General features: G+C 61.1%; 75 protein-coding genes and 4 pseudogenes (1 of these 79 only partly in view). 43 read left to right on the top strand and 36 right to left on the bottom strand.

All coding sequences use genetic code 11. The annotated features are described in order from the left end of the window. From AWB69_RS05045 to AWB69_RS05060, 4 genes are all read left to right on the top strand, one after another. Positions 1 to 634 carry the 3' portion of a 2Fe-2S iron-sulfur cluster-binding protein gene (locus AWB69_RS05045; protein WP_062082794.1) on the top strand. The gene continues 77 nt to the left of window position 1, outside the view, so only the last 634 of its 711 coding nucleotides appear in the window; its start codon lies beyond the left edge, outside the window; its stop codon occupies positions 632 to 634. Between the two features lie 9 nt (positions 635 to 643). Continuing rightward, positions 644 to 1,633 carry an FAD binding domain-containing protein gene (locus tag AWB69_RS05050; protein ID WP_062082796.1) on the top strand — a complete coding sequence of 330 codons (990 nt, stop codon included), beginning with the start codon at positions 644 to 646 and terminating at the stop codon, positions 1,631 to 1,633. Continuing rightward, the gene (locus AWB69_RS05055) at positions 1,630 to 3,858 is read left to right on the top strand and encodes a xanthine dehydrogenase family protein molybdopterin-binding subunit (protein ID WP_062082797.1); all 2,229 of its coding nucleotides are present in this window, start codon (positions 1,630 to 1,632) and stop codon (positions 3,856 to 3,858) included. Before AWB69_RS05050 ends, AWB69_RS05055 begins: the two co-directional genes overlap by 4 nt. 103 nt (positions 3,859 to 3,961) lie before the next feature. Beyond that, positions 3,962 to 4,549, top strand: a complete 588-nt coding sequence (locus AWB69_RS05060; RefSeq protein ID WP_062082800.1) for a nucleotidyltransferase family protein — start codon at positions 3,962 to 3,964, stop codon at positions 4,547 to 4,549. 131 nt (positions 4,550 to 4,680) lie between these two features. Here AWB69_RS05060 and AWB69_RS05065 read toward each other — a convergent pair whose 3' ends face one another. Beyond that, entirely contained in the window at positions 4,681 to 4,965 is a 285-nt protein-coding gene (locus tag AWB69_RS05065; RefSeq protein ID WP_062082803.1) for a type II toxin-antitoxin system RelE family toxin, read from the bottom strand. Further along, entirely contained in the window at positions 4,962 to 5,204 is a 243-nt protein-coding gene (locus AWB69_RS05070) for a type II toxin-antitoxin system Phd/YefM family antitoxin (protein ID WP_062082971.1), read from the bottom strand. Before AWB69_RS05070 ends, AWB69_RS05065 begins: the two co-directional genes overlap by 4 nt. 266 nt (positions 5,205 to 5,470) lie before the next feature. Here AWB69_RS05070 and AWB69_RS05075 point away from each other — a divergent pair, with 266 nt between their 5' ends. Next, on the top strand, positions 5,471 to 5,968 hold the full coding sequence (locus tag AWB69_RS05075) for a hypothetical protein (RefSeq protein ID WP_062082805.1): 498 nt from the start codon (positions 5,471 to 5,473) through the stop codon (positions 5,966 to 5,968). 325 nt (positions 5,969 to 6,293) lie between these two features. Here AWB69_RS05075 and AWB69_RS47475 read toward each other — a convergent pair whose 3' ends face one another. After that, the gene (locus tag AWB69_RS47475) at positions 6,294 to 6,464 is read right to left on the bottom strand and encodes a hypothetical protein (protein WP_156528740.1); all 171 of its coding nucleotides are present in this window, start codon (positions 6,462 to 6,464) and stop codon (positions 6,294 to 6,296) included. Between AWB69_RS47475 and AWB69_RS05080 the strand changes: the two genes are divergently transcribed. After that, positions 6,463 to 6,642, top strand: coding sequence for a hypothetical protein (locus AWB69_RS05080; RefSeq protein ID WP_062082807.1), 180 nt, complete (start codon positions 6,463 to 6,465; stop codon positions 6,640 to 6,642). The two genes, AWB69_RS47475 and AWB69_RS05080, sit on opposite strands and share 2 nt — an antisense overlap. A 21-nt stretch (positions 6,643 to 6,663) precedes the next feature. Here the strand turns inward: AWB69_RS05080 and AWB69_RS05085 are convergent, their stop codons facing one another. After that, the gene (locus tag AWB69_RS05085; protein WP_062082809.1) at positions 6,664 to 7,959 is read right to left on the bottom strand and encodes a sugar efflux transporter; all 1,296 of its coding nucleotides are present in this window, start codon (positions 7,957 to 7,959) and stop codon (positions 6,664 to 6,666) included. Positions 7,960 to 8,438: 479 nt separating this feature from the next. Between AWB69_RS05085 and AWB69_RS45530 the strand changes: the two genes are divergently transcribed. The 4 genes from AWB69_RS45530 to AWB69_RS05105 all read left to right on the top strand — a co-directional run bounded on the left by AWB69_RS45530 (position 8,439) and on the right by AWB69_RS05105 (position 11,564). Next, on the top strand, positions 8,439 to 8,807 hold the full coding sequence (locus tag AWB69_RS45530; protein WP_075643863.1) for a helix-turn-helix domain-containing protein: 369 nt from the start codon (positions 8,439 to 8,441) through the stop codon (positions 8,805 to 8,807). Between the two features lie 4 nt (positions 8,808 to 8,811). Further along, the gene (locus AWB69_RS05095) at positions 8,812 to 10,161 is read left to right on the top strand and encodes a type II toxin-antitoxin system HipA family toxin (protein ID WP_063977748.1); all 1,350 of its coding nucleotides are present in this window, start codon (positions 8,812 to 8,814) and stop codon (positions 10,159 to 10,161) included. Between the two features lie 254 nt (positions 10,162 to 10,415). Then, entirely contained in the window at positions 10,416 to 10,637 is a 222-nt protein-coding gene (locus tag AWB69_RS05100; RefSeq protein WP_062082816.1) for a hypothetical protein, read from the top strand. 231 nt (positions 10,638 to 10,868) lie between these two features. After that, on the top strand, positions 10,869 to 11,564 hold the full coding sequence (locus tag AWB69_RS05105; RefSeq protein WP_062082818.1) for a glycine zipper 2TM domain-containing protein: 696 nt from the start codon (positions 10,869 to 10,871) through the stop codon (positions 11,562 to 11,564). Between the two features lie 596 nt (positions 11,565 to 12,160). Here the strand turns inward: AWB69_RS05105 and AWB69_RS49190 are convergent. Both AWB69_RS49190 and AWB69_RS05115 read right to left on the bottom strand, forming a co-directional pair. Further along, complete coding sequence (locus AWB69_RS49190) at positions 12,161 to 12,415, bottom strand: hypothetical protein (protein ID WP_075643864.1); 255 nt, start codon at positions 12,413 to 12,415, stop codon at positions 12,161 to 12,163. 722 nt (positions 12,416 to 13,137) lie between these two features. Continuing rightward, positions 13,138 to 13,296 (bottom strand): annotated as a pseudogene (locus tag AWB69_RS05115) (Zn-dependent hydrolase); the annotation flags it as partial. 255 nt (positions 13,297 to 13,551) lie between these two features. Between AWB69_RS05115 and AWB69_RS05120 the strand changes: the two are divergent. Further along, a pseudogene (locus tag AWB69_RS05120) lies at positions 13,552 to 13,737 on the top strand (porin); the annotation flags it as partial. A gap of 269 nt (positions 13,738 to 14,006) precedes the next feature. Further along, on the top strand, positions 14,007 to 15,551 hold the full coding sequence (locus AWB69_RS05125; protein ID WP_062082973.1) for a methyl-accepting chemotaxis protein: 1,545 nt from the start codon (positions 14,007 to 14,009) through the stop codon (positions 15,549 to 15,551). 90 nt (positions 15,552 to 15,641) lie between these two features. Here the strand turns inward: AWB69_RS05125 and AWB69_RS05130 are convergent, their stop codons facing one another. From AWB69_RS05130 to AWB69_RS05145, 4 genes are all read right to left on the bottom strand, one after another. Beyond that, on the bottom strand, positions 15,642 to 16,643 hold the full coding sequence (locus AWB69_RS05130; RefSeq protein ID WP_062082828.1) for an extracellular catalytic domain type 1 short-chain-length polyhydroxyalkanoate depolymerase: 1,002 nt from the start codon (positions 16,641 to 16,643) through the stop codon (positions 15,642 to 15,644). 42 nt (positions 16,644 to 16,685) lie between these two features. Then, on the bottom strand, positions 16,686 to 17,105 hold the full coding sequence (locus AWB69_RS05135) for a hypothetical protein (protein ID WP_062082975.1): 420 nt from the start codon (positions 17,103 to 17,105) through the stop codon (positions 16,686 to 16,688). A gap of 192 nt (positions 17,106 to 17,297) precedes the next feature. After that, on the bottom strand, positions 17,298 to 18,617 hold the full coding sequence (locus AWB69_RS05140; RefSeq protein WP_231936983.1) for an MFS transporter: 1,320 nt from the start codon (positions 18,615 to 18,617) through the stop codon (positions 17,298 to 17,300). A gap of 156 nt (positions 18,618 to 18,773) precedes the next feature. Next, complete coding sequence (locus AWB69_RS05145) at positions 18,774 to 19,502, bottom strand: FadR/GntR family transcriptional regulator (RefSeq protein ID WP_062082832.1); 729 nt, start codon at positions 19,500 to 19,502, stop codon at positions 18,774 to 18,776. Positions 19,503 to 19,661: 159 nt separating this feature from the next. Between AWB69_RS05145 and AWB69_RS05150 the strand changes: the two are divergent. The 3 genes and pseudogenes from AWB69_RS05150 to AWB69_RS05160 all read left to right on the top strand — a co-directional run. Continuing rightward, a pseudogene (locus AWB69_RS05150) lies at positions 19,662 to 20,160 on the top strand (MFS transporter); the annotation flags it as partial. Positions 20,161 to 20,347: 187 nt separating this feature from the next. After that, the gene (locus AWB69_RS05155; protein WP_062082835.1) at positions 20,348 to 21,466 is read left to right on the top strand and encodes a 3-deoxy-7-phosphoheptulonate synthase; all 1,119 of its coding nucleotides are present in this window, start codon (positions 20,348 to 20,350) and stop codon (positions 21,464 to 21,466) included. A gap of 331 nt (positions 21,467 to 21,797) precedes the next feature. Beyond that, positions 21,798 to 23,261, top strand: coding sequence for an amino acid permease (locus tag AWB69_RS05160; protein ID WP_062082837.1), 1,464 nt, complete (start codon positions 21,798 to 21,800; stop codon positions 23,259 to 23,261). Positions 23,262 to 23,386: 125 nt separating this feature from the next. Here AWB69_RS05160 and AWB69_RS05165 read toward each other — a convergent pair whose 3' ends face one another. Then, a complete protein-coding gene (locus tag AWB69_RS05165; protein WP_031363642.1) occupies positions 23,387 to 23,590 on the bottom strand; it encodes a cold-shock protein in 204 nt (67 codons plus the stop codon). 266 nt (positions 23,591 to 23,856) lie between these two features. Here AWB69_RS05165 and AWB69_RS05170 point away from each other — a divergent pair, with 266 nt between their 5' ends. The 5 genes from AWB69_RS05170 to AWB69_RS05190 all read left to right on the top strand — a co-directional run bounded on the left by AWB69_RS05170 (position 23,857) and on the right by AWB69_RS05190 (position 31,342). After that, positions 23,857 to 24,627 carry an SDR family oxidoreductase gene (locus AWB69_RS05170; protein WP_062082839.1) on the top strand — a complete coding sequence of 257 codons (771 nt, stop codon included), beginning with the start codon at positions 23,857 to 23,859 and terminating at the stop codon, positions 24,625 to 24,627. A gap of 52 nt (positions 24,628 to 24,679) precedes the next feature. Then, a complete protein-coding gene (locus tag AWB69_RS05175; protein ID WP_062082841.1) occupies positions 24,680 to 25,999 on the top strand; it encodes an MFS transporter in 1,320 nt (439 codons plus the stop codon). A gap of 52 nt (positions 26,000 to 26,051) precedes the next feature. After that, positions 26,052 to 26,882: an IclR family transcriptional regulator gene (locus AWB69_RS05180; RefSeq protein ID WP_062082977.1), complete on the top strand. Its 831-nt coding sequence runs from the start codon at positions 26,052 to 26,054 to the stop codon at positions 26,880 to 26,882. Positions 26,883 to 27,140: 258 nt separating this feature from the next. Continuing rightward, complete coding sequence (locus tag AWB69_RS05185) at positions 27,141 to 28,106, top strand: glycosyltransferase family 2 protein (protein WP_062082979.1); 966 nt, start codon at positions 27,141 to 27,143, stop codon at positions 28,104 to 28,106. 299 nt (positions 28,107 to 28,405) lie between these two features. Next, positions 28,406 to 31,342 carry a patatin-like phospholipase family protein gene (locus tag AWB69_RS05190; RefSeq protein ID WP_062082844.1) on the top strand — a complete coding sequence of 979 codons (2,937 nt, stop codon included), beginning with the start codon at positions 28,406 to 28,408 and terminating at the stop codon, positions 31,340 to 31,342. A 54-nt stretch (positions 31,343 to 31,396) separates the two neighbouring features. Here the strand turns inward: AWB69_RS05190 and AWB69_RS05195 are convergent, their stop codons facing one another. Next, positions 31,397 to 32,599: an acyl-CoA dehydrogenase family protein gene (locus tag AWB69_RS05195; protein WP_062082981.1), complete on the bottom strand. Its 1,203-nt coding sequence runs from the start codon at positions 32,597 to 32,599 to the stop codon at positions 31,397 to 31,399. 261 nt (positions 32,600 to 32,860) lie between these two features. On the opposite strand from AWB69_RS05195, the gene AWB69_RS05200 reads away from it, so the two are divergent. From AWB69_RS05200 to AWB69_RS05210, 3 genes are all read left to right on the top strand, one after another. Then, a complete protein-coding gene (locus tag AWB69_RS05200) occupies positions 32,861 to 34,039 on the top strand; it encodes an acyltransferase family protein (protein ID WP_062082847.1) in 1,179 nt (392 codons plus the stop codon). Between the two features lie 204 nt (positions 34,040 to 34,243). Then, complete coding sequence (locus AWB69_RS05205; RefSeq protein WP_062082849.1) at positions 34,244 to 35,494, top strand: metal-dependent hydrolase family protein; 1,251 nt, start codon at positions 34,244 to 34,246, stop codon at positions 35,492 to 35,494. 46 nt (positions 35,495 to 35,540) lie between these two features. Further along, on the top strand, positions 35,541 to 36,920 hold the full coding sequence (locus tag AWB69_RS05210) for an MFS transporter (RefSeq protein WP_062082851.1): 1,380 nt from the start codon (positions 35,541 to 35,543) through the stop codon (positions 36,918 to 36,920). 27 nt (positions 36,921 to 36,947) lie between these two features. Here the strand turns inward: AWB69_RS05210 and AWB69_RS05215 are convergent, their stop codons facing one another. From AWB69_RS05215 to AWB69_RS05230, 4 genes are read right to left on the bottom strand one after another with little or no spacing between them, the layout of a single operon-like run. After that, on the bottom strand, positions 36,948 to 41,129 hold the full coding sequence (locus AWB69_RS05215) for a bifunctional nitrate reductase/sulfite reductase flavoprotein subunit alpha (protein ID WP_062082854.1): 4,182 nt from the start codon (positions 41,127 to 41,129) through the stop codon (positions 36,948 to 36,950). A gap of 28 nt (positions 41,130 to 41,157) precedes the next feature. Next, a complete protein-coding gene (gene nirD / locus AWB69_RS05220) occupies positions 41,158 to 41,505 on the bottom strand; it encodes a nitrite reductase small subunit NirD (protein WP_062082856.1) in 348 nt (115 codons plus the stop codon). Between the two features lie 31 nt (positions 41,506 to 41,536). Further along, on the bottom strand, positions 41,537 to 44,077 hold the full coding sequence (nirB, locus tag AWB69_RS05225) for a nitrite reductase large subunit NirB (RefSeq protein ID WP_062082858.1): 2,541 nt from the start codon (positions 44,075 to 44,077) through the stop codon (positions 41,537 to 41,539). 13 nt (positions 44,078 to 44,090) lie between these two features. Further along, a complete protein-coding gene (locus tag AWB69_RS05230) occupies positions 44,091 to 45,419 on the bottom strand; it encodes an MFS transporter (protein WP_062082860.1) in 1,329 nt (442 codons plus the stop codon). A 729-nt stretch (positions 45,420 to 46,148) separates the two neighbouring features. On the opposite strand from AWB69_RS05230, the gene cobA reads away from it, so the two are divergent. The 5 genes from cobA to AWB69_RS05255 all read left to right on the top strand — a co-directional run bounded on the left by cobA (position 46,149) and on the right by AWB69_RS05255 (position 52,223). After that, entirely contained in the window at positions 46,149 to 46,961 is an 813-nt protein-coding gene (gene cobA / locus AWB69_RS05235) for a uroporphyrinogen-III C-methyltransferase (protein WP_062082984.1), read from the top strand. A gap of 109 nt (positions 46,962 to 47,070) precedes the next feature. After that, complete coding sequence (locus AWB69_RS05240; RefSeq protein WP_062082862.1) at positions 47,071 to 47,646, top strand: ANTAR domain-containing response regulator; 576 nt, start codon at positions 47,071 to 47,073, stop codon at positions 47,644 to 47,646. Between the two features lie 10 nt (positions 47,647 to 47,656). Continuing rightward, the gene (locus AWB69_RS05245; RefSeq protein WP_062082864.1) at positions 47,657 to 48,808 is read left to right on the top strand and encodes a CmpA/NrtA family ABC transporter substrate-binding protein; all 1,152 of its coding nucleotides are present in this window, start codon (positions 47,657 to 47,659) and stop codon (positions 48,806 to 48,808) included. A 313-nt stretch (positions 48,809 to 49,121) separates the two neighbouring features. Then, positions 49,122 to 50,432, top strand: coding sequence for a YihY/virulence factor BrkB family protein (locus AWB69_RS05250; RefSeq protein WP_062082867.1), 1,311 nt, complete (start codon positions 49,122 to 49,124; stop codon positions 50,430 to 50,432). 615 nt (positions 50,433 to 51,047) lie between these two features. Further along, complete coding sequence (locus AWB69_RS05255; protein WP_062082869.1) at positions 51,048 to 52,223, top strand: porin; 1,176 nt, start codon at positions 51,048 to 51,050, stop codon at positions 52,221 to 52,223. 291 nt (positions 52,224 to 52,514) lie between these two features. Here the strand turns inward: AWB69_RS05255 and AWB69_RS05260 are convergent, their stop codons facing one another. From AWB69_RS05260 to AWB69_RS05295, 8 genes are all read right to left on the bottom strand, one after another. Continuing rightward, positions 52,515 to 53,384, bottom strand: coding sequence for a proteasome-type protease (locus tag AWB69_RS05260; RefSeq protein WP_062082870.1), 870 nt, complete (start codon positions 53,382 to 53,384; stop codon positions 52,515 to 52,517). A gap of 241 nt (positions 53,385 to 53,625) precedes the next feature. Further along, the gene (locus tag AWB69_RS05265; RefSeq protein ID WP_062082873.1) at positions 53,626 to 54,420 is read right to left on the bottom strand and encodes a transglutaminase family protein; all 795 of its coding nucleotides are present in this window, start codon (positions 54,418 to 54,420) and stop codon (positions 53,626 to 53,628) included. 34 nt (positions 54,421 to 54,454) lie between these two features. Beyond that, positions 54,455 to 55,408 (bottom strand): alpha-E domain-containing protein, encoded by a 954-nt coding sequence (locus AWB69_RS05270; RefSeq protein ID WP_062082985.1) that lies wholly within the window; start codon positions 55,406 to 55,408, stop codon positions 54,455 to 54,457. Between the two features lie 82 nt (positions 55,409 to 55,490). Beyond that, a complete protein-coding gene (locus AWB69_RS05275) occupies positions 55,491 to 56,897 on the bottom strand; it encodes a circularly permuted type 2 ATP-grasp protein (protein ID WP_062082875.1) in 1,407 nt (468 codons plus the stop codon). A 325-nt stretch (positions 56,898 to 57,222) separates the two neighbouring features. Then, positions 57,223 to 58,752, bottom strand: coding sequence for an efflux transporter outer membrane subunit (locus AWB69_RS05280; protein ID WP_062082876.1), 1,530 nt, complete (start codon positions 58,750 to 58,752; stop codon positions 57,223 to 57,225). A gap of 1 nt (position 58,753) precedes the next feature. Then, positions 58,754 to 60,322: a DHA2 family efflux MFS transporter permease subunit gene (locus AWB69_RS05285; RefSeq protein ID WP_062082878.1), complete on the bottom strand. Its 1,569-nt coding sequence runs from the start codon at positions 60,320 to 60,322 to the stop codon at positions 58,754 to 58,756. Beyond that, on the bottom strand, positions 60,319 to 61,506 hold the full coding sequence (locus AWB69_RS05290; protein WP_062082880.1) for an HlyD family secretion protein: 1,188 nt from the start codon (positions 61,504 to 61,506) through the stop codon (positions 60,319 to 60,321). The genes AWB69_RS05285 and AWB69_RS05290 overlap by 4 nt, the downstream gene beginning before the upstream one ends. A 471-nt stretch (positions 61,507 to 61,977) precedes the next feature. Then, positions 61,978 to 62,460: an HU family DNA-binding protein gene (locus tag AWB69_RS05295; protein ID WP_062082883.1), complete on the bottom strand. Its 483-nt coding sequence runs from the start codon at positions 62,458 to 62,460 to the stop codon at positions 61,978 to 61,980. Between the two features lie 986 nt (positions 62,461 to 63,446). Here AWB69_RS05295 and AWB69_RS47480 point away from each other — a divergent pair. The 4 genes from AWB69_RS47480 to AWB69_RS45455 all read left to right on the top strand — a co-directional run bounded on the left by AWB69_RS47480 (position 63,447) and on the right by AWB69_RS45455 (position 65,420). After that, the gene (locus AWB69_RS47480; RefSeq protein WP_156528741.1) at positions 63,447 to 63,728 is read left to right on the top strand and encodes a hypothetical protein; all 282 of its coding nucleotides are present in this window, start codon (positions 63,447 to 63,449) and stop codon (positions 63,726 to 63,728) included. Between the two features lie 169 nt (positions 63,729 to 63,897). After that, positions 63,898 to 64,521 carry a LysE family translocator gene (locus tag AWB69_RS05305; protein WP_031363616.1) on the top strand — a complete coding sequence of 208 codons (624 nt, stop codon included), beginning with the start codon at positions 63,898 to 63,900 and terminating at the stop codon, positions 64,519 to 64,521. A 335-nt stretch (positions 64,522 to 64,856) separates the two neighbouring features. After that, positions 64,857 to 65,021, top strand: coding sequence for a hypothetical protein (locus AWB69_RS47485; RefSeq protein ID WP_156528742.1), 165 nt, complete (start codon positions 64,857 to 64,859; stop codon positions 65,019 to 65,021). Between the two features lie 237 nt (positions 65,022 to 65,258). Beyond that, positions 65,259 to 65,420, top strand: a complete 162-nt coding sequence (locus AWB69_RS45455) for a DUF1328 family protein (protein ID WP_031363615.1) — start codon at positions 65,259 to 65,261, stop codon at positions 65,418 to 65,420. 131 nt (positions 65,421 to 65,551) lie between these two features. Here AWB69_RS45455 and AWB69_RS05310 read toward each other — a convergent pair whose 3' ends face one another. Together AWB69_RS05310 and AWB69_RS05315 are read right to left on the bottom strand one after the other, a co-directional pair. Next, positions 65,552 to 66,472 carry an Ig-like domain-containing protein gene (locus AWB69_RS05310; protein ID WP_062082886.1) on the bottom strand — a complete coding sequence of 307 codons (921 nt, stop codon included), beginning with the start codon at positions 66,470 to 66,472 and terminating at the stop codon, positions 65,552 to 65,554. Between the two features lie 202 nt (positions 66,473 to 66,674). Further along, on the bottom strand, positions 66,675 to 68,084 hold the full coding sequence (locus tag AWB69_RS05315; protein WP_062082888.1) for an aminotransferase-like domain-containing protein: 1,410 nt from the start codon (positions 68,082 to 68,084) through the stop codon (positions 66,675 to 66,677). A gap of 170 nt (positions 68,085 to 68,254) precedes the next feature. On the opposite strand from AWB69_RS05315, the gene AWB69_RS05320 reads away from it, so the two are divergent. Next, positions 68,255 to 69,583, top strand: coding sequence for an aspartate aminotransferase family protein (locus AWB69_RS05320; RefSeq protein ID WP_062082890.1), 1,329 nt, complete (start codon positions 68,255 to 68,257; stop codon positions 69,581 to 69,583). 128 nt (positions 69,584 to 69,711) lie between these two features. Here the strand turns inward: AWB69_RS05320 and AWB69_RS05325 are convergent, their stop codons facing one another. Then, complete coding sequence (locus tag AWB69_RS05325) at positions 69,712 to 70,206, bottom strand: DUF6496 domain-containing protein (RefSeq protein ID WP_062082892.1); 495 nt, start codon at positions 70,204 to 70,206, stop codon at positions 69,712 to 69,714. Between the two features lie 185 nt (positions 70,207 to 70,391). Between AWB69_RS05325 and AWB69_RS05330 the strand changes: the two genes are divergently transcribed. Beyond that, entirely contained in the window at positions 70,392 to 70,655 is a 264-nt protein-coding gene (locus tag AWB69_RS05330; protein ID WP_062082894.1) for a PepSY domain-containing protein, read from the top strand. Between the two features lie 64 nt (positions 70,656 to 70,719). Here AWB69_RS05330 and AWB69_RS05335 read toward each other — a convergent pair whose 3' ends face one another. Then, a complete protein-coding gene (locus AWB69_RS05335; RefSeq protein WP_062082896.1) occupies positions 70,720 to 71,430 on the bottom strand; it encodes an ArsR/SmtB family transcription factor in 711 nt (236 codons plus the stop codon). Between the two features lie 127 nt (positions 71,431 to 71,557). Here AWB69_RS05335 and AWB69_RS05340 point away from each other — a divergent pair, with 127 nt between their 5' ends. Both AWB69_RS05340 and AWB69_RS05345 read left to right on the top strand, forming a co-directional pair. Next, a complete protein-coding gene (locus AWB69_RS05340) occupies positions 71,558 to 72,946 on the top strand; it encodes an MFS transporter (RefSeq protein ID WP_062082898.1) in 1,389 nt (462 codons plus the stop codon). A gap of 171 nt (positions 72,947 to 73,117) precedes the next feature. After that, complete coding sequence (locus AWB69_RS05345; protein ID WP_062082900.1) at positions 73,118 to 73,699, top strand: DNA-3-methyladenine glycosylase; 582 nt, start codon at positions 73,118 to 73,120, stop codon at positions 73,697 to 73,699. Positions 73,700 to 73,762: 63 nt separating this feature from the next. Here AWB69_RS05345 and AWB69_RS05350 read toward each other — a convergent pair whose 3' ends face one another. Beyond that, complete coding sequence (locus AWB69_RS05350; RefSeq protein WP_062082902.1) at positions 73,763 to 74,563, bottom strand: alpha/beta hydrolase; 801 nt, start codon at positions 74,561 to 74,563, stop codon at positions 73,763 to 73,765. 62 nt (positions 74,564 to 74,625) lie between these two features. Continuing rightward, positions 74,626 to 75,534, bottom strand: a complete 909-nt coding sequence (locus AWB69_RS05355) for a LysR family transcriptional regulator (protein WP_062082904.1) — start codon at positions 75,532 to 75,534, stop codon at positions 74,626 to 74,628. A gap of 173 nt (positions 75,535 to 75,707) precedes the next feature. On the opposite strand from AWB69_RS05355, the gene AWB69_RS05360 reads away from it, so the two are divergent. The 3 genes from AWB69_RS05360 to folE all read left to right on the top strand — a co-directional run bounded on the left by AWB69_RS05360 (position 75,708) and on the right by folE (position 77,561). Continuing rightward, complete coding sequence (locus tag AWB69_RS05360) at positions 75,708 to 76,472, top strand: SDR family oxidoreductase (RefSeq protein WP_062082906.1); 765 nt, start codon at positions 75,708 to 75,710, stop codon at positions 76,470 to 76,472. A gap of 108 nt (positions 76,473 to 76,580) precedes the next feature. Next, on the top strand, positions 76,581 to 76,817 hold the full coding sequence (locus tag AWB69_RS05365) for a hypothetical protein (RefSeq protein ID WP_062082909.1): 237 nt from the start codon (positions 76,581 to 76,583) through the stop codon (positions 76,815 to 76,817). A gap of 96 nt (positions 76,818 to 76,913) precedes the next feature. After that, positions 76,914 to 77,561 carry a GTP cyclohydrolase I FolE gene (gene folE, locus AWB69_RS05370; protein ID WP_062082911.1) on the top strand — a complete coding sequence of 216 codons (648 nt, stop codon included), beginning with the start codon at positions 76,914 to 76,916 and terminating at the stop codon, positions 77,559 to 77,561. Positions 77,562 to 77,608: 47 nt separating this feature from the next. Here the strand turns inward: folE and epsC are convergent, their stop codons facing one another. The 3 genes from epsC to AWB69_RS47490 form a co-directional block, all read right to left on the bottom strand. Continuing rightward, complete coding sequence (gene epsC, locus AWB69_RS05375; RefSeq protein ID WP_062082913.1) at positions 77,609 to 78,568, bottom strand: serine O-acetyltransferase EpsC; 960 nt, start codon at positions 78,566 to 78,568, stop codon at positions 77,609 to 77,611. Positions 78,569 to 78,681: 113 nt separating this feature from the next. After that, positions 78,682 to 78,927 (bottom strand): hypothetical protein, encoded by a 246-nt coding sequence (locus AWB69_RS05380; protein ID WP_062082915.1) that lies wholly within the window; start codon positions 78,925 to 78,927, stop codon positions 78,682 to 78,684. Next, positions 78,917 to 79,213 (bottom strand): hypothetical protein, encoded by a 297-nt coding sequence (locus AWB69_RS47490; RefSeq protein WP_156528743.1) that lies wholly within the window; start codon positions 79,211 to 79,213, stop codon positions 78,917 to 78,919. The genes AWB69_RS05380 and AWB69_RS47490 overlap by 11 nt, the downstream gene beginning before the upstream one ends. Between AWB69_RS47490 and AWB69_RS05385 the strand changes: the two genes are divergently transcribed. After that, positions 79,212 to 79,769, top strand: a complete 558-nt coding sequence (locus AWB69_RS05385) for a DUF3005 domain-containing protein (protein ID WP_062082917.1) — start codon at positions 79,212 to 79,214, stop codon at positions 79,767 to 79,769. The two genes, AWB69_RS47490 and AWB69_RS05385, sit on opposite strands and share 2 nt — an antisense overlap. 100 nt (positions 79,770 to 79,869) lie before the next feature. Here AWB69_RS05385 and AWB69_RS48585 read toward each other — a convergent pair whose 3' ends face one another. Continuing rightward, on the bottom strand, positions 79,870 to 80,040 hold the full coding sequence (locus tag AWB69_RS48585; protein WP_197500168.1) for a hypothetical protein: 171 nt from the start codon (positions 80,038 to 80,040) through the stop codon (positions 79,870 to 79,872). Positions 80,041 to 80,316: 276 nt separating this feature from the next. Between AWB69_RS48585 and AWB69_RS05390 the strand changes: the two genes are divergently transcribed. From AWB69_RS05390 to AWB69_RS05400, 3 genes are all read left to right on the top strand, one after another. Continuing rightward, entirely contained in the window at positions 80,317 to 80,745 is a 429-nt protein-coding gene (locus AWB69_RS05390) for a hypothetical protein (RefSeq protein WP_062082919.1), read from the top strand. Positions 80,746 to 80,853: 108 nt separating this feature from the next. Continuing rightward, positions 80,854 to 81,453 (top strand): short chain dehydrogenase, encoded by a 600-nt coding sequence (locus AWB69_RS05395; RefSeq protein WP_062082921.1) that lies wholly within the window; start codon positions 80,854 to 80,856, stop codon positions 81,451 to 81,453. After that, positions 81,454 to 81,885, top strand: a complete 432-nt coding sequence (locus tag AWB69_RS05400) for a GNAT family N-acetyltransferase (RefSeq protein ID WP_062082923.1) — start codon at positions 81,454 to 81,456, stop codon at positions 81,883 to 81,885. It begins immediately after the preceding gene. Between the two features lie 26 nt (positions 81,886 to 81,911). On the opposite strand, the gene AWB69_RS05405 is transcribed toward AWB69_RS05400, so the two are convergent. Further along, the gene (locus AWB69_RS05405; protein WP_062082925.1) at positions 81,912 to 82,841 is read right to left on the bottom strand and encodes an SMP-30/gluconolactonase/LRE family protein; all 930 of its coding nucleotides are present in this window, start codon (positions 82,839 to 82,841) and stop codon (positions 81,912 to 81,914) included. Between the two features lie 61 nt (positions 82,842 to 82,902). Then, positions 82,903 to 83,778, bottom strand: a pseudogene (locus AWB69_RS05410) (aldehyde dehydrogenase family protein); the annotation flags it as partial. Positions 83,779 to 83,852: the final 74 nt, after the last annotated feature.

Genomic DNA, 83,852 nt, shown 5'->3' on the forward strand with positions numbered 1-83,852 from the left:
GTTTCTGCAATCCGCGGCGGCAGCGGCGACCGTTTCCGCCGTGCCGCGAGTTCATGCGCAGCAACCGGCAGCGACATCCGCACCGCCGCCGTCAGCGCCCGTCACTGCTGCGCCGCTCATGCCCGTGAAGCTGACCATCAATGGCCATGCTTACGACATGCAGCTTGAAGCACGTACGACCTTGCTCGACGCGTTGCGCGAATACGCGAGCCTCACCGGCACAAAGAAAGGCTGCGACCGCGGCCAGTGCGGCGCATGCACGGTGATCGCGAACGGCCGGCGCATCAACTCGTGCCTGACGCTCGCCGTCATGCACGAGGGTGAATCGATCGTGACCGTGGAAGGACTCGCCAACGCGCAGACGCTCAGCCTCAGCCCGATACAAAAGGCTTTCATCGATCACGACGCCTTCCAGTGCGGTTTCTGTACGCCCGGCCAACTGTGTTCGGCAACCGCGCTGCTAGACGAATTCCGTGCGGGCGACGCCAGCGCCGTGACCGCCGATGTCCGCTACCGTCCGCCCCAACTCTCCGACGATGAAATCCGCGAGCGCATGAGCGGCAATATCTGTCGCTGTGGCGCCTATCCGAACATTGTCGCCGCGGTGAAAACCGTCGCGATCAATAAAGCTTAGGAGCGCCGCATGGATGCCATTTCCTACGAACGCGCCACGGACGTGAGCGCGGCGATCAAGGCAGCGCAGCAGCCGGGGGTCGCGTTTATCGGCGGCGGAACGAATCTGCTCGACCTCATGAAAGGCGGTGTAGCGCGGCCGGTGAAGCTCGTCGACATCACGCATATAGCCGGCTTGAACACGGTGAGCGAACTGCCCGACGGCGGCCTGCGGATCGGTGCGCTGGTTCGCAACAGCGACGCCGCGAATCACACGTGGATTCGCGAACGTTATCCGCTGCTGTCGCAGGCGTTCCTCGCGGGTGCATCGGCGCAGTTGCGCAACATGGCCACCGTCGGTGGCAACCTGATGCAACGCACGCGCTGTTATTACTTCTACGACACCGGCTTTCCCCAATGCAACAAACGCACCCCCGGAAGCGGCTGCGCAGCAATAGAAGGCAACAGCCGCATCCATGCAATCCTGGGTGCAAGTGCGCAATGCATCGCGACGAATCCATCCGATATGAATGTCGCGCTCGCAGCACTCGACGCCGTGGTGCACGTGAACGGCCCTCAGGGTGAACGTGCGATTGCGTTCGCGGAGTTTCATCGTTTGGCCGGAGATCATCCTGAAGTCGATACCACGCTGCAACCCGGCGAACTGATCACGTCCGTCGATCTGCCGCCCCCGCTCTTTGCGCAGCACTCGCACTACCTGAAGGTGCGTGACCGCGCGAGTTACGCGTTCGCACTTGTGTCGGTGGCCGCCGCATTGCAGATGGACGGCAACACGGTGAGGACAGCGCGCATCGCGCTGGGAGGCGTCGCACACAAACCGTGGCGTGCCACGGCGACTGAGCAAGCGCTCAATGGGCAGCCGTTATCACGCGACACGTTGCGTAGCGCAGCGGCGCTTGCGGTTCGCGATGCGCGGAGTTATCGCGACAACGGCTTCAAGATCGAACTGGCGCAGCGCGCGATTGTCCGCGCGGTGTCGACTGCCGGAGGTGTGGCATGAGTGTTCTTGGACAACCGCTCGACCGCACCGACGGTCTTCTGAAAGTCACGGGCCAGGCGAAATATTCCGCCGATAACCCGGAAGCCAAGCTCGCGCATGCGGTTCTGGTGACGAGCACAATCGCTCATGGCAGAGTGGCTTCCATGGATACCGCGCGCATCCAGGCCATGCCCGGCGTGCTGCTCGTGATGAACCATGAAACCGCAATGCGCCTGCCTAATGGCGGCAAACCGAATGCGGAGCCACCGGCTGTGCGCGGATTGTCGCTCCTGCAAACCGACGAAGTACGCTACAGCAATGAACCCGTTGCCGTAGTCGTTGCCGATACGCTGGAACGCGCAACCGATGGCGCCCGCAAGCTCCAGGCATCGATTCGTTACGAAGCCGCGACGCCGAATGCGGACTATCAGCGCGCGAAGGCCACGGCATATCAGCCGGAAAAGATGATGGGCCGGCCAATCAACACCCAGCGAGGCGATGTGGCCGCCGGACTGCGTCAGGGGCCTACCCGCCTCGACGCGGTCTACACCACGCCGAACGAGCACCACAATCCAATGGAGCCGCACGCCACGCTGGCTCGCTGGGATGGCCCCAACCTCACGCTCTACGATGCCACCCAAGGCGTCTCCGGCGCACGCAACGCGGTGGCGAAAACGCTCGGCATCCCGGATGCGAACGTGCGCGTGCTCTGCCCGTTTGTCGGCGGCGGTTTTGGATGCAAGGGCTCGGCCTGGTCGCATGTCGTACTGGCTGCCATGGCCGCGAAGCAGACCGGCCGGCCGGTTCGGCTGGTGCTGGAACGTCCGCAGATGTTCGGCATGGTCGGCAACCGGCCGTTCACGGATCAGCATATCCAGATCTCGGCCCGCGACGACGGCACGCTCACCGGCATGCGCCATGACGTGATCTCGACCACATCGACGTTCGAAGACTGGAACGAAAGCTCGGCCATCGTCACGCGCATGCTGTATGCCGTGCCGAACCAGGCGACCACGCACAAGCTGGTGAAACTCGATGTCGGCACGCCGACGTTCATGCGCGCGCCCGGTGAAACGAGCGGCTCGTTCGCGCTCGAATCCGCGATGGATGAAATGGCCTACCAGTTGAACATGGACCCGCTCGCGTTCAGGCTGAAGAACTATGCCGAGATGGAACCACAGGAAAAGAAACCGTGGTCGGAGAAGTCGCTGCGCGAGTGTTATCAGATCGGCACCGATAAATTCGGCTGGTCGCGGCGCAATCCGAAGCCGCGTTCCATGCGCGACGGCAACATGCTGATCGGTCTCGGCATGGCGACGGCGACGTACCCTGCAAACCGCAGCGAGGCATCGGCTATTGCGCGCATCTTCCCGGACGGCACGGCGATGGCCGCATCGGGCACGCAGGATCTCGGCACCGGCACCTATACCGTGATGACGCAAGTCGCCGCCGATGCGCTCGGCTTTCCGGTGGACAAGGTCGACTTCGCACTCGGCGATTCGTCGTTGCCGCATGCACCGGTGTCGGGCGGTTCGCAGTCGGTGGCGAGCGTCTCGCCCGCGGTGCGCGAGGCGGCGGCGCAGGCGCGCGCCAAGTTGATCGCAATGGCGATAGCCGATCCAGGATCGCCGCTAAGCGGGGGTTCCATGGACGATGTCACCGTCGATAACGGCTGGGTCATCAGCCGCGCCGATCCATCGAAGCGCGATCCGGCTGCCGCGGTGATCGCACGCAATGGCGGCAAGCCGATCGAAGCCATGGCGACCACGAAGCCCGGCGACGAGAAACAGCAGTTCGCGTTTCACTCGTTCGGCGCGGTGTTCACGGAGGTTCACGTCGATGCCGACCTGGGCACGATCCGCGTCCCGCGCATTGTGGCGGTGTATGACGTCGGCAGCCTGCTCAACGAAAAGACCGCGCATAGCCAGTTGATGGGCGGTTTGGTCTGGGGCATAGGCTCGGCGCTGACCGAGAAGAGCGAACTTGATACGCGGTATGGCCGGTACATCAACGCCAACCTTGCCGAATATCACGTGCCGGTGAACGCCGATATCGGTCTGCTCGACATCACCTTGCTGGGCAAACCCGATCCGCATATCAATCCGCTCGGCGCGCGGGGCATTGGCGAAATCGGCATTACGGGGGTGGCGGGATCGATCGGGAACGCCGTGTATCACGCGACCGGCGTGCGCGTGCGCGATTTGCCGATCACACTCGACAAGGTCATGCCGAAAACAACGGTCTGACGTTTTGCCGGGAAAACCGCGCGGTTTTTTTGGAGGCTTGCGACACATCCTGGGGCTTGTCAAAATCGACCCTTCTTACCTTCTTACTATCAGGAAGCCGGCCATGAGTTATTCATCGAGTGCGACCGGCATTCTGCTTGCAGCCGGCTACGGTTCCCGCTTCGATCCAAGCGGTCTTCATAACAAACTCCTGGCCACGCTTCCAGACGGTACGCCGGTCGTGTTTCAGTCTGCCCGGCGCTTGCTGTCGGCGGTGTCGCGGGTGGTCGCCGTGGTGCGCCCGGGGTCGGAGAAGCTGGCGGAAGTGTTGAACGAAGCGGGCTGCGACGTGATGTTTTCCATCGATGCCGAACGCGGCATGGGCGCTACGCTTGCCGCCGCGGTGCGTGCAACGCAAGACGCGGAAGGTTGGCTCGTGACGCTTGGCGATATGCCGTGGATCGAGCCGGAGACGGTCGAAGCGGTGGCGCGATCGCTGGACGCGGGAGCGTCGATTGTTGCGCCGTTTTATCGCGGGCAAAGGGGGCATCCGGCGGGGTTTGGCGCCATGCATCTGGAAGCGCTCAGCGCGCTTGACGGCGATGCCGGCGCGCGGGCGCTGTTTATGTCGCAGGCGGTGGAACGCATCAATGTTGAAGACGCGAACATTTTGCGGGACGTGGATTTGCCGGCGGACCTGGGGTTGCATTGAGATGTTGAAGCGATCGGCGATCGTCGCAAAGAACTCGCGCTCGGCGATTATCCCGACCTGACGCTCGCGGCATGTAAGGCCGCTCGTGCGACGCGCGTCGAAATCAGCAATGGTGCTGGTCGGCTACGGTCCTACTGCCGTTCTTCCGCTGCGTCGTACACGTCGCCGCCGTCGCGCTTGCCAACCGCGATAACGACAACCGTCACAATCTCGTCGTGTACCTGATAGACAAGCCTGTATCCTCGGGTACGAAGCTTGATCTTGTAGCAGTCCTTCATTCCGTACAACCGTGAAGCCGGCACTTTCGGGTTCTCGAGCCTCTCATCCAGTTTCTTAGCGAACTGCCGTCGCGTCTCGGCGTCAAGTTTTCGCCATTCCTTCTCCGCGTTGAGTTTGAACCTCAGCTTGTATGTCATTTATGGATGTCGACCTCAACCATCGGTTCATCCTGCCTGGCTCGGACAATGTCGGCCAATTCATAGTCTTCCAACCGATCGAGCAGCGCTTCGTAATGATCTGCCGGCAGCAGGTACGCCACCGGCTTGTTGCGATTGAGGATGGCGACCGCGCCGCCGTCCGCGCTTTCGATAACCGCGCTCGGGTTGAGCTTCAGCTCCGAAATTCCCACAGATTGGGTAGCATGAATAGCTTCCATGACGCTCTTCTCCAACGAAATGGCCTTCAACAAGACCTGATAATAGCTCTTTTCACAGGTCACTGCAAAGCCGCGCTATCAATACTGCCGCCGGAGCCCGTCCTCCCCGCCCTCCGATAGCTGTCCAAACGGCTAACAAGTAACTCACCGAAACATTTTGAGACCCAACTGAAACAACACGTAACCTGAGTCAACTTTCCTGAAAGCTTGGCGTTAACCCGTGGATAGCGCCAATCCTGGCGACGCTTTTCAAGGCAACCGACTCCATGGCAGCCCTTCCGTTTTCAGCACTTCAGCAACGTCGACAAAAACAAGGCCATGCGGCACTCGTTCCGAGATCCGCCGGGCAACTCAAGGCGGAGCACGATCGCATCGTCGGCCGGGCGCAGTTTTTCCTCTACGCAACCATCGCTCTGGCTATTGCGGGCGTGATTGCCGTCGCCATGCTGCCGTTCTCGCCCATTCCGAGCGACTTCAGTTTCGGCGCCCAGGAAGTGGTCGGCGTAGCCGTGTTCGCGGCTTGCCTGTTCCTGCTGCAGGAGCGCACGGAACTCACGCTGCGGCTCTACAACTACGAACCCGTCGAACAAACCACGCAGGGCGAGCTGCGCGCGCTGCTGCATCGCGTACCGGAAGGCATCTCGTACCAGAACGCCCTCGCCGCCGACAACCGGACGTTCGTGACCGTGGAAGCCGAAGAAATTCGCCGTCGCGCCGATGCCTTCAAACCGCAAACCGAAGGTCTGGAAGCAGCAGAAAGCTAATAGTCCAACGGTTGATCCACCGCCAGACCTGGCGAAAGACACCGCAAAAGTCGTCGTCTCCGCCAGGGTGAAACTCCGGGCGTAAAAAAATGAAAGCCGCCGTCCTGCATTCGCGGGCCGGCGGCTTTCATTTTTGCGCGGGTGTGCGGAGTCTGTTTCTTGCCAAATGGCTTCCCGCCCGCGAAACGCACCCTCGCCGTTCGCCTCTGTTGACCCACGGAGCGACACCGCATCAAGTGCGAGCCTGCACCCGTCGGGCTGCGAAAGTTGGTCGTGCAGGTAGCTTGAGGACCCACCGCGCATGAACGCGGCACTCCTTTAATTGTCACTGGACGGTGCAGTGCAGACGGTTGCGCAAACCGTTACCCGCGTGGCGCTCGGCCACATTCATGTGCACGGGCAGCCTGTGCCGCCTGCCTTCCAGCCCGCTTGCGCCTATGCTGGAGAACACGACATAGACAAACTGTCGACGATGGACCAGACGGAGGCCACTCATGAACCCCATGAACATCCTGCAGCCCGCACGATACGACCTGCAGTCCAACCCGATTCCAGACCCGCTCGCCGATCCGAACCGTGACCCCGAGGCCGACCCGCTGTCGCCGCCATCGCCGGGGCACCGGCCGGAGGAGCCGCAGCATCCCGATGCGCCGCCGGACGGGCATCCGGTTTAGATCAGGGTTCAGCAACCCATGTCATGGCGCGGTTTCCGGTCGTTCGTCGACAACGACGATCGTGGTAACCGCGCGGCTCTGAGCAACGGGCTCCGCGGCAGGATCGGAGAAAATCTTCGCGCCGCGCTGATAGTTGAAAATGAACAGCACGACCGATGCGGTGGACGCCAGCATCACGCAGAACACGAACACCGCGCGATAACCCCAGGTCGCGGCCACAAAGCCCGACGCCACCCCCGCCAGCACGGAGCCCGTGCGCATGGTGTTAAAAAACAGGGTGGTCGCGCGGGCCAGCGCGCCGGGCATCAGTTCCTGAAAGTACGACATGCCGAGACATGACGTCACCGCGACAACGACAGCGTTCAGGATTTGCAGCGGCACGAGCACCCAAAGGTTCGGTGCGAGCGCGATCCCCGCGAAATACACAATGTGCGATAACGACGCAAACGCGATCATGTTCGCCTTGTTGATGCGCCTCGACGCGCCGCCGAGCAGGAGCATCATCGGAATCTCGGCAAACGCGCCGAGACCGACCATCTGTGCGACGTGTGCGGTCGTGCCGTGCAACTGATCGACGATCAGCACCGGCAGCATGATGGTCGCGATCGCCGAGCCCATGCCAATCAGCGTAAAACTCACCAGCGCCGCATAGACGTGTGCATTTTTGGCTTGCGGCGGGATCTCGCTGGAGGTCTTGTCGGCGGCTTCGTAGGTGTCATAGGTCTTGGGCTCGCGCATGCACAGCACGATCAATCCAGCCGCCGCGAACGCACCCGCCGCCGACAGGAACAGCCCGTTGAAACCCGACACCCCCAGCACGATCGCACCCACCGCCGGACCGAACACCCATGCGCAGGACAGCGTGGTGCGCAAGGTGGCCATCGGCAGTTCGGTATGTTCGATGCCCTCTGCGTGCAGCCGTGCTTTGCCGAACGTGAAAAGCTGCGGGAACACCGCCGCGCCGATGCTCAGGAATACGCAGCCGAAGATCGTCAGCAACACGTAGTTGCGGGTGACGCACAGCAATGCATAACCGAGCGCAGATCCCGCAATGGACAGCAACACGATACGTTTTTTATCGCTCCGGCGATCGGCGATACGCCCCAGATATGTACTCACGATCACGCTGCTCACCGCTGTCAGCGTCATGAAGATGCCGAGCCGGACCGGCGTCATGTGCGCCTCGGTCGCGCCGAACAGCGACGTGTACGGCACCGCGAATGAGGAAGCGATGCCCGACAGGAACATCGCGAGGGAAATGCCGGGATAACCGGGAAGACGGATAAGCGCGAGAAAAGTCTTGAAAACGGCGTTCATTGAAATTCACGTTGGCGGCGAAGGTCCGTCGCGTGACGGTCCGTTTGAGCGAGAGAAACGACGTTCAGCGGGCACTTAAACACGCGCTCACGTTTTTTTCAATAACGTTTTCCTTTGATTTCAGACTGGCGAAACCTGCTCGCGGATAAACGCAACGCTATTCGGCGATCAGCGTGGAAACCGGACATGCAATCGTGCGTGCATTCGTCCGAGTCGCCAGCGCGTCCTGATCATCGGCGGGGGTGGAGGCAAATACCAGGGCGGAGCATCGACACCGTCACGCATCACCGGGAACGAGACAAAACCTGAGGAAGACCGCGAAAACGCAAGTCCAGTCGCACTCGCCATGCGTTCACGTTCAGATTGTGTTACCGCATTAATAGCCCTCACAAAGGCTACAACCCAAGGTAAAAGCCCATACAAGGATTCTCAAATCCTAAATTCAACAGCATTGCCGTTAAACTACTATAATGGCCCATATGGAGCCTATTAAACCCTTTAAAAGCCCTTCTGAAGGCCGTAAAGCTGGTAAACCGCTTCCTATCCCGGTACAACGGACACTCACGAAGCTTGGCGAAGACCTCAACCGTGCGCGCCGCCGCAGAGGGCTGACGCAGCAGGCGCTCGCCGGACGCATCGGGGCGGGGCTCAATACCGTCAAGCGGATGGAGAACGGCGATCCACACGTGCAGTTGCACTTCCTCGTGAGAGCGCTCCATTTCTTTGGAGAGCTGCAGCGGCTCAATGATCTTCTCGACAGCGGCCAGGACGATATCGGCCTCGCATTGATGGACGAAAAGCTGCCGCAGCGAGTGCGAACCGCGAAGAAAACCACCAAAGCGTTCTAACGGCATGGCAATGAAAACCCAACCCGCCAGGTCCGGCAAGCCCGGTATCAGTACAGCCCTGGAGGTTCACCTCGGGGCCGCCGGCACACTCGTGGGTCACCTGAACTACGTGAGCCAGGGGCGGCGCGAAGTGTCGCAGTTCGCCTATGACGAAACCTGGCTGGCCAATCCGGACCGGTTTGAAGTCTCTCCCGACCTGCCCCTCGAACCTGGCTACCAGCCGCGTCGCGCGCCCAACGCCGTGGACTCCGTGTTTCACTTCGCACTGGCCGACACCGCCCCTGACGCCTGGGGACGCCGTGTCATCAACCGGATACATGCCAAGGCGCGCCGTGATAATCCTCGCTTGCTGCCGCTGAACGAGCTCGACTATCTGTGCGCAGTGGACGACTTCAGCCGCATCGGAGCGCTGCGCCTTTGCAAGGAGGGAATCTGTCTGAGGACGGTTGACGAAGGCCGGCGCACGACGCCGCCCATGATCGAACTCGAGCGGATGTACAGAGCTACGCGTGCGGTCGAGACAGCCAGGGAAACCGTCGAGGACCTGCGCTATTTGCAAGGCAAGGGCACCTCGCTCGGGGGCATGCGGCCCAAATGCACCGTGCTGGATGAAAACGGCAAGCTCGCCATCGGGAAGTTTCCAAGCGTCAACGACACCGTCAACGTGACCCGGGGCGAAGTGCTGGCGCTAAGACTCGCGCGCCAAGCCGGCATTACGACGGCCAATGCGCGGTGCGTCACATTGAATGACGCACCGGTCGCCATCATCGAACGGTTTGACCGGGAGGATGGCGACCTGCGCGTCCCTTACCTGTCGGCTGCATCCATGCTGCAGGCCTCGCGCCAGAACGCCCACGCCTACACGGAGATCGTGGATGTCATGCAGCAAAAGTGCTCGCACCCCGACAACGACGCGCGGGAGCTATGGCGCCGCCTGGTTTTCAACCTGCTCATCACCAACACCGACGACCGTCTGCAGAACCTGGGTTTCCTATACGACGGCAACGGCCTGTGGCGCATTTCTCCTGCGTTCGACGTGAACCCGATGCCCGGCAAGGTGCGAGAGTCCAAGACCTGGCTCACTGAAGACGCAGGTCCTATCGAATCAGTCGGGATGCTTCTGGATACGTGCGCCTATTTTTCACTGACCGACGCGCAGGCAAAGATGATCCTGGCCGAAGTCCTGGATGCAGTCATGGACTGGCGGCAAGTTGCCGTTACGCCGGAAGTCGGGCTCGGCGCTCAGGAGCTGGACGACTTCGAGGACGCCTTCGAGCACGCCCAGACGGATCAGGCCCGCAAGATATTGGGCCGGCCCATGCTGCGGCCTGAGCTCGCGGAAGATGCCCGTTAGGAGCCCCGCAGCAAGCCGTGGGTCGAGCACATTCGACCGTCGGGCAAAGGTCGCCAGGCTAAGGTTTCTTTAAGTATTTCCGCCTACTCTTGTGATAACGGCTGTTCACAGACGCCGGCACGGACGATAAAACCGTTCAATCCTCAGCCCGGCTATTTCCCGTGTATACGGCTCGAAGTGCGAGGGTGTTCGTGTCGTTATGTCCCTCGACGAGCGCAACGCCTTGCATGAAACGCGTAGCCTGGGAGTCCATCATGAAACAGCTTGTCTGCGCGGTCATCGCCGCTTCGGTCCTGATGTTGCCCGCCGTGTCGTTTGCCGCCCAAGCCGATGGTCCAAGAGCGCTGGACCGCATCGTTCAACAGAACGAGAAGTATGAAAGAGATCACCCGCGGCAATCACCAACGGTCAATGGCGAGCGCAAGGCTGCGGATAAGTCCATAGGCGAGTCCCCTTCCAACGCAGACTCGCGTTAAGCGGACATTAAACCGACGCACCGAGAGGTGTGCCCGCGCCGGGCGCACCGCATTTCTCGCCCTCGTGCTCCCTACATGCTGCGTACGTGGTCGATCGGCGCCTGCCATCGGCTAGCGGTTATCACCTGCGCTCGTCATGTCCGACAATTGCTTACACATCTCACAAGCAGACGGTAAGCGTGCACTCCGGCGGCTGCGTTGTATAGGGACGCATCCACCCTGGAGATTGCCGTGAGCGCCAATCCGAACGTGTCAGAGTCCTCAGAGTCACTCCGCAGCCGTATTCACCCGTTGATTGCAGCCGCCGCAGTAGCGGTCATTGTTGTCAGCGGCGTGGGGGTCGCTGCATTGACCGGGATTCTCCCCTCATCGAAAGCGGTTCCGGCCGCAGTGTCCGCTCCCGCGCTCATCGATACACAGCCCAGCGATTCCTTGAACGGCTTGAAGCCCAATGTGCAGCCGCAAGCGCCGAGCATAGCGCCGGCTCAGCCCGTGACGCACCACCATCACGTTGCCCCGCCGCCGCAAAACTACGCATCGAACGAACTCAATCGCGCGCCTGCGGGACCGGCTTTCCCCGCCGCTCCCGCTATGGACCCGTACGCCGGCCAGGTCGTGTCCATCACCACGGTCAGGACGGCTGAGCCCACCACGGGCCTGGGTGCCTTGGGCGGCGCTGTATTGGGCGGTCTTGCCGGTACTCAGATTGGCAACGGGCATGGACGTACGGCCGCAACCATAGTCGGTGCACTTGGCGGCGGCCTGGCGGGCAACACGGTGGAGCATGCGGTGCACAAGGCAACCACATACGATGTGCAAGTCCGCATGGAAGACGGTAGTTACCGGAACTTCAGCTACCAGACGGACCCGGGTCTTCAGACAGGCCAGCGCGTGCATGTTTCCGGCGACTCGCTGACTGCATCCTGAGTCACTGCGATGGCGGGGGTTGGGGGGTGCAAACTTCGACCTTCGACTTTCGACCTTGTCTCGCAAACCGAACGCCGCAGCGATGTCTGCGAAGCCGTTTCCTCATGGGGATAAAACGGCTTCGCGAAAATGGCTGCGGCGCTTGATACTCAATCGGCAATTCTCACGCAAGCGGCTTTCACCCGAACAGGTGTCTGATTTTTTGCCAGAACGCGAACCGGTGCCGGGGTGTGACCTCCGCCGACACTTCTTCGTCGGGATGAAAGTGGACCTCCTTAACCTGCCGAACCTGTGAGACAAGCAGCCCGATGTACATGGTGACTCTCCCAACGTTAGACTTTTAAGTTCACGGAAAAGTCGGAAGCTCGGAGTTTGAACGCGCAGGCGCGTGGCGACGGGCTTACCCTCTTCCGCTAGTAGCGGGAATTGCGTATGAAGATATTGTTGTTTCCGCCATAACCCCCCTTTCTTTTCCGCTTATCAGTCGTCCGTTGTTAGCCGCCGCTATCGCGGTGACCATCATTCTTATACTAGCAGTTCAATAAGATAAGTATCCCAAACTATTGGTGTGTCCCTTAACGCATTCAAAACGCCGGTCAATGTTCGGTGACACATCCCATGGTCATGTTAGGCCGACCCGACGCCGGGGGGAACACACACCAGCAGCCGTCATCGTGCCGAAAGAAAAGCAGTGCGCGAGATCCAAGCGGCAATGCGGTTTCTACACACACATACCGCCTTCCACCTGACCGTGTGCGGCTGAACTCGGTGACACGAACTGGCGTTGAGAGGCCGGGAGCCAGCCATTTGTCGACCTGCGTACGTAGCGAATATTCATGCGTGGATTTCATGTGCTGCTCCGGCAAACGACTCTTGCTCGACCTCGTTTCGCGCGGACTTGATGCTGTCCGTGGGCCGCCCTGTTTCTTCATCCGGGCTTTGATCTATGGTCCTGCTGAGCGCCGACGCCCTCAGTGCGCTACACCGCGCGAGATGCTTTAAATCCGCAAGTTGAGCAACAAGCTGTCTGGCTGTCCTGCGTTTCATGACAAACCTCCCGCACCGCAACCTGAACTTGATAAAACACTTTAACTGTATGCCTGGATCGCCCGTTTGGGAGCGTTGTAGGCAAAATCGCAACACTTTGTCGCAAAGGGAATAAGCGCCGGATTGATCACCACGTATTTGCGATGGCTGTTTAAATCGGCGGCTGCTCGCCATGTTTGTTTATCGGCACAGGGGATTCGGACTTGAGTGTCGGCGATCAATACCGCGGACGTTTTTTTAGGTAGGGGTGACCGCCGTACGGCAACGGCCGGCTGTCATGGACAAGAGGCGTCACGCTACGCCTCACGCGACAGCGTTGTTATTAGTCGCCCTCAGATGCGCAAATGGCTCCGCCGAAGTATCGAGGGAGCCATTGCGCGGCGCATTGAAAGCATGCAATGGAGGAACAATCAGTCGACGCTTCTCATGGCACCGGCGCGAGCGTGCGCGGCGCGTCGTCGGGCTGAAACGAATTGGCGGCGGCAGGATTCACAGTTGGTGAACGCTACGGACTCGCGGCCGTTCTTTACAGTCCCGCCTCACGCGCCAGCACCGTATCCAGCTCGCGAATGGTCTGATACAACACGCGCGTACCGTCGACCAGCTGTTGCGGTTCGATCCATTCTTCATGGCAGTGGCTGCGGCCGTTCAAACAGGGAATGAAGATCATGCCGATCGGTCCCGTCGCATCAGGCGTCCGCGTGCCGAATCCAAGCGGCAAGGTATGGATAGGGAGGACGAAGACGCGCTGTGCGATCCACTAGCCCGGCGGTACATCTGGACTGCGACATAGGTGAGGACGGCGGCGAACAGCACCGTAAGCAGAAGAACGTTGAGCGAAATTTTGATTTGTTTCCAATCTCTATAAATAGTTATCCGAAATAAAATTTCGTGATCTTAAAAGATAGCGATTCAATTATCGAATGGACGAAATTTGACACAGCCCAAATACAACCAGTTCAACCTGACGGCTGAATATGCGTTGTCGAAGCAGACATCGGTGTATGTGCTGGGCGTATTCCAGAAAGCGGCCGGCGATGCATCCGTCGCCCAGATCGCGGGCTTCAATCCTTCAAGCAACCAGAAGCAGGCGGTGGGACGAGTGGGGATTCGCAGCAGTTTTTGATTCCATGATCTGACCACTGGCAGTACAGCGGCGTGACCGGTTGCGCTATGAAGTTGTGCAACCGGTCACACACCTATAGGTATCTGTATCGCACAGTCTTATCGTCTGATGAATCGAATGACGTGCTTGTTTCACTGCTACGGGTTATCCCAGCCCTACATTCCGGTACCGCTTTGCCGTAAAGAAGACAGGCATAGCGTTCGGCAACGCCCGACGCCGCGCATTTAATCAGACGATTCAATTTAGGCGATGGCGGAAACATGAAGAAGATGACGTTGAATCAGAAGCTAGGATCAATGATCGCCGTGCTATGGCTCGGACTGGTCGCGATCGGAGTCATAGGGGCATGGCAAGGCCGTTCATCAACGATGGACGATCGTCGTGATCAGTTGAAAGCGCTGGTCGCCGAAGGTATCAGCACCGTGACGCATTTCCAGAGTCTCGCCGCGAACAAGACGATCTCCGAAGACGAGGCGAAAAAGCGCGCGCTTGAAGTGCTTTCTTCAATGCGCTACGGCACGGACGGCTACATCTCGGTCAACGACTCGCAGGCCACGATGATCATGCATCCGATCAAGCCGGCCATGAACGGGCACAACTTCGCGAACTTCACCGACCCGGCGGGCAACAAGCTCTTTATCAATCTCATCAACGCGGCCAACTCGACGCCCGATGGCGGCTTCGCCAACTATCTGTGGTCGAAGCCCGGCAGCGATGCCCCGGTGCCGAAGATGAGTTTCGCGAAGCACTTCGTGCCGTGGGACTGGATCGTCGTGACCGGCATGTACACGGATGACATCGACGCCGCGTTCTACGCAAGCGCGCTGCGCTGGTTCGCAATCACGGCCGTACTCGGCGTGCTCGCTTCAGTGGTCATGTTGCTGGTGTTACGCAGCATCAAGCGCGAACTCGGCGGCGATCCGTCGATTGCTGTCAGCGCGGCACAACGCATTGCACGAGGCGACCTGACCACGCACGTACCGCTTGCCGACGGCGATTCCCACAGCCTGATGTTCGCGTTGAGCGAGATGCAGAGCGGCTTGGTGGAAACCGTCACGCGCGTGCGCACCGGGACCGAGAACATCAACGTGGGAGCATCGGAGATTGCAGCGGGGAATACCGACCTGTCGCAACGCACCGAGCAGCAGGCGGCCGCACTCGTACAGACTGCATCGAGCATGGACGAGATGACGGCGAACGTGAAGCAGAACGCCGACAGCGCGACGCAAGCGGCCAAGCTGGCCGGCGAAGCCGCCGATGTGGCCCAACGCGGCAGCGGCGTGGTTGAACAGGTCATTCACACCATGACGCGCATTACGGAAAGCTCGAAGCAGATTGGCGACATCATCGGCGTAATCGACGGCATTGCGTTCCAGACCAACATCCTGGCGCTGAACGCGGCCGTGGAGGCTGCGCGCGCCGGTGAACAAGGACGCGGGTTTGCCGTGGTGGCAGCAGAAGTGCGCAGCCTCGCACAACGCTCGGCGACCGCCGCGAAGGAGATCAAGGCGCTGATCGGGACGTCGACGGAGACGGTGAAGGAAGGCGCGTCGCTGGTGTCGAACGCCGGCGCCACGATGGGAGAAATCGTGAGTTCGGTGCGCCGAGTGAACGAGATCCTCGATGAAATCAGCCACGCTTCGAATGAGCAAAGTGCCGGTATTGAACAGGTGAACCGCGCAGTGGGTGAAATGGACCAGGTGACGCAGCAGAACGCGGCGCTGGTGGAAGAAGCGGCAGCGGCGGCGCATTCACTGAAGGATCAGGTCGATGTGCTGCGTGAAGCGATCGGGAGCTTTTCGCTGCCGGCTTGAGCGGCTCTATTGAGTTGCACGATGAACGAAAGGGCCATTCATTTGGCCCTTTCGTCTTGAATCCCCAGGCACTCTGTATTGCGCTACGGGTCAGTTTTGCAACGGATGATCGAGGAAAAAGCGCATCATGATCGTGCTCGCATCAGGGCCCATTGAATCGGTGTACGAACCATTGGCGTTACCACCCGCCCACGCGTGCGGTGCGCCGTGAATAAGCCACAGCTCTGCATCAACGCCGTCCGCTGATTTCAGCCGTTCCACCGTGCTCGTACGCTTGCCCGCTTCGGCACGGGAGGTCTCGTCGAACACCACGGCCTGAGCGCCGAAACCACGCAGCAGCCCAGCCGCATTCGACGGATGCACAGTTGCGTCGGCATCACCGTGAAACACGATCAGCGGTCGCTTCGGTGCTTCCGCTCGACGAGCACGAGGTGGCTTTCCGCCCCGCATGGCCGCCAGCGCGGACTGCAGGTCATGTGCCGAACCCACGGCCAGCCCTGAATGCACGCACGCCGCGGCGTAAAGATCCGGATACGCCTGGACCATGATGGCGGCCATGGCCCCACCCGCCGACAAACCGGCCACGAATACCCGCGACGGGTCGACTGCTTGCTTCGACATCACTTCACGCGTGATGCCTGCGATCAATGCCGGCTCGCCGCTGTCTCGCCGTTGATCAGCGGGCTTGAACCAGTTCCAGCACTTCGATGCGTTCGCCCCCTGCGGCTGCACCGGATACACCACGATGCATCCGTCGCGCTCTGCCAGCGCGTTCATTTGCGTGCCTGCGGCGAAGTCATCGGCATCCTGCGTACAGCCATGCAGCATCACCACCAGCGGCAAGGGCCGGCCGTTGTGATGCTTCGGCACATAAAGCTTGTAGTTCCGATGACCGGCGGCGTTGCTGAACGTATGCGTCGTGAAGGTGCCCGGATACGTGACAGCCGGCGCATCTGTATTCGTTTGGGGTGCCGGCTGAGCGTGCCCGCCAAGCGCACGCTGCAGTGCTGCCGTTGCTTCCTGCGGGCCGCGCGTGCGCAGCAGCTTCATTGCATCCTGCATTGAATGCAGGAATTCTTCACTGAGTTTCATTATCTTTCCCATTATTCCCTGCTTTTCTTTCTATAAGCATCACTAAGCAATCCGGCTGGCCAATGCAGCTTTCACCGCAGGCGAGGCGTGAAAAGCGCCGAGCACGACGATCGATGCGATCGTTTCGAGCGCCAGTTCGGGGGACACGTCGGCAGCGATGCTCGCGAGTCCCAACACCTGAATATCGAACCGCTCGCCCGCCTCTCGTGCCGCTTCAAGATCGCGCTTCGAAAAGTGCTGCATGCCCAGCACCAGCGCGCGCCGTGTCACCGTTTCGTTCAGGACCTGAGCGTGGGTCGCCAGCTGGTTGCGGATAGCCGTACGAATCAGGTCCGTGCGGTTGGAATAGAACCCCTCTTCCACCAGCAGGTCGATCTGCCCCAGGTCAACCGGACCCAGGTTGATCGTGATCTTCTCCGTCTCACCGCCCTTCGGCCTGAGTACTTCAACTTTCTCAATCATCAAAAACATCCCATTACCATCCAATGAGATGGTTATAGGCTGGTTTTTGGGGTGCGTCAAGGTTTTTTCCGGTCGTCAGGAGCGACGGAAACGGGAACGAGGGCTGGAAGTTCGCGGAAGATCGACAATCGGCCGTGGATGGCGGGGATTGACTGGCGACCGTGGGGTATCGGCGCAAGACGTGATCAAATCTCACGCCCCCTGAGTCACTCCCCGCTCCGGCACCACCCTGCGCACCATGAACCAATAAAACAGCGCGGAGCATCCCGCAATCAACCCGCCTGAAATCAACGCGATCGAATAAGAGCCGGTTTTATCGACGATAAACCCCGCCACCACCGGCGAGAACGCGCCGCCGAAATACCCGCCGAAGTTCTGGATCGCGCTGACGGAGGCGACCATCGACTTGGGCGCAACGTCCGACGCCAGCGCCCACGCCGCGCCAATGATCGCTGCGAGGAACGCAAGACCCAGCGTCATCAGCGTGATGGTGAGACCGAGGGAATTGACGAAGGGGATCGCCACTGCTGACGCCGCCGCGCCAATCGCGCAGATCACGATCCACATGCGCTTGGCGTCAATAGACGTCGCCATTCCGCGATCGACCATCTTCTTGGTCAGATACCCCACGATGATTTCGCCTGCCGCGCCGCCAATCCATGGAATGCTCGCGTAAATACCGAGTTGTACGAACGATATATGGAATCGATCGAGCAAATACAACGGCAGGAACACGAGGAACAGGTTCCACAACCAGATTGCGCAGAAGTAGCCGAGGATCATGCCCCACACGCTGCGGTGCGTGAACAATCCGCGCCACTCGTGGGTTGAATTGCTGATCGACCGCTCGCGGCCGCCTCCGCCCGCTTCTATATAAGCAAACTCTTCCTTCGAAAGCCGCTTGCTCTGCTCGGGATTTCGATAAAGAAAAAGAAAAACGATAGCGAATGCAATGCCGACAGCCCCAGCCACATGAAAGAGCGAGCGCCATCCAAACGCGATCATCAACGCGACGAGCACAGCGGGGGCAAGCGCAGGCCCCCATTTTGACGATGAATCCCAGATGCCCGTGGCAAACCCGCGTTCCTTGGTCGGGAACCACGCGGCGGTAATCTTCGCCGAGGTCGGCCAGCACGGCGCTTCGCCGACCGCCAGCAACGCGCGCATCACGAGCAGTGCGCTGACCGACCCGACCACGCCGGTCATGTAGGTCGCAATGCTCCACCAGATCATGGCAACCGCGTAGGCCTTCTTTGCGCCGAAGCGGTCGATCACCCAGCCCGCCGGTAATTGCATGACCGCGTAAGTCCACGCGAACACGGTGCCAAGCAAGCCGATCTGCGTGCGTGAAAGCCCAAGTTCGCGAATCATTTCCGGTGCGGCGATGGAAAGACTCGCCCGGTCGATGTAATTAATGATGCCGCCCGCCACCAGCCATATCAGCACGGTCCAGCGAAAATTCATGCCGGCGCCGGCTGCTACTCCGGCTGGAGATACGAGCTTGTCAGCCACATCCGTCTCCTCGTCTACGCGAATGGACGCCTTTTCACAGGCTTTTAATGGTCACACTATATTTCGCGTTGAATGGGAGCGGTAACGGAGTAAACCCGGACTTAAATCATCAATAGTCTGACTATATTTCCACTAATTGGTTAAATTGAATCGCCATCAAGCGCGGCGCGCACCGCCGTCCTCGAGCACGCTGTCCGCATCAACGCGTGCGCTTTCGAGCTGCACCAGACTGGCCTGCCGCGCGCCCAACGGATCGCGGCTTTGAATGGCCGTCAGGATCGCCTTGTGCCTCGGCAAGGAGAGCGCGTGGGTATCGGGATGACGACTGGTCAGGCGGATGGATTCGGACAATGCGAGCGACAGCATATTGCCGATGTACGCAAGCATGTCGTTGTGCGTGGCTGCCATGATCGCGCGATGAAACTCCAGGTCGGGCTCGAGCAATTCCGGCGCGGTTGCGGCCGCTTCCATGCGCTCGTAAGCCGCCTCGATCCGTGCAAGGTCGTCACTGCTGCCGCTGGTCGCCGCGAGCGCTGCAGCAGCAGGTTCAATGATGCGCCGCACGGTGAGCAGCGCGCGGAAGAATTCGCCTTCGGGCACGCTGCTGAGCGTCCAGTGGAGCACGTCGGGATCTAGCATGTGCCAGTCGGCGCGCGGCCTGACGACACTGCCCACCCGCGGCTTCGACACCACGAGCCCCTTCGCGACCAGCACGCGTGTCGCCTCCCTTAGCACGGGACGGCTCACGCCGTAGGTCTCGCACAGCAGCACTTCGGCGGGCAGCCGTTCACCCGGCGCAACCTTGCCGCCGACGATATCCATGCCGAGATCCTGCACGATGCGCCCGTGCATGCTTTTGCCTTGCTGGAGATGTCGATAGTCCATGTTCAGTGAAAGAAAGCCTCGGTCCTGACCGACGTACGCATAGCATAAGCACCGCGAAAAGTCCAAAATAGTATGACTAAATTGCGGGTAAAAGCGTCCGAATTGTTATGGGGACAAGATTTAGTATTACTTTAATTAAAAAAGGATACCGGAGACGAAATCTTGAATCGCGAAACACGCGTCATCAGGCTGATGACGGCCAAGCTCATCCCGTTTCTCATTCTGCTCTATCTGGTCGCCTACATTGACTGCTCCACGCTCGGCTTCGCCAAGCTGCAGATGAACGCGGATGCCGCTATTGGCGATGCAGCGTACGGTCTCGGCGCGGGCCTGTTTTTCATCGGCTATTTCCTGTGCGAAGTGCCGAGCAACGTCTTCCTGGTGCGCTTCGGCGCGCGCCGCTGGTTCGCGCGCATCCTGATCACGTGGGGCGCCATCACGGTAGCCATGTCGCTCATCAACGGACCGGTGAGCTTCTACGTGCTGCGGTTCCTGCTTGGCGCGGCCGAAGCGGGTTTTTATCCCGGCGTGGTGTTCTACCTGAGCCAGTGGTTTCCGGCGGCATCGCGGGCGCATATTCGGTTTGTTCCTGTTGTCCCAGCCCTTCGCGCTGATCGTGACGGGGCCGCTCGCCGGCGGTTTGCCAGGCATGGAAGGTGGCGGAATGAAGATCCAGGCTAAAGACTCAGGCGGCCCATTGTTTCAATCGCGCTCGTGGACACAGCGGATTTTGCAAATCCAACCCCGAGTGCGAGCAACCGGCTCCACAGTCTCAGCCGCGTCCCAAAGCACGGCTCAAATGCGATAATCCCGGCCTGTCACCTTGTTTTCCGGAGAATCATCCAATGAGCCGCCTCGACAACCCGTTTCACGACCAGGAGGCCGGCCGTGCCGACTCGACGCAAGACACTACCCGCATCGACGACGTCCGCATCGGTGCCGTCCGTCCGCTGATTTCCCCCGCGCTGCTGCAAGACGACTTGCCCGTGCCGCTCGCGGTGCAGGCGCTGGTTGAAAAAAGCCGCGTTGAAATAGCCGACATTCTTCACGGCGGCAACGACCGGCTGGTTGTTGTCGTCGGACCGTGCTCGATTCACGACCATGACCAGGCGCTTGAATACGCCCATCTCCTGAAGGCCACCGCTGACGAACTGCGCGACGACCTGCTGATCGTGATGCGCGTGTACTTCGAAAAACCCCGCACCACGGTGGGCTGGAAGGGTTACATCAACGACCCGCTTCTGGACGGCACATTCCGGATCAACGAAGGCCTGCGCCGTGCACGCCAGCTACTGCTGGACATCAGCGGCATCGGCTTGCCGACGGGCACCGAGTTTCTCGACCTGCTGAGCCCGCAGTACATCGCGGACCTGATTGCATGGGGTGCTATCGGCGCGCGTACGACCGAGAGTCAGAGCCATCGGCAACTGGCGTCCGGGCTTAGCTGCCCTATCGGTTTCAAGAACGGCACAGACGGCGGCGTGCAGATCGCGGCGGATGCAATCGTCGCGGCGCAAGCAAGCCACGCGTTCATGGGCATGACCAAGATGGGCATGGCTGCCATCTTCGAAACCCGCGGCAATGCGGACGCGCACGTGATCCTGCGCGGCGGCAAGAAGGGGCCGAACTACGATAGCGAAGGGGTCGCCGCCGCCTGTGCCGCACTGAAGGACGTGGGCCTTCGTGAGCAGGTGATGATCGATTGCTCGCATGCGAATTCGGGCAAGTCGCATCTGCGCCAGATCGAGGTAGGTCAGGACATCGCGCGGCAACTCAGCGGCGGCGACTCGCGCATTATCGGCGTGATGATCGAAAGTCATCTGGAAGAAGGCCGGCAAGACCTGAAGCCCGGTGTAGCACTGCGACGCGGCGTCTCCATTACCGATGCCTGCCTCGCGTGGACACAAACCGAACCGGTCTTGCAGACACTTGCTGCTGCAGTACGTGAGCGCCGCAAGCACTGATACCGAGTCAATACGAAGCTCCGCGAGCTTCGTTGAACGTTGCATTGCCGCAAACCTGTCGCGTGCTCACGCGTTTGTTCAATCCTCCTCTGTAGCACTGCGCATGCCACGCTGATCTTGCACTCCGAGCGGGGCAAGATCAGGGCATTGCATAGCTTCACTTTGAATTTCATTAGGCATAGACTAAATCCGTCAGCGTCGCTCACTCGTTGAAGTGAGTCGACGTGAGTCGTCTTGCATCAAGCGTTTTTCGTAGTGACTCGCCAAGTTGATCCGGGCAATACGCCCGCACCAACTCGTGCCCACCAACGTACAACCGAGGCGACACATCATGGCTGACACGAGTTACATGGCGCGCAAATCCGTTGCGGATATAGTCAAGAGTGCTGACGGCGGCGAGCGCCCGCTAGCGAAAACGCTGGGCGCACTCAGCATTACGGCAATGGGCATTGGCGCCATCATCGGCGCCGGCATCTTCGTGCTGACAGGCACCGCCGCCGCCCAGTTCGCGGGACCGGCCATCATCCTGTCGTTCATTCTGGGCGGTATTGCGTGCGCGTTTGTCGGGCTGTGTTATTCCGAACTCGCGGCCATGCTGCCCGTGTGCGGCAGCAGCTACACCTACACATACGCCACGCTGGGCGAGGTGTTTGCATGGATCATCGGCTGGGACCTGATCCTCGAGTACGCCATGGGCGCGTCCACCGTTGCGGTCGGTTGGTCGGGCTATATCGTCAGCCTGCTCCATAACGTGGGCATCTCCATTCCACCCCGGCTGGCGGCGGCTCCCGGCACCATGGTGAAGCTTGCCGACGGAACATCCGTGGCGGGCATGGTCAACCTGCCGGCTGTCTTCATCATCGCGATCCTCACGTTGATGCTTGTGATGGGGACCAAGGAGTCGGCGCGGCTCAACAACGTCATGGTCGCGATCAAGCTGTTTGTCGTGGTGGCGTTTCTCGCGCTGGGCGTGTTCTTCGTGCATCCCGCGAACTGGCATCCGTTCATCCCGGCGAACACGGGCGAGTTCGGCAACTTCGGCATGAGCGGAATCCTGCGTGGCTCCGCGGTCGTGTTCTTTGCGTTCATCGGTTTCGATGCGGTATCGACCTGTGCCCAGGAAGCCAGGAAACCGCAGCGCGACATGCCGATCGGCATTCTCGGCTCACTGGTAATCTGCACGATCCTGTACATCGCGGTGGCGGGGGTGCTCACCGGACTTGTGCCTTATGGCGAATTGAACGTGCCCGATCCTATTGCGAGGGGCGTGGACGTGATTGGCCTCACGTGGTTCTCCATCCTGATCAAGATTGGCGCGCTGACCGGCCTGACGACCGTGATCCTTGTGCTGTTGTACGGACAGAGCCGCATCTTCTTCACGATGTCGCAGGATGGCTTGCTGCCCGGATTGTTCGCGCAGGTTCATCCCCGCCTGAAGACGCCTCACCTCAGCCAGACCATGATTGGCGTGGTCGTTGCCATTGTCGCGGCCTTCACGCCAATCAGCGTGCTGGGCGAGATGGTGAGCATCGGCACGCTGTTCGCCTTCGTCCTGGTGTGCGGCGCAGTGATCTACCTGCGGCGCAGCGACTCCGATGCAAGCCGGCCGTTTCGTGTGCCGGGCGTGCCGGTCGTGCCCATCCTCGGCATCCTGTTTTGCGTGCTCCTAATGACCGGCCTGCCACTCGTCACGTGGGCGCGACTGGTGGTCTGGCTGGTGATCGGGCTCGTGATCTACATCTCGTATGGACGCAATAACTCGCGGCTGCGGCATCCGGAGCGGCACGCGGGATAACAATGCAGCCCGTGTCGCGCGGCGGCAGCTTGGGGCAGGGTCAGACACCCGCGCTTCGCACGACGCAGACCAGCATGTACTGGCCGGCGGATTCAAAAACAATTCGAAGGGGACCCGGAGGGGTTTCAGGCAGGCTGGATGTTCGACGCCTGCTTGCCCTTCGGGCCCTGGCCAATATCGAAACTCACCTTCTGGTTCTCGAGCAGTGACTTGAAACCTTCAGTCTTGATCTCCGAGAAATGGGCGAACAACTCTTCGCTGCCGTCATCGGGGGTGATGAAACCAAAACCCTTTGCATCGCTGAACCACTTTACTCGTCCGGTCGGCATGGCCGTCTCCTTGCTGGAAAAAGGGGAACGGTATCACGCGCGACCGTTTTCGCTCGCGCGGCTTTTTTGCCCGCCCGCCGGCGGAACGCCAATCCCTGCCGTCGGCCCGGGCGGAAAACCCCTCCGGAAGCCCGTGCGCATGCTTCTCAGCGTTTATCTCAGCGTTTACCTTTACTTATAAAAAATCTTTTCATATGTGAAAATTTAGCGTGAAACCCATGCGGGGAACCGCATCGAAAGGACCCACAACCGAACAAGGAGCATCAATGGTCAAGCGTGTCGAAGGCAAAAACATCGTGGTGACGGCTGCCGGAAAAGGCATTGGACGGGCTTCCGCACTGATGCTGGCGGCCGAAGGTGCTCACGTCTGGGCAACCGATATCGACGAAAGCGCACTCGCCGAACTCGCCCGCGAGGCAGGCGCCGGCTCTACCTTGCGCACTGCACGGCTGAACGTGCTGGATTCCGCCGATGTCGACGCGTTCGCCGCGACCACCGGCCCGCTCGACGTGCTGTTCAACTGCGCCGGTTACGTCCACGACGGCAACATCCTCAAGTGCGCGGACAAGGACTGGGATTTCAGCTTCGACCTGAACGTCAAGGCCATGTACCGGACCATTCGCGCATTCCTCCCCGCGATGATCGAGGCAGGCAAAGGGGCATCGATCATTAACATGGCCTCGGCGGCGTCAAGCGTGAAAGGCGTGCCAAACCGCTTTGTTTATGGCGCCTCGAAGGCGGCCGTGATCGGTTTGACGAAGTCCGTCGCGGCGGATTTCGTCGGCCAGGCCATCCGTTGCAACGCGATTTGCCCCGGCACGATCGAATCGCCGTCGCTGCGTGGACGGATCGCGAGCCAGGCGGCGGCGTCGCATCTCGACGAAGAACAGGTCCGTGCCGCGTTCGTCGCGCGTCAGCCTATTGGCCGTGTCGGGCGCGCGGAAGAAGTCGCGGCGCTGGTGACTTACCTTGCTTCCGACGAATCCGCGTTCACCACCGGCGCGATCCACATGATCGACGGCGGCTGGTCGAACTGATCCTGATTGATTCGTATAGCTTGAGAATATAAAAACACAAGAGGAGACCTCCATGTCAGGATCGATTCCGCTCGCGGCGAGCCCGGAAGCCGCCGCGCTTGAAGAAAATGCGTATCGAAAGGCGGTGTGGCGGATCGTACCGTTGCTGATCGTCTGCTTCATCTTCGCTTACTTCGATCGCGTCAACATCAGCTTCGCCAAGCTGCAGATGCAGGGTGACCTGGGCCTCTCCAACGCCGCGTACGGCTTTGGCGCCAGCATCTTCTTCGTGGGCTATTTCATCTTCGAAATCCCCAGCAACCTGATCCTGAGCCGGGTCGGCGCGCGCGTCTGGATCGCACGCATCATGATCTCGTGGGGCATTGCCTCGGCCGCGATGATGTTCGTCACATCGGAGACGTGGTTCTACGTGCTGCGCTTCGTGATTGGCGCGACAGAAGCGGGTTTCCTGCCTGGCATCATCCTGTACTTCACATACTGGTTTCCTGCCAAGCGGCGAGCACGTATCAATGCGCTTTTCATGACGTCGATCTCCATCTCGGGCGTGATCGGCGGTCCCTTGTCGGGCTTCATCATGACGCGCTTCGCCGGTCTCGGCGGGTTGGCGGGCTGGCAGTGGCTGTTCCTGCTCGAAGGTTTGCCGACCGCCCTGCTCGGCCTGCTGGTGCTCGCCATTCTCGACGACCGCATTGCCAGCGCGAAATGGCTCAGCGCTGAAGAGAAGGCCGTGCTGCAAGCCAACCTGGATCGCGAGGATCATGGCACGTCGCATAAATTCATCGACGCCATGCGCCAGCCCGGCACGCTGCTGCTCTCGCTGATCTATCTTTTCATGCTGATGGGACTCTATGGGCTGACGTTCTGGATGCCGCAACTGATCAAGAACACCGGCATCACCAGCCCGATGACCATCGGCCTGCTCACCGCCATTCCGTATGCCGCGGCGGGCATCGGCATGGTGGCGCTGGGCAGGAGTTCGGACCGGCGCGGCGAACGGCGCTGGCACCTCGGGCTGGCGGTCGGCGTGGGCGGTATCGGTTATATGCTGAGCGCGTATTTCGCCCATGACACCACGCTTGCCATGATCTCACTCGTGATTGCGGCGGTGGGTGCGATCGGTTGCCTGCCGGTGTTCTGGACCTTGCCGCCTGCGTTCCTGAGCGGCACGGCAGCGGCCGGCGGCATCGCGTTGATCAACTCGATCGGCAACCTGGGCGGCATCATCAGCCCGTATCTGGTCGGCAAGGTGGTCGATATCACCGGCGTGCCCTCCGGCGGCTTGTACGCCATTGCGGCGGTCCTGATCCTGGCGGCCCTGCTGATTCTCTTCGGCTTGCCCGAGCGCATTGCCAACCGCGATCAAGCGCTTTGACTGCCTCGCCCGGCTTGATGACAACGCGCTCTTTTTCGCTCACTACATTGCCATGAATACAGTTCTGAAACCCTCCAGGAACGCGTCCGGCGAGAACGCCGACAGCCCGCGCTACACGGCCCCCGCCCTCGAAAAAGGACTCGATATTCTCGACGTGCTCGTGGACACGGCCGAGGGTTACACGCTCAACGAACTATCGGTGAAACTCGGCCGCACCGTGAGCGAAATCTTTCGCATGGTCGTGACGCTCGAGCGCCGCGGTTATGTACAGGGTGATCACAACGACCGTTACACGCTGACGCTCAGGCTCTTCGAGATGGCGCACCGGCAACAGCCCATCCGGTCGCTGACCGCCATGGCGCTGCCGCTGTTGCGCGATCTCGCGAATACGACGCGGCAGTCGTGCCATTTATCGATCTACAACAGCGGCCGCGTAGCGGTCATCGCGCAAGTCGATAGTCCCGAGCGATGGTCCTTCGGCTTGAAAGTCGGCGCGGTGATGGGCCTCACCGATACCTCGTCAGGCCACGTGCTGCTCGCGTTTCGCGACGTTGCCGAACGGGAGCGGATGCTCGCCGCGCATACGCGCGTGGAAGGCGAGAACGACGTGGAGCCGGCGGTCCTGCTTGCGTTGCTCGACGAGATTCGCGCGACCGGGCATGAGATCGTGCCCAGCCGGCAGATGCGCGGGGTGACCAACATGGCCTTTCCCGTGATTGGAAGCAGTGGCGACGCCATTGCCGCGGTCAACGTGCCGTACCTCGAGCGTATTGATAAAAAGATCAATCCCGAGTTCGACGAGGTTTGCAGGATGGTCGGCGAGATGGCCGGCCGCTTGTCCGCGCTCATGGGGTTCAGCGGTTACAACCTCGAAGGCGAATAGATCCTTTTTGCCTTGGGCACGAGCGCTTGAATGCCCCCGCATCCGAGCGCTCATTCTTAAGCGTTTGCGTGGAAAAAAATTAAAAATAAATCGATCTGGTTTTATCGCCATTTAATCGCGTTGACGAAATAAATGCGCAACCGTATAAAACCAACAACGCCACCCTTACGCAGTCTTTCAATAATCCGACGCCACTATTCGCGGTCTAACCCGAATATGCCCGGTCGATCCAACCATTCAGCCTACGGTGAAGACATCATGCGACAGACCAAGATCTCTATTTGCCTGCCAACGTGCAATCGCCCCGAACTGCTGATGGCATCGCTCACCTCGTGTCTTGCCCAAACTCACGCGAACATTGAAATAGTCATTGGCGACGATTCCAGCGATACCCGTACGCGCAACCTGATCGATACAACGTATTTGCACGAAACGCGCATCTCTTATGTCAAGAATGAACCGCCGCTTGGGCAGGCAGACAATATCGCCAGTCTTTTCGAGCGGGCGACGGGCGATAAAATCCTGCTTATCCACGATGACGATGCGCTCAAACCCGACTGTATAGAACGCCTGCTGTCCGTCTGGAACCTTCACCCGGACCTGGAAATCGCATTCGGCGACCAATATCAAATGGACGATACCGGGCGCGTGGATATGGAAGCCAGCCGTAAGCTCAATACGGATTACCACCGCACGGAAGCCGTGACCGGCCTGCAAGACAATCCGGGGCGCACCGGCCTGATCCAGATGATGCCGAACAACGGTTGGCTCGCCAACGCGGATCTGGTCAAGAAAATCAGTTACCGGAAGCAGTACGGCATTGGCTGCGAATTCGTGTTCGGCGCGCAGATCTGCATTGCAGCCACGAAGGTGTATTACCTCAAGGAATACGTGTCGTTTTATCGGAAGACCGATGTCTCGATGTCCAAGACCACGGCACGCTCCACCACCGCTGCGGCCGTATTGGCGTACGACTTTCTCAAGTCGCTCAAGCTGGACAGCAGCCTTGAGTCTGCGCGCGAGCTGGCGCTCAAGCGGATCGTGCCCATTGTCGTGTCGGTGTACGCACGCAACCATCAACCCATGCAGGGCCTCAGCATCGCGCTTGCGCATCTGTATGCGTACAACTACGGGCTCAGCAAACGCCTCTACTTCCACCTGATGCTGATCCTCAAGGGATTCGCCAGCACGGGAAGCTACAAAAGCAGCACGCAGAACGGCTGAAGCAGGACAGCTTCCTTCAGATTCAAGCCCGGGCTCATCGTGCGCCCGGGCTTGAATCCCTATCGCCCGGCTTCACCATCCCCCTCGCTATTCCCCCGATCCCGATCAACGCACTTCTGCGTCATCGCGAAACCGCCCACACGTAAAACACTTTGCAGTACATTCGTCAGGCGCCGCAATGACGGAAACAGCAGAACACAGCCCGGGCATTGTTCTGACAATTAGGCGTGACGAACACCGAATGCACATCCAAGCACTAAGAGCGTCCGACTCACGAAAGTTTTTCGGGAAAATCCGCCATGCTGAATCTCATCGCCTGTTTGTTCGGACGCCGTGTGCCCGCAAAACGCCGTTCCTTGCTTCCAGCGGCGCCCCCCGCCGCCAACGCCGAAGACCATAGCTCCTCCACGTTGCCACCGGACTTCATCGGCATCGAGATTGCACAAGCGCGGCGTCATAGGCAGGCGGTCGGGCTCGACCCGCTGCCTGACGAGCATTCCGGCAACCTGCACGATGCCGCCGGCATACCCGGCCTCGCCATCTCGGGTGGCGGTATTCGCAGCGCGGTATTTTCACTCGGCGTCCTGCAGGCCATGGCGGATCAGCAAGTGCTGAAACACTTCAGCTATGTATCGACGGTATCGGGCGGAAGCTACATCGGCGCGTTCTATGGCAGCCTTTTTGTTCCCGATACCTTGCGCACCGGCGGCACGCAAACACCGCCAGGCGAGTTCAAGACAAAAGCGCAAAAGGCTGCCGATACGCTGGGTCCAAAGGCATCCGCCAGCAAGCCCACCTCAGTCACGCCCATTGCGTACCTGCGCGATAACTGCAACTACCTCGTGCCGAACGGCATGAGCGATGTGCTGCAATCCATTGCCTTCTCGCTGCGAAACTGGTTCGCGTTGCAATATGTCATAGGGGTGTCGCTGCTGACCATCCTGCTCTGGATCAGTCTCGCGAATTACACGATCTTTCACTTCGCCAGCTTCGCCGATCATTGGCACCCGCTGCTCAAATCGGTTCCCGGCCTGCTGGCGCTGGCGGTTTCCATCCTGCTCATTTCACCGTTGAGCCGTGCATACTGGCTCACGCAAAATCTCGCTCAGGGAACACATCCGATCTACAAGGTATTGCCTGCCGCCTCGCTGGTGCTGGTGACCCTGATCGCCCTGGTCAGCGTGGAGATCAATCGGCCAGGGACCATCATGCCGGTGCATTCCTCGGCGGCCGCATCGGCCGGCCGGGCTTATTCGTTTATCGGCGTCGGCGCATGGTTCGTGATCCTTACCGAAATCCTTGCTGTCGTAGCGTTCGCTATTGCATGGAGCTTCGTGAACCGTAACGCGTCGCCGGGAACGTCGGGCATGGCATGGCGCGCCGGTCCGAGAGCTACGCCCGCGTCCCGCCTCGATAGCCGCGCATTTGCGGACCGCCTGCGCAACGCATTGACGAACGCGTACACCACGCCGCTTCGCTTCGGCCGCCATCGCTTCTTTTCCGGTCCGATCCAGGTCATGATCTGGGCAGCCGCCATCGCCGCCATTGATGCGATCGGGCAGATAGGCTACGCATGCGCGCCCGTCTTCGCTCACCATTTTTTCGGCTCGGGCACTGCTTCGCAAGCGTGCGCGTTCGCGACGTCGAGCGAGGCCGCAACTGCAACTGCAACCGCAACCGCAACCACTACCGCTACCGCCGATGGTTCATTCGTGCCTGCTTCGCTTGGCGTGCTGGCAAGTTCCGGTGCGGCGATCTGGGCGGCGGCCAAGTTCCTTTTGTCCCAGGGCAGCACCGTCACGGACCGGCTGATGAAAGTACCGCGGATCGTGCTTGCCTCGGTCGCCGCCATACTCGCCGCATTGCTCACGCTGACGTTCTGGTCAATCGCCGCCCGCGCCGTCGCTGCCGCATTGAAGCACTATGCAGACAAGTCCGCGCTTCTCGACCGGCTCCCGAGCGCCTTGCAGGATGCCAATCACAACGGCCTGCTGTTCCTTGGGGCCACCTGCTGCGTCATACTGATCCTCGCGATCATTGATGGCCTCTGCATCCAGTTTCTCAATCTCTCGACCTACCAGCGCTTTTACAGCACGCGTCTCACGCGTGCGTTCATTGGCGCGACCAATAGCGTACGGCTCGATCAGGCGAACCGCCGCGACGTCACGTCGCTCGTTCCCGGCGACAGCATTGCGATGGGCCAGTATTACCACGGCCTGAGTTGCGCGCCGGTGCATCTGATCAACACCACGGTCAACAAGACCATCGACTGGAATTCGTCGCTGGTGCAGCGTGGTGCGCGCGGCATGATCATGAGCATCGGGCCGGCGGGCATGACCGTTGGCGCAAAACTCGGCGTGCTGCAATGCGAATGGAATCGCGCGAACGACATCTCCACGCCCGCTTCGCACATCCTGTCCGGCCACCCGACACCGGGCATCTGGCTCGAGTCAATGATGCTGGGCGACTGGATCGCGATCTCGGGCGCGGCGGTGAGCACCGGACTTGGACAAATGACGCGTCCGGGTTATTCGCTGTTGCTGGGCATTGCCAACATTCGCCTTGGGTACTGGTGGGACACGTACTCCGCGCCGCTTCGCCAAAGCACAACGAGCAACCCGCGTGCACGCGTACCGATTCCGGACAACAAAGATCCCAAGCACCCTTTTCGCGAGAAGGTGTTCGGTACGCAGTTCTGCCTGACCAGCGAACTGCTCGGACAGTTCGACGGACCGCGAGGCCGGCGCTGGTATCTGACGGACGGCGGTCACTTCGAGAATACCGGCGCATACGAATTGCTGCGCCGCCAGATGGCGTTCATCGTCATACTCGACAACGGTTGCGATCCGACCTACGAGTTTGACGATCTGGCTAACCTGACGCGGCGGGTTCGCGTCGACTTCGGTATCGAAATTTATGAATCATCGTGCAAGATCACTTCGCCCGATGGCTTGCGGCTGAACCCACGCATGATTGCGAAATCGTTCGATGAATTTGCGAAAGACCCGGACTATCTCGCGATTCGCCTGATGGTTGCGTTTCCGGACGGGCGCACCGGCCAGATCCTCGCGATCAAACCGCGCCTGAGCGCGGCAGCCCCTCATGACGTCCGTCAATACAAGAACACAAGTCCCGATTTCCCGCACGAAACAACCGCTAACCAGTTCTTCGACGACGTTCAATGGGAATCGCATCGCGCGCTCGGGTACTCGCAAGCGCGCGCGTTGTTCGGCTAGGTGGGATGGATTGCGACTGATCGGTCGCGAGCCTGGACAGGTTTTCAGTGCCGGCTAGCCGCCGTCAAGCGCCGAAAGCGTGTCGCGTTTGATCTTCTTCGCGATCGACCACTTGTGGACTTCAGTGGGGCCGTCGTAGATACGAAACGCGCGAATCTCGCGGAACACTTGCTCGACCACCGTGTCGCGCGATACGCCGGTGCCGCCCATGACCTGCACGCAGCGGTCAGCCACGCGGAACAGCGCGTCGGCCACCGCAACCTTTGCCATTGAACTTTCGGATGTACCTAGCGAACCGCCATCGAGTACGGCTGCGCACCAGTCGATCATCAGTTCCGCCTGCTGCAGGTCAATCAGGTTTTCCGCGAGCATGAACCCCACGCCTTCGTGATCGATCAGCAACTTGCCGAATGCGCGGCGCGTGCAGGCGTATTGTGTCGCGATCTCATGCGCGCGCGTGGTCGCGCCATGCCAGCGCATGCAATGCGACAGCCGCGCGGGCGACAGCCTGATCTGCGCATACTTGAACCCTTCGTGCGCTTCGCCCAGCACCTGGCTGTCCGGCACGCGCAACCCGTTGATACGCACCACCGCGTGACCGCCTGGCATTGAACTGTCGATAGTGTCGAGGATTCGCTCGAGATGAATAGCGGGATGCGGCAGGTCGACAAGAAACATGGTCGCCCTGACCTTGTCATCCCCGTCTTCGCCGGTGTTGCTGCGCGCCATCACAATGCCGACCGATGCCCCCTCAGCACCGGTAATGAAGGCCTTCGTGCCTTCGATGACCCAGTGCTCGCCGTCGCATCTGGCCGTGGTCTGCAACATGGAAGGATCGGAGCCCGCACCGCCGTCGGATGCGGGTTCGGTCATGAAGAAAGCCGAACGTGCATTACCCGCTACGAGCGGCGCAAGAAATCGTTCCTTCTGAACGGCAGTGCCGATCTTGCCGATCAGGTACATATTGCCTTCGTCCGGCGCGGCGGTATTTATCGCAACGGGCCCAAGCGGCGACAAGCCTGAGCGCTTCAGGACGGTTGCGGTTTCAAGCTGTGTGAGATGGTCCCCTCCGTCCAGGATATGCGGCGTAAGGACGCCCGCAGCCCGCGCCTTGCCGCGCAATTCCCGCACCAGTTCTTCGCTCGGGCCATGACTGCCGCAACGCGGATCGCGTTCATAAGGGATTACCACGGTGCGCACAAAATCTTCCACCCGCCGGGCGATTTCGCTCGCGCGCTCTGTTTGTACAACGTCCATGCTGCTCATGCAGGTCTCCTTTGATCGATAGATAGCGAGCCGCCGGACCGGCAACCAATGCAACTCATGCAGCGGTCGAATTGTCTGAAGACAATCATAGCCTTGTTCGAGCGCTCGCTCGCTACACGCCTTCATGGCATTGAATGCCGCCAAAGTAACGGCGTGGTCCGCCAATTGCATTTTGCGAGTGCTCGCGGACATTGATTCCGCCTACGCGGTGATACGCTGCCCAAGCGATAAAACAGCAGAACGGGAGGCACAGTGCGCGCGCCGATAGACCAGTCTGGCGGTTCCCTGCCCGCGTTGACCAGCGTCCGCTTCCTTGCTGCCATCACGGTAGTTGTTTCGCATTACTCAGAACTGGGTCTGCTTCGCCTCCCGTCGCAGGTCTTCGATTTCGTCGATGGCGGTCGTCCCGCCGTTTCCCTGTTCTTCGTTCTGTCCGGATTTATCCTCACCTTTACTTACCGCGATCAACTGCCGGTCAAGGGCCCTCGGCCCTTCTATCAGGCGCGGTTTGCACGTATCTATCCCGGCATCTTGCTTGGCCTGGCGTTGTGCGTGCCGACCACGCTGTACCTGCTCGGCGGCAACGATCCGTCGTTGCTCGCGCAATGGTATGCGCTCAAGAATCACGTGTACCTGTCATTGGGCGTGAGTCTGGTCTGCCAGTTGTTATTGCTGAATGCGTGGTTCCCGTTTGCTGCCGTGAACCAGCCCTGGAACGGACCGTCCGACAGCGTTTCGTGTGAAGCGTTTTTCTATCTGATGTTTCCGCTCATGCTGCGAAAAATGATGTCCATGCGCCTGGCGTGGCTGACATTTGCTTGCATCGGCTTCTTCCTGATGCAGGGACTCTGGATCGTGTTCCTGCAAACTTTCCTGCCGTTGTCGCGCAGCGGCTTTCTTGTCGTCGGCCTGCCGTTGAGCCGTCTCTTCGAATTCGTCGCAGGCATCTATGCCGCCATCCTGTTCCACCAACTGCGCGAACACGGCGTGAGCCGACATGCACTAGGAATCAAGCTCGTCAGCAGCGCGTTGATCGCCCTGACGGTCCTTGGCCTATGGCGGCCAGTTTCCCCCGCGTTCTACTTCGCCTCACCATGGTTCGCCGCGTTGATCCTGGGACTCGCACTGCTCGAGCGCCCGGTGATCAACGTGCTGAATCGACGGACCTTCATCAGACTGGGTGAGGCAAGTTATTCGCTGTACCTGATTCACGTGCCGATTGCCTATCTCGCGTATATAGCGGGATTCAGGCAATCGAATGGCTGGATCGCGATGGTGTTCGCCGTCGTGGCGAGCCTGCTGATCTTCCGGTTTTACGAAGAACCCCTGCGCAAGCGGATCCGGACAGGATTCTCGCGCATTGCAAGGCCAGTCGATAAAACGGACCGCATGAGTGCTGCATTCGCCGCGCCAACTTCCAAAGAAAACTAGGCGAGACCCCGCATCGCGCAGAGCTTGTTGATGACGGAGTCCCTGCCGCTTGCCTCCGCTCTTTTCCTTATGCAATTAATGACACGCTAGCGTGCTCGCCCGAGCGCGGCGTATAGTTTGCTGCACATGCAGTCCAAGCTCACGCTGGCGCGTCCACTCCTGCAGTCCGCGCCCCCCGGATTCCACCTTCCCAGGAGAGTCGCGATGACGTCGGTGTTGTTTCGCAACGGTGCGCTGCTGGACCCATTGCAGCCAGAACTCATTCCCGGCCATGAGGTGCTGGTCGAAGACGGGCAAATCAAGGAAGTCTCCGACCGGCCGATCAAATCCGCCAGTGCCCGTGTGATCGATTTGAAAGGCAAGACGGTGATGCCCGGCCTGATCGATCTCCACGTGCATGTCATCGCCGTCGAATTCAACCTCCCCCGTGTGATGACCTTGCCCAACGTGCTCGTCACGCTGCGCGCCGTGCCGTTGATGCGCGCGATGCTGCGGCGAGGGTTCACCACTATCCGCGACGCCGGCGGCGCAGGGTACCCGTTCAAGCAGGCCGTGGAGGCCGGACTGGCGGAGGGCCCCCGCATGTTCGTCTCCGGCCGAGCGCTGAGCCAGACCGGCGGTCACGGCGACATGCGCACGCGCAGCGACTACATGCCACCGGACGCACCCTGCGGCTGCTGTGTCCGCGTAGGCGCCCTCACGCGGGTAGCGGACGGCGTGGACGAGGTGCGCCGCGCCGCGCGCGAGGAACTCCAGATGGGCGCCGACCAGATCAAGATCATGGCGTCGGGCGGCGTGGCCTCGCCGACCGACCCCGTCGGTGCATGGGGATACTCCGAGGACGAGATCCGCGCGATCGTAGCCGAGGCGCGCGGCCGTCAGAACTACGTGCTGGCCCACGCCTACACACCGGACGCCATCGCACGCGCGGTGCGCTGCGGCGTGCGCACGATCGAGCATGGCAATCTCATCGACAACACCACCGCCCGCCTGGTTGCAGAACACAATGCCTTCGTGGTCCCCACGCTGGTGACCTACGAAGCGCTCGCCAGCGAGGGCGGCAAATACGGCCTGCCCGAAGCGAGCCTCGCGAAGGTCGCCGACGTGCATGAAGCTGGCCTCAGGTCCCTCGAGATCATGAAACACGCGGGCGTGCGCATGGGCTTCGGCACGGATCTGCTCGGCGAATCGCAGCGCCTGCAAAGCGATGAATTCCGGCTGCTGGCCGAGGTTTTATCGCCGGCTGAAGCCATCGCAAGCTCAACGATAACCGGCGCCGACGTGCTCGGCATGACCGACAAGCTCGGGCGCCTCGTGCCGGGCGCGTTCGCCGATCTGCTGGTCGTGGACGGCAATCCGCTGCGATCCATAGACTGCCTGCTCGGTCAGGGCGAACACATTCCGTTGGTGATGAAAGGCGGCCATATCCATTTCGACGAACTCGAGCACGCTTAAACACCCAGCCGAATCCGTTCACTCCTGCCAGCGAGGTGCGTTACCCATGTCGACGATTTCCGCCCGTATCGAACGCATGCCGTTTTCGTCCTTTCATCGACGGCTGCTGCTGATGGGCGGTCTCGGTTACACCTTCGACGCAATGGACGCCGCCGTGCTCGCGTTCCTGCTGCCGGTGCTGCGCACGCAATGGTCTCTCAGCAGCGTGCAAACGGGCGTGCTCGGCAGCGGCACGTTCATCGGCTATTTCCTGGGTGCGATGCTCGCGGGCATTCTCGGCGATCTGATCGGCCGGCGCCGCGTCATGATGGTCGCACTGGTGATCTACTGCGTCGCGTCGCTGGCCAGCGCAACCGCCCACGACTGGCCGTTTTTTCTCGCGACACGCATTGTGGCCGGACTCGGCACGGGTGCGGAAAGCGCGATCGTTGCACCGTTCCTGTCGGAGTTTGTCGCACGGCGGTATCGCGGTTCATTCACGGGCAGTCTGGCCGGCTTCTTCTCTTTTGGCTTCGTGGCGGCTGCGCTGCTCGGCTATTTCGTGATCCCGCTGGCCCCGAACGCATGGCGCGTGGTCATGGTGATCACCGCGCTGCCGATCGTGATGTTGCTCTGGTGGCGGCGCGCGTTGCCCGAATCGCCGCGCTGGCTGGTCGCGCGCGGGCGGCACGCCGAGGCCGAGGCGATCGTCGCGAAGGCGGAAGCCGAGTTGATGGCCGCAGGCGTGAAACTCGAACCCCTGCCGGAAACCGATGCTGCAGCCGCGGCGGAGGTTCCCATTGCAGCCGAACGCGCTTCGGTGCTCGCGAATGTGAAGGCGCTCTGGTCACGCAAGCTCGCGCGCATCACCGCCATGACGTGGCTCATGTGGTTGTCGATCACCTTCAGTTATTACGCTTTTTTCACCTGGATTCCGAGTCTGCTTGTGCAGAACGGCATGACGATCACACGCAGCTTCTCGTACTCGCTCGTGATCTACCTTGCGCAGATACCGGGCTATTTCTCAGGCGCGTGGCTCAATGAGAAGATCGGCCGGCAGGCGACCATTGCGTCGTACATGGTGCTGGGAGGGGTCTCCGCACTAGGCCTCGCGCTCACGGGCAGCGACGCGGGCATCATGTTGTCCGGCGTGCTGCTGTCGTTCTTCATGAACGGCACGTACGCGGGTGTCTATGCGTACACGCCCGAAGTTTTTCCAACCGATGTCCGCGCGACCGGGACGGGCCTGGCGTCATCCATCGGCCGGCTAGGCGCGATCGCCGCCCCTATCCTGGTCGGATATGTGTATCCGTTGCTGGGTTTTCCAGGCGTGTTTGGCGCAACCACGTTCGTGCTGCTGGTCGGTGCGGCAGCGGTGGTGCTGATGGGCGTGCCAACGCGTGGGCGCTCGCTTGAAGACATAGCCGCGCAGCAGTTGCGCGGTTAACGAAATCGCGGGGCTTTCACGCGAAACTCAATACACGTCCCGTACATAACGCTTGTCCCCTACCATCTCACTGACGTATTCCTGAGCCTTGTCGTCGCTCATGCCCGAGTGCCGGGCAACGACAGACTTGAGCGCTGCGTCGACATCGCGGGCCATGCGGCTTGCGTCGCCGCAGACGTAGAAATGCGCGCCGGCCTCAAGCCACGCCCATAGTTCCGCGCCATGCTCACGCATGCGATCCTGCACATAGATCTTGTCGGCCTGGTCGCGCGAGAAGGCAAGATCAAGACGGTTCAGCAGACCCTTGCGGCGCATGTCGTCAAGTTCATCGCCGTAGTAATAGTCCGTGGCCGCATGCTGCTCGCCGAAAAACAGCCAGTTGCGGCCGGTGTCGCCTCGCGCGAGGCGTTCATGCAGGAAGCCTCTGAAGGGGGCAACGCCCGTGCCGGGGCCGACCATGATCATGGGTGCATCGCCGCTATGGGGAAGACGAAAATGCGCCGATTTCTGGATGTACACCGGCACGCTGACATCCACCGCACGATCGGCGAGAAAGGTCGAGGACACGCCCTTGCGTTGACGCCGGCCATTGTTATACCGAACCGCCGACACGGTCAGATGTATCTCGTCAGGATGTGCCTTCGGACTCGATGCGATCGAGTACAAACGCGGCTGCATACGCTTGAGCATGCCAACGAGTTCCCGCGCTGAAAGCTCCACCGGGAATTCATGCAGTACGTCAGCGAGTTGCTGGCCCCACAGCCATTTCTTCAGGTCCGGCTTGCTGTCCTCGCGCAGCAGCCTGCTTAATGGACTGTCCGCACTCCCTGCACCGTTGCGCGTCCGGGCCGCGATGAACGCCAGCGCGTCGTGATTCGGGCGGGCAATCTCGTAGTGCTTGCCCAGCGCATCGGCCAGCCGCATCTCGCCCACGCCCGCCACGTTGACAGCCGTATCCGCCTTGAGACCGCTCAGGCCGATCAGTTCATCGACCAGTTCGGGGCAGTTGCTCGGCCAGACGCCGAGCGCATCGCCAACTTCGTAATCAAGCCCCGCGCCGGCCGTGGCCAGCGAGAAATAGCGCGTGTCTTTCGTCGCGCCATGTTTGTTGAGCCGCAGATTCTTCACCAGCCGCGACGCCGCTGGGTGGGACTTCGAGGGCACCGTGCCGGGCAGCACGGCCGGAATCATTCCGTCGGCCGGGACCGCATGCAGCGCCGCATCCTCTTCCTTGATTCGCGCGACAATCCGCTCGAGCCACGCGTCGGCAGCGGGCTGGTACTCGGCATCGCAATCGACACGCTCCAGCAAACGGATCGCTCCGCGTTCGAGCAAACGGGCATCGAGCTTGCGGCCGTGACCGCAGAACGCGTCGTAGTTGCGATCGCCGAAGGCCAGCACGGCGTAGCGCACGCCATCCAGACGCGGGGCGTTATCCGCACTGATCCCGGTCCAGAAACCCTGGCCGTTGTCGGGAGCATCGCCGTCGCCGAACGTGCTGGTCATCAGCAAGACATACTGTGCCTTTGCCAGGTCGGAGACCGCGTAGTCAGCCATGCATGTGGTCCGTATCTCGAAGCCGGACTCCATCAATTGCGTTGCGTATCGTTCGGTCAAAGATTCGATATTTCCCGTCTGCGACGCCCACAGCAAAACCACTTTCGGCCGCGCCCGCGCAATCCGGACGGAGGACTCGGCGGCAGTCGCAACCGTCGGCGGAGACACTTCCACGCGGCTGAAGAGGCCCGCGAGAACGCCATCGAGCCAGAGCCGCGTAGCGAGGCCCACGGGTGCGCCAAGCGGCAACGTTGGAACGCCGCCCGCTGCCCGGCCCTGGATCGAGCGCAGGCCGCTCATGAAACCGGCGACGTAGGTGCGTTCAGTCTCGCTGAGTTCGGGGGGCGGCGTTTCCGGAATCCCGAGCAGCGTGGCAAGGGCATCGATGCGGGACATGTCCAGTTCCTGGGTCGTACGGGCGTGGTCGGCGGCAACAGGCTCGGTGTGCTCCGGGTTGGCCGTATCGTCACGCGTTTCGGGATTCGGCGCGTCCGCTTTGGGCGCCACGCGGCTGAGCGCAACGGCGCAGAACTTGAATTCCGGCTGTTGCGAGATTGGATCGATCGCATCATTCGTCACAGCGTTGATGCAGAGCTCTTCGCCAAAGACATCGTTCCAATGCATGGGGGCAAAACAGTTGCCGGCACGAACGCGGTCGGTGACGATCGCCGGCAAGACAGCGCGCCCGCGGCGCGAGCGAATCTCGACTGCGTCCTTCGCCTTGATACCCAGCGACGCGGCATCTTCAGGATGGATCTCCACGAACGGAGCAGGGTTCAGCTTGTTCAGCATGGGCACCTTGCCGGTCTTGGTCATGGTGTGCCACTGATGCTGCAAGCGTCCCGTATTCAGCACGATGGGCCGTTCACTGTCCGGCATTTCCGCGGGCGACACATGCGGACGAGCGAAGAAGACGGCCTTGCCGCTTGATGTGGGAAAGGCCAGGCGCGGACGGCTGCCGTCCGGCATTTGCCTGAGCGTCTGACTCACGCCGTTGTTGATGTAACGAACCGGATTGCGATCAGCCGCAGCGTCCGGCGCGCAAGGCCATTGCAACGGCGTTTCGCGCAGGCGTTCGTGACTCGCGCCGCGCAAGTCGTAGCCCGTCTTGAGATTCGTAGCCCGCGTGATCTCCGCGAATACCTCTTGCGCCGAGGCATAACTGAACGCGCCGGCGAAACCCATTTCACCTGCCACGCGCGCGATGATCTGCCAGTCCGGCAGCGCGGCGCCCGGCGGGCCGATCGCTTTCTGCATGAGCGTCATGTTGCGCTCGGAGTTGATCATCACCCCTTCGGCCTCGGCCCACAGCGCACCGGGCAGAAGGACATCGGCGTAGCGATTGGTTTCGGTATCGAGGAACGCGTCCTGTGCAATGACCAGTTCCGCGGCCTGCAAACCCGCGATCACAGTCTGCCGGTTCGCCACGCTTGCAACCGGATTGGTGCAGATGATCCAGCAGGCCTTGATCTCGCCCGTCACCATGCGCGAAAACATATCCACCGTGCCTTGCCCGAGCGTTGTCTTGAGCGTCCCCGCCGGAACAACCCACAGGTCTTCTATAAAAGCCCTGTCCTCCTCCACCAGCACCGAGCGCTGCCCCGGCAATCCGGGCCCCATGTAACCCATCTCGCGCCCGCCCATCGCATTGGGTTGGCCGGTGAGCGAGAACGGGCCGCTGCCGGGACGGCATATCTTGCCGGTCGCGAGATGCAGGTTGCAGATGGCGTTGGTGTTCCAGGTGCCATGCGTGCTCTGGTTGAGGCCCATGGTCCAGCAGCTCATCCATTCGGGCGCCTCACCTATCCATTGCGCCGCGCGGCGAATATCTGCTTCGGGGATACCGGTGATCCCGGCCACCTTGTCCGGCGAATAGTCTTCCAGAAAGGCGGGCATTGCGTCCCAACCCTCGGTGGACCCGGCGATGAAATCAGCATCGGTATGACCGTTCTGATGCAGCAGATACAGCAGGCCATTGAGCAACGCGAGATCGGTGCCCGGCTTTATCTGCATGAAGAGACTGGCTTTGTCGGCGGTTGCGTTGCGACGCGGGTCAACCACGATCAGCTTCGCCCCGGCTTTCACGCGATCCATCAAACGCAGGAACAGGATCGGATGGCAGTCGGCCATGTTCGCGCCGATCACGAAAAACAGGTTGGCCCGGTCGATGTCTTCGTACGAACCCGGCGGCCCGTCGGCACCCAACGAGAGTTTGTAGCCGCTGCCGGCACTCGCCATGCAGAGCCGCGAATTGGACTCGATATTGTTGGTGCCGACAAACCCTTTCGCGAGCTTGTTGACGAGGTATTGCGCCTCGATCGACATCTGGCCTGACACATAGAACGAGAGCGCGTCCGGGCCATGCTCGTCAAGCAGGCCGCGCAGACGGCGAGCGGTATCCGAAATTGCCTGCGCCATGGGCAGCGGGATCGGGTCCTGATCCCGCTCACGGCGAATGAAAGCGCACTCCAGACGGCCCGACTTGCGCAAGACCACATGGGCCGACGAGCCCTTCGTACAGAGGCGTCCGAAGTTCGCCGGATGCTCCTTGTCCCCGGAGACCTTGACCACCTCGCCCTTCTCGACGTGCAGCACCATGCCGCAGCCAACGCCGCAGTAAGGGCACACGGTTTTTACGCTGCCGGACATCATGACCGATGCTTGAATGCGCTTGACAAGGTCATACCGCGACCCACACCTGCCCGTCCTCCACACGCGCGGCAAAGGCGTTGACCGAATTCGCCGGTATCTCGAGGCATTCGCCCGTGCGAAGGTCGTAGTGATGCTTGAAGATCGGTGATGCCACCACAATGCGCTCGCCCAGACTGCCGATCAGTCCGCGCGACAGTACCGACGCCTGTGAGCCCGGGTCAAAGTTATCGATCGCGAACACGCTCGGGGTTTCATCGGCGAGATGAAACACCGCAACCTGCGCACCGTTGACGAGCGCGCAAACGCCGGTGTTCGGCACGATGTCGTCGAGCGGGCACACGAGCGCCCAGGTTAGGGGAATTCGATCGATGTTCATGATGACGTCCTCGGTGTGGGTGATGTGCGCTTCAAACCGTCTCGACAACCACGGGAATATCAATGCACTTCAGTTGCCGTTCAATGGGCGTCGCGGGGCGGATCTGGCCACGCTCCTCGACAAAACTCACGTTCGCGTCCGCTTCGTCGCTGTTCACGAAATGGCGGAAGCGCTTGCGCGTGTCCGGATCGTTGACGGCCTTTTTCCATTCGCATTCGTAGGTGTCGACCACATGTTGCATCTCTGCTTCGAGTTCCGCGGCAAGCTGAAGCTTGTCGTGCACGACGACGTCGACCAGGTATTCAAGTCCGCCTTCCAGGTTGTCGCGCCACACGCTGGTGCGCTGCAGCCTGTCCGCCGTACGGATGTAGAACATCAGGAAACGGTCGATGTACTGGATCAGCGTTGCACGATCGAGATCCGATGCAAGCAGCTCGGCGTGACGCGGTTTCATGCCGCCGTTGCCGCATACGTAGAGATTCCAGCCCTTCTCTGTCGCAATGACGCCGATGTCCTTGCCTTGCGCCTCGGCACATTCGCGCGTGCAGCCGGAGACGCCGAACTTGATCTTGTGGGGCGTGCGCAGACCCTTGTAGCGGTTCTCTATGTCGATCGCGAGACCGACCGAGTCGCCCACGCCATAGCGGCACCAGGTCGAACCCACGCATGACTTCACGGTACGCACGGACTTGCCGTAGGCGTGACCTGATTCGAAGCCGGCAGCAATCAACTCTTCCCAGATCAGCGGCAATTGTTCAACCCGTGCGCCGAACAAGTCGACACGTGCCCCGCCTGTCACTTTGGTGTACAGGCCGTACTTCTTTGCGACCTGTCCCACCGCGATCAATCCGTCGGGCGTGACCTCGCCACCCGGCATCCGGGGAACAACGGAATAGGTGCCGTCGCGCTGAATGTTCGCAAGGTAGTAATCGTTCGAATCCTGCAGGCTTGCATGCTCTTTCTTCAGCACGAACTCGTTCCAGCACGAGGCAAGAATCCCGGCGACTGCCGGCTTGCAGATATCGCAGCCAAGACCGTGGCCATGCTTCGCGAGCAATGCACCGAACGTCTCGATGCGCTCCACGCGCACCATGTGATAGAGCTCCTGACGCGAGTACGGGAAGTGCTCGCAGAGGTGGTTGTTGACCGCGAACCCTTGCTTTTTCATCTCGGCCTTCATGACCTGCGTAACCAGCGCCACGCAGCCGCCGCACGAACTGCCGGCCTTGGTCGCGGACCTCAACGCGCCAATGCTGGTGGCGCCCGCGCACACCGCTTCGCATATCCGGCCTTTCGACACGTTGTTGCACGAACAGATCTGCGCGGCTTCGGGCAGCGCCTCGACACCGAGGCCCGGCTTCTGCTTGCCGTCGGAGGAAGGGAGGATCAGGAATTCCGGTGCATCCGGCAACGCGATGCGATTCAGCATCATCTGCAACAGCGTGCCGTATTCGCCTGCGTCACCGACCATCACGCCGCCGAGCAAATACTTGCCGCACTCGGACACCACCAGCTTCTTGTAGACCTGCTTGCGTTCGTCGCTGAACTGGTAGGCACGGCTGCCCGGCGTCTTGCCATGTGCGTCGCCAATACTCGCCACGTCCACGCCCATCAGCTTCAACTTCGTGCTCATGTCCGCGCCGGTGAAACCAGCCAGCTCACCCAGCAACTGCTTTGCGACGACACGCGCCATGTCGTAACCCGGCGCGACCAATCCGAAGACCTGCCCGTTCCAGAGTGCGCATTCGCCGATCGCGTAGATATCGGCGTCGCTCGTGCGGCAGGAGTCGTCGATCACAATGCCGCCGCGCGCACCGACCTCAAGGCCGCTGATCCGCGCAATCTCGTCACGCGGACGGATGCCGGCGGAGAACACGATCATGTCGGTGTCGAGATGCGTTGCGTCCGCAAACTCCATTCGGTGCGTGCCGTCCTCGCCATCGACTATGGCAACCGTGTTCTTCTGCGTATGAACTGTCACGCCCAGCTCTTCAATCTTGCTGCGCAACACGCGCGCGCCGCTGTCGTCGACCTGCACGGCCATCAGGCGCGGCGCGAACTCGACCACGTGCGTCTGCAGGCCCATGTCGCGCAGCGCCTTGGCGCACTCAAGCCCGAGCAGTCCGCCGCCCACGACCGTGCCCGTCTTCGAGCGCGCGCCGCATTCCTTCATCGCTTCGAGGTCTTCGATAGTGCGGTACACGAAGCAGTCGCGACGCTCATTGCCCGCAACCGGCGGCACGAACGGATAAGAGCCGGTAGCGAGCACCAGTTTGTCGTACGCCAGCACCTCGCCGGTCGACACAGTGACGGTATGCGCCGCGCGATCGACCGACACAGCCTTCGCATTGAGTTCGAGCCGCACGTTTTGACGCTCGAAGAATCCTGGCTCGACCAGCGACAGGTCCTGCGCCGTTTTGCCCGAGAAGAATTCCGACAGATGCACGCGGTCGTAAGCCGGCCGCGGTTCCTCGCATAGCACGGTGATATCGAGTCCATGCGATGTTTTCTCAGCAAGGCATTCGAGGAGTTTATGGCCGACCATGCCATGGCCGATGACGACGATTTTCATGATCAGGACGCTCTCAATTGGCAATGCTGTTGTTGATACCCAATGCATCTGCACGCAGCGCGTCTTCGCGTTCCTTGTGCTCGGAACTGAAGCGCACCGCGAGTGCGCACAACGCGGACAACGTGACCAGCACGCCGAGCATGGCGAGCGTCTGCTGGACACTGCCGAAGCCCTTCATCAGGAAGCCGGCCGCCACCGCGCCCACGTTGCCGCCCGCGCCGATAATCCCGGCCACGCCGCCGAGCGCCTTGCGGTCGATGAACGGCACGAGCGCGTAGGTCGCGCCACACGCCATATGCGTGAACAGGCCGAAGCTCAGCATCGCGACCACGGCGAGCGCCGCGCTGTCCGCATGCGAGAACCAGAGGAGGCCGAGCCCTTCGCCTGCGATCAGCGCGAACAGCAAGGTGGAGCGAACGCCAAGGCCGCGACGTGCAGCAGCCTTGTCCGAGAGCCAGCCGCCGAGCGCGCGGGCAAACAGGGCGAGCAGTCCAAAGCTGCCGGCAGCGACACCGGCGGCTTTCAGCGAGAGATGGAAGTGATCGACGTAATAGATCGCGGCAATGTTGTGGATGAACACCTCGACGCCAAAGCAAGCCGCATAGGTGACGAACAGCATCCACACGCGGTAGTTTGCGCAGGCTGTGCGAAAGCTCGCCCAGCCGCCCTTCTTGCCCCCGTCGATAGTGATGCCCTCTGCGCGCAACTGCGTGAAGTTGCCTTGCGGGCAGTCCTGTGTGAAGCGCCAGTAGAACCAGGCCATGACCGGCATCGCCAACCCGGGAACCACCAGCGCGAGGCGCCATGCGGATGCGTCTCCAGCGCCGAGCGCAAGCATGCCCGCGAGCAGCAGCGGCACCAGCATTTGCGCCGCGCCGGCGCCGGCGTTGCCCCAGCCCGCGCTGGTCGCGTTAGCCGTGCCGACCACGTTCGGCGCGAACATCACCGATGTGTGGTACTGCGTAATAACGAAGCTCGCGCCCACCGCGCCAATGCCAAGGCGGCACAGCAGGAAGCTTTCGTACCCGCCCGAGAGCGCGGCGCCGAACACGGGAAGCGCGCCGATCAGCAGCAGTCCCGTATACACCTTGCGCGGACCGTAGCGGTCGCACATCGGGCCAATGATGAGCCTGACCAGGATCGTCGCGGCAACGGCGGCGATGTTGATATTTGCAACCTGATCGATGGACAGGCCGAACTCGCGCTTGATCAACGGCATCAATGGCGCGCAGGCAAACCACGCAAAGAAGCAGACAAAGAACGCCATCCACGTGAGGTGGAAAGCACGCATCGGCGCCGTGCGCAGGCTGAATAGATCGATCCGGGTTGCTTTGTCTGCCATTGTCTTTCCACAAAACAAAAAGGCGTCCCGTGAACCCAGTTAATGACTGAGTCCAGGGGACGCCGTTGTCCAAAAAGCCCGTCATGGGCTGCTACTGAAACCTTGCGATGAAACTGGACCGCCGTTGATCCATGGACGCTCGAAATGCAAGGCCTATGCCATGAATGCCAACGGCATGTCCGGCGGGCGTTTGCGGCCGGCAGCACATTTTCGGCTCGTTGCAGGCGACACATTTTGATGCAGCGCCGCACAGTCACGGTGCGACGCAGCACTGTCCGCGTGCGGATGGGGCGACACCTGGCGCGTGCTGACCAATCCAGTGCACGCAGTCGAAAAGGGCTTCGTTCATGTTGTCGTGCATGAGAGGCGTGGCTTCGCGAGAGCGCTCGTGTTGCTGTGGCCATGGCTCGTCGCCGGGCGCGCGAGAACCCCATTCGTCTGGCCTGGATATTGCCTATGTCTTGCTGTGCGCGGCAACGATGTCGGGCGCTTAAATAACACAGTCTTATCGATTGAATGCCGGCGGTATCGGCTACTCCGGACTACACCGGCGACTCAGGACAACGGCGTCCCTTCGTGCAAGAGCACGAGCGGATGCCGTTTTTTCGTTGGGGCGCCGTGTTGTCGCGCCGTGCGGCTCATTATGGTCTTCGCTCTTTCAAGCAACGCGGCGGCGGTTGCGCTTCTCAAGCGTGGTCAGGCGCAATCAAGCCGCCAAAGGACATCACGATGACAACTGGCAAGGTCACTTTGCTTAGCGCCGGTCCCGGCGACCTGGACCTGCTCACGATCAAAGCCGCCAAAGCACTCGCGGCCGCGGATATCGTGCTGCTGGACGATCTCGTCAATCCCGCGATCGTGTCGCTTGCACCTCACGCACGCGTGATCCGTGTGGGCAAGCGCGGCGGCTGCAAGTCAACACCGCAAGCCTTCATCCAGCGGCTGATGCAACGTTATGCGGGTAAGGGCCTGCACGTGGTCCGCGTGAAGGGTGGCGACGCGCTGCTGTTCGGACGGGCGGGCGAAGAGCTCACGGCACTCAGGCACGCGCAGATTCCGGTGGAGATCATCAACGGCATTTCGTCGGGCTTTGCGGCGGCGGCAAGTCTCGGGATATCGCTCACGCATCGTGAGCATTGCCAGGGAGTGACCTTTGTTACGGCGCACAAGCAGGATCACGGCGAACCCAACTGGGCCGCACTCGCGGCGACCGGCACGACGCTCGCGATCTACATGGGCATGACGCGCATCGAAAGCCTCTGCCAGGCATTGCTCTCGGCGCTGCCGGCGTCCACCCCTGCCGCCGTGGTTCAGTGGGCAGGGACAACATCCGAGCGGCGCTGGCTTGGACCACTGGACCGCCTGGCTATCGACGCCGTGAAGGAAGGCCTGGAAAGCCCGGCCGTGATCCTCGTTGGCAATGCTGTTGGCGAAGCGGTAGATTGGGTGACTCACCATGAGAGGCGCGCTGTTGCCGGGGACGCGCATGCCGCCTTCAACGCGTGGCAAGACATCGCCGGCACGGTGCAGCATGCAGCCTGACCGGCGCAAATCGCGTCAAGCGCAAGCGGCCATTATCGGGCGCGCGGATCGGCCGCCGGTGAGCATTGCCGCTGGCTGTCCATGTATGCAATACCCCGGCGCCTGACCCATGCTTCGTGTGCTCCTGGTCACCGATACCGACAAACCCATTGGCGATCTTCGCCAGGCGCTCGCACGCCTGGGCTACGACATGCTGGCCGAGGTGGCGACCCCTGCCGCATTGCCGAAGGTGGTGGAAGAGCAGCGCCCGGATGTGGTCATCATCGACACTGAATCACCCTCACGCGATACGCTCGAACAGCTCGCCGTGATGAACGAAACCGCGCCGCGCCCGGTCCTGATGTTCAGCAATGATGCCGACCAGAAACTGATTCACGCGGCGGTCAGCGCGGGCGTGAGCGCGTATCTTGTCGAAGGGCTGGAGGCAGCGCGGCTTGCACCCATTCTCGAAGTCGCTCTCGCGCGTTTTGCACGCGAGGAGCAATTGCGCAAGCGGCTCGCTGAAGCCGAGAACGAACTGGCGGACCGCAAGCTGATCGACCGGGCCAAACGCCTGCTGATGGAGCGGCGCAAACTATCCGAACCGGAGGCGTACGCCATGCTGCGCAAGCGCGCGATGGACCAGGGAATGAAGCTTGCCGAGGTCGCGCGCCAGTTGGTGTCGATGGCCGATTTATTAGGGTAGCCCGCACAACATGAACACGCCGAAAGCCGCTTTGAACCACGCCTCAGATCAACCCGAGAAGACCCACATCCGCCTTGGTTTCGTGGCGTTGAGCGACGCCGCTCCGCTCGCGGTTGCGAAGATCCTCGAGTTCGGCCACAGCCACGGCCTGACGCTCGAGCTGTGCCGGCAGCCTTCGTGGGCAGCCGTGCGCGACAAGCTTTTATCCGGCGAGATCGACGCGGCGCACGCGCTTTATGGCCTCGTGTATGGCGTGCAACTGGGTATTGGCGGACCGCAGGGCGACATGGCCGTGCTGATGGTGCTGAACCGCAATGGCCAGGCAATCACGCTGTCGAACCGGCTGGCCGTTGCGTTTAACGAAAGTGGCAATTTGAAGGAGGCGCTCGCGTCGCTCGGCCGTCCCCCGGTCTTCGCACAGACCTTTCCGACCGGCACACATGCGATGTGGTTGTACTACTGGCTCGCGGCTCTTGGCGTGCATCCGCTGCGCGACATTCGCAGCATTGTGATTCCGCCGCCGCAAATGGTCGATGCATTGGCCGAGGGCCAGCTCGACGGATTCTGTGTCGGCGAGCCGTGGAATGCGGTTGCCGAGGCGCGTCACGCGGGCAGGACCGTCGCTGTCACGAGCGAGATCTGGCCGGACCACCCTGAAAAGGTGCTCGCCAGCCGGCGCGATTTTGTCGCGCTCTACCCGAACACGGCCCGCGCGCTGGTCCAGACCATGCTCGAGGCGTGCCGGTGGCTCGACAGCCCCGCGCATCGCGCCGACATCTCGACGTGGCTCGCGGCGCCCGAGCTGACCGGCGTACCGCGCGAACTGATCGCACCGCGGCTGCTTGGCGAGTATGACGCGGTGCAATTCCCTGGCCGGCCGCTCCCCGTCAGTTTCTTCGATGAAGGCGCCGTCAACTACCCGCGGGCGTCCGACGGATTGTGGTTCCTCACGCAATATCGCCGATGGGGTTTGCTGAGCGGTGACGACGACGACGCCGCGATTGCATCGGCGATCAGCCAGACAGCGTTGTACCGTGAGGCGGCTGCGCTGGCGGACGTTCGCGTCCCCGACGAAATTCGCTCGGACGTGCTGGTCGACGGGCGGACCTGGGACGGACAGGACCCGGCGGCGTATCTCAACGGCTTCGCCCTGCGCGCCTGACGCCGGCTGCAACCGCCCGGCCATGCGTAGCTGCATGACATCCTCCCTCCACCCGCTCATTCCCGCGCCGATTGGAAAACACGGCGCGCCTGAACGCGGAACACGCACCACGATTTATGACGAAACTGGGCACCAAAGACATCCGATTGGCCTATGAGCCGGCTTTCGATTGCCAGAGTACGGCGGGATGACGGATGCTTCAGGATCCCGGCACGCTGTGGTGTGACCAAAAGCGTGCGGGCCGTGGAACGCATCGTGCTTTGACGGACAAACCGTCAAGATCGTCATCACCATCATCGTTTTTGAGGTTTCCATGAGCACCTTGTCCACCGAGAAAATTCAGGCTGTGGTGAAAAAGGACGCATCCTGGGTGATGGGCGCGCTCAGGAAATTTGGCGAGGACCGCTGCGCCGCCATGGCCGCGAGCATTGCGTTCTACTCCGCATTTTCGCTGGCGCCAACGCTCGTCATGGTGATCGCGATCGCCGGCTGGGTGTTTGGAGCCGACGCGGCGCGCGGCCAGTTGTTCCATCACGTCAACGGACTGCTGGGCGATCAGGCGGCGGCAAGCGTGCAGAGCATTGTCGAGAATGCCCATCGCAGCGGCGGCACCGGGGTGGCGGCCGTGATCTCGTTCGTATTGGTGGCGGTGGGCGCATCGGCGACATTTTCATCGCTCAATACCGCGCTGAACCTGGTGTGGCCGCTGACCGGCGAGCAGAAATCGAGCGTTTTCGCGTTGGTGCGGGTGCGGCTGATCTCGTTCGGCCTGGTGCTGGGCGTGGCGTTCCTGCTGATCGTCTCGCTCGTCCTCGATACCGCCATCCAGGCCGTAGGCCAATGGCTGTGGGGCGATTCGCCGTTCGTCGTGATCGGCGACATCGCGCAACTGGTCGTTGGACTGTTGATTCTCTCGCTCGCGTTCGGCGCACTCCTGAAGTTCCTTCCCGACGGCCGGGTGGAGTGGCGGGATGCACTCGTCGGCGGGTTGGTTGCCGCCATCCTGTTTTCAGTCGGCAAGAAGCTGTTTGCGCTTTACCTGACACACGCCGGCACAGCAAATTCATTCGGCGCGGCCGGCTCGCTCGCCGTCCTGCTGATGTGGCTGTACTTCTCGGCCGCGGTGCTGCTGCTTGGCGCGGAGTTTTCAGCAGCCAGGGCTCGTTTGCACGATCCGCGCGGGGCGTGGGGCCAGCAAAGCAGCCGGGTCCCGCCGGGCAGCCGCGCCAAGATCGGCTCAATGCTGGCGGGCTCCACGGTCCCCGGAGCGGCTCGTACGGACGCCGGCAACCCCGGGACCACGAAACCCTTCACGGCCGTGCCGGGACGCACGCGGGCATCGATCGAACGGCGGGCCGAGCGCTCGCAGCATCTGACGCAGCAGGCGCGCCAACGGGTATCGGCGTTGAGTACCGCGTTGAATTTGAGCCGCAAGCTGGCCCGCGCGGAGACCGCTGCCACGCGGGTGACAGCGCAAGCCATGCTGGATTGCGGGCGCAAGGCGGTACAGGCGAACGATCTGGTGAAACGCTACCCGTGGCGCGTTGTGTTGCTGGCCGGCGGTGCAGGTTTGGTGCTCACGCTGCTTACGGGACGTGACCGGCCCTCGGGGATGGACGAATAACATTGGCAGCCCGGAGGAGATCAAGTCGCCGACCGGTGGGTTCCGCGCCAACGCATGTTCCCGTGTCAAATGCTTGTCGGTTCCATGGACTCGCAGGAATCCGTATCGACTGAACAGAACCGGACAGGACTGGAAAGCTCCGCGCCTTTGTTGCGTCCGCTGCAAAAATGGGACTGTCCGCGGGTAGAGACGTGGCGAATTCGCAACACTCCGACCGTACCAGCCGATCGCCTGCGGCACGCTCGGCTGCCGCACGTAAACCCTCGCAGCGCCATATCCGGCGCTCCTCTTGCTGGTGCAAGCCCTTCCTGCCGACGGCCTTCTGGCATATGTCGCTTATAGCCTCCAATTAGTAAAAAGCTAATATAAATCGCCTATTCGCGATGAACCAATTGCATTAAAAGGAACTTTCTGGGGGCACCTTTGTCGCGGCGCTTTCACTAGATGAATCAACGGCTAAAGCCTTGACAGGCTTGCTTTGCAAGACACCAGACGGTGGGCCATAAAGTGTCTTTTTTTTGAGACATGTTTTAATTTTTCAGTTCTTAAGTTTTGTAACGCTGCGTTATTCTCTGCGCCGGCAACAACGAATTTAATCCTCGCGTGGAGAACCTGATGAAACGTTTCGCACTGACTTCCCTTTCGCTGGCACTGCTCGGCACAGCTGGCGTGGCTCACGCGCAAAACAGCGTGACCCTGTATGGCGTGATCGATGCTGGTCTCATTTATGTCCACAACGCGAACGGCAACGAGAAGCAAGTCGGCACCTCCAACGGCAACTTGTCTGGTGACCGTTGGGGCCTGAAGGGTCAGGAAGACCTCGGCGGCGGTTTGAAGGCAATTTTCCAATTGGAAAACGGCTTTGACGTAGGCACGGGCAAGTTGAACCAAGGTGGTCGCGAATTCGGTCGTCAGGCATTCGTCGGTTTGACGTCTGACAAGCTGGGTACGGTCACCCTCGGTCGTCAATACGACCCGCTCGTCGACATGGTGCAAGGCATCACGGGTGACAACTACTGGGCGTCAATCGTCGGTACGCCGGGCGACGTCGACAACTACGACAACAGCTCGCGTGTAAATAACGCTGTGAAGTACGTGTCGCCGAACTACGCTGGCCTGCAATTCGAAGGCATGTATGGTTTCAGCAACGGCGCAGGCACGACGGGTCAAGGCCAGACGTGGAGCGGTGCAGTTGCGTATAACAACGGCCCGTTGGGCTTGGCTGCCGGTTACTACTACACGAGCAACCCGAGTGCAGGCCGTTCGGCTACGACCTGGAATAGCCCGTCGTCGGATTCGATCTTCGACAGCCCGATCAACAGCGGCTACGCGTCGGCTCACTCGATCGGCATCGCTCGTGCAGCAGCTCAGTACGCTATCGGCCCGGTAACGTTCGGCGGTTCGTACAGCAATGCGAAGTACCGTCCGGATGGTTTCTCGACGTTCACGTCGACGCAGACGTACAACATCGGCAGCGCATTCGTGAACTACCAGCTGACGCCGGCTTTCCTGATCGGCACGGGCTACACGTACGAGAAAGCCAGTGGCGACGCGGGTGCTCATTACAATCAGGTCGGCATCGGTGCGGACTACACGATCTCCAAGCGTACGGATTTCTACGCACTCGGCGCTTACCAGAAAGCAAGCGGCACGCAAGCTGTGACCACCACGAACGCTGCTGGCCAGACGGTTCGCGTAGACCAACAAGCGCAAGCATCGATCGGTTCGTTCGGCTTCGCCGGTACGAGCTCGCAAGAAATGGTCATCGTTGGTATTCGTCACAAGTTCTAAAGCCGGACCCGGCGCGCATAGTTTCACGGTTTAGCGCGCCGATTTCGACTGCGTTTCAAAAGCAGCCATCGGCTTCGCCGATGGCTGTTTTTTTATGCGCGACGTATTGGTATTGGCCGCTATGTCGCGGCGATCGATATCCCAAAGCCAAAAGCAAGAACGGCCCAATCAGCGTAAGCCGATTTGGGCCGTTCTTGTTTCGGGCTGCCTGTCTTTGCGAGCCCGTGAGCCCGTGATGGTCTTACTTCCCGCCACGCGCTTTGAACCACCTTTGCACCATCCCAACCCCGCTCAATGCTGCGATCGCCCGCTTTCCGGTTGCATCAGCGTCTGGAACGGCGGCGCCGACGTATCGGGTTCTGCGCGCAGGTCGCTGCCCGTCACGCGCGGCACGTTCGATACCGTTTCGCGCGCCCGCAGCGGCACGTTGTCGGGATCGGCCCAGGTCGGATTCGGGATCTCCCCGAAAATCTGCCGCAGCCGTTCGCCCCACGTGCGATGAATCATCTGGAAATACTGGTTGTCGTTATCGATCGTGGAGAAGCGCGTGACCCGCAACGCGTCCTTCTCATATACGAGCAGGTCGAGCGGCAATCCCACCGACAAATTGGACCGCAGCGTCGAGTCCATTGACACCAGCGCGCATTTCGCGACTTCGTCCAATGGCGTGGAGGGTGTGACCACGCGATCGATGATCGGCTTGCCGTACTTCGATTCACCAATCTGGAAATACGGACTGACCGGCGACGATTCCACGAAGTTACCCGCCGAGTAGATCATGAACAGGCGCGTATTCGCACCGCGGATCTGGCCGCCGAGAATAAAGCTGCAATTGAAGTCGACGCTGAATTCCGCGAGCGTGGCTGCGTCGCGCCGATGTACCTCGCGCACCGCATCGCCCACCAGCCGCGCCGCTTCCGCCATGGTGGCAACGTTATACAGCGTGGTTTTGTCTTCGGGCGCCGGTTCTGACAGCAGTTGCATGACCGCCTGCGTCAGCGCGAGATTACCCGCGGCGAGGAGCACGAGGACGCGGTCGCCGGGCTGTTCGAAGACCGCCATCTTGCGAGCGGCGCTCACATGGTCAACACCGGCATTCGTGCGGGTGTCGGACAGGAACACCAGTCCTTCGTCAACGCGCATTGCCACGCAATAAGTCATGCGTCCAATTCCTGAAAGAAGCAAATCCGTATTGTAATCGGGTATTCGCCCGGATCGGGCTGATTGGCGGACTTGTGGCCAGGCACCCTCGCCCGGCAAACCGCCGCCGCCCTTCATGGGGTCCGGGTGCGGCAAACCAGGCCGCGCACCTCACCTTCTAATAGTTATCGGCAGATGGGCGCGCGGCTTGAATGTCACGGCGCCGCAGGAATACGGGCGCCGCGACGCGAGCCAGCCTGTGCTACTGGTCGGCAGCCTGTACCGACACGTCCACGCTCATGCGCTCTTCCTTGCCGCCCACGCGCGAGCCGCGCACGGGCGCCGCTGCCTCATAGTCGCGCGCAACCGCGAGCCGGCAATAGCGGCCGCTGGCAAACGCCGTGTGCGTGACGTCGACCGACACCCAGCCGTCGTCGATCCAGACATCCACCCACGCGTGGCTCGCGGCATGCGGGACATCGCCCGGATCGATATAACCGCTCACGTAGCGCGCCGGCAGGCCGCGGGCACGGCAGCACGCCAGCATCAGGTGCGCGTGATCCTGGCACACCCCATTGCCGAGCTGCAGCGCCTGGGCCGCGGTACTCGTGACCTCGGTGACGCCCGCCTTGAACTGCACCTTGGCTTCGATATTCTCCGCGAGCGCAATCAGCGCCGCTGGTGAATCGAGCTTGGCCACCGAGTTCGCGAGTTCGCGGATTGCGGCGTCCGGTTCGGTGAGCGCGGTCGCGCAGGTGTAGTGCTGGAGGGGAATCCGGCCAGGACCGTCGTTGAGACGGCCGCCGTCGAGCAACGTGGTTTCCACCTGACCGGTCACGGACAGATGGATTTCCATATGCGGTTTCGTCAGCACCAGCGTATGCAACGTGTTGGCGTAGGCGTCGCGGGTGACGTCGAGCTTGCCCACGGTATCGATATTCCAGCGCCGCACCATCTGCGCCGACCCGTTGGCGGGCGTCATGCGCAGTTGCTGGATGGAGTACTGCACGGGGACGGCGTAGCGGTAGCTCGTGTGGTGACGAATGGTCAGAAGCATGATGGTTTCCAGTACGGATGCGGAACGGATGCGTTCAGGCGAGAGGCAACATGAGGAAGGTGCGCATCACGCGAACACCGAGCTCGTCGACCCGTTTCAGGAATTGCGTCAGATAGGCGTGCACCCCGGTTTCAAGTATCTGGCGGATATCCATGTACAGGACGTCCGCGCGCAGCTTGCCGGCAAAACGTTCACACTCGTTGGAGCCGTTGGTGCGCAGCTTGTCGAGTGTCGCGCACACACCATCCAGCGACGCCAGCAGCGAGCGCGGCATCTGCGAGTTGAGGATCAACAGTTCCACGACCCGCGACGGCGTCACGACATCGCGATACACCTTCCGATAGATTTCCAGCGCGGAGACCGAACTCAGGATGGAGGTCCAGTAATAGAAGTCCTCCAGTTGACGCGCGGCTTCACGCGAGTTCGGTTCGGCATCGGCGAACCGGACGTCCAGGATCCGTGCCGTGTTGTCCGCCCGTTCCAGGTACATGCCGAGCTGGATGAACCAGAAGGCGTCGTCCTGGAGCGCGGTGCCGACCATCACGCCGCGGCACAGGTTCGAGCGGTACTTGACCCATTCGAACAGGGTGTCCGGGCTTTTTTCGAGCTCGCCCGAGGCGAGTTTTTCGCCGAATTCGAGCCACGTGAAATTGATGGTCTCCCACGCTTCCGTGGTCAGGGTGCCGCGCACGGCGCGCGCGTTTTCGCGGGCCGCGTGCAGGCAGGAACTGATGCTCGACGGATTGCCGGTATCGGCGACCATGAAGTGCAGCATGTCCTCGCGAGAATCCGAGCCCGGGAAACGCTCCTCGAACCTGAATTCGAGTTCCGAAATACGCAGTACGGAGCGTTGTGCGCGGGCAGCCTGATCCGGCGTCTGCGGCAGCAGCATGCCCTTCAGGTTGATATCGAGCATGCGGGCGGTATTTTCCGCACGCTCCATGTAGCGAGCCATCCAGAAAAGGTGATCGGCTGTGCGGCTTAGCATCATGATGGCGTTCCGTTGTTGTGTGGCGCGCGCGGGCGCGGCGCTTGGAAGCGCGCCCCGTTGCGAACAATCCCGGTGGGTGTTAGTCCACCATCCAGGTGTCTTTCGTGCCGCCGCCCTGCGACGAATTCACGACCAGAGAACCCTCCTTCAACGCCACGCGAGTCAGGCCGCCAGCGGCCATCGTCACTTCTTTACCCGACAGCACGAACGGCCGCAAGTCGATGTGACGCGGCGCAATACCCGATTCCACGAAGGTCGGGCACGCGGAGAGCGCCAGCGTAGGCTGGGCGATATAACCGTCCGGCCGCGCGATCAGGCGTTCGCGGAACGCCTCGATTTCCGCTTTCGTCGATGCCGGTCCGACCAGCATGCCGTAGCCCCCGGCGCCGTGAACCTCCTTCACGACCAACTCGGGCAGATGCGCGAGCGTGTAGGCGAGATCGTCGGGCTTGCGGCACTGGAACGTCGGCACGTTGTTCAGGATCGGCGTTTCGCCGAGATAGAACTCGATCATGTCCGGGACGAACGGATAGATGGATTTATCGTCCGCTATCCCCGTGCCCATCGCATTCGCCAGCGCCACCCGGCCCGCACGATACGACGTCAGCAGCCCCGGCACGCCGAGCGCCGAGTCCGTGCGAAATGCGAGCGGGTCCATGAAGTCGTCGTCCAGCCGCCGGTAGATCACGTCGACGCGTTTCGGCCCTTGCGTCGTACGCATGAACACGTAGTTTTCATCGACGAAAAGGTCCTTGCCTTCCACCAGTTCCACACCCATTTGCTGCGCGAGGAACGAGTGCTCAAAGTACGCCGAGTTGTACATGCCGGGCGTGAGCACCACCACGTTGGGGTCGTCCACGCCCGCCGGGGCGATCGAGCGCAGCGTTTCGAGCAGCAGGTCGGGATAGTGCGCAACCGGGGCAATGCGGTTCTGCACGAACAATTCGGGGAAGAGCCGCATCATCATCTTGCGGTTCTCGAGCATGTACGACACGCCCGAGGGCACCCGCAGGTTGTCTTCCAGCACGTAGAACTCGCCCGCGTCACCCGCGCGCACCACGTCCACACCGGCGACGTGCGCGTAGACGTCGAGCGGCACGTCCACACCGTGCATCTCGGGACGGTATTGCGCGTTCGTGTACACCTGTTCGGCGGGAATCTTGCCTGCCCGGACGATGTCCTGATCGTGGTAGACGTCGCGGATGAACATGTTCAGCGCACGCACCCGCTGTCGGAGTCCGGCCTCGAGCTTGCGCCATTCGTCGCCGGGGATGATGCGCGGAATCATGTCGAAGGGAATCAGGCGCTCGGTGCCCGACAAGTCACCGTTCACGGCAAACGTGATGCCGACACGCCTGAACAGCAGATCGGCTTCCGCCCGCTTGCGTGCGATGGTTTCGGGGCTTTGAGTGGAAAGCCACCGGGAGAAACGTGCGTAGTGCGCCCGCACGGTTTCTTCGTGACGCATTTCGTCGTAGATCTGCATCTTGCGTCCTTTTTTGATCGCGGCATGGTGCCGCCTGTGCGTGGAAATGCCGGCTCGATATCGCTCTTCAAGCTGGGCCACGCCTGTCCGACGCTTCGGTAGTTTCAGTATCTACAATTAAGCAACAGGCGTGCCATTTTTTCTACTACTTGTTTTTACTCATTGTTTTGGCGGGTTAGATGGAAGTTTGCTTCAAATAAGTGCGCAGAGGGTGGCCGGTGTGATTGACAAGGCGAAAGAGACGCCCGGTTTTGGTGCGAAGGGGGAATGCTCGCCCCGGTGGACGGGGTGGGTTGGCGGCCGGAAGGTCCGTAGTCTGCTGCTATCAGCCACTTTCGCTTGTCCCCTGCCATCCGCCGCCCAGCGCCTTATATACAGCGATCAGATCCGTCGTCACGCTCACCGTCGATTGCGCCAGTTGTTGCCGCGTCCCGGCCAACTGACGCTCGGCATCGAGGACCGTGATGAAAGTCACCAAACCCCTCCGATAACTCTCGGTCGCCAGCTCCAGACTGATCCGGTTGGCCTCCACCGTGCGCGTCAACGCCTCTCGCCGGTCCTGATCCGTCCGGTACGACACCAGCGCGTTATCCACGTCCTGCAGCGCCTTGAGCACCGTCGAGCGATATTGCAACCCAGCCTCACCCGCCTGCGCTTTCGCTATCCGTACGTTCGCCCGCAACGCGCCACCCTCGAAAATTGGCAGCGAAATACTTGGCCCGACCGTCCAGAAAAGACTCGACCAGTGCGCGAGATATTTTGCCTCGAGCGCACGCGTACCCACATTACCGGTCAACGATACATCCGGGTACATCTGCGCCACTGCCACGCCAATCTCGGCGGTGGCCGCATGCAGATCACTCTCCGCACGGCGAATGTCGGGACGCCGCCGCGCCAACGTAGACGGCAAACCAATCGGCACGCCCGGCGGCACCGGCGGGACAGCGCCCGGCACTTCCAGCTCGGCATCCAGGGCCCCCGGCGCACTCCCGGTCAATACCGCGAGGCCGTTCATTGCCTGCACGATCTGCGCATCGAATTGCGGTAACTGGGCCTGCAACGACCCCACCTGCGCAGTCGCGCTCTGCACGTCGCTCTCGCTCGTCAGCCCCACGCGCGCCTGCTCACGCGTCAAATTGAGGATCTGCTGCTCCGAATCGATCTCGGCCAGCGTGATCCGCTTGAGCAGTTGCGCCCCGCGCAGTTGCGAATAAGTCCGCGCAACCTCTGCCTCAAGCGAGACCAGGGCGTCGTTGCGATTCTCTATCGCGGATTCCGTCTGCGCATTCGCCGACTCCACCGAGCGCCGCACCCGCCCGAACAAATCGAGCTCCCAGGATGCATCGAAACCATCCTGGAAGAGACTCACCGGAGCCGTCAAGGAATTCAGGGCGCCCGTCACGCCCGCACTGTTGGGCCCGAGCGCGTTGACCTTGTCGTACACACCCTGCGATTGCAGCAGGCCCTTCAAGCCCAGTTGCTCACGCTTGTAACTCGCGTTCGCGCTGACTTGAGGCAAACCCTGCGCGCCCGACACCACCGCCTGTTCACGCGCCGCCGTTATGCGCAGCACCGCACTCTGCAAATCCAGATTGCCCGCCGCCGCGCGGTCGATCAGCGAGTCCAGCGTGGCGTCGTTGAACTGCCGCCACCAGTGGGGATCGGGATCGGCGTGGGTGTCCGCGAGCGACGGCGCGCTCGCGTGGGGAAACCGCATGTCGTCAGGCGGGTTCTGCACGCGCTGCAAATCCTGCCAGTTATCCGGGGCTTTCGCGTCGGGCGGCGTGAAATTCGGACCGACGGAACACGCGCCGGCGAACATTGAAAGCAGCAAGGGAATCAAGCGTTTGCGCATCTCAATGCCCTCCTCCGCCACCCGAGGCCTTCACCGGCGAAAAGAAAAATGTGATCGGCACGAAGCACAACGCGAAGATCGCCACCGCGCCGAACACGTCAAGATAGGCGAGGATCGTCGACTGCGAGATGTACTCCTTGTACATCAGTCCGGTCGCGGTGGTCATGGCCTGCTGCATGGTCTGGCCCATGTCCATCAGCGTGTGCGTGAGACGCTGTATGGAGTCGTTGTAGTTCGGGTTCAAGGGCGTCATATGCCCGGACATGTGCGCCATGTTCGCCTGCGTCCGCTCGACGATCGAGGCAGTCGCGAGCGAAATGCCAATTGATCCCGCCACGTTGCGGAACATCGTGAACAACGCGGAAGCGTCCGCATTCTCCGATGCCTTCAGCGTCAGGTACGCCAGCGTGGTGATGGGTACGAACAGGAATGCAATGGCGATGGATTGCGAGCTTCGCATGATCGTCAGCGTCTTGAAGTCGATGTTCGGCACCAGGTGATGCGTGAAAAACAATGCGCACGCCATCAGGAAAAAACCGAAGGCGACCAGGAAGCGGGTTTGTATGATCGGCATCAGCTTGCTGACCACCGGGATGATGGCCACGATCAACATCGCACCGGGCGACAACACGAGGCCCGCGAGCGTCGCGGTATAACCGAGCTGCTGCTGGGCGAGTTGAGGCACAAGCACCGCGCTGCCATAGAGGATCGCTGCAAAACCCACCATGCACACCGAGCCCAACGCAAAATTCCGGTCCTTCAATACGCGCAGGTCGACCACCGGCTTTTTCGCGTAAAGCAGCCAGAAGATCGCGCCCACAATGCCGGTCAACGACAGAATCGCAAAGGTCGTGATGAAACCGGACTTGAACCAGTCGTCGTCCTCACCCCGGTCGAGGAACACTTGCAGGCAGCCGAGACCCAGCGTAATCAAGCCAATGCCGATGAAATCGAGGCCCAGTTCGCGGCGATCCTTTTGCTTCTCCCACGGCGGATCTTCAACAAACTCCATCACCGCAATGGTCGTAATCACGCCGATCGGCACGTTGATCAGGAACACCCAGCGCCACGTGAGGTTGTCGGTGATCCAGCCGCCGAGCGTCGGCCCGACCACCGGCGCCACCACGATCGCTATGGCCGAAATCGAGAACGCACGGCCGCGTTGCTCGGGCGCAAAGGTATCGAGAATGATCGACTGCTGGTTCGGTTGTAAGCCGCCGCCGAAGAAGCCCTGCAAGACCCGGAACACAATCAGTTGCGACAGGTTGGTGGCAAGGCCGCACAACAGCGAACAGACCGTGAACGCGGCGATGCAGATCAGGAAATATCGCTTACGTCCCAGCAGTTTCGAGAAATATGCGGAGATGGGAAGCACAATCCCGTTCGCGACAAGATACGCGGTCAGCGTCCAGGTGGCTTCGTCGTAGCTCGCGGACATAGCGCCCGAAATGTGCGGCAACGCGACGTTCACAATGGTCGTGTCGAGCACTTCCATGAACGCCGCGAGCGTGACCACGACCGCAATCAGCCAGGGATTGGACTTCGGTTTCCAGCCGGCATGATCGCTCATTTCAACATCACCTTCGGAATCACGGAGATGCCGAGCGGCAGCGGAAGATCGGGCTGCAATCCGCTATCGATAAGTATCTTCACCGGCACGCGCTGCACGATCTTCACGAAGTTGCCGGTGGCGTTCTCAGCGGGGAAAGCCGAAAAGCGCGAACCGCTGCCAAGCTGGATACTGTCCACGTGACCGTGCAGATTCAGGTTGGGATAAGCATCCACGGATACATCCACCGAGTCTCCGGGACGCATGCGCTCGAGTTGCGACTCCTTGAAGTTGGCCGTGACCCAGACGGGAGTGGTCACCAGGGAAAAAATCGAGGCGCCCGCCTGCAGGAACGTGCCGTACTGCACGTTGCGTTTGGTGACCCAGCCGTCCGCGGGTGCGCGCAGTTCCGTATAGGACAGGTTCAACGCGGCCGCTTCCACCTGTGCCTCGGCCTGTTGAACCTGTTGCCGGCGTTCTTCGACCGTGGCCTGCGCCTGGCTGATTTGCTGCGGCACGAGACTCGCGGTTTTCACTTGCGCCTGTGCCTGCGCGACGTTGGCCAGCGCGCTCTTTTGCTGGGCCGTCGCCGTGTCGATGTTTTGTTGCGATGTCGCCCGGATATCAACCGTGCGTTGCCGTTCATAAGCCGCGCGGGTTTGCACCAGGTTCGCTTGCGCGCTCTGCTCCTGAGCCTTTGCCTGTGTCAGTTGCGCCGGATATTGCACGCGGGCAATATCCAGTTGCACTTGAGCCGAGTCGAGTTGTGCCTTCGCCAGGCCGAGTTGGGCGTTCGCCTGGTCCAGTTGAGCCTGATAGTCGCGAGGATCGATCTTGATCAGCAGATCGCCTTTGTGGACGAACTTGTTGTCGCCCAGGTTCATGACCAAGACGTAACCCGACACCTTCGGTGCGATCGTCACGGCGTCGCCGTCGGTGTACGCGTCGTCGGTACTCACCTGATTGCGCGTGACGAACCACCATGCCAATCCACCGAGGATCAGGAACACCACGACGACAGCCAGGATGATCAGCGGCTTTTTACCCGGGCCGTTCTTTTGCGCGTTGGATGGATTGTTGGGCTTGTCGTTGGACCTATTGTCGTCGCCGCCTTTTCCATCGCTATCGTTTTTTCGCTTGCCGCGGTTTGAATCGTCCCCGGCTTTGTCTCCGTCATGGTCAGGTCGTTCGTCTTGATCCGGCATCAGGCCCCCCTCTCACTCATTGAAACGCGGAATGGCTCAGGCATCTGGCCACTCCCCAGGTCGCAGGTCGACAGATTGGGAATCTCTTGCTTTTGAACTTCTTTGTTCCACGCGTGCTTCGGGTCAGCGTAAGGGCAAGCTTCAAGCAAACCACGTGCCGTCGTTGTCGAGCCACTGATTAACCGCTTTCAGTTTGTTTTCAGAGGGTTATGCCCATGCCTGTGAACATTCACTGCGCCGTGCGGTATTAGCGTTGTTATTGCGCTGTCGATGGTTTGGCGCGAAAGCTGTATGGCTTCCACCCCCTTCATGCTTGCCTCAACGCCCGGTCTCGCACATCTGGTTCAGGTAAATGGCCGCGTAAAGAAGGCAAAAAAATGGCCGATTCCTTGCGGAGCCGGCCATTTTTTTTCGACTACGGTTCGCCCCTACACCTGCGCTGCCATAGTCCTTCGATGCTTTTCCGTCAGCTTACGCTGCGGCGTCCTTCAACTTCTTCAACGCACGTGCCTTGATGCGCACGCTCGCCGGCTTCGCTGCGAACCAACGGTCTTCACCCGAGAACGGATCCTTGCCGAAGCGCTTCTTCTTCGCCGGCACGACTTGCGCCGAAATCTTCAAGAGGCCCGACAGCGTGAATTCGCCTGCGCCCTTCTTGTGAACTGCGCCGAGGATGGTGTCCTCGAGTGCCGACAGGACGGCCTTCACTGCTTTCAGGTCGACGGTCGCACGGTCCGCCAGATGCGCGGCGAGCGATGCCTTCGTGAACGTGTCCTTGATCGGCGACAGCGTTGCCGTCGTCTTCACAGCTGCTTTCTTCGCCACAGTAGCCGGCGTCGATGCAGCCTTCTTGGCAGCTACCTTCTTGACGGGTGCTGCTGCAGTCTTCGTTGCAGCCTTGGGAGCAGCTTTGGTCGCAGCTTTCTTGGCGGCGGTTTTTGCGGAAGTCGGCATGTTTCTCCTACCTGTTGAGGTCAGTGTTTTTAGAATACGGTTGCGTGAATGCATCCGTATCAACGCCGGATTCTACAAGCGCCATTGAACTTCGTGCGATTCTTTTTGTGTTTCTAAGCCTTTTTTTAAGGGGTTTTCGTTACAAGCGTCAGTTTTATGGCGACATGGGTAGCTTCGCGATCAACGAAGAGTGATCCGATGCCACCCGCGCCATGCGAACTTCGATGCACATTCACCCCCGCAAGACGCTCGCCGGGATGCGTCGCGATGAGGATAAAAGCGAACAACGGACAGCGTGCTGGAAAGGTCCGAGGAGCACATGCGCGATAGAAATGCGAGAACAACCGGCGCAGCGTCGGACCGTCAACAGGCCAGACGTTGAGGGCTCATGGCAGGGTTCCCGGCATGGCCGGAGCCTCAAAACTCCGCCCCACTTGCTCGACTTGCCTGCGTCGTTCACGCGGCGCCAGCGCCGGATGCGTTGTGACAACACGCCACATCTCGCCGTCTCAATCGATATCCGCATCCAGCACGCCGCGACGTTCGTGCTTGCTGAAACCGCGTTGCCGTAGCGGCGCGCAGGGTATCGAGCTTGGGGACCGCCGAGCGCATGCAAGCCCGTCATCCGCTGTAATACAGCCAGCACATCGCGTTAAATGCGCAGGTCAGCGTTTGCATCGATAGCAGAATGCATTGTTGAGATTCGCCTAAGCCGTCAGCGGCAGTTCATCGATCACGATCAGTCTGCTGTGCACGTTCACTCAACCCGTTTCATTCTCCAGCACGCTTGGCGACATCAGGACCGCCCGGCTTCCCCAGCGTCTCGCACAACGCGCCGCCGATCAAACCCGCCGTGAAATACAGTTTCTCCATGTAGATGTCGGGCTTGGCGCGACCGATGGCATCGGGGTATTGCTAGCCGGTTTACTGAAAACCGGGCGGCCGACGAACACCAGTGTGTCGTCGACCACGATCATCTTCCGACGATGCGAGCTGTCGATATTCCGCCCAAGGATAAACACCGTGCACAGCGCTCGCGTGATCGCCTCGCGCAGCACGCGAAAATAATCAGAGCCGTCGATCAGCAAACTAAAACGATCAGCATGCCGAACGCTGTCGCAAATGCGGTCCGGTTAAAAGACGCTTCGGTGTTCATGCTGCCGCCCTGCTTGAGCGAATTCTCGAACGTGTTTTTGAACCGATCCAACCGATGCAAGAAGGCGTTGGCCAGGGAATGGATCGTGCCGATGATGCCAGGGTTCCTATGACGAATTTCAGAAGCGGCATGCCGCATTCCGCGCCACAAACCGCCCCACACCGTACAGGAAATGATTCGACTATCTGTACCGGTACTGTACAGATCACATCTCATACACTGACGCGTCCGGACTATCGATCCGATTCAGATCCTGCTCGAGCGAACACCAGGGAAACACCATGCATCTCGACACTGCCGCCCTACTGACTGCGCTTCCCGCCGCGGTGCTGTTCGCGCTCGTCACCACCATCACGCCCGGTCCGAACAACACCATGCTGCTCGCGTCGGGTGTGAACTTCGGCTTGCGCCGCACGGTGCCGCACGTGCTTGGCATCAGCGTAGGCGTCGCCATCCTGATGGTGCTGGTCGGTCTCGGCGTAGGGCAGGCCTTTGCGCGTTTCGCCTGGGCTTACACAGTGCTTGAAACGTTAAGCGTGGCGTACCTGCTGTATCTCGCATGGAAGATCGCAACGTCGTCGACCATGCAGGTTCGCGACGGCGAACGCCGGCCCATGCGGTTTATCGAAGCGGCGGCATTTCAGTGGATCAATCCGAAGGCATGGATGATGGTGCTGACGGCCGCGACCACGATCCATTTGCATTCGAGCTTTTCGCTGAACGCGGTCTTGATGGCGGTGGTGTTCATCGTCGTCGGATTGCCGTGCATCACCATGTGGGCCGCGTTCGGCACGTCCATGCGGCGGCTCCTCACGCAACCGCGCTGGCTGCGCGCCTTCAACTGGACAATGGCAACGCTGCTTGTGTTGTCGTTGTATCCGATCGTCGAGCGTGCGCTGGCGTGATGATGAAGCGCAGTGCTCACGCAGTGACGGGCGCAATGAAGTAACGCAGTGAAGTAATCAATTGTGCAATCACGGCGGCCCGCGTTGCACTGACGGCGAGCCGATTTCGCGGTCCGGTGGTTCAGAACCAGCCTATTTTTTTGTGGGCGGCGCATACTGGTCCATGCCTGCCGTCGCGCAAAATATGCAGTCTGATTGCAACTTTGGCCGTAAAAAGCGGCAAGAAATGCGCACACTCCGTTATCCCGGGGATCGACAGGCATGTACGAAGCTTGCTGCCCGATCAACTCGCGCCCTCGTTGGCGCGGCTTTGAAATCTCCCAAGGAGTTACGCCATGTCTGGAGCAAACCGCCCGTCCGGTCCCGCAACACGCAAGTCCCTCGATCTCGCCGATCAAATCGAACGCGATGAACTCGAGAACCACCTGCCGGATGCGCTAAACCACGCCGACGATGATGACCTCGACGACGAACCCGACACCGGCAAGCCCCGCCAATAACATATCATCGTCTTAACGGCGCCTCACGGCGCGTCATCCAGGCCGCACTTGTGCAACGCAGTGCGGCTTTTTTGTGCGTGGATCTTTTGCGCCCTATTTTTCTGTTTGAAGGCTCCTGGGCACGGCGGTTGCTCTGAATTCGGGCGTCGCGGCATACAGCAGCGGCACAATCAAGGGCGGCGAAGGCGTCAAGCCGGCACGCAAACCAATCCGATAATCGACCCTTTGGAGGGCTTCATGCTTCGATACGCTGTCATCTTTTTCATCATCGCGATCATTGCGGCGTTTTTCGGCTTCGGCGGAATCGCGAGTGGCGCAACCGAGATTGCGAAGATCCTGTTCTTCATCTTCATCGTGATCTTCCTGGCAACGCTGTTGCTCGGCGTATTCCGGCGATGAATCTGCAGGTTCGCGCCTCGACCGCGTCGGTCCAAGGTGCGAACCCTGATGCGTTGAACGCAAAAAGCGCGAGCATGCTCGCGCTTTTTGTTTTACGTCACGCCGCAAACTAGCGGCGCAAGCAGTTCAGTTCACCCTTGATGCATCGCTAAATCAACGCCTCGCTGAGCCAACGGTTCAACGAGTGCGCCTGAGTCAGCCATGGTGTACACGGCGCCGCCCGCTTTCGCCATGCCGTGTTGCTGCCACTCTCCTTCCACAAGACCCGCCACACGGGACTCCGGCAGATCGACCGGATCACCCGTCTTGCCGCCAGGCTTCGCCAGGTGTTTATCGTCGGGAAACAAGTCACGTTCTCCGAGATTCAAGACATCGGTGACCGAGAGCGTGAGCGTGGCGTGCGAGGAATTTGTGTCGATGCTTTCAACACCGGGGACAGGCGCCATGGTGTCAACAGTGAAAACCGCATGATTCGATGGCGAGCTATACGACCCTGCAACATTCGATGCAATCGCATACAGGTCGTGCGTACCGTCGGCCAGACCCGCGTCCGCAGTGATCCACCATTTGCCTGCGTAGTCCACCACCGCGGAGCCGATAGTCTGCTGACCGTCAAAAAGCGTGACCGTGTCGCCCGGCTTACCGGTTCCCGTTGTGCTGAGATATGACTCCGTCGTCGTGCTACCCGGAGCAATCGGCAAACCGCTACCTCCCAGGATGTACGTAATGACCGGTGGCGTCACTGCCGGCAAGTCGATAGTGACGGAAATCGGCGTGGACGAGGCGCCCCACTGGTCTTCGCCGTTTATGGAGATCGCCGTGAACTTGTGAAGACCGGCCTTGAGCGCGACAGTCGGCGTGAACAACCACAGACCATCGCTCGTCACGACGGTAGTGCCGAGCCATCGAACACCGTCGTACACGGTCACCGCGGTTCCGGCGTCAGCCGTGCCCATGATGACCGGCAACGCTTCGCCTGACGTGCCGCCGGCGCTTGCGGATCCGACGGCCGTGATGATTGCTTTCGAAGGAATGTTAGTAACAAATGCCATGTTGGCCCTCTCTTTATGGGAATCAACATGCGCGGCACCACCTGGAATCCGGCGCTCGCGCACTGATGCGAATTGAACGGCGGCTGCGTGCCGCCCGTTCAATTCGCGAGGGCGAGTCTGTCCTGATCACTTGAAACTAACCACACGATTGTTCCTAAATAGTAAACAAATCGAACGGCCTGTTGCTCAAGCTCATCCTTCTCTAGCGCCTCTTCCACTTTTCTATGAACCCCCACAACGCGTCCTCAGTGGAATACGGCACGTTGAAGCGAAACCAGTCGCTCGCGGCGTCCCCCGGGCGGAAATACGAACCCGGAGCGAGCCAGATGCCGTCTTCCAGCGCCTGCGTCGCCAGTTCGTTTGCCTGTTCGGGCTCGACCGGCAAACGTGCCCAAACAAACAAGCCTGCGCGCGGGCGATGAAACAGCTCGACACCGAGCGAGTCCATCCGGTCCTCGACCTGCGCGTGTGCGTCCTTGAGTTTTTCGGTGACCGATTCCACGTGGCGCGCATAACGCCCTTCGGTCAGCACTTTCTCGACAATACGCTCCGTCGCCGCCGATGAAGTCAGCCCCACCGCCATCTTCGTACGCGCCAGTTCACGCAGCACGTCACGCTCGGCGACCACATAACCGCAGCGCAATCCCGGCGTGATCGTCTTCGAAAACCCGCCGACATACAGCACGCGGTTCAAGCCTTCCATAGCGGCCAGAAGCGGCGCGCCGGGCGGCGCGAGCTCGCGGTTCACATCGTCTTCCACGACCCACAGGCCGTAGCGCTCCGCGATCTGCAGCAGGCGAAACGCGGCCGCCATGCCGAAGGTCGCGCCGGTCGGGTTCTGCAGCGTCGTGTTGAGAAAGATGGCCTTGGGACCATGCTCGATCACCAGTTGTTCAAGCACGTCGTTATCGATTCCTGCCGGCGTACGCGGCACACCTCGCACGATCAGGCCGCCCAGTTGCAGGATCTGCAGCAGATTGCAGTAACCCGGATCTTCCACAATGACCGTGTCGCCCGGGCGCAGCAGCGTGCGTACGATCAGGTCGAGCGCCTGCGTGGCCCCGGCGGTCAGCAACACGTTCGCGGCAGGGTCGGCGGGCAAACCGTAGCGGTCAAGTTGCTCGGCAATCCGCTCGCGCAGCGGCGCAAAACCGTACGGGTGCCCGTAGTCGGCCATGCGTGCCGCCGGCACGCGGCTGATCGAGCGCAACGCGTGATGCAGGCCGCTCTCATTGACCCATTCGTTGGGCAGCCAGCCGCAGCCTGCCTTGATCGGCACGGAATGATCGGCGAATACATCGGACAGGAGCCACGTGGCGGTGAGGCTCGGCGGCTGCCACGCCACCGCGCGCTTGTGCGCCGCCGGAGCCCGCGCCGCCACCCGGTAGCCCGAGCCGCGCCGCGCGACCACGAGGCCCATCGACACAAGGCGTCCATACGCTTCCGTTACCGTGAAGGTGCTCAGCCGTTCCGCCTGCGCGAGCTGGCGCACCGAAGGCAGCAACGCGCCGGCACGCAGCGCCTGCTGCTCGATGGCGCCGGAAAACGCCCGCACCAGTTGCTCGACGAGCGTCATTTGCGCGCGGTCACGGTCCAGTTGAAGTTCGATCATGAGTCGGCAGGAAGAGGATGATGAAGGGTGATGAAAGTTGATCGCCCAGAATAATCGACCACTACAGTTTTTGCCATTTTGCCAGCACAGTTCTCTCCGCGACAGGGCAACTGTCTATGCCGCGGGTTTTTATCGAGGACTACATTGCGTGTTCTAACAGGAGATTTCCCATGACTTCGCGCCCCGTCATCGACGACCTCTCGTCGTTCTGGATGCCTTTCACCGCCAACCGGCAGTTCAAAGCTGCCCCGCGCCTGATCGAGGGCGCCAAGGGTATGTACTACCGCGCGACCGATGGCCGCGAGATTCTGGACGGCTGCGCCGGCCTGTGGTGCGTGAACGCGGGCCACTGCCGCGACGAGATCGTCGCCGCGATCCAGCAGCAAGCCGCCACGCTCGACTTCGCACCGACCTTCCAGATGGGTCATCCGCTCGCATTCGAAGCGGCCACGAAGGTCGCGGCGATCATGCCGGAAGGCCTCGACCGCATCTTCTTTACGAATTCCGGCTCCGAATCCGTCGATACCGCGCTGAAAATCGCCCTCGCCTATCACCGTGCACGCGGCGAAGGCCAGCGCACGAAGCTGATTGGCCGCGAGCGCGGGTATCACGGCGTGGGGTTCGGCGGCATCTCGGTCGGTGGCATCGGGCCGAACCGCAAGACTTTTTCAGGCGGGTTGCTCCCGAACGTCGATCATCTGCCGCACACGCACGCACCCGAGCACAAAGCGTTCTCGAAGGGCCAGCCGGCGTGGGGCGCCCATCTCGCCGATGAACTCGAACGGATTGTCGCGCTGCACGATGCGTCGACCATCGCCGCCGTGATCGTGGAGCCGCTGGCGGGGTCGACGGGTGTGCTCGTGCCGCCGCAGGGTTATCTGCAAAAGCTGCGCGAGATCTGCACGAAGCACGGCATCCTGCTGATTTTCGATGAAGTCATCACGGGTTTCGGCCGGCTGGGCAAAGCGACGGCAGCGGAATATTTCGGCGTGACGCCGGACCTGATGACGCTCGCCAAGGCAATCAACAACGCCGCCATTCCGATGGGCGCCGTGGCTGCGCATCGCAACGTGCACGACACGATCATCAATGCGGGTGCGGCGAACGGTATCGAACTGTTCCACGGCTATACGTATTCGGCGCACCCGATGGCCGCCGCCGCCGCGATCGCCACGCTCGACCTGTATGCACGCGACCAGCTGTTTGAGCGGGCGGCATCGAAGGCACCGAAGTTCGAAGCCGCCGCTCATGCGTTGCGCGACGCGCCTTATGTGAAGGACGTGCGCAATCTCGGCATGGTGGCGGGCGTTGAACTGGAATCGCGCGATGGCGCGCCGGGCGCGCGGGCCTACGAAGCGTTCGTGAAATGCTTCGAGGCGGGCGTCCTGGTGCGCTATACAGGCGATATTCTCGCGTTCTCGCCGCCGCTGATCATCGAAGATGACCAGATCGAGCAGATTTTCAGCACGGTTCGCAAGGTGCTCGAAACGGTGAAATAACGCGGTTTCATCCGCCGCTTGACGTCACTGACGTGAGCGGTGAGCGGCACGCAAACCGACGTGCAAGTGTAAAGGCCGTTCTGGAGTGATCCGGAACGGCCTTTCTTCGTGGAAGGGCTGCAAATGCGCTAACGCGCATGCCGCGTCGCACCGGCCTTCGAAGCTGCCGCGCGGCGCGTCTGCCAGCCTTTCCTGGCGGACGCCGAGCGTTCAGCCGCAGAACGCCGGCTCGCGCTTGCGTGCGTCTGCTTCGACAGTGCTTTGTGCGAAGCGGCCTGGCTACCCTCGCGTTTAAGCACGCGCGTGGACGTAGCGGAGCGCTTCGCCTTGGATTCCGCGCTCGCGCTGCGTTGCGTCTTGTGCTGGCCGGCTTGTGTGTCCTTCGCTGCTTTCTTGCGAGTGGCGGCGGAGACCGCACCCCTCTTCGGCGCCTTCAGACTCACGCCCGACCTGCGCGCCTCGGACAACCCGATAGCGATTGCCTGCTTCGCGGACTTCGCACCGTGCTTGCCTTCACGAATGTGATCGATCTGCTCCTTCACGAACGCGCCAGCCTGCGTGCTGGGCGACTTCCCCGCGCGTTTGGCGGCATGGGCACGTTCGACAGTTTTCTTCTCGGGCATGGCGACACTCCTTTGAAAAAATGGCGTTGGACTAGCCATAGCCAACGCAGCAACGCCCGTGCCAAAGCCTGCGGCAGGCATCACTGTGCGCATCCGTCGCGGATCATCGTGTAAGCGTGATGTTAGATTCACAAGCGACTAACCCAGCCGTTGCGCTGACCCATTCGATTCGTTAAGGAGAGCAAATGTTGAAGAAAACGTGTACCGCGGCAGTAAGCGTCCTCGTACTCGCAGCAAGCAGCGCGGCATTCGCGCGTGACCAGCCGGGTGCGGACTGGATAACAAAGGACGCGGCAATCGCGAAGGTCAAGGCGCAGGGTTACGACGCGGTGCGCCTCAAAGCCGACGACGGACGCTGGGAAGGCGAAGCCACCAAGCAGGGCTCGTTCTATGAGATCCACGTCGACCCGCACTCCGGCGCGCTGACGAAGAATGAATTGAAGAAATAATCCTGTTGTACCCGTTGTGATGTGCGGAAAAATCCTGCAGCGGTTCGCGCCGGTGCAGGCCAGATTACACGCTGGTCTGCACCGCTCTCTCGTCCACGCCAAGTTGCTCTTTCAACCCGGCCCATCCCTTCGGCGTCACCTGAACAGCACGTGAGTTTTTCAAGCGGCGTAGCCACCCCTCCGCGCAAAGCTGCGTCATGAACGCGACGCCCAGCGGCCCGGCGAGATGATGCCGCCGCTCGGTCCAGTCGAGGCATTGCCGGGCGAGACCGCGTCGGGTCGGTTTCAGCCCGGCCATGTCCAGGCCCATGCTGTTAAACCATTCGACGCCGGCCGGCGTCACATCGAATTGCCTGTCATCGGTGGCGACGACCAGCGCGCGGTCCTGCAACGCCTGCGTCACCGCCACGCCCAGGCCGCCAGCGAGATGGTCATAACAGCATCGTGCGAACTGCAGGTCCCGGGCTTCCCGGCTGCGCGGCAGTCGACGCACGGGTTCGCTGGGTGCAATCGATGCAAGATTTTCAAGCACCAGCGCAACATGCGTACCGGCCAGACGGTAATACCGATGCCGCCCCTGCGTTTCCACCAGCAACAACCCGCCGGCCAGGAGCTTCGCGAGATGAGAGCTTGCCGTCTGGGCGGTGACGCCGGCCACGTAAGCCAGCTCGCCCGCAGGTTGCGCGCGGCCGTCGGCGAGCGCCATGAGCATGGCGGCGCGAGTGGGATCGGCGATCAGGAAAGCGGCCGACGAGACCGCGGGATGAGGGTACATGAAGGATCTCCGCTATGACCTCGCCATGATAGTCCGGCCGCCTGTGCGCATGCTTCGATACGCGTCGAAGCTTGTGGCATGACGGCGCCCCTACACTGGATTTCCCGTCCCGCAGCGAAAACTCCCCGTGCCCGACACCCGAACGCTTCAGCGCCGCGTCCTCGCCGCGACCAGCATCAGCTATATCGTCGTGATCCTCGATACGTCCATTGTCAACGTTGCGCTAAGCAGCATCGCCAATGCGCTCACGACCGGCACCGCGGGCCTGCAATGGGTTGTCAACGCGTACACGATGACCTTCGCGAGCCTGTTGTTGACGGGCGGCGCGCTGGGTGACCGGTTAGGCGCGAAAAACGTCTATTTCGCCGGCCTTGCCGTGTTCACGCTGGCATCCGCGCTCTGCGGCCTTGCGCCCAACCTCGCGGCGCTGACCGGCGCCCGCGTGTTGCAAGGGATCGGGGCGTCGATGCTGGTGCCGTGTTCGCTGATGCTCATCAACCGCGCCTATGCAGACCCGGCCGAGCGCGGCCGCGCGATCGGCCTGTGGGCCGCGTGTGGCGGCGCGGCGATGGCCGGTGGTCCATTGATCGGCGGCATCCTGATCCATGCGTTTGGCTGGCGCAGCATCTTCCTTGCGAACCTGCCGATCGGGTTGATCGGCTTGTGGCTGACATCGCGGGTGGCACGCACTGAACGGACTGATCGTGCACGGGTAACGCGTCATCTCGATCTCGCCGGTCAGGCGGCGGCAATCGCGGCGCTGGGCATGTTGATCGGAGTGCTGATCGAAGGGCACGCGTCAGGCTGGCGTTCGCCGTGGATCCTGAGCGGGATTGCGCTGAGTGTTCTTGCCGCTGGGAGTTTCGTCGCAATCGAATCAAGGCGGTCGCAGCCGATGCTGCCCCTGTCCTTGTTCGGCAACCGGATTTTTTCCAGTGCTGCGTTTGTCTCGATGGTGTCGGCAATGACCTTCTATGGCCTGATCTTCACGCTGAGTCTTTATTTCCAGCAGGTGCGGGCGTATTCGCCGTTGCTGACCGGCCTCGCATTCCTGCCGCTGACCGCACTGGTGACCGCGGGCAGCATGTCGGCGGCGCGGTTCGTCGGGATGTTCGGGCCACGCTGGCCGATCTGCGCCGCATTGGGGATCTATACGATCGGCTTTCTCGGCATGCTGATGTCGACGGACACTTCGCCGTACTGGGTCATTGCGCTCCCCATGCCGGCCATCGGCTTTTGCGCGGGCCTCATCACGCCGATAGCCACGCGCTCGCTGATGGATACCGTCGATAAAAACCGCGCCGGGATTGCGGCCGGCGTGCTGAACTCGGCGCGGCAGACGGGCGCGGCGCTGGGCGTCGCGGTTTTTGGCGCGATGCTCCCGTCGCCCGATCAGTTTGAGCACGGCATGCATACCGCAATGGCGATGGCCGCGGCCATCTTGCTGACAGCGGCGCTGGTCTGGTGGTTTGCATCGAAAGCGCTGGCTCGGGAGCGGATTAGCCAGATTGTTTGAGGATTCTGCTGGCAGACGGGCACGCGTGCCGCGTGGATTCCCGCGCGCGGGTGGACGGAGGATGCCGACGACGGCAAAATCGAGGCGCTGAACGTCCACCGCAAACGAAGCATCCTGGCCGCCGTGGCTGAACCCGAACAGCACACTCTTGTGCGAACGCCTCCTTTGACGATGCCCAAATCATCCCGCACTACAGCACCAATCGACTTCTACGCGCCGTCCGAACAGGTCGCGCGTCGCCTCATCGGGGCAATCTTCACGGTCGACGGCGTCGGCGGCAGGATCGTCGAAACTGAAGCCTACGATCCCGAAGATCCGGCGTCGCACAGCTTTTCCGGCCCCACCCCTCGCAACGCCGTCATGTTCGGCCCGCCCGCGCACGCGTACGTGTACCGCTCGTACGGCATTCACTGGTGCCTGAACTTTGTTTGCCGCGAAGAAGGCCACGGCGCAGGAGTGCTGATCCGCGCGATTGAACCGCTGACCGGACTCGATGCCATGCGCCAGCGGCGCGGCCTTGAACCAGCGAAGCTGTTGTGCTCGGGACCGGGACGCGTCGCGCAAGCCTTGGGCATTACGCACGGAAACAACGGCATGTCGCTGCTTGAAGCGCCGTTTCACATTGAAGCGCCGGAGGAGGACTATCCGCTCGCAATCGGGCCGCGCATCGGCCTCACGAAGGCAGTGGATGTACCCTGGCGCTTCGGGCTTGCAGGATCGAAGTTTCTCAGCAAGCCATTCCCGAAGGCTTGATCAAAGTGCAACCCCATTGCGCGGGTGCATGGCCAAGCGTTTGATAAGGGTTGCGAAGTAACATCAATCCTGCATCAATTTCGCTAACGCCCTGAGTTGCAAACCATCTGGATCTGCAAGGTCGTAGAGAATGGAAAAATGATCTGCGCCCGGCACCGGCAAGTAAGTCACATGTTCACTCGCGTCAGCGCAGGCATGCGCATAGTCATGAGAATGGCGGATGAGTTCAGGCAGTTCTGCGTTGCCGACAGTGACGACCATCGGTGCACCCTGAGCGATGTGCCGCATCGGGCTGAAGCGGGTGATTTCCTCTGCCGATAACCCGAGCTTGTCGTTCAGCCGACCCGCGCTGATGGGTTCGAGATCGAAGAGACCGCTGACCGGCAGCGCGTATTTGACCGCCGGATGATAACGATGCATGGCCGTCAGATGACCGCCCGCGGAATGGCCGCCGAGTATGAGCGTTGTATGGCGTTGCTCGACGAGGAAGTCGAGCAGCCGTCCGATCTCGCTCACAATTTGCGTCATTGATGAGATGGGCGCCAGCGTGTATTCCGCTACTACAACGTTCATGCCACGGGCGAGCGGCCCTTCTGCCACGAAGGCGCAGAGCTCCTTGTCGCAGCTTTGCCAGTAGCCGCCATGGACGAAAACGAAGGTTGGCGCAGGGGATTGCTTGTCACTCGATGCCGGGAAGAAGTCGAAGCGCTCGCGCGGGGCAGGACCGTACCGGACATCGAGTTCAGCACCGGGGTGCGCTGCGTAGAAGGCCGCGCTGCGGGTTTCAAAGTCGGCGGGCGGATCGCCATTGCTGTATGCCGCGTCGAGGGTTGCGCGGTCCATGGTGCGCCACGGGGATTGCATGCGGTTTGTCTCCTGGAAAGAATGCGGGGCTCGATGCGGAGTTTACAGGGTTCCGCCTGGTCTCAGCTTCTGTCCCACGGCGCCACTCCTCCCAAGACCTCAACCAGGTAATCGATCATCACCCTCACGCGTGAGCTCAGATGCCGCCGGCTGGGATACATCGCGAGCACGTCGATATCCGCCATGTGGAATGCCGGCATCAGCGCCACCAGCCGCCCCGCTCGCAGATCGTCGCCAATGATGAAGGTCGGCTGCCAGATCACGCCCAGCCCGGCCAGTGCCGCCGAGCGCGCGGTGTCGCCGTTGTTCGTATGCATGTGGCAATTCACCCGCACGGTGTGCGGCTTTTCATCGGCGTCCAGAAACTGCCACTCGTCTCCGCTCGCGGCATACGTGTAGCCAATACAGCGATGCTCGCCCAGATCCGAAGGGCGCTCCGGCAAGCGCCGCCCCGCCAGATACGCGGGCGCCGCGCACAGCACGTTGCGCGACGCGGCGAGCTTGCGGGCCGCATTGCCCATCGACCCGGCACGCGAAATACGAATCGCGAGGTCGTACCCTTCATCGACAATATCCACCACCCGGTCGACCAGCGATACATCCAGTTCCACCTCGGGATACCGCCGCATGAACTCCGGCCATAACAGTGCAAGCTGCAACACCCCAAAGCTCAGCGGCGCGTTGATGCGCAACCGCCCTCGCGGCTCGGCCGTCGACGACGACACCAACCCCTCCGTCTCGGCCAGGTCATCGAGTATTGCAACGCAGCGCTCATAAAGCGCCTCGCCGCCCGATGTCAGCGACAACCTTCGCGACGTCCGGTTCAGCAGCCGCGTCCCCAGATGCGCCTCCAGTTCGACGATATAACGCGTCACGTTGGCGGGCGAGGTATCGAGCGCATCGGCGGCGCGCGTGAAGCTGCCGCGCTTGACCACGGCCACGAAGACCTCATAAGCGCGCAAGCGGTCCATTGAACGTCTCCGGTGGGGATTGGGCGGAACTCCGGTACGCCGGCTCAAGATTCACAAAAGCTGAACGATAAGACCATCTTCCGTGCCTGTTCGCAAGCTTCAGGTGAGCCTACATTGCGTCACATGGACCGGGGCATTGGGCGCCGGACAAGCTGAACAAACGGAGAAACATCATGAATCGACTGACAGGAAAGGTTGCTATCGTCACGGGCGCAAGCGCCGGCATCGGCCGCGCCACAGCTAAATTGTTCGCGGCGGAAGGTGCGAAGGTGGTCGTTGCCGCCCGCCGCGCAGCCGAACTTGAAACGCTGGTGGCAGAGATCAAGGCGGCCGGCGGCGAAGCCGTCGCTCTCGCGGGTGACGTGCAATCGGAAGACTATGCAAAGGCGGTCGTGGCGCTCGCCATCGACAAATTCGGCCGGCTCGACGTCGCTTATAACAACGCCGGCACGCTGGGCGAAATGGGACCGTCGACGTCCGTCTCGGTGGAAGGGTTCAACAACGCGCTCGCGATCAACCTGACCAGCGCATTCCTTGGCGCGAAACACCAGATCCCGGCCATGCTCGAACACGGCGGCGGGTCGATCATATTTACATCGACGTTCGTAGGTTATTCGTTTGCATTCCCCGGCACGGCGTCTTACGCGGCGAGCAAGGCCGGCCTGATCGGCCTTACGCAAGCACTCGCGGCCGAATATGGCGCACAAGGTATCCGCGTGAACGCCGTGCTGCCCGGCGCCGTCGATACCCCGATGTACCGGGACATGAACGACACCATCGAATCGCAAACCTTCGTCACCAACCTGCACGCGTTAAAGCGGGTTGCAACACCGGAAGAACTCGCACGCTCGGTGCTGTATCTCGCCTCCGATGACTCCTCGTTCGTCACCGGCACGGCATCACTCGTGGACGGCGGCGCGTCCATCACACGCACGTAAACAGACCGCATTTATCCCGGTATCTCCGATACCCCGTGCATCGGACAGCCATCGCGGATGGAACGGCTCTTGCGGCGCTTTGCCTGCCATTCACTCAAGGAGGGCGACATGACGGGCAAGCAAACAGACACCACGACTGAGACGAACTACGCGGGCCGATCGCAAGAGGAACGCCTGGCGCAACGAAAGGGCAAAAAGCAGCGCGCGCAGGAACAACCCGGTGGTCACCTGGCGCAAGAAGGCACGGAACCGGACAAGCACCACAGCTCGGGCAAGCTGACGGAGGAAGGGAAAAAGATCTGGCGAACCGGCTCGGGAATCGATGGCGGCGGTAAAACCTCATAAACCCGGCATACCCGACATAGCGCCGGGGTCTTCCAAATCGTAAAACGTGGAACAATGAGGGCTTCATGACTTTGCTACATGCATCTGGAGCCCTCGATGAGCGCCACGCGTAACTCCCCCAACGCGTCTTCGGACATCCATGATCAAGCCGATCGTCCGAGCCGCGAAGAAGCTGAAGCCGCCGTTCGCGTTCTGATCCGCTGGGCCGGAGACAACCCGGCGCGCGAGGGACTCATTGACACCCCCTCCCGCGTCATCCGCTCTTACGAAGAATTCTTCGCGGGTTATGCGCAGAATCCTCACGACATCCTGGCGCGCACCTTTTCCGAGGTGCAGGGCTACGACGAGATGATCGTGCTCAAGGACATCCGCTTCGAAAGTTACTGCGAACATCACATGGTGCCGATCATCGGCCGCGCACACGTGGCGTATCTGCCGCGTGAGCGCGTGGTGGGCATCTCGAAGCTGGCGCGTCTGGTCGATGCCTTCGCGAAGCGCCTGCAAATCCAGGAGAAGATGACGGCACAGATTGCCGACACGCTGGAAGAAGTCCTGCAACCGCTAGGCGTTGGCGTGATCCTGGAAGCCACGCATCAATGCATGTCCACCCGCGGCGTGCATAAAGCCGGTGCGTCCATGGTGACATCGCGGATGCTGGGCACGTTCCGCGACGACCCGTCCACCCGCCGCGAATTCCTCTCCATCGTCGGGCATTCGAGCGCGTTCAGCGTGTCGAATAGCTGAAAAGCTTAGCAAGGTTCGCTGAAGCTTACGCACCATTCAAGCGCCCTTCACGCGCCTTGGCCATCGTCCGGTGCGTCTCCTGCGCCGCCTTCGCGGATCTTGCCTTGCGAGACGTTGCTGCCCGGTGGCACGCTATGCGTGAGCCACACGTTGCCGCCAATCACCGAACCGCGCCCAATGGTCACGCGTCCGAGAATGGTCGCGCCGGCGTAGATCACTACATGGTCTTCCACCACCGGGTGCCGCGCGTTGCCCTTCACCAGCACACCGTCGTTACCCGCCGGAAAACTCTTCGCGCCCAACGTCACTGCCTGGTACACACGCACGTGCTGGCCAATCACCGCCGTCTCGCCAATCACCACGCCCGTCCCGTGATCGATGAAAAAACTCGGCCCGATTGTCGCGCCCGGGTGGATATCGATCCCCGTCGCCGAGTGCGCGATCTCGTTGATGAAGCGCGCGAGCAAGGGTACGCCGAGCTTATGCAAAGCATGCGCCAGACGATGATGCGTCATGGCCCAGATGCCGGGATAGCAAAGCAGGATTTCCGTGATGTGCTGCGCGGCCGGGTCACCCGCGAACGCAGCCTGGATGTCGCTCACCAGCAGCGCCCGGATGGCGGGTAACTGCGCGCCGAATTCACGCGCGAGCCTGAACGCATGCACGCCGAGTTCGGCGTCGCTCAGGCCCTGGTTCTCCGGCAGGAAACGCAACGCACGCCGGATCTGTTCGGAGAGCAGGCGCAAGGTGCTTTCGAGCGTGTGGCCGACGTAATAATCCACGCTTTCGGCGGTCAGGTCGGGCGCACCGTAATGGGTGGGAAACAGCGCGGAGCGCAGTCCATTGACGATCTTCACGATCGCTTCACGCGACGGCAGTTCGCGGATTCCGAGCGGATGGCGCGTGCGGTGCAACTGTTCGCGCGACGCCCGCAAGTCGGCGACGATCTTGTCGAGGCCCCATTCGTGGGAGGGTAATTGATCTTCTTCGGAGACAGTCTTGGGCATGTCGGGAGCAAGGGCTGATGACGCCGTGTTGAACGGCACGATCTAATGATGCCCCGAGATTAACCGTTTTTCCGCAAGACCGCCGCCTGGGCGCGAAACATCTTCGAGCGCACTCAGGACTTGGGTTCGACCTTCACGTGGCTGGCGTCGATCCAACGGACGGCCCAGTCGCGAGCGTGCGCAATAGCTTCGTCGGCGTTGCCAAAGCGCAGGTCAGAAGGGAAAAAACGATTGGCCACCAGTTCACCGTCGCTCGATCGCGAGATGACCACGTAGGGTTGGAAACAGCCGTCGCCCTGACGTGCTGGTGCACAATTGAGTAAATAGCCGCGATGTGAAAATGCCGCGTCATATTGCATGAGTCACCCTGATTTTAAGTGCCCCGCTGGATTCGCGATGGTCGTCTCCCGCTCGCTTGAAACGCGCGAATCCGGCAAGCGGCACGAAGCCGTCCGGTGGCGCACGCAGGCCTGGCGAACAACAAATCATACTCTTGAGAAAACCTTCGTTGGGTTGAAAAAAATCAATTTGGCTTAGAACATTTACTGCTGTTTTATCCCGCGGTTTATTCCAACGCGGCTTTGTGCGCCGGAATGTTTCTTGCGTCATGTCTTTTGTTAACCTGAACCGGGTGGAGCGAATCATGAACAACGCACCGAACAACGAATCGCAGGAAAAGCAAACGCAACGCGCAGCGGGACACGAGGCCGAGCCCGCGCAAACGGGTGGCGGTGCGTCTGATTCATCGTTGAAACATGCCGGGCCACTCGGTGAAACCGACGTCACCCAAACCGACGTCACGCGTCGTGCAATCGACGTTCTCAACGACGACACGCTGGACGATACCGTCGAAGCCGATGGGAAAAATCGCGACGCCTCGCACGACGAAGCCCTGCTCGAGCAGAACCCCAACGCATTTATCGGCGTGGATGCGACGCTGGTGAATTCGCACTTTGAACAGGGCGACGGCCTGGGCGGTTTCGACAGCCGTCCGGCGCGCAGCGGCCTGGCGCTGGCATTGGAGGAAGGCTTCAGTGTCGTGGATAAGGGCATGGTCGCACCCGATGTGGAGGAGGTCGAGCGGCAGTACGAATTCGTTGAACGTGATCCCCACGGTTACAGCTTGCGAGGACGCAGGCATTTCGCCATCAACCATGTCAGGCCATCGCGCCTGATCGAAATAAAGCGACGCGAGAAATAACCGGAACAACATGCCCACGCCCTGCTGAAAGAGTGAAAGACGAAAGCCGCCAGTCAAAAAATGCGGCTTTCGGTCTTTTCCGTTCTTCACGCTATCCGAATCATTTCTTTTCGGGCTTACCCTTCTTTTCATCTTCGTCGGATTCAATCCGTGTCACGCCGCCGGTTGAAGGCGGATCGCTGGCGGGAAAGGTATCTTCCACTGCGCGGTCGATGTCTTCCTCCTCCCGATGCGAATGCGGGCGCTGTTCCTTCGGTTTTGTCGTGGTCATGACTGGCTCCTTGACTGTGTAAAGCCTGCCATCGCGTGCAGCGTCGTTGCAATGTCATGGCGTCGTGCGAAGCTTTTCAACGGTGCAGGTTCGACGAGCCGCCGCAGGAAAACCAGCGTTTCGTCAGGTAAATCGCTGTCGCATGGGCTTCAAGGAATTGAAAGCAAGCGATATACCCAGATTTCACGTGATCTGGCACGACCCATGCATAAGACTCTCCCGCGAATCAGACGAATGCAGCACGATGCATCGAAAAGACCAGTCCCGGGGGCCAGCATGACCACTACCAACACATACTCGAACCAAACCATCGATCAAGCGCGCCGCGCACACGGTGCGCGTGGCGCGTGGCGCGAGCAAGCGCTGTCGTCCACTGCACTGGTATGCCTCGGCCTGGCATACGCCCTGTCATGGGTCGAAATGGGCCTGGCGCTGATGACCGGTCCCGGCGAACCCGTTGCCGCGCTGATTGCATCGCGTGCGCTGGTTGGCGGCTTGTATGCTTGCGTGGCGTTTCGCCTGCAATGGGCACGCTGGATCACCGTCGTCCTGGGCTTTGCGTCGGTTGTGCTGGTCGGTCCCATGCTTGGCGCCGAATGGCGTGCTTTCCCTGCCGCCGCGCTCGTGACTGGCGCCGTGCTGGTGTTCAAGCTGGCGGCATCGATCCTCCTGCTCTCGCCGGACGCATCGCACCGGACGCGTTGAAGGTGAAGTCGAATTTGAGGTGCGCCTGAGAGAAACGGCCCGGGACGCTTGTTCAAGCGGCCTGTAAAACGCACAATGAGAGCCCGTTTCTTCTTCGATGAGCCTCTCATGAAAATTGCCGTCATCGGTGCAACCGGCACAGTCGGCCGCGCTGTCTTCTCCGAATTCCAGCCGCGTCACGAAGTATTCGAAATTGGCGCCACACGAGGCGCGCACCGCGTCGACCTGACGAAAATCGACAGCATCAATGCGCTGTTCAAATCGATCGGTCAGGTCGATGCCATTGTGGCCACTGCCGGGCATGTTCACTTCGGCGAACTCTCGCAGATGACCCCCGAGCAATTCCGCATTGGCCTTGACGACAAGCTCATGGGCCAGGTCAACCTCGTGTTGGTCGCGCAGCAATATCTGAACGACGGCGGCTCGTTCACGCTGACCAGCGGAATCGTGGGCGACGAACCCATCAAATACGGTGCAAGCGCGGCAGCGGTCAACGGCGCCATTGAAGGTTTCGTGCGAGGAGCCGCGATCGAACTGCCGCGCGGCCTGCGCATCAACGTCGTGAACGCAACCATGCTGGAAGAGGCGCGTGAAGCGTTCGGGCCGTATTTCCGCGGCTTCGAAGCGGCGTCCGGTGCGCGTGTTGCACTCGCGTACAGCCGCAGCGTGGAGGGCCTCGAAACCGGCCGTATCTACAAGGTGCGTTGAATGGTTACCGAGTGGTCGAGAAACGAGTACTGCGTTACCACTGACATCAGTACGTTCGACTTCGACGTCGTGCATCGCTACTTGAGCGAGGAGGCTTACTGGTCACCTGGCATCTCGCGCGAGAAGGTCGAGCGGGCTGCCGCTCGTTCGCTCGCGTTCGGCCTGTTTCATCACGGTGCGCAGATTGGTTATGCACGCGCGATCACGGACACCGTGAGCTTCGCGTATCTCGCCGATGTGTTTGTGCTTCCCGGCCGTCAACGCGACGGCCTGGGCACATGGCTGGTGGAATGCGTGCTGGCGCATCCGGATTTGCAGGGTTTGCGCAAGATGATGCTGACGACCACGAGTGCTCACACGCTATACGCCCGTTTCGGTTTTGTGGTGCCTGCGCAGCCGGAAAAGCTGATGGAAAAACACGCGACGGAGTGATGTCGGGGAGATGTCGGAGAGATGCTTCAGCCGCCGATCACGCCCTGCGTGTTGACGTAAAGCGAGTAGAGGCCGTGACTCGCCGCCATGAACAAGCGGTTGCGATAACGGCCTCCAAAACACACGTTGGCGCAGCGCTCGGGCAGCGCGATATGTCCAATCGCCTCACCTTGCGGCGTGAAGATCCTGACGCCGTCCAGTTCGTCGCTGCCCATGCCCCAGCCGCACCACAGGTTGCCGTGCACATCCACGCGAAAACCGTCGGGCGTGCCCTGCCCGGCATCAATCAGCTCGCGCTGGCTGGTCAGCTTGAGGCCGTCGCTCGAGACCTCGAAAGCGAGGATCTTGCGCGGCGTCGCCCGCGAATCGACGATATAAATCACCGACTCATCCGGTGAAAATGCGAGTCCGTTCGGGCCAATGAGCGAGTCGGCCATCATCGAGATCTCGCCACTCTTGCCATCCACGCGATACACCGCCGGCTTCAACTCCGGGTCCTTGCGCTCGCCTTCATAAAAACCGTCAATCCCGAAGGTCGGGTCGCTGAACCAGATCGAGCCATCGGATTTCACGATCACATCGTTCGGTGAATTGAGCGGCTTGCCGTTGTATTGATCGGCAAGCACGGTGACCGAACCGTCGTATTCCGTGCGCGTCACGCGGCGCGTGAGATGCTCGCACGTGACCAGCCGTCCTTCGCGATCGCGGGTGTTGCCGTTGGCATTGTTCGAAGGCTTGCGGAACGGGCGAACCTCGCCGGTTTCTTCGTCCCAACGCAGCATGCGGTTGTTCGGAATGTCGCTCCATACCAGCGTGCGGCTGTCGCCGAACCAGACAGGGCCCTCCGACCAGCGAGCCCCCTGGTACAAACATTCGACCGACGCCATGCCGACACGCAGCGCGTTGAAGCGCGGATCGAGTACACGGACGGCGGGATCGGGATAACGGCGTTCCATCTGTTTTCATCTCCTCATTGTTTGATTCGTTCGATTCGTTCGAGACGTTTGCTTCGCGTGTCTAGTTGGGTCCGAGCTCGCCATCGCGCAGGCGCCACAGGCTTAACGGATTGTCGTCCTGAAGTGCAAGCGGCAGCAACGCCGGCGGCAGATCCTGGTAACACACCGGCCGCAGGAATCGTTCGATCGCCATCGCACCCACCGAGGTCGCGCGGCTATCGGAGGTAGCGGGATACGGGCCGCCATGCACCATCGCATACGAGACTTCAACGCCGGTCGGAAAGCCGTTCGCCAGAATCCGCCCGGCCTTGCGTTCAAGGATGGGCAGGAGGCGGCGCGCGAGCGGCACGTCGTCGCTTTCCATCTGCAGCGTCGCCGTCAACTGGCCTTCAATACGCCGTGCCAGGTCCAGCATTTCGTCCTCGCTGCGGCAGGTCACGATCAGCGACGTAGGTCCGAATATCTCGTCCTCGAGTTGCGGCGTGGCGAGGAATGTCGCGGCGCTCACGGTATAAAGCGCGGGCAGCGCCGGACACGAAGCATCGGATTCGGCACCGGTTGCAACGCGCTCCACGCCCGACTGATCGCGTCGTGCGATGCCTTCCTGATACGCGGCCGCAATGCCCGCTGTGAGCATCGTCTGGGCGCCCTTCTTTTCGAATGCGCTCACGGCGTAGTCGATAAACGCCTGCAAATGCGGCCCTTCGAGCGCCAGCACCAGACCCGGGTTCGTACAGAACTGACCGACCCCGAGCGTCACTGAATCGACGAAACCGTTCGCCAGCGCTTCAGCACGCGCCGCCAGCGCACCCGGCAGTACGAAGAAGGGATTGATGCTGCTCATTTCGGCGAACACGGGGATCGGCTCACGCCGCTTGGCCGCGATCTCGATCAACGCAAGACCACCCCGCCGCGAGCCCGTGAACCCGACCGACTTCTCGTAAGTCAGCAACTGTCTGTCATGAGGAACAACGCGTAGTCAAAGGCGGGTTGTTCGAGATCACCCATCCG

The sequence above is a fragment of the Caballeronia udeis genome (assembly GCF_001544555.2).
Classification (GTDB): Bacteria; Pseudomonadota; Gammaproteobacteria; order Burkholderiales; family Burkholderiaceae; genus Caballeronia; species Caballeronia udeis.

Excerpts from the sequence above, each read along its gene's own strand:
- AWB69_RS05050 (WP_062082796.1), top strand. The coding sequence starts at position 644 with ATGGATGCCATTTCCTACGAACGCGCCACGGACGTGAGCGCGGCGATC.
- AWB69_RS05055 (WP_062082797.1), top strand. The coding sequence starts at position 1,630 with ATGAGTGTTCTTGGACAACCGCTCGACCGCACCGACGGTCTTCTGAAA.
- AWB69_RS05060 (WP_062082800.1), top strand. The coding sequence starts at position 3,962 with ATGAGTTATTCATCGAGTGCGACCGGCATTCTGCTTGCAGCCGGCTAC.
- AWB69_RS05065 (WP_062082803.1), bottom strand. The coding sequence starts at position 4,965 with ATGACATACAAGCTGAGGTTCAAACTCAACGCGGAGAAGGAATGGCGA.
- AWB69_RS05070 (WP_062082971.1), bottom strand. The coding sequence starts at position 5,204 with ATGGAAGCTATTCATGCTACCCAATCTGTGGGAATTTCGGAGCTGAAG.
- AWB69_RS05075 (WP_062082805.1), top strand. The coding sequence starts at position 5,471 with ATGGCAGCCCTTCCGTTTTCAGCACTTCAGCAACGTCGACAAAAACAA.
- AWB69_RS05080 (WP_062082807.1), top strand. The coding sequence starts at position 6,463 with ATGAACCCCATGAACATCCTGCAGCCCGCACGATACGACCTGCAGTCC.
- AWB69_RS47475 (WP_156528740.1), bottom strand. The coding sequence starts at position 6,464 with ATGAGTGGCCTCCGTCTGGTCCATCGTCGACAGTTTGTCTATGTCGTG.
- AWB69_RS05085 (WP_062082809.1), bottom strand. The coding sequence starts at position 7,959 with ATGAACGCCGTTTTCAAGACTTTTCTCGCGCTTATCCGTCTTCCCGGT.
- AWB69_RS45530 (WP_075643863.1), top strand. The coding sequence starts at position 8,439 with ATGGAGCCTATTAAACCCTTTAAAAGCCCTTCTGAAGGCCGTAAAGCT.
- AWB69_RS05095 (WP_063977748.1), top strand. The coding sequence starts at position 8,812 with ATGGCAATGAAAACCCAACCCGCCAGGTCCGGCAAGCCCGGTATCAGT.
- AWB69_RS05100 (WP_062082816.1), top strand. The coding sequence starts at position 10,416 with ATGAAACAGCTTGTCTGCGCGGTCATCGCCGCTTCGGTCCTGATGTTG.
- AWB69_RS49190 (WP_075643864.1), bottom strand. The coding sequence starts at position 12,415 with ATGAAATCCACGCATGAATATTCGCTACGTACGCAGGTCGACAAATGG.
- AWB69_RS05125 (WP_062082973.1), top strand. The coding sequence starts at position 14,007 with ATGACGTTGAATCAGAAGCTAGGATCAATGATCGCCGTGCTATGGCTC.
- AWB69_RS05130 (WP_062082828.1), bottom strand. The coding sequence starts at position 16,643 with ATGAAACTCAGTGAAGAATTCCTGCATTCAATGCAGGATGCAATGAAG.
- AWB69_RS05135 (WP_062082975.1), bottom strand. The coding sequence starts at position 17,105 with ATGATTGAGAAAGTTGAAGTACTCAGGCCGAAGGGCGGTGAGACGGAG.
- AWB69_RS05145 (WP_062082832.1), bottom strand. The coding sequence starts at position 19,502 with ATGGACTATCGACATCTCCAGCAAGGCAAAAGCATGCACGGGCGCATC.
- AWB69_RS05155 (WP_062082835.1), top strand. The coding sequence starts at position 20,348 with ATGAGCCGCCTCGACAACCCGTTTCACGACCAGGAGGCCGGCCGTGCC.
- AWB69_RS05160 (WP_062082837.1), top strand. The coding sequence starts at position 21,798 with ATGGCTGACACGAGTTACATGGCGCGCAAATCCGTTGCGGATATAGTC.
- AWB69_RS05165 (WP_031363642.1), bottom strand. The coding sequence starts at position 23,590 with ATGCCGACCGGACGAGTAAAGTGGTTCAGCGATGCAAAGGGTTTTGGT.
- AWB69_RS05170 (WP_062082839.1), top strand. The coding sequence starts at position 23,857 with ATGGTCAAGCGTGTCGAAGGCAAAAACATCGTGGTGACGGCTGCCGGA.
- AWB69_RS05175 (WP_062082841.1), top strand. The coding sequence starts at position 24,680 with ATGTCAGGATCGATTCCGCTCGCGGCGAGCCCGGAAGCCGCCGCGCTT.
- AWB69_RS05180 (WP_062082977.1), top strand. The coding sequence starts at position 26,052 with ATGAATACAGTTCTGAAACCCTCCAGGAACGCGTCCGGCGAGAACGCC.
- AWB69_RS05185 (WP_062082979.1), top strand. The coding sequence starts at position 27,141 with ATGCGACAGACCAAGATCTCTATTTGCCTGCCAACGTGCAATCGCCCC.
- AWB69_RS05190 (WP_062082844.1), top strand. The coding sequence starts at position 28,406 with ATGCTGAATCTCATCGCCTGTTTGTTCGGACGCCGTGTGCCCGCAAAA.
- AWB69_RS05195 (WP_062082981.1), bottom strand. The coding sequence starts at position 32,599 with ATGGACGTTGTACAAACAGAGCGCGCGAGCGAAATCGCCCGGCGGGTG.
- AWB69_RS05205 (WP_062082849.1), top strand. The coding sequence starts at position 34,244 with ATGACGTCGGTGTTGTTTCGCAACGGTGCGCTGCTGGACCCATTGCAG.
- AWB69_RS05210 (WP_062082851.1), top strand. The coding sequence starts at position 35,541 with ATGTCGACGATTTCCGCCCGTATCGAACGCATGCCGTTTTCGTCCTTT.
- AWB69_RS05215 (WP_062082854.1), bottom strand. The coding sequence starts at position 41,129 with ATGATGTCCGGCAGCGTAAAAACCGTGTGCCCTTACTGCGGCGTTGGC.
- nirD (WP_062082856.1), bottom strand. The coding sequence starts at position 41,505 with ATGAACATCGATCGAATTCCCCTAACCTGGGCGCTCGTGTGCCCGCTC.
- nirB (WP_062082858.1), bottom strand. The coding sequence starts at position 44,077 with ATGAAAATCGTCGTCATCGGCCATGGCATGGTCGGCCATAAACTCCTC.
- AWB69_RS05230 (WP_062082860.1), bottom strand. The coding sequence starts at position 45,419 with ATGGCAGACAAAGCAACCCGGATCGATCTATTCAGCCTGCGCACGGCG.
- cobA (WP_062082984.1), top strand. The coding sequence starts at position 46,149 with ATGACAACTGGCAAGGTCACTTTGCTTAGCGCCGGTCCCGGCGACCTG.
- AWB69_RS05240 (WP_062082862.1), top strand. The coding sequence starts at position 47,071 with ATGCTTCGTGTGCTCCTGGTCACCGATACCGACAAACCCATTGGCGAT.
- AWB69_RS05245 (WP_062082864.1), top strand. The coding sequence starts at position 47,657 with ATGAACACGCCGAAAGCCGCTTTGAACCACGCCTCAGATCAACCCGAG.
- AWB69_RS05250 (WP_062082867.1), top strand. The coding sequence starts at position 49,122 with ATGAGCACCTTGTCCACCGAGAAAATTCAGGCTGTGGTGAAAAAGGAC.
- AWB69_RS05255 (WP_062082869.1), top strand. The coding sequence starts at position 51,048 with ATGAAACGTTTCGCACTGACTTCCCTTTCGCTGGCACTGCTCGGCACA.
- AWB69_RS05260 (WP_062082870.1), bottom strand. The coding sequence starts at position 53,384 with ATGACTTATTGCGTGGCAATGCGCGTTGACGAAGGACTGGTGTTCCTG.
- AWB69_RS05265 (WP_062082873.1), bottom strand. The coding sequence starts at position 54,420 with ATGCTTCTGACCATTCGTCACCACACGAGCTACCGCTACGCCGTCCCC.
- AWB69_RS05270 (WP_062082985.1), bottom strand. The coding sequence starts at position 55,408 with ATGCTAAGCCGCACAGCCGATCACCTTTTCTGGATGGCTCGCTACATG.
- AWB69_RS05275 (WP_062082875.1), bottom strand. The coding sequence starts at position 56,897 with ATGCAGATCTACGACGAAATGCGTCACGAAGAAACCGTGCGGGCGCAC.
- AWB69_RS05280 (WP_062082876.1), bottom strand. The coding sequence starts at position 58,752 with ATGCGCAAACGCTTGATTCCCTTGCTGCTTTCAATGTTCGCCGGCGCG.
- AWB69_RS05285 (WP_062082878.1), bottom strand. The coding sequence starts at position 60,322 with ATGAGCGATCATGCCGGCTGGAAACCGAAGTCCAATCCCTGGCTGATT.
- AWB69_RS05290 (WP_062082880.1), bottom strand. The coding sequence starts at position 61,506 with ATGCCGGATCAAGACGAACGACCTGACCATGACGGAGACAAAGCCGGG.
- AWB69_RS05295 (WP_062082883.1), bottom strand. The coding sequence starts at position 62,460 with ATGCCGACTTCCGCAAAAACCGCCGCCAAGAAAGCTGCGACCAAAGCT.
- AWB69_RS47480 (WP_156528741.1), top strand. The coding sequence starts at position 63,447 with ATGCGAGCTGTCGATATTCCGCCCAAGGATAAACACCGTGCACAGCGC.
- AWB69_RS05305 (WP_031363616.1), top strand. The coding sequence starts at position 63,898 with ATGCATCTCGACACTGCCGCCCTACTGACTGCGCTTCCCGCCGCGGTG.
- AWB69_RS47485 (WP_156528742.1), top strand. The coding sequence starts at position 64,857 with ATGTCTGGAGCAAACCGCCCGTCCGGTCCCGCAACACGCAAGTCCCTC.
- AWB69_RS45455 (WP_031363615.1), top strand. The coding sequence starts at position 65,259 with ATGCTTCGATACGCTGTCATCTTTTTCATCATCGCGATCATTGCGGCG.
- AWB69_RS05310 (WP_062082886.1), bottom strand. The coding sequence starts at position 66,472 with ATGGCATTTGTTACTAACATTCCTTCGAAAGCAATCATCACGGCCGTC.
- AWB69_RS05315 (WP_062082888.1), bottom strand. The coding sequence starts at position 68,084 with ATGATCGAACTTCAACTGGACCGTGACCGCGCGCAAATGACGCTCGTC.
- AWB69_RS05320 (WP_062082890.1), top strand. The coding sequence starts at position 68,255 with ATGACTTCGCGCCCCGTCATCGACGACCTCTCGTCGTTCTGGATGCCT.
- AWB69_RS05325 (WP_062082892.1), bottom strand. The coding sequence starts at position 70,206 with ATGCCCGAGAAGAAAACTGTCGAACGTGCCCATGCCGCCAAACGCGCG.
- AWB69_RS05330 (WP_062082894.1), top strand. The coding sequence starts at position 70,392 with ATGTTGAAGAAAACGTGTACCGCGGCAGTAAGCGTCCTCGTACTCGCA.
- AWB69_RS05335 (WP_062082896.1), bottom strand. The coding sequence starts at position 71,430 with ATGTACCCTCATCCCGCGGTCTCGTCGGCCGCTTTCCTGATCGCCGAT.
- AWB69_RS05345 (WP_062082900.1), top strand. The coding sequence starts at position 73,118 with ATGCCCAAATCATCCCGCACTACAGCACCAATCGACTTCTACGCGCCG.
- AWB69_RS05350 (WP_062082902.1), bottom strand. The coding sequence starts at position 74,563 with ATGCAATCCCCGTGGCGCACCATGGACCGCGCAACCCTCGACGCGGCA.
- AWB69_RS05355 (WP_062082904.1), bottom strand. The coding sequence starts at position 75,534 with ATGGACCGCTTGCGCGCTTATGAGGTCTTCGTGGCCGTGGTCAAGCGC.
- AWB69_RS05360 (WP_062082906.1), top strand. The coding sequence starts at position 75,708 with ATGAATCGACTGACAGGAAAGGTTGCTATCGTCACGGGCGCAAGCGCC.
- AWB69_RS05365 (WP_062082909.1), top strand. The coding sequence starts at position 76,581 with ATGACGGGCAAGCAAACAGACACCACGACTGAGACGAACTACGCGGGC.
- folE (WP_062082911.1), top strand. The coding sequence starts at position 76,914 with ATGAGCGCCACGCGTAACTCCCCCAACGCGTCTTCGGACATCCATGAT.
- epsC (WP_062082913.1), bottom strand. The coding sequence starts at position 78,568 with ATGCCCAAGACTGTCTCCGAAGAAGATCAATTACCCTCCCACGAATGG.
- AWB69_RS05380 (WP_062082915.1), bottom strand. The coding sequence starts at position 78,927 with ATGCAATATGACGCGGCATTTTCACATCGCGGCTATTTACTCAATTGT.
- AWB69_RS05385 (WP_062082917.1), top strand. The coding sequence starts at position 79,212 with ATGAACAACGCACCGAACAACGAATCGCAGGAAAAGCAAACGCAACGC.
- AWB69_RS47490 (WP_156528743.1), bottom strand. The coding sequence starts at position 79,213 with ATGATTCGCTCCACCCGGTTCAGGTTAACAAAAGACATGACGCAAGAA.
- AWB69_RS48585 (WP_197500168.1), bottom strand. The coding sequence starts at position 80,040 with ATGACCACGACAAAACCGAAGGAACAGCGCCCGCATTCGCATCGGGAG.
- AWB69_RS05390 (WP_062082919.1), top strand. The coding sequence starts at position 80,317 with ATGACCACTACCAACACATACTCGAACCAAACCATCGATCAAGCGCGC.
- AWB69_RS05395 (WP_062082921.1), top strand. The coding sequence starts at position 80,854 with ATGAAAATTGCCGTCATCGGTGCAACCGGCACAGTCGGCCGCGCTGTC.
- AWB69_RS05400 (WP_062082923.1), top strand. The coding sequence starts at position 81,454 with ATGGTTACCGAGTGGTCGAGAAACGAGTACTGCGTTACCACTGACATC.
- AWB69_RS05405 (WP_062082925.1), bottom strand. The coding sequence starts at position 82,841 with ATGGAACGCCGTTATCCCGATCCCGCCGTCCGTGTACTCGATCCGCGC.